Genomic DNA, 115,005 nt, shown 5'->3' with positions numbered 1-115,005 from the left:
GAACGACTGGAACTGGTCGTTCTTCGCGACGAAATCGGTCTCGGAGTTGACTTCGACCGCTGCGCCCTTGGTGCCCGACACGGCGACGCCGACCAAGCCCTCGGCCGCGGTACGGCTGGACTTCTTGGCGGCGGCTGCGAGCCCCTTGGTGCGCAGCCAATCCATTGCCTGCTCCATGTCGCCGGCGTTCTCGCTGAGCGCCTTCTTGCAATCCATCATGCCCGCGCCGCTCTTCTCGCGCAGATCCTTGACCATTGCTGCCGTGATATCGGCCATGTCTTTTATCCTCTTTGGGTCTGAATATGGTTGCGGGCGAGGCAGAGCTTTCGCCCTACCCCGCCCGCATGACGGTTCGGCGACGACGCTTATGCGTCGATCTGGCGCTCACCCTCGGCTGCGAATTCTGCAGCGGTATCGGCATTCGCGGTCGCCTGCGCCGTGTCAGCCGTAGCTTCGACGGTCGGCTCTGCGCTCAGTGCCTCTTCCTTCGGCGGCTCGACCATCGCGCCGACGTCGGCACCGGTGCGGCGCTGCTGCTCCTGGCCACCGCGCGTCGCTGCGATCGCGATCGCCTCGCAGTACAGGCGGATAGCGCGGGCCGCGTCGTCGTTCGCGGGAACCGGGAAGGCGATGCCGTCCGGCGACACGTTCGAATCGAGGATCGCGACGACCGGAATACCCAGCGTGTTGGCTTCCTTGATCGCCAGCTCTTCCTTGTTAGCGTCGATCACGAACATCACGTCGGGAATGCCGCCCATGTCGCGGATGCCGCCGAGCGAAAGCTCGAGCTTGTCCTTCTCACGGGTGAGCTGGAGGACTTCCTTCTTGGTCAGGCCGACGGTGTCGCCCGACAGCATTTCCTCGAGCGTCTTGAGACGCTTGATCGAACCCGAGATGGTCTTCCAGTTGGTGAGCATGCCGCCCAGCCAACGATGGTTGACGAAGTGCTGGCCCGAGCGACGCGCTGCATCAGCGACCGGCTCCTGCGCCTGGCGCTTAGTGCCCACGAACAGGACCTTGCCACCACCGGCAACGGCCGACGAGACGAATTCGAGCGCGCGCGCGAACAGCGGCACGGTCTGCGAAAGGTCGAGAATGTGGACGCCGTTACGATCACCGAAGATGTAAGGCTTCATCTTAGGGTTCCACCGATGCGTCTGGTGGCCGAAATGCGCGCCCGTTTCGATGAGCTGCTGCATGGAGACGACTGGAGCCGCCATAGGGATATATCCTTCCGGTTGTGCCTCTGGGAAGCGGATGACGTCGTGGCCGAATGACCAAGACGCACCGGGCTATGATGCCTCCCATGCGGGGTTAGAGGCACGGCCCTTAGCGTGGCTTTATGGGAAAAGCAATCGCGCACGGCCCGCTTGACTGATGGAACGCAATGAGAACATAAAGGGTTCAGAGGGGAACAGATGTTCGACTCGGCGCTGATTCGACCCGGTACAGCCGGATTCAAAATGCGACGAACGGAACGATGTTTCTGACCAAGTGTTTGCGGACATTAAGGATTTGTTCGCAACTCATAGGAAGGCGGACGTGATGTTGGTTCTGAGCTTCATGGTATTTGCTGGTGCATTCGCCGTTGCTGGTATGATGATCGTATCGTCGATCGCGCCGCAGTGGGACCGCATTGTCCGCCTCGCGATGGGCAACGTTGAACCCGCGTTCCAGCCGCTCCGCACACTGGCCGTGGCGGAGCGCCGGATCGCGGTCAGGCGCTGGGCTGCGATGTCGGCTCCGGCACCCGCCCGCCGCTGGAACGCTGCCGCCTAATCTTACCGTAGCTTGCAATGCTGAACGGCATTGAGATCAGGTACAGCACGCAGATTATGCTGAGCGTATGCCACGGGGCGCTCACGATCGCGGCGCCTAGCAGTACAACGAGCGCGATGGCCTCGAACCGGATGTTGCTGCGGAGCTTGACCGAACTCCACGAGTAGGTTGCGATACTCGACACCATCAGGAGCGCGACGAACGCGACCCACGGCGCCACGAAGTATGGCGATGCGAAAGTCGGTTCGTCGGTCCAGAACCAGAAGAACATCGGCATCAACGCCAAGCCTGCGCCGGCGGGGGCCGGAACGCCTGTTAGGAAGCCGGCTGATTTGTGCGGCTGATGGCTTTCGTCGATCTTGGCATTGAAGCGTGCGAGACGCAGCGCACAGAACACCGCGAAGATCAGCGAGCAGATCCAGCCGACGCGCGGCAACGCGGTTAGGGACCATAGATAGACGATCAGCGCAGGCGCGACGCCGAACGAAATGGCGTCCGACAGCGAATCGAGTTCCGCGCCAAATCGGCTTTCGCCGTGCAGCATGCGCGCGATCCTACCATCGAGTCCGTCGAGCACGCCCGCGACCATGATCATCGCAACGGCACTTTCCCATTGCCCGCCGATTGCGAACCGCACGCCGCTCAAGCCGGAGCACAATGCGAGCGCGGTCACCGCGTTGGGCGCTACCGCCCGCAAGGGAAGTCCGCGCGGTGCGCGACGGGTACGGGCGAACCGCCCTTGGCCACGTGCGTCAGTCGAACCGTTCGAACCGTCGTCGATCTCGTCGCGATTTGTCACTGGGCGATGCCTCCGACCGGAACGCCGCCGACGCGGCCGAGAACGGTCTCGCCAGCGATGCTGCGCTGACCGAGACAGACTTGCGGTACGACATGATCGGGCAGGTACACGTCGACGCGGCTGCCGAACCGGATGAGGCCGATGCGCTGGCCCGCCGCGACCATGTCACCGGCCTTCACGAAACCGAGGATACGACGTGCGACCAGGCCAGCAATTTGGGTGAAACCGACGCGCATGCCGTGGCGATCTTCAACGACAAAATGCTGGCGCTCGTTCTCGTCGCTAGCCTTGTCGAGGTCGGCGTTGAGGAACTTGCCCGATATATAGACGACCTGCCGGATCGTGCCGGCGATCGGCGTGCGGTTGATGTGCACGTCGAACACCGACATGAAGATCGAAACGCGCACCAGCGGGGCATCGCCGAGGCCGTTCACGCCGGCGAGTTCGCGCGGGATCGGGACGCGCTGGATCATCGTGATCAGGCCATCGGCCGGCGCCACGATCAAGCCCTCGCCTTGTGGGGTCGTGCGGATCGGATCTCGGAAGAACGTCGCGACCCAGATCACGACGCCCACCATTGGCCAGAACAGCACGTGGCTGACGACGGTCAACAGCAGCGTGAAGCCAGCCGCGATCGCGACGTATTTGTGGCCTTCCGGATGGACTGCGGGAAATCGCCATTTGACCGTTGAGGTCGTGACGGGCGGCTTGTCGAGCGATGCCATAACCCGCGGGTCTATCCGTGCGGGACGCGCGATACAACGATGAACCGGCTTTTCCTTACAGCACCAGCGGTTGGCTAGCGATTGGGCGATGACAGTCTGGAGGGACAGCCTGGATGCTGCCGGGTGGTTGATCACCGCGGCGCGGTCCCGTAGACGCTCCCCAAACCCCTCCCCCGAAGGACCCGGATATGGCGAAGATCAAGGTTAAGAATCCGATCGTGGAGATCGACGGCGACGAGATGACCCGGATCATCTGGGAATGGATCCGCGAGCGCCTGATCAAGCCGTATCTCGACATCCAGCTCGATTATTACGATCTCGGCGTCGAGCATCGCGACGCGACCGACGACCAGGTCACGATCGACAGCGCGCTCGCCACGCAGAAGCACGGCGTCGCGGTGAAGTGCGCGACGATCACGCCCGACGAGCAGCGCGTGACCGAATTCGGCCTGAAGAAGATGTGGAAGTCGCCGAACGGCACGATCCGCAACATCCTGGGCGGCACCATCTTCCGCGAGCCGATCGTGATCAAGAACGTCCCCCGCCTGATTCCGGGCTGGACGCACCCGATCGTCGTCGGCCGTCACGCATTCGGCGATCAGTACCGCGCGACCGACTATCTGGTCCCCGGCCCGGGCAAGCTCCGCCTCGTCTTCGAAGGCGACGACGGCACGGTCATCGACCGCGAGGTGTTCCAGTTCCCGTCGGCGGGCGTCGCGATGGCGATGTACAATCTCGACGATTCGATCCGCGATTTCGCGCGCGCATCGATGCATTACGGCTTGAACCTGAAATGGCCGGTGTACCTGTCGACCAAGAACACGATCCTCAAGGCCTATGACGGCCGCTTCAAGGATCTGTTCGCCGAGGTGTTCGAGGCCGAGTTCAAGGACAAGTTCAAGGAAGCCGGCATCGTCTACGAGCATCGCCTGATCGACGACATGGTCGCCAGCGCGCTGAAGTGGAACGGCGAGTTCGTCTGGGCCTGCAAGAACTATGATGGCGACGTCCAGTCGGATCAGGTCGCACAGGGCTTCGGGTCGCTAGGGCTGATGACGTCGATCCTGCTGACCCCGGACGGCAAGACCGTCGAGGCCGAGGCGGCGCACGGCACCGTCACGCGGCACTTCCGCATGCATGAGCAGGGCAAGGCGACCTCGACCAACCCGATCGCGTCCATCTTCGCGTGGACCGGTGGCCTGAAGTATCGCGGCAAGTTCGACGACACGCCCGACGTCACGAAGTTTGCCGAGACGCTCGAGCGCGTCTGCGTCCAGACGGTGGAGAACGGCCACATGACCAAGGATCTCGCGATCCTGATCGGCCCGGACCAGCCGTGGATGACGACCGAGCAGTTCTTCGAGCAGGTCCGGTCGAACCTCGAGACCGAAATGGCCAACTGGGCCTGATCTGATGCCCCGCTCCCCTCTAGGGGGCGGGGCTTTCTGCTTCCCTCACGTCATCCTGACGAAAGTCAGGACCCAGGGCCAAAAACGTCAGCGTCCGTAACTCTGGGTCCTGACTTTCGTCAGAATGACGCGCGGGCGGCGGGCAACGTAGCGAACCACATCCAGCCATCGTAGACGTCTTGTCGGCCGTCATACGACGCCACGGGTGACAAATTCGTCATGCGTCCCCTAAGGTCGCGCGCATGGCATTACGGCTCGACAATCACGGCTTCAGCGACGCGCTCGTCATTCTCGGCGCGGCGGGTCTGGTCATTCCCGCGTTCGCGCGGTTCCGGGTGAGCCCGGTCATCGGTTTCATCCTCGTCGGCCTGCTGGTCGGCCCTGCGGGTCTGGGCGCGCTGACCGGCGCCGCGCCGTGGCTGTATTATGTGACCATATCGAGCCCGGAATCGATCGAGCCGTTCGCCGAGTTCGGCATAATACTGCTGCTGTTCTCGATCGGGCTCGAACTCTCGTTCAAGCGCTTGTGGTCGATGAAGCGGCTCGTGTTCGGCACCGGCGCGGCCGAACTGATCGGCTCGGCGCTGATCATCGGCGTGGCATTGCATTTCATCGGCCAGGAATGGGCCGGCGCGATCGGGCTGGGCTTTGCGCTGGCCTTATCGTCCACGGCGCTGGTCCTGCCGCTCGTCGGCACGACCGGTGCGGTCGGGCGCGGTGCGTTCGCGATGTTGCTGTTCGAGGATCTGGCGCTCGTGCCGATCATCTTCGTACTGGGAGCATTGGCGCCGACGGCGAGCGATGCCGGCTGGCAAGGCATCGCCGGCGTCGCACTGCGCGGTGGGCTGACCGTGGTCGCGATGTATATTGGCGGACGGCTCGTCCTGCCCCGATTGTTCGGCCAGGCGGCACGCACCAAGAGCCCGGAGCTGTTCCTCGCCGCATCGCTGCTGGTGGTGATCGTCGCCAGCGTCGCGACCACCGCCGCCGGATTGTCGCCGATCGTCGGAGCGTTGCTGGCGGGGCTGCTGATCGCCGAGACCGAATATCACAGCGAGGTCGAGGTCATCACCGCGCCGTTCAAGGGCCTCGCGCTCGGCGTGTTCCTGATCACAGTGGGCATGAGCCTGGACCTGCGGCTGATCGCGCAGAACTGGCCGTCGCTGCTGCTCGCGGTCAGCGGCGTGGTCACGACCAAGGCGATCGTGACGTTCCTGTTCCTCCGGGTCGCCAACTCCCGGCGCGGGGTTGCGGCGGAGACGGGGTTGCTGATGGGTAGCCCTTCCGAGACGACGCTGATCGTGCTCGCGACGGCCGCACAGGCGCAGTTGATCCTGCCGTCTACCGCCTCGTTCTGGCAGACGGTCACGGCGATCGGGCTGACGATCACGCCGCTGCTCGCGAAGCTCGGCCGGACCGTGTCGCGGCACTTGGAGAGTCGGTCGATCGCGGACGCGGGCGATGTCGAGATCGACGACGACGGACCCGGGACGGTCGTCATCGGCTTCGGCCGGGTGGGTCGGATGGTGGCGGACATGCTGGCGGTCCACGGGCAGAAGTACGTCGCGGTCGAGGCGGATATCGATTCGGTCGAGGCCGCGCGCGCGCAAGGCCACCCGGTGCTGTTCGGGGACGTTGCGCGGGCGGAGCTGGTCGACCGGCTGAAGCTACATACGGCAAAGGCGCTGATCCTGACGATGGACGATCCGGTGCTGACCGTGCGGCTGGCGCGGCGGGTGCGGGCTTTGGCGCCGGACTTGCCGATCGTGGCGCGTGCGCGGGATACGGCGCATGCGGCGGAGTTGTATCGGGCTGGTGTTACGGATGCGGTGCCGGAGACCTTGGAGAGTTCGCTGCAGCTGGCGGAGGCGGTGCTGGTCGATCTCGGGGTGGCGATGGGGCCGGTGATCGCGTCGATCCACGAGAAGCGGGACGAGTTGCGGCAGGAGATCAAGAACGCGGCGGATATGATTGCCGAGCCGCGGATACGTCGGGCCAAGCGGACGCCTCGGGTAGCGTAGTCTCCGGTTCAAGCACCGTTCTCCCGCGAAGGCGGGAGTCCAGTCTGGGGCCCCGCCTCGCGGGGGAACAGGTTTCTGAGCGTTCCCGAAGCGCCACCACCCCGGCGGAGGCCGGGGCCTAGGTGGAAAGGTGGTCGTAACGGAGCGCCGGCCCCTATTACCTCTTCTTCCCAACTGGGCCCCGGCCTTCGCCGGGGTGGGGCTAGGGTCGGGGGCAGCTTAGCCACCGACGCCCTCGCTCCTCCCGTGCCCTCACTCTTCCACAGCGAAGTCGCCACGGGCCCCTTCCCTCTCCCGTTGGGAGAGGGAGATACAGGAGGGCTAGGCCAACGAACGGTTTCGTCAGGCTAGGGTTACGCCTGCGCGGCTCTTCATGAGCGGCTGAATACGGGTGCCGAATGCCTCCACCCCCTCCAAGAAATCGTCGAAGGTCAACAGCACACCGCCGGTGTTGGGGACCGCGGCCATCTCGTCGAGCATGCGCGCGATGGTTTCGTACGAGCCGACCAGCGTGCCCATGTTGATGTTCACCGCGCCTTCGGGGGCGGCGAGTTGGCGGACGTTGGTGTCCTTGTTGTGCGTGTCCTTGGCGCCCTGATCGATCAGCCAGGCGATCGCGTCGACGTCTACGCCGGCGTTGTAGTGTTGCCACTTCGCCATCGCCTCGTCGTCCGTTTCGGCGGCGATGATCATGATCAGGACGAAGATCTGCACGTCGCGGCCGGTCTTCGCGGTCGCCACGGCTAGGCGCTCGTTGTTGAACGCAAAGGCGGTCGGGGTGTTGACGCCCTTGCCGAGGCAGAAGGCGTAGTCCGCCCATTTCGCAGAGAACGCCAAGCCGTCGTCGGACGATCCGGCGCAGATGATCTTCATGTCGCCGGTCGGCTTGGGCCAGACGCGGCAGTCGGTCATCTGGTAATAGTCGCCCTTGAAATCGGACGTCCCCTCCTCCCACAGCTCGCGGAGGATGTGGGCGTATTCGTCGAGCATCGTGTAGCGGTTGCGGAAATGCTCGTCGCCGGGCCACATACCCATCTGCGTGTATTCGGGCGGCTGCCAGCCGGTGATGAGGTTGAGGCCGAACCGGCCGTGGCTGATCGAATCGATCGTATTGCACATCCGCGCGGCGTAGGCGGGCGGGACCAGCAGCGTGGCGCAGGTCGCGTAGATCTTGATCTTCTCGGTGACGGCGGCGAGCCCGGCCATCAGCGTGAAGCTCTCCAGCCCGTAATCCCAGAACTCGGTCTTGCCGCCGAATCCCCGCAGCTTGATCATCGACAGCAGGAAGTCGAGGCCGTGCTTCTCCGCCGCCTGCGCGATCGCCTTGTTTAGGTCGAAGCTCGGTTTGTACTGCGGCGCGTTTTCGCTGATCAGCCAGCCATTGTTGTTGATGGGAACGAAGACGCCGACCTGCATATGCCGCTCCTATTCGCCGTCGAGCCAGTCGAGCAGCCACATATTGAAATGCTCCGCACGCGTCACGTTGCAGGCATGCGCGCCCGCCGCCATCCGGGCAAACTGCGCGCCGGGGATGCCCGCGGCAAGCTTTTCGGACGCCGACGGCGGCACGAGCATGTCGTCGTCGGAGGCTACCAACAGCGTCGGCACGCGGATCTCGTCGAGCCGACCGGCGATGTTGAACCGGCGGACCGCAGCGACGCGACGCTGGATCATTTCCGCGCCGGGGAAATGCGCGAGCATGTCCTCCTCCTCGTCCTGGAGCCGGTCGTGGTGGTCGGAGATCCATTGCGGCGGGTAGAGGAACAGCGGTTGCGCGTGGAGATACGCGCGGGGGCCGCTGTCGCTCAGCAGCGCAAGCCGCGTGTCGAAGCAGCGCGCGGTGTGCGGGTCGAGCTTGGCCCAGCCGTTGATGACGACGAGGCGGTCGAGGCGTTCGGGCGCGGCCAAGGCGAGCGCGAGGCCGATATGGCCGCCGAGCGCGTGGCCGATGAAGGTGCAGCTTTGGAGGCCGATCGCGTCCATGAGCGCGACGACGTCGGCGGCCATCGCCTCGACGGTCAGGTCGCCGGGGACGTGGCGGTCGGAGCGGCCGGTGCCGCGGTGGTCGTAGGTGATGACGCGGTGGCCGGCGCCGAGGGCGGCGAGGTTGGGCTGCCAGTAGCTGCCCGAGCCGCCGAGGCCGCTCGACAACAGGATCGCGGGACCGTCGGGCTGGCCGTGCTCTTCCCAGTGGATGCCGCCCGCGATTACCATCAGGCGAGGTGGGCGATGCTGGCGATCTCGACGAGGCACTCGGGCTTCACGAGGTCGGTCTTGATGCAGTAGCGCGCGGGCTTGGGACCGGGGAAATACTCGGCGTACACGCTGTTGAAGGCGGCGTAGTCGGCGAGGTCCTTCAGGAAGATGTGGTTGAAGGCGACGTCTGCCAGCGTCGCGCCGGCGGCCTCGAGCGTGGTCTTGATGGTGTCTAGAACGGCCCGCGTTTGGGCGGCGGCGTCGCCGGGGTGGAGGACGATGCCACCCTCGCCGAGCGCCAGCACGCCGGAGACGTAGACCGTGTTGCCGGCCTTCGCGCCGGCGGAATAGGGCGCGATGGGGGTCGGGAACTGGGGCGGGTTGATGGCTTCGAACGGCATAGGTTGCTCCTCTACCTCCGTTCGCCCTGAGCGAAGTCGAAGGGCATGTGTGGTGGCGGTGCTTCGACTTCGGCGCGTGTGCCGAAGTTTATCCTGAGCGAAGACGAAGGGCTCAGCACGAACGGGTGTGGGTGGTCTCTCACGCTGGGAGTTGCCCGAAACTTCCGCAGAAATCGCCGACGGTGCTGACCCAGCCGAAGAACTTCTCGACATTGTAGACGGTGGCCGACTGCATCTCGGGCGGGCCGAGATGGTGCGTCGCGTCCTCCAGCATCACGCCGAAATATTCGAGGTGGAAGCCATCGCGCAGCGTGCTCTCGACGCAGACGTTGGTGGCGATGCCGACGAAGACGATGTTGCGGATGCCGCGACTTCGCAGGATGCTGTCGAGCTGTGAATTGAAGAACGCGCTGTAGCGGGTTTTGTGGACGCGGATGTCGCCGGGTTGCGGTTTCAACGCATCGACGATCTCGTAGTCCCAGCCGCCTCGGGCGAGGAACTGGCCGTGGAGTTCGGGGCGGGCGCGCATGGTCTTGAGCGCGTTGGACTTGTGCCAGTTGGGCGAGCCGGGGCCGCCGGCCTCGACATAGTCGGGGTCCCAGCCATTCTGGAGGAACACGACCGGCATTTTCGCTGCGCGGGCGGTGTCGAGGACCTTGGCGATCTGGGCGATCGTGGCAGCCGAGCCTGCGATGTCGAAGCCGGCCGTGTCGACGTAGCCGCCGGGGGAGGCGTAGGCGTTCTGCATGTCGATCACCACGACCGCGGTTTCGGCGGGGTCGAGGCGGAGCGCTTCCGGCCGTGCGGGCAGCGTGACGGCGTTCGCCTCGCTCGCGCCGGTTCGGATGATCGGTGGGGCCGCTGTCATGGAGACAAGCTGCCGGATCGTGGGAATTGTGCAAGTGCGAAATGATTGGGGTGTTGGGGTGGCGCACCTGCACCTCCAGCTAGGCAGACATCTTGTTTCCCCGCGAAGGCGGGGATCCAGACTGGGCTCCCGCCTTCGCGGGAGAACAAGGGGCGTGGGCCGTTGGTATCGCGGCTGGTTCGGCTGGTGCGCCCGCGCTTTCTCCCCTCCCTGGAAGGGAGGGGTTGGGGGTGGGTCGGCCTGCTTGCGCCACTCGTGATCGCCATGCGGAAGCCGACCCACCCCCGGCCCCTCCCTTCCAGGGAGGGGAGACGTAAGAAAAAGGGGACGTCAGGCGGCGGCTAGTTCGAAATCCTTGAAGCGTTCTCGTAGGGCGGTTTTGAGGAGCTTGCCCGTCGCGGTGTGGGGCAGGTCTTCGACGAAGACGATCGCGTCGGGGAGCCACCATTTGGCGACGTGCTTCGACAGGTGCTCGCGGATCTCGGCTTCACCGACCTCGCTGCCGGGTTTGCGGACGACCAGCAGCAGCGGGCGCTCGTCCCATTTGGGATGATGCACGCCGATCGCCGCTGCCTCCGCAACCCCCGGACAGCCGACCGCGGCGTTCTCCAGGTCGACCGAGCTGATCCATTCGCCGCCGGACTTGATGACGTCCTTTGAACGGTCGGTGATCTGCATCGTGCCGTCGGTGTGGAGCATCGCGACGTCGCCGGTATCGAACCAGCCATCCGCATCGACCGCGTCCTCGTCGGCGCCGAAATAGCGTTGGACGACCCACGGCCCGCGGACCTGCAACCGGCCGGCGATCGAGCCGTCGCGGGGCAGGACCACGCCTTCGTCGTCGATGATGCGAAGTTCGATGCCGAAGGGAACGCTGCCCTGTTTGGCGACGAGATCGAGCCTCTCGTCGTGCGTCATGTCGTCCCAGTGCGGCGGCGCGAATCCCGCAGTGCCGATCGGCGAGGTCTCGGTCATGCCCCAGAGATGCTTGACGCTGGCCCCCATCGCCATGATTCTGTCGATCATCGCGCGCGGCGCCGCCGAGCCGCCGATCGTGACGAGCTTCAGGTGCGCAGGCGCGTCGCCGGTCGCGTCCATGTGGCCGAACATCGCCAGCCAGACGGTCGGCACGCCGGCGGAATGCGTCACCTTCTCGTCGTTCATCAGACGGCACAGCACGGCGGGATCGTTGACCGCGGAATAGACGACCTTCGCCCCCGACAGCGCGCAGGCGAACGGCAGGCCCCAGGCGGCGGCATGGAACATCGGCACGACGGGGAGCACGACCGCGTTGGGCGACAGATCAAACACCCAAGGCGCCACCTCGGCCATTGCGTGGATCATCGTCGAGCGGTGGGTGTAGAGGACGCCCTTCGGATTGCCGGTGGTGCCGCTGGTGTAGCAGAGCATGCACGGATCGCGCTCGGGGCCTTCGACCCACGCGTAATCGCCGTCCTCGGCGTCGAGCATCGCCTGGAAACCGTCGGAGCCGAGATCGTCGAAGCAGATGTAGTGGCGCACGCTGGTCCACTGGTCGCGGAGGCGATCGACCAGCGGCTGGAACGCCTTGTCGTAGAGCATCACGCGGTCTTCGGCGTGGTTGGCGATGTAGACGAGTTGCTCGTCGAACAGGCGCGGGTTGATCGTGTGGATGACGCCGCCCATGCCGATCGTGCCGTACCAGGCGACGAGGTGATGCGCGTGGTTCATCGCCAGCGTCGCGACCCGGTCGCCGGGGGCTACGCCGAGCTTTTCGAGCGCCTGCGCCAGTTTGCGGGCGTCGCGGGAGATGCCGGCCCAGTTGGTGCGCGTCTCGCGGCCGTCGGCCCAGTAGCTGACGAGTTCTCTTGCGTCGTGTTCGCGCGCCGCATGGTCGATCAGGCGGGGAACACGAAGCTCGAAATCCTGCATTCCACCCAGCATTCTCGCTCTCCCAAGCTGTTATCCGACCAGAGCGAGCCTCGTTTCCGAGGTCTTCATCTCCACCTTGGCGACACCGTGCAACGACTCGATGTGCTCGACAAGCTCTCCGTCGAGCAGGAAGTCGCGGCCGAGCAGGATGCAGACTTCGCCGTCGGGGAGTTGCGCGCGGACTCGAACCTCGCCGCGGGCGCCGCGATGCTCGGCGAGCAACGAGGCCAGGCCGGCGAACGCGGCCATGTCGGAGATCGTCACGACCACCTGGAAGCGCGCGAGGTTGGCGAGGCCTTCGAACGGCTGGATGCGCTTGATGCTGACGCGCGGCGTGTCCTCGCCGGGTTTGCGGTCGAGCTCGACGGTGATCAGGCCGCAGCCGCCGGCCTTGGCCGCTTCCTCAAGATCGCGCGAGACCTGTTCGTCGAAGCAGGTCGCCATGAACTGGCCGCTGGCGTCCGAGCATTGCGCCATCATGAAGCGCTTCCCTCGTGCGGAAGTGCGGTAGCGGGCGTCCTCGACCAGCACCGCCATCGTCGCGCCGGCGCGGCTGCCGTCGTCGGGGATGTTGAGCTCCGACAGCGCGGTGTAGGCGCGGGCGCCGTGGCTGTTGGCGATGTGGCGGTGGCGATCGACCGGGTGCGCGGAGAAATAGAAGCCGAACGCTTCCTTTTCCTGGTCCATGCGCTGGCTGAGCGTCCAGCGGACCGAGGGGGGAAGCTTGATCGCGTCGCCCGCGGGTTCGGCGTCACCGAACAGGCCGCCCTGCCCGCTGGTCTTCTGTTCGTGCGTGCGCGCGGCGATCGCGAGGATGGTTTCGGCGGTGGCGTGGATGCCGGCGCGGTTGGGCTCGAACGAGTCGAACGCGCCGGCGGCGGCGAGCGTCTCGAGCTGGCGCTTGTTGAGGAGGCGCGGGTCGACTCGCTTGGCGAGATCGTCGAGACCGGCGAACGGGCCGTTCTGGACGCGCTCGACGATGAGCTTCTCCATCGCGCCTTCGCCTACCGATTTGAGCGCCCCGAGCGCGTAGCGGACGGCCAATTCGCCATCCTTCTCCTCGACGTCGAACTCGGCCTGGCTCGCGTTGATGCAGGGCGGCAGCGCGGTGATACCCAGGCGGCGCATGTCGTCGGTGAAGATCGCGAGCTTGTCGGTCTGGTGCAGGTCGTAGCACATCGAGGCGGCGAAGAATTCGTGCGGGTGATGCGCCTTCAGCCATGCGGTCTGGTAGGCGAGCAGCGCATAGGCCGCGGCGTGGCTCTTGTTGAAGCCGTAGCCGGCGAACTTGTCGATCAAGTCGAACAGCGCGTTCGCCTCGGCCTTCTTGATGCCGTTGACGCTCAGGCAGCCCTCGACGAAGCCCGCGCGCTGCGCGTCCATCTCGGCCTTCACCTTCTTGCCCATCGCGCGGCGCAGCAGATCGGCGCCGCCGAGCGAGAAGCCCGCCAGGACCTGCGCGGCCTGCATGACCTGTTCCTGGTACACGAAGATCCCGTAGGTCTCCGACAGGATCGGTTCGAGCAGCGGGTGCGGATAGTCGATCGCCTCTGTGCCGTTCTTGCGGCGGCCGAACGACGGGATGTTGTCCATCGGGCCCGGTCGATAGAGCGACACGAGCGCGATGATGTCGCCGAAATTGGACGGGCGCACCGCCGACAGCGTGCGCCGCATGCCCTCGGACTCGAGCTGGAACACGCCGACCGTGTCGCCCTTTTGCAGGAGCGCGTAGACGCCCGAATCGTCCCATTCGAGCGCATCGAGATCGACGACGATGCCGCGTTTGGCGAGCAGTTGCACCGCCTTCTGGAGCACCGATAGCGTCTTGAGCCCGAGGAAATCGAACTTCACGAGGCCAGCGCCCTCGACATATTTCATGTCGAACTGCGTGACGGGCATGTCGGAACGCGGATCACGGTACAGCGGCACGAGCTGGGCCAAGGGCCGATCGCCGATCACCACGCCGGCGGCGTGCGTCGACGAGTGGCGCGGCAGGCCTTCCAGCTTCATCGCCAGATCGAGCAGCTTCCGGACGCCGTTGTCGTTGGCGTATTCCTTCGCGAGTTCGCCGACGCCGTTTAGCGCGCGCTCCAGCGTCCATGGGTCGGTCGGGTGGTTGGGCACCAGTTTCGCGAGACGGTCGATCTGGCCGTAGCTCATCTGGAGCACGCGGCCGGTGTCCTTGAGCACGGCGCGTGCCTTCAGCTTCCCGAAGGTGATGATCTGCGCAACCTGATCGCGGCCGTATTTCTCCTGGACATAGCGGATCACCTCGCCGCGGCGGGTTTCGCAGAAATCGATGTCGAAATCGGGCATCGACACGCGTTCCGGATTGAGGAAGCGCTCGAACAGCAGGCCGAGCTTGATCGGGTCGAGGTCGGTGATTGTCAGCGACCAGGCGACCACCGAGCCTGCGCCCGAACCACGGCCTGGGCCGACCGGGATGTCGTGGTCCTTCGCCCATTTGATGAAGTCCGCGACGATCAGGAAATAGCCGGGAAAGCCCATCTGGACGATCACGTCGACCTCGAACGCGAGGCGCTTGCGGTACACGTCTCGCCAGCCCTCTTCGCCTTCGCCGTGGAGTTCGGTAATCCGGGCGAGGCGTGCTTCCAAGCCGGCTTCGGCGTCGTCGCGGAGCAGCTTCGCCTCGCCCTCGATATCGCCGGCGAGGCTGGGGAGGATCGGCTTCCGATAGGGCGCCATTACCGCGCAACGCTGGGCTACCACCAAGGTGTTGGCGATCGCTTCGGGGAGGTCGGCGAACATCTCATGCATCATCGGCGCGGGTTTCATCCAGGCTTCGGGGCAGCTGCGGATGCGGTCCTCGGTCTCGACATAGGTCGAATGCGCGATGCAGAGCATGGCGTCGTGCGCGTCGCCGAATGCGCTCTCGGTGAAGCAGCACGGGTTGGTCGCGACCAGCGGCAGGTTGCGCTCATAGGCGATGTCGATGAGGTCGTTTTCGGCGGCCATCTCGGTGGCGTCGTTGCGGCGCGCGAGTTCGATGTAGAGGCGATCGCCGAACAGGCCTTGCAGGCGGTCGAGATAGGCGCGGGCGCGGTCGGGCTGGCCTTCCGCGAACAGCCGGGCGAGACCGCCCTCGCCGCCTGCGGTCAGTGCGATCAGGCCGTCGGTGTGGCGTTCGAGGGCTGCGAAATCGACGTGCGCGGGCATCTCGATCGGGCGGTCGAGATGCGCCATCGAGACGAGCGCGCAGAGGTTGTCGTAGCCCGTCATGTTCTGCGCGTAGAGCGCGATCCAGTCGAACTGCGTCGCGACGCTGTCAGGCATGTCGGGGCGACCGACGCCGAGCATCACGCCGATGATCGGCTGCACGCCGTCCTTCTTGGCGGCATCCGAATAGGCCATCGCCGCGTAGAGCCCGTTGCGATCGGTGAGGGCTGCGGCGGGGAAGCCCAGCGCGCGCGCCTGCTTGGCGATCGCCTTGGGATCGATGGCGCCGTCGAGCATGGTGTAGCAGGAGAAAACGCGGAGGGGGACGTAACCGGAATGCATCGACCAGAGGTAGGCGCTGTGGCGTGATTCGACCAGCCGGGATGAGTCCGATCGGAACCCCGGACACGACGAGCCGTTGCGGCGGGGACTTCTGGAGCTTTGTTTATGACCGATCCACGCGGGCACTTTGCCGAGACTGAAACGACGGCGGCGGGAACGCCTCGGGCGGGGGCCGGCTGGGGGTGGATCCTGGCTTACGGCGTGCTGTCGGTGGTGCTCGGGATCATGGCGTTCGTGTCGCCGTTTTCCGCGACCTATGCCGCGACGTTGGTAATCGGGGCGTTTCTCATTGCGGCCGGGATCGTGTCGATCGTGTCGGGGTTTGCCGGCAAGGGGCATGAGGGGCGCGGCTATGCGATCGGGTTCGGGCTGGTGTCGCTGGTGATCGGGCTGATCATGGCGTTCGAGCCGGCTACGGGGGCGATCTCGCTGACGTTGTTGATTGCGGTTTGGTTGGGCGTGCGGGGCGCTTTGGAGATCGGGCTCGGGGCGCGGTTTCGGCGGGGCAAGTGGCTGATGATCGCGCTTGGTGTGGTGAACATCGTGCTGGCGGTGATCGTGCTGGCGACGCTGCCGTGGTCGGCGTTGACGTTGCCGGGGTATGTGTTGGGGATCAGCTTCTTGTTTGGTGGGGTGACTTCGGTTGCTTCGGCGCTGGCGCACAAGAAGGGGGCGCCGGCGTTTCCGGTTTGAGCGGGATGTTCTCCCGCGAAGGCGGGAGTCCAGTCTGGGCCCCCGCCTTGGCGGGGGAACACTTCTACTCTTGCGCTCTGTGTGTTCGCAGCGCGCTCCTATAGACGCCACCCCGGCGAAGGCCGGGGCCCAGTTGGGGGACGTTGCCAACTCAAGGCCGCGCTCCGTTACTGCGACCTTTCCAACTGGGCCCCGGCCTTCGCCGGGGTGGCGGCAGATGTGGGCCGGCGCCTCTGAGGGTTGCCTCTGAGGGTTGCCTCTGAGGGCTACAGCAGCTTCTCGATATCCTTGCGGATGTCCTCGGGCTTCGTCGTTGGGGCGTAGCGGTCGACGACTACCCCATCGCGCCCGATCAGGAACTTGGTGAAGTTCCACTTGATCGCCTTCGACCCCAGCACGCCCGGCGCATCGGACTTGAGGCGCTCGAACAGCGGATCCGCCCCTGCCCCGTTGACGTCGACCTTCGCGAAGACCGGGAACGTCACGTCGTAGGTCAGCGTGCAGAAGTTCGCGATCTCCGCTGCGTCACCCGGCTCCTGTGCGCCGAACTGGTTGCAGGGAAACGCGAGCACCTCGAAACCCCGATCAGCATAGTCCCGGTGCAACGCTTCGAGCCCCTCATATTGTGGCGTGAAGCCGCATTTCGAGGCGGTGTTGACGATCAGCAGCACCTTGCCGCGATAGGGTTCGAGCGACGCCGCGCTGCCGTCGGCGGTCTTCACGGTGAAGTCGGTGATCGCAGTCATGGGCGGTCCTCGTTGCGGGCCAGCAGATACGCCAAATTCTGACGCACGCCCGGCCATTCGTGGCGGAGGATGCTGTAGACCACCGTGTCGCGCAAGCGGCCGTCGGCCATCACCTGATGACCGCGCAGGACGCCGTCGCGCTTTGCGCCGAGGCGTTCGATCGCGCGCTGGGAGTTCTTGTTGAGCGCATCGGTGCGGATCTGGACGCATTCGCAGCCTAGCGCATCGAAGGCGTGGGTCAGCAACATCAGCTTGGCCTCGGTGTTGACGCCGGTGCGCTGCACGGCCTTCGCATAGAAGGTGCCGCCGATTTCGAGCCGCTTGTTCGCAGCGTTCATCCGCATGAACCGCGTGGTGCCGACGACGGTCCCGCCAGCCACCACCGCGAACAGCCGCGCCCGCCCGAAATCCTGTTCGCGCATTGCCGCCGCGAGCCAGCGATCCGGCGCCTTCATCATCGCGACGTTGGCGTAGAACGTATCCCAGAGGTTGTCCGTCGACGCCGCCGCGACCAGCGCGTCCATGTCGTCGGCGACGAGCGGGCGGAGCGTGACGTGACGCCCGGTGAGCGTCGGCGTCTCGCCCCAGGTCACGCCAGCCGCCCCTCGTGCAGCCGCAGCACGCGGTCCATGCGGGCCGCGAGCCGCTCGTTGTGCGTCGCGACGACCGCGGCGGTGCCCTGCTCCCGGACCAGCCGGATGAACTCGGCGAAGACGATGTCCGCGGTGTGCTCGTCTAGGTTGCCGGTCGGCTCGTCCGCCAGCACCAGCGCAGGCTTGTTGGCGAGCGCACGGGCGACCGCGACGCGCTGCTGCTCGCCACCCGAGAGCTGGCTCGGGCGATGCGTGAGCCGGTGGCCGAGGCCGAGCTGGGTCAGCAATTCCGCCGCCCGCCGGTCCGCCTCGGCGCGCGTGGCGCCGTGGACGAGCTGCGGGAGGACGACGTTCTCGGTCGCGTTGAAGTCCGGCAGGAGGTGGTGGAACTGGTAGACGAAGCCGAGGCTGTCACGGCGCACCACGGTCCGCTCATGCGCGTTGAGCTTGGCCGCCTCGGTGCCCGCGATCCGGATCGATCCCTGGAAACCGCCTTCGAGCAGCCCGACGGCTTGCAACAGCGTCGACTTGCCCGAGCCCGACGGCCCGAGCAGCGCGACGATCTCGCCCGGCGCGATCGCGAGGTCGACGCCGCGCAGGACGTCGATGGTCGCGCCGCCTTGCGTGAAGCTCTTGGTCAGCCCGCTGGTCTGGAGGACGTAATCGTCGAACTTCTCGATCTGGCGATCGATCTTGAGGCCTTCATTCATAACGCAGCACCTGCACGGGGTCGGTACTCGCCGCTTTCCAGGCCGGATAGAGCGTCGCGAGGAAGCTGAAGATCAGCGCCATCAAAGCGATCACGACGATCTCGACGGGGTCGGTCTTCGACGGGAGTTCGGTCAGATAGCGGATCGAGGGATCCCAGAGGTTCTGGCCGGTGACGAGCTGGACGAAGTTCACCACGCCCTGTCGGTAGAACAGGAAGATGAACCCGAGCACGAGGCCCGCAACCGTGCCGAGCGCACCGATCGTGGTGCCGACGACGATGAAGATTCGCATCATCGAGCCTCGCGTCGCGCCCATCGTCCGCAGGATCGCGATGTCGCGCGTCTTGGCGCGGACCAGCATGATCAGCGACGACAGGATGTTGAACACCGCGACCAGGATGATGATCGACAGCACGGTGAACATCGCGACGCGCTCGACCGCGAGCGCCTCGAACAGCTGCGCGTTCATCGTCCGCCAGTCGGCGATCACTGCACGGCCGCCGATCTTGTCCGCGAGCGGCTTGAGGATCTCGCCGACCTTGTCCGCGTCGACCGTCTTCAGCTCGACCATGCCGGCCGCGTCGCCCATCAGGAGGAGCGTCTGCGCATCCTCGATCGGCATGATGATGTACGCTTTGTCGTAATCGTAGACGCCGATCTCGAAGATCGCGCCGACGGTGTAGCTGACGATCCGCGGGACGGTACCGAACGGCGTGGTCTGGCCTTGCGGGCTGAACAGCGAGATGTCGGAGCCGACCTGAGCGCCGAGCGATTCGGCGAGCCGCGAGCCGATCGCGATCCGGCCGGACCCTTGCGTGATCGACTGGAGCGAACCCATGATGACCTTGTTGCTGATCGTCGAATTGCGGCGGATGTCGTCGACGCGCATCCCGCGGACCAACACCGCCTCCGCGCGGCCGTTATAGGTGGCGGCGAGGGGCTGTTCGATCAGCGGCAGCGCGCTGGTCACGCCCGGTGTCTTCTGCGCCTGCGCGACGATCTCGCGCCAGTCGGGAAGCCGGTTGCCGACGCCCTGCACCACCGCATGGCCGTTGAGCCCGACGATCTTGTCGAACAGCTCGGCGCGGAAACCGTTCATCACGCTCATCACGATCACCAGCGCGGCGACGCCGAGCATGACCGCGACCAGGCTGATCGAGGCGACGAGGAAGATGAACGCCTCCCCCTTGCCCGGCAACAGATAGCGGCGGGCTATCATCCGTTCGTAGCGGGACAGGATCATGGGCGGCCAGGTTCGATCGTTAGGGAAGCAGTGTAGCGGCTCTAGGACGCGGCCCGTTGCGAGGCAACTGTCGGGCCCGTTGTCGGGCCCGTGCGTCAGCCGAGCGTGGCGGTGTGGCGGCCCCCTCGCTTCGAGGCGAATTAGTCCCGATCCGGCACTGTCTAGATTGGTCTGTTGCGCAATCGCCACAGGCTCAGTTCAATCGTGAGACGGCCCGCGCAAAGACCGTGACAAAATCCATGGACATAACTAGCAACAAACTCGCTGAGACACAGGCAACGGCCGTGGTTCGGGGACTGCTTTTCCGCTCCGTCGCAAGACGAAGAGCGAGGGCAAAAAATGGGGGCTGACGAGCGATCGTCACGCAGGCGCCCGGATCGGCAACGGTCCGGGCGTTTGCTTGTCCGGCATAGTTCACCGCGGCGATCTATACTTTATCAGATCTTGAACTGTTGCCGTAGCGGCCTCGGCAATACAGTAACGATGCCGCCCCCCGATGCCTTCATGGGTTCGAGTGCTAGGAAACGTCGAAGCGCGGTGCGGTCGTTACCGCGTCCGACGCTTCGTCAGCCGTGACGCGGCGCCGTTTTCCTCCGCGTTGAGCTTGCGCCAGCGGTCGAAGCGGTCCGGCGCCAGCGACCCCGCCGCGATCGCCGCCTGGATCGCGCACCCCGGCTCCACCCCGTGCGAACAGTCGGCGAACCGGCACTCCTGCGCCAACAGCGTAATATCGTCGAACACCTCGGCCAGTCCGGTCGCGGCCTCTGACAATTGCAGTTCGCGCATGCCGGGCAGGTCGAGCAGCCAGCCACCATCGTCGAGCCGGTGCATCTCGCGTACCGTCGTCGTGTGGCGGCCGGTACCGTCCTTGGCCCGCACCGCCTGCGTTCCGATGCTGTCCGATCCGCGCAACGCGTTGACGAGCGTGGATTTGCCGACGCCGGACGAGCCCAGGAACGCGACGGTCTTGCCGGACCCGCACCATGCCGCCAACCGCTTGACGTCGGTCCTGTCGCGACCATCGACGGTTTCGACGAGCAATCCCGGCTCGATCGCGCGCGCCGCGGCGGCGAACTCTTCGGGCGTCTCGGTCAGGTCGGCCTTGGTGAGGACGATGACGGGGTGCACGTCGACTTCGCGCGCCAGCACGAGATACCGCTCGAGCCGGGCGATGCTGAAATCCTGATTGCACGATGCGACGATGAAGACGGTGTCGACGTTGGCCGCGATCATCTGATCTTTCCGCGGATCCGCCGGCGAGCGTCGCTTGAACAGATTCATGCGGCGAAGGACGCGCGTCGCCTCCTGCGTGCGATTATCGACGAGCAGCCAGTCGCCGACCGTCGGATGATCGTCGCCGGGCTGCGCGCCGGCGATGTAGGGCGAGACGAAACCCTGCGATTCGGCACCGGACACGGCGATCTTGCCACGGTGCACGGCCATCACGCGGACGGGGTGGCAGTAGAGAAGCTCGTCCTCGGAAAGCTGGTCCGCGAAATGCGCAGTCCAGCCGAGGTCTGCCAGAGTCTGGTCGGTCATAGGCTTGGCGCGGTATCTTTCCTGGCGATGCGGCGGCGGTCGTACCACTTAGGGTCTAGGCCGCGACGGAGGGCATTGCCATCGCCCTGTGCACAAGCGGCCGCGCGATGGCGGTGCGCCTGACGGCGGATATCCGATGCTGTCGTAAATAATTGGCGGAGAGGGTGGGATTCGAACCCACGGTACCCTCGCGGGTACGCCGCATTTCGAGTGCGGTACATTCGACCACTCTGCCACCTCTCCGCAGGTCATCCAAGGCGCTGCGAACAGTCCCTCCGATCGGTCGAAGCGCGGCCTCTAATGAAGTGACCATGGGGACGCAAGCGGATTTCAAGCTTCCGGGCACCGTCCGGCGCGTTTTCCTTGTGCGGCGCAAAACAAACCCTAAATTGGCCGATATGCCCCGACACGACAGTATCGCTCACGACATCACCCGCCCGATCGTTCCCGCCGAAGTGGTCGCCCCACCGATCTCGCATGCGAATTTCTCGATCGGCGACGTCGTGCGGCACCGGTTGTTCGACTTTCGCGGGGTGATATTCGACGTGGATCCCGTGTTTGCGAACAGCGACGAATGGTATGCGGCGATCCCCGAGGATATTCGGCCGCGCAAGGACCAGCCGTTCTACCATCTGCTCGCGGAGAACATGGAGTCGAGCTACGTCGCGTATGTGAGCCAGCAGAATCTGGTGCCGGACGACAGCGACGAGCCGGTCGACCATCCAGCTATCGACGGGCTGTTCAGCGATTATGCCGACGGTCGGTACGCGTTGCGGCGGGTTCACCGGCACTAGAGGCGAATCACCCTAGTCTAGCTAAGCTTGTTCTCCCGCGATGGCGGGAGTCTAGTCTGGGTCCCCGCCCGTGAGGGGAAACAATCTTGCGAAGTTGCGGTGGACGACCCTACGCCGCCCCTCTTTACGACCCTTTCCCGCCCCTTCGCGGTTGACAACGCCGCCCCCCTCCCTTAGCTGCCCGGCTTCTCCCGGCGGACCCTGCGTTCGTGGGGCACATGTATTTGGAAAGTGACAAGGGCCATGTTCGCAGTCGTGCGCACGGGCGGCAAGCAGTATCGCGTCGCCGCCGGAGATAAGATCGTCATCGAGAAGATCGAGGGCGATGCAGGTGCGTCGGTGACGCTGGGTGACGTTCTGCTTGCGGGCGAAGGCTCGGAGCTGCGGTCCGTCGAGGGCTTCGTCGTCGCTGCAGAGATCATCGCGCAGGCGAAGGCGGACAAGGTCATCGTCTTCAAGAAGCGTCGTCGTCATAACTATCGTCGTAAGAACGGCCATCGCCAGCAGCACACGATCCTGAAGATCGTCAGCGTTGGTGGCCAGACCGCCAAGAGCAACGAGGGCGACACCGCCCCGGCCGCTCAGGCATAAGGAGTAGCTTCAGATGGCACATAAGAAAGCAGGCGGCTCTTCGCGCAACGGTCGCGATTCGGCAGGCCGTCGTCTCGGCGTAAAGAAGTTCGGTGGCCAGGCGTGCGTCGCCGGCAACATCCTCGTGCGTCAGCGCGGGACGAAGTTCTACCCCGGCACCAACGTCGGCATCGGTACTGACCACACGCTGTTCGCGCTAGTCGATGGCCGCGTCGTGTTCAGCCAGGGCAAACTCGGGCGCAAATTCTGCTCGGTCGAGCTGGCAGCGAACGATGCCGCCGACATGGCAGCAGCAGCCGAATAACATCGGGTAACCATCCGGGTTGCCCACCAGGGTGACCCGGGTCGCGAAAGCGAACCTGAACAAGGGAGACGGGTCACCCCGGCTCCCTTTTTTATTGCTCCCTCCACGCGGCTGTCGCGGTCCCGTCATCCCGACGTGGCATGCGCGCAGCCAATGACGCGATAGGAGAGAGCCGTGTTCGCGCGCACCAAGAGACTGACATTGCGGCCGGGTTGGCCGGAAGATGCGCCTGCACTGGCGCGGGCGATCGGGCATGAGACCGTGGTCGCCAAGCTGGCGCGGGCGCCCTGGCCCTATACGCTCAATGACGCCGAGGCGTTTCTGGCGCAGCCGCGCGGGCCGCACGACCCGCACTTCATGATTGAGACGATGGAAGCGGGGACGCCGCGACTTGTCGGCGGGATCGGTATCCGCGCGGCGGATGCGGGGCATGAGCTCGGCTATTGGCTGGCGCCGGACGCTTGGGGGCGTGGCTATGCTACGGAGGCTGGCGAGGCGGTGGTGGCGATGGCGCGGCATGCGCTGGGCTTGCACCGGCTGGATGCGTTTCATTTCGTGGATAACCCCGCGTCGGGGCGTGTGCTGGCGAAGCTCGGGTTTCGGCCTACGGGGCGGATCGAGGCTCGGACGTCGCGTGGGCGGGGTGGTGAGGCGCCGGCGGTGATGTTCGAGCTGGATCTGGATGACGACCGATGTGCGCCGATGCCGCTTGCAGCGTGAGTCGCGCGATCCTGCAGTAAGCGGATAGCCCCACCCCGGCGAAGGCCGGGGCCCAGTTGGGGGACATAGCTAACCGAGGATATCGCCTCCGTTACGGCGACCTTTCCAACTGGCCCCCGGCCTTCGCCGGGGTGGTGGCCGTGCTGATAGTACGACCGCCTTTAGCCGTTCCCCCGCGAACGCGGGGAGCCAGGAATCACGGGCGGTGTCGTTTGGTATCCTGGGCTCCCGCCTTCGCGGGAGAACTACGAGGGGAGGGATGAGCCTGAGGCTCAGGCCATCACCACTCCCCGCTTCGCTACCGGCAGCACCGCCGCCTCATACTCGCTCTCCGCCAGCCCGATCAGCGCGCGGTCGTCGTGCTTCCACGGATGGAAGCCCGGCAGGAAATATGCCGCCCACACACCCGCCACCTTCCGCGCCATCCCCGGATTGCCAAACGCGTACCACGCCATCCGCGCCCACACCTTCGGTCCGGTCAGCCCGTCCTGCCGCAGCAGTTCCGCCATCCCCCGCGCACGTCCGGTGAAGAACCGCCACGTCGTGATCAGCATCACCAGCGACTTCACCCGCCAGCGCGTGAACCGCGGCCAGTCGCGAGTCGCATGCAGCCACGTGTCGTAGGCGACGCCCTTGTGCTCGATCTCCTCCGCCGCATGCCACAGCCACAGCGCCGCCGCTTGCTCGTCGCCACCGCGGAGATGGTTCGGGTTCGCGATCAGTTCGTGCGCCAGCATCGCGGTGAAATGTTCGAGCGCGGTGGTGGCGGCGAGGCTGGCGATTTCGGGTCGCCCCTTGGTCAGCGCCAGTGCCGCGTCGACGTCCACGATCAACGGCGCGACGTCATAGCCCTGGTCGGTCACGTGGCGGTTGAACGCGACGTGCTCGCGCGTGTGGATCACCTCCTGCTTGATGAAGGCGTTGATCTGGGCGTGGAGCTTGGGCCGCGTGCCCTCGCGGAACTTCCGCACGCTGTCGACGAAATAGCCCTCGCCCTTCGGAAACGTCACCGACAGCGCGTTGTAGAACGCAGTCGCGATCGGATCGTCGTTGAGCCACCAGCGGCGAATCGCGGCACCGCGGCCGAAGCGGCGGTCGCGCGGCGTGATCGTCAGATCGGCAGGCGTGGTTGCTTTCGCCACGGAAACCTCCAAACAGGAATGAACACTCGTTACTTACATTGATGTAAATAGGTTCCCCGGTCCGTGACGTCAACACCGCGCAAGCGACTCTCCCCTACCGAATCGCGTGAAGCCGCCGTCGAGGCTGCACGCGCCCTGCTCGTCGAGAGCGGCCCCAGTGCAGTCACGCTGAAGGCGGTCGCCGGGAGGATCGGACGGACGCACGCCAATCTGCTCCACCATTTCGGCTCGGCGGAGGCGCTGCATACTGCGCTGATCACGCGGATGGCGGCTGACATCGTCGGCACGATTGGCGCCGCGGTGCTGCGCGTGCGGGCGGGTGAGCTCGACCCGCGCGAGGTGGTGGAGATGACCTTCGACGCGTTCGGCAAGGGCGGCGCAGGGGCGCTGGCGAGCTGGATGATCCTATCGGGGAATACCGATGCGCTCGACCCGATCCTGACCGCGATCCACGATCTGGTCGACGAGCTCGCGGAGGGCGACATGCCTGGCGACCAGCCGATCCAGGAACAGACTCTGACGCTGGTGCTGATGGCACTCGGCGATGCGCTGATGGGGGCACCGATGGCGCGCGCGCTCGGGCTGCCGGTCGGGAAGGCGCGCGAACTGGCACTCGATGCGCTGCTCGCCAGCAAGGACGCGGCCGCCCCTGCCCGCTGCTGACAGCCCCGAATCGCAGAGGGTGGAGATTTTCGCCAATTTCGCTATGGGGCGGCGATGCATTTTCTAGACCAAGCCAAGATCTACGTACGTTCGGGGGAGGGCGGCCCCGGTGCCGTCAGCTTCCGCCGCGAGAAATATATCGAATATGGCGGCCCCGACGGGGGCAATGGCGGCAAGGGCGGCGACATCGTGTTCGAATGCATCGCCGGCCTGAACACGCTGATCGACTTCCGCTACACGCAGCATTTCCGCGCGCCACGCGGCTCGGGCGGGTCGGGCTCGAACCGCACCGGCGCGGGCGGCAAGGACCTCGTCATCCGCGTTCCGCTCGGTACGCAGGTGCTGTCGGAGGACAAGGAAGAGGTGCTGATCGACTTCACCGAAGTCGGCCAGCGCGAAGTGCTGTTCCGCGGCGGCGACGGCGGGCGCGGCAATGCGAGCTACAAGACCTCGACCAACCGTACCCCGCGCCAGCACGGCACCGGCTGGCCGTTCGGCGAAGCGTGGGTCTGGCTGCGGCTGAAGCTGCTCGCCGATGCGGGTCTGGTCGGGCTGCCGAATGCGGGCAAGTCGACCTTCATCAACCAGGTGACCAACGCGCAGGCCAAGGTCGGCGAATACGCCTTCACGACCACGCGGCCGCAGCTAGGCGTGGTGCGCCACAAGCAGCGCGAATTCGTGGTCGCGGATATTCCGGGGCTGATCCAGGGCGCGGCCGAGGGTGCGGGCATCGGCGACCGGTTCCTCGGGCATATCGAGCGGTGCCGGGTGCTGTTGCATCTGGTCGATGCGAACGACCGCGACGTGGCCGAATCGTACCGGATCGTTCGCGACGAGCTGGAGAATTACGGCGAGGGGCTCACCGACAAGAAGGTGATCGTCGCGCTGAACAAGATCGACATGCTCGATCCGGAACTGATCGCGGCGCTGTCGGCGGAGCTGGCGGAAGCTAGTGGCGCTGAGGTGATGGCGATTTCGGGGGCGAGCGGCGCTGGTATCGAGGCGGTGCTCGACCAGCTGATCGAGGCGATCGGGCCGGCTCCGGGCGCGGCGAAGGAACTTGAAGAAGGCGAAGTGCCGGTCGCATGGTCGCCGCTGTAGGCGCCGTCTTAGCCCTCTCCCCTGCGGGGAGAGGGTTGGGTGAGGGGCTGTTCCAGGCGGTCCCGTTCGTGGCCGCCCCTCACCCCGGCCCTCTCCCCGTAGGGGAGAGGGAGCAGTGATGTTTCCACCTTCGTCTTGCGCAAGGCTGATCGTGAAGATCGGGTCGGCGTTGCTAGTCGATCCCGATGGGAGCGTTCGGCGGGAGTGGCTGGCTGGCCTGGTTGCCGACATCGCCGCCCGGACTGGCGAGGGACAGCAGGTTGCGATCGTATCGTCTGGCGCGATTGCCTTGGGCGCACGCCGGCTTGGACTTCCAAAGGGTGGCCGCGCCAGCCTCGAAGACGCGCAGGCCGCAGCCGCTACCGGCCAGATTGCGCTCAGCCAAGTCTGGGCAGAACTCCTCGCCGCGCGGGGGCTGAACGCGGCGCAGATGCTCGTCACGCTCGACGATCTCGAAGACCGGCGGCGGTATCTCAACGCCGCAGCGACGCTCAACCGGCTGTTGTCGCTCAAGGTGGTACCGGTCATCAACGAGAACGACAGCGTCGCGACCGAGGAAATCCGGTTCGGCGACAACGACCGTCTCGCCGCCCGCGTCGCGCAGGCGGCCGGAGCGCAGGGCGTGATCCTGCTGTCCGACGTCGATGGGCTCTACACCGCGAACCCGCATACTGATCCGTCCGCTACTCATATCGCCAGCGTACCGCAGATCGACGCGGTCGCGGGGATGGCGGACGACGGGTCGGGTTCCGGCATGGGCTCGGGCGGTATGGCCTCGAAGATCGCCGCCGCGCGGATCGCGACCGGTGCGGGCATTCCGCTGGCGATAGCGTCGGGGCGGATCGAGCATCCGCTCTCCACCCCTGCCCGCCATACGATCTTCACCGCCGAACGCACCGCGTCCGCGCGGAAGGCTTGGCTGGCGGGTGGGCTGACCGCGAAGGGTGCGATCCATGTCGATGCGGGCGCTGCGGCAGCGCTTGGACAGGGGCGGAGTTTGCTCGCCACTGGCGCGACTCGGATCGACGGCGGGTTCACGCGTGGCGATCTCGTGACGATCGAGGGGCCGAACGGGACGGTTGCGCGCGGCCTCGCCGAATATGATGCAGCGGATACCGCGCGGCTGCTTGGTCGCCATAGTGACGATCATGCGGCGATCCTTGGTTACGCGCCCCGGTCGGCGCTCGTGCACCGCAATCATCTGGCGCTCATATGACCGGCCGCGTCTTGTTCACCCGCGAAGGCGGGTGTCCAGTCTGGGCACCCGCCTTCGCGGGTGAACAAGCTTTTACCTCGGGGACGCCGTCATGATCCTGGCCATCACCGGAGGTACCGGGTTCGTCGGCAGCCACCTGATCGATCATGCGCTCGAGACGGGGCACACCGTTCGCGCGCTTGCCCGGAAACCGCAGGCGAAGCGCATCGGCGTGACCTGGATCGAAGGCGCGCTCGATCGGCCGAAGAGCCTCGCGACGCTGGTCGAAGGCGCCGACGTCGTCATCCACGTCGCCGGTGTCGTCAACGCGCCCGACCGCGCGGGCTTCGGCAAGGGCAATGTCGCCGGCACCGAAGGCATCCTTCAGGCGACGCGGGCCGCCGGCATCCGCCGCTTCGTCCATGTCTCCTCGCTCGCCGCGCGCGAGCCGACACTGTCGAATTATGGCTGGTCGAAGGCCGAGGCGGAAACGCGCGTGCAGACATCGGGGTTGGACTGGACGATCGTCCGCCCGCCCGCGATCTTCGGCCCGCGTGATCTTGAACTGCTCGACGTCTTTAAGGCCGCGCGGTCGGGCTTTGTGCCGATGCCCCCGTCCGGCACGCGCGTTTCGCTATTGTACGTCGAGGATCTCACCGCGCTGCTGCTCGCACTCGCCGAGAGCGCCGACGCGCCGTCGATCATGGAGCCCGATGACGGCGGGCCGAACGGCTGGGACAACCGCGATTTCGCACGCGCGATCGGCACGGCGGTGAACGGGGCGGTCGGCAAGCCAGTCAAGGTGTTCTCGACCCCCCGCCCCCTCCTGAAGCTCGCATCCGCCGTCGACCGTCTCGTCCGCCGCCGCAGGGCCAAGCTCACGCGCGACCGGGTCAGCTATTTTTGCCACCCCGACTGGGTGTCGCACAAGCCGCCGCCCGCCGCGCTCTGGACGCCCTCCGTCCCGACGCCGCACGCGCTTGCGCAAACCGCGGCGTGGTATCGCGCCGCCGGGCTGCTATAGCGCCGAAAAGCCGCCGCAATTTCCTGTCAGATATGCGTGGCGACACCCGGAAGGATTATAATGAGCGACCGCCAGCAGATCTACGACACCATCACCGCGCAGATCGAGCCGTTCAACAAGAAAGGCGTGGCGCTGACCGATGCGACGACGTTCCAGGGCGACCTGGAGTGGGACAGCCTGACGGTCATGGATTTCGTCGCCGCGATCGAGGACGAATTCGACATCATCATCACGATGAACATGCAGGCCGAGATCGAGACGGTCGGCCAGCTGGTCGACGCGGTCGCGAAGTTGAAGGCCGCCTGAGCAAGCCCAAGGCCCCGCCCCCCGTTCGGGCTGAGCGCAGTTGAAGCCGTGCCCCAGGGGCCACCCTTCGACTTCGCTCAGGGCGAACGGGGTGGTTGGGGATCGGGATACATTCCAACTTCATGGAATCATTAGCATGACCGAAGCCGCCACCACCGCCCACGCCCTCCCCGTCGATGCCCCCGAGGTCGCGCCGGAACGCGATCTCATGTCGAAATTCGACGCGCTGATCGCCGAACGCGAGGCGCTGATCGCCAGCGGCGTGCGCAATCCGTTCGCGATCGTGATGGACGAGGTTAAGGGCCCGACCCAGGCGGTGATCCGCGGCAAGGACACGATCCTGCTCGGCACCTACAACTATATGGGCATGACCTTCGACCCCGACGTCATCCAGGCGGGCAAGGACGCGCTCGACGCGTTCGGGTCGGGCACCAACGGCAGCCGGATGCTCAACGGCACGTTCCACGATCATATCGACGTCGAACAGGCTCTGCGCGAATTCTACGACATGACCGGCGCGATCGTGTTCTCGACCGGGTACATGGCCAATCTCGGGATCATCTCAACGCTCGCCGGCAAGGGCGAATACGTCATCCTCGACGCCGACAGCCACGCCTCGATCTACGACGGCTGCAAGCAGGGCAACGCCGAGATCGTCCGATTCCGTCACAACGACGTGACCGATCTCGACAAGCGGCTCGGTCGCCTGCCCAAGGAAGCCGGCAAGCTGGTGGTGCTCGAAGGCGTCTATTCGATGCTCGGCGACATCGCCCCGCTGAAGGAGATGGTCGCGGTCGCCAAAAAGCATGGCTGCATGGTGCTGGTCGACGAGGCGCATTCGATGGGCTTTTTCGGCCCCAACGGGCGCGGCGTGTACGAGGAGATGGGGCTGACCGACGAGGTCGATTTCGTGGTCGGCACCTTCTCGAAGTCGGTCGGCACTGTCGGCGGGTTCGTCGTGTCGAACCACCCGAAGTTCGAGATGGTGCGGTTCGCCTGCCGCTCGTACATCTTCACCGCCTCGCTGCCGCCGTCAGTGGTGGCGACCGCAGCGACGTCGATCCGCAAACTGATGACCGCGCACGACAAGCGCGCGCAGCTCTGGAAGAACGCGCGGCGGCTGCACGGCGGGCTGAAGGCGATGGGGTTCAAGCTCGGTACGGAGACGTCGGATTCGGCGATCATCGCGGTCATTCTTACCGACCAGGAACAGGCGATCGCGATCTGGCAGTCGCTGCTAGAGGGCGGGCTGTACGTGAACATGGCGCGCCCGCCGGCGACGCCTGCGGGCACGTTCCTGCTGCGCTGCTCGCTGTGCGCGGAGCATACCGACGAGCAGATCACGACGATCCTAGCGATGTTCGAGGCCGCGGGCCGTTCCGTGGGCGTGATCGGCTAAGCCGGCTAACGGTCCGGGCGTAAGTCTCGTCCGGGAACCTCGTCATCCTGACGAAAGTCAGGACCCAGGGTTACGAACGCCGCGGTGCTTGGCTCTGGGTCCTGACTTTCGTCAGGATGACGGCCAGAAATCGAAGTCATTGCGCGGGGGCAACGACGCGTTAGGATGGCGCCGTGACGCGAGACGAGGTCGAGACTGCGGTCCAGGTGGGCGGGGCAAGATGGCGCATCGCGATGCTGGTCGTCATGGGCCTGCTCGGTACGGCGGTGCTAGTCGCGCTGATCGTGACGCTCGGCCACGCCAATCGCCAGCGTGATCGCGCGCTCGAACTGCAGGCGCACAGCTACGACGTGATGATCCTTGCCCGCACGCTGTCGGGCACGATCGCGCGGTCGGAGGCGTCGCTGGGCCGCTATGTGATCAGTGGCGACAAGCAATTGGGGCAGCTCTATTTCGACGAGTGGCTGCTGGCGGGCACGCAGATCGACCGGCTCGACCGGATCACCAACGACAATCCCGGGCAACAACCGCGTGTCGACCGCCTCCGTGCCGCCTATGATTCGCGCGGCCGGGAGCTGTCGCTGACGGCGCTCAACACGAGTTTCGGCAAGAACGGCCAGGCGTTCGCGCGCTATTACCAGGCGCGGAAATCGCCGACGCTCGCCGAGATCAACACGACGCTCGATACGCTGATCGCGGGCGAGCGCGCGCTGCTCGACGAACGGACCGCGGCGGCGATGAAGTCGGTCGAACGGTCCAGCTGGATCGCGCGCGTGCTGGCGATATTCGGCGTGCTGATCGTGCTCGGTGCGATCGTGCTCGGCTGGTTCACGATCCGCGCGGTCGGCGAGCGCGCGACCGCGCTGGCCGATGCCGAGTTGGAACGCGAGCGGGCCGACGAGCTGACCACCGCGGTCGCCGCCGCCACCGCCGAACTGCGCGTGCAGGAGGCGAAACTGCGCCAGATCCAGAAGATGGAGGCGGTCGGCCAGCTGACCGGCGGGATCGCGCACGACTTCAACAACATGCTGGCAGTGGTGCTGGGGGGGCTAGAACTCGCGCGGCGCAACCTGGGGAACGATCCGAAGAGCGTCCGCCGGCATATCGACAGCGCGACGGAGGGCGCGAACCGGGCGGCGGCGCTGACCCGCCGGCTGCTCGCCTTCAGCCGCGAGGATGCGCTGAAGGCCGAGACGATCGACGCCGCCGCACTGGTTGCCGGGATGTCGGACCTTCTCGACCGCACCTTGGGCGATGCGATCACGGTCATCGTGCGCGACGATGCGGCCGGCGGGTGCGTCCGCGCCGACCGTGTCCAGTTGGAGAACGCGGTCCTGAACCTCGCGGTCAACGCGCGCGACGCGATGAACGGTCGGGGCACGCTGACCGTCGCGACGGGCACGACGACCTTGGCGGCGGAACAGGTCGGCCGGTGCGCGGCGGGCGATTACGTCACGATCATGGTCGGCGACGACGGCTGCGGGATGGCGCCGGACGTCGCGGAGCGCGTGTTCGAGCCGTTCTTCACCACCAAGGAAGTCGGCAAAGGCACCGGGCTCGGCCTCAGTCAGATATTCGCGCTGGTGCAGCAGTTGCAGGGCGAGATCGGGATCGTCTCCGCACCGGGCGAAGGGACGACGGTCACGCTGTATTTCCCGCGCGCCGCCGGTCTCGTGGCACGCCCCCTGCCGGCCGCGCCGGTCGCGGTGGTCGAAGCGATCGCGCCCCCGATGCCCGAGACGTTGCAGATTTTGGTCGTCGAGGACGATCCGCGCGTGCTGGCCGCGACGACCGGCGCGCTGGAAGAGATCGGTCATCATCCGATCGCGTGCGACGATCCGCTGGCTGCCCCCGCGCTGTTGGCGGCGAACCCCGAGATCGGGCTGATCATCTCCGACGTGCTGATGCCGCGTCAGACCGGGCCGGAAATGATCGCGGCGCTATCGCCGCTCTATCCGCACGTCGCGGTGCTGTTCGTCACCGGGTTTGCCGGCGAGGTGAACGTCGCGCAGTTCGGCGGGCACGAGGTGTTGCGTAAACCCTTCACGCTCAACGGGCTGGAGCGCGCGGTCGTCACGGCGATGGCGGCGGAGCGCCGTAAGACGAATCACCCGATCGCCGCGGAATGATCGTTCACTAGGGCTTGCGATAGGGGATGACGCTTCGCCTCGTCGCCCCTATACCCGCGCGACCCAGCATACCGAGCCCAACCCGCGCATGAAATCCATCGACCGCTACATGGCCCGGCTGATCGCGGTGCCGCTCTTTTCGACGCTGCTGATCGCCGTCATGCTGTTCGTGCTCGATCGCATGCTCGGGCTGTTCAATTTCGTCGCGACGCAGGGCGGCCCGATCAGCGTCGTGTGGCGAATGCTCGCGAACCTGCTGCCGGAATATCTCGGGCTCGGTATCCCGATCGGGCTGATGCTCGGTATCCTGCTCGCGTTCCGCCGGCTGTCGACCTCGTCCGAGCTCGACGTGCTGCGGGGTGTTGGCATGAGCTACAACCGGCTGCTGCGCGTGCCGTACATGTATACCATCGCGCTGGCGCTGCTGAACCTCGCGATCGTCGGCTATGTCCAGCCGATCGCGCGCTATTATTACGAGGGGCTGCGGTTCGAGCTGCGCACGGGGGCGCTGGGCGCGTCGATCAAGGTCGGCGAGTTCACCAATCTCGGCCAGCGGATGACGCTGCGGATCGAGGAGAGCAAGGACAAGGGTCGCGAGTTGTCGGGCATCTTCGTCCATGCGTCGAGCCAGAACGGCGACTGGCTGGGCGTCACCGCGGAGAAGGGCAAGTTCCTTGCGACCGACGATCCCAACGTCATCACCTTCCGGCTTGCGAACGGCACGCTCGTCCACAACAAGCCCGAGTTCAAGACGCCGCGCGTGCTGACCTTCACCAGCCACGACCTGCCGATCAACCTGCCCAAGTTCGAGAGCTTTCGAACCCGCGGCGGCCGAAATCTCGAATACACGCTGCCCGAACTCGCCAAGCAGGGCCAGCGGGGCGCGACGCTGGAGCAGCGTGACGGCAGCCGTTCCGAATTCCACTTCCGCCTTGCCGAGGTCGCGACGATGTTCCTGTTGCCGCTGCTCGCGCTGGCGCTCGGCGTGCCGCCCAAGCGATCCTCGTCCGCGCTCGGCGTGTTCCTGTCGATCGTGATGATCGTCACCTATCACAAGGTGAACCAGTACGCGGCGGACGTCGGCGAACTCGGGCGGATCGATCCGATCATCGCGCTGTGGGTGCCCTTCACGATCTTCGCCGGGCTGATCCTGTGGATGTATTACACGATCGCCTACGTTCCCGGCGGGCAACCGATCGGTGCGCTCGAACGCGTCTTCTCGAAGACGTTCAAGGCGATCACCAAGCGTATCCCGGGCTTCCGGCCTAAGTCGCACGGGGGCAAGACCGCATGAAACTCGTCAGCTTCTTCCCGTCGCGGACGGTCGCGATCTACATGGGCCGGATGTTCCTGGTGCGGACGTTCGCGGTACTCGCCGCGCTCGTGCTGGTGCTCCAGGCGCTCGACCTGCTGAGCAACTCGGGCGACATCCTTGCCTTTCCGGGGAACGGCGATGCGCAGGTCTGGCAATACGTTTCGCTGCGTGCGCCGCAGATCGTCTCGCGCTTCCTGCCATTCTCGGTCCTGCTCGGGACCATCCTGACGCTGATCACGATGAACCAGAACAGCGAGATCGTCGCGCTGAAGGGCTCCGGCCTGTCCGCGCATCAGGTGCTCGCGCCGTTGCTGGTGGCGAGTCTCGGTGTTGCGGTGATCAGCTTCGTGTTCAATGACCGCGTGGTTGCGCGCTCCACCGCGACGTTGAACCAGTGGCAGAAGGTTAATTACGGCAAGCTGCCGATCGATCGCGGCGACCGTGCGAACGTATGGGTGCGCGACGGCGACGATCTGATCGAGGTCGCACAGAGCCGCGGGCGCGGTGACGCGACACGGCTCGGAGGGATCACGCTGTACGATCGTACGGGCGGCAACCTGGTCGCGATCCTGCGCGCGGATCACGGCAAGCGCGTCGCGAACGGGTGGGAGGTAAGCCCCGCGACCCGGTTCGACGTGAGGAGCGGCACCGTCCGCTCGCTTGGCGCGGTGGTGATCGCGAAGGACGTGCGGCCCGACCAGTTCACGCTGGCGAGCGTCGATGCGGACGGGCTGTCGTTCGGCGCGCTGAAGGCGGCGATCGGCGACCTGTCCGACGCGGGGCGGCCGACCAAGGCGCTCGAGGGATCGTTGTGGCACAAGCTGTCGGGGCCGCTGTCGTCGGTGCTGATGCCGCTGCTGGGCGCGGTCGCAGCGTTCGGGATCGCACGGTCGGGCAAGCTGTTCGTCCGCGCGGTGATCGGCATGGGCCTCGGCTTCGCGTTCTTCGTCGCGGACAATTTCGCGCTGGCGATGGGCAATCTCGGCGCCTACCCGCCGTTCCTCGCCGCCTGGGCCCCATTCCTGCTGTTCTTCCTCATCGGTGAGGCGGTGCTGATCCGGTCGGAGGAATAGCGCGCCGGTCGGCACGCCCTTTCACGCCGTGCCGCGCGTTCCTATCTGCTGGTCCGAACAACGCTCGGAGCAAGCATGAAATACCTCCACACGATGATCCGCGTGACCGACCCGGCGAAGACCATCGCGTTCTTCGAACTGCTGGGGCTGAAGGAGGTCCGGCGGATGGAGAACGAGAAGGGGCGATTCACGCTGATCTTCCTGTCGGCGCCCGGCGACGAGGGTGCGGAGGTGGAGCTGACGTACAATTGGGATCCCGAGGAGTATGGCGAGGGCCGCAATTTCGGCCATCTCGCCTACCGCGTCGACAATATCTACGACACCTGCCAGCGGCTGATGGACTCGGGTGTGACGATCAACCGGCCGCCGCGCGACGGGCACATGGCGTTCGTGCGGACCCCCGACAACATCTCGATCGAGCTGTTGCAGGCGGATGGCGCGCTCGATCCTGCTGAGCCGTGGGCGTCGATGCCGAACACCGGCAAGTGGTGAACCGCTGATGCTCGATATCGTGCGCGTCCCCGTCCTTTCCGACAATTACGCTTGGCTGATCCACGACACCGTCTCGGGCGAGACGGTGGTGGTCGATCCGGGCGAGGCGGGGCCGGTGATCGCCGCCGCGAAGATGCGCGACTGGCGGATCGACCGGGTGTGGACGACGCACTGGCATCCCGATCATACCGGCGGGAACGCCGAGATGAAGGCCTATGGCGCGACGATCGTCGGTCCGGCGGTGGAGGCGGACAAGATCCCGACGCTCGATGCGCAAGTCGGCGAAGGTGACGTCGTACGGATCGGCGCGCACGAGGCGACCGTGATGACGGTGCCGGGGCATACGCAAGGGCATATCGCGTTTCACTTTGCCGACGATGCGGCGATCTTCACCGGCGATACGCTGTTTGCGATGGGCTGTGGGCGGCTGTTCGAGGGCACGCCGGCCGACATGTTCGCGAACATGCAGCGCTATTCGGTGCTGCCGGACGAGACCGAGGTGTTCTGCGGGCATGAATATACGCAGAGTAACGGGCGGTATGCGCTGGTCGCCGAGCCGGACAATGCCGACATCGTGACGCGGATGGCCGAGGTCGATGCGGCGCGCGCCAAGGGCGAGCCTACCGTGCCGACGACGATCGGGCGCGAGCGCGCGACCAACCCGTTCCTGCGGGCGACGTCGATCGAGCAGCTTGCACGCTATCGTGCGGCGAAGGATGATTTTCGCGGGTAAAAGGCGTATGAGGATGGTGGGGATTTTGAGGAGCGTTGCGATGCGGATGCGGACCCTGCCACTCTTGATGCTGCCGGCTGTATTGCTCGGCGCGTGTACGCAGACCCCGGCGGAGGTGGAGCGCGCGCAGGTGCGCGAGGCTGGCGTGCAGGAGAAGCTGGCGAAGGAGCTTGCCGGGCTGGTGCCGGGTAAGCCCGAGACATGCATCAGCCAGTTTCCGCAAAAGCAGAGTTCGGGATACGGCGCGACGATCCTGTACCGCGTTAATAGCGGGCTGGTATATCGCAGCGACACGGCTGGCGGGTGCGAGGGAATCGGGCGCGGCGACATCCTGGTGACGCGGACGCCGAGCGGGCAACTGTGCCGCGGCGATATCGCGCAGACGTTCGACCAGGCCTCGCGCTTTCCGACCGGAAGTTGCAGCTTCGGCGAGTTCGTGCCGTATCGGAAGCCATGATGCGCGGGGCGGTTCTGGCGGCGGCGGCGCTGCTGACGGTGGGGATGCTCGGGGCGGGAAAGTCGGACCCGCTGGCTGGACGGATTGCGGGGGCACCGGTGCGGTGCATCGATCTTCGGCAACTCAACGGCCCGGAAATCGTCGATTCGCAGACGATCCTGTACCATCAGTCGGGAAAGCGAACCTGGAAGACGGGGCCGGTCGGGGAGTGCGCTTCGCTGCGGCCGCTCGATACGTTGATCGTCGATGTCTATGGCGGGCAGTTGTGCCGGAACGATCGGTTTCGGACCGTGTCGACGGGCATGTCGATTCCGTCGGGCTACTGCCGGTTTCGAGATTTCACGCCGTATGACCGGGTGAAGTAGGGGGTCTTCTCGCCCGCTCTGCCGTGCCGCGCCCTTGCCTCGCATCACTCCGCCATCCGTATCGCACCACCCCGGCGGAGGCCGGGGCCCAATTGGGGGACGATGCTAAGCGAGGACATTCCCACCTTTCCAATTGGCCCCCGGCCTTCGCCGGGGTGGTTGGAAATAGGGTGGCACCTCTGAACCATCCCCCCTCCGTCATCCTGACGAAAGTCAGGACCCAGGGTTATTGAGGGCGGCACTTGGTACTCTGGGTCCTGACTTTCGTCAGGATGACGGATTCGCGTTACTCTCCCGCGAACGACGGGCGGCTCACTCCTCGAACACCGCCACCCGCTTTTCCATGTTGGCGCGGACCTGTTCGATCTGGTTGGGGGTGCGGATGACCTTCAATTGCTCTTCCGTCTCGGCGAGCAGGACCGTCGCGGCATCCGCATCCGCCGCAAGGTTGTAGAGGCGCTTCGAACCGCGAATCGCGTGGGGGTTCCTCGCCGCGATCTCGCGAGCAAGCATCATCGCCTCGCCGAGCGGGTCTTCGGACAGACGCGTGACGAAACCGTGCCGCAACGCCTCGGCGCCATCGAACTCCCTCGCGGTGTAGGTCAGTTCGCGCAGCACGTCGTCGCGGGCGAGGGTGCGCCAGAGGGCTATACCGGCCATGTCGGGGACGAGGCCCCAATACGCCTCGCGGATCGCGAACCGCGCGCTCGGATGTGCGATGCGGATGTCGGCGCCCGACATGATCTGGAACCCGCCGCCAAACGCGACGCCGTGGACCGCGGCGATCACCGGCATCGGCAAGGTGCGCCAGCCCCAGGCGACCTGCTGGGGAAGGTTGGCGCCCTCCGCCGTCCGCTCGCCGAGTGCCAGCCCCGAGCCGCCGCTCGCCATCGAGGCCATGTCGAGGCCGGCGCAGAACGCCTTGCCTTCGCCGGACAGGACGACGCAGCGGACGTCCGTCATCCCCTTGAGCCGGTCGATCGCGGCGGCGATGCCCTCGAACATCGCTGGGTCGATCGCGTTCATCTTGACGGCGCGGTTGAGGCGGACGTCGGCGATGCCCTCGGCGACGGTGATGGTGACCCGGTCGTTCATTCTGGCGATCCTCTCGATCTTTGTAGCGACGCTAAACGCCCCCGCCCCCGCCCGCAATGTTGCGCGCGCTTACACGGCGTGTAGAGGCTCCGCGCATGGCTGGTTTTGATCCACAATGGTTTGCGACGCGCGGGTTCGGCGGGCACGGCGCCGCGCTGGGGATGCGCTATCACGCGCATGGCGACGACTGGGCGGAGCTTGCGCTGCCCTATGACGAACGGCTGATCGGCGATCCGGCGAGCGGCGTGATCGCGTCGGGCCCGATCATCACGATGATGGACATGGCGACGAGCCTGGCGATCTGGATCAAGCGCAACGCGTTCGTACCGCATGCGACGCTCGACCTGCGCGTCGATTATCTGCGGCCGGCGACACCGGGGAAGACGGTGATCGGGCGCGGGGAATGCTACCGGATCACGCGCTCGATCGCGTTCGTGCGGGGGCAGGCGCATGACGGCGATCCGGGCGATCCGCTGGCGCATGTCGCGGGGACGTTCATGGTTGTCGGCGATGTCGCCGGCATGGGTCTCAACAGGAGGATCGAGGCATGACGATCGGCCTGCCGCCCTATGCGGAGATTCTCCGCGTGTCGGTCGAAGCCGAGGACGGCGCGCCGCCGGTACTGCTGATGCCGTTTGCGGATGATGTGCTGGGGCGGCCGGGGTTTTTGCATGGGGGTGCGATCTCGGGGTTGCTGGAGATGGCGGCGATTGCGGCTTTGCAGCATGCGCTGGAGGCTGAGGGTGGCGGGCGGATCAAGCCGGTGAACGTCACGGTCGACTTCATGCGCGGTGGCCGCGACAAGCCTACGCGGGCGGCGGGGGTTGTGACTCGGTTGGGGACGCGGGTGGCCAATGTCGAGGCGACGGCGTGGCAGGACGAGCGGGACAAGCCGATCGCCGCCGCGCGGATGAATTACCTGATCGTGCGCGACTAGCGCGCTTCTGCTCCCCTTCCGCTTTGCGGGAGGGGTCGGGGGAGGGGCGTGCCTCACAGACCGGTCGCCAGTACGTACGTCGCGCCCTCCCCTAACCCCTCCCGCAAGCGGGAGGGGAATTTAGTTTACTTCGCGGTCAGTTTGATCAGGCGGCCTTGCGAGTCGCCGCCGTCTTCCAGCAGCCAGATCGCGCCGTCGGGGCCTTGGTCGACTTCGCGGATTCTTGCCCCCATGTCCCATTGGTCGCCTTTTGCCGCGTTGGTGCCGTTCAGGTCGACGCGGACCAGTGCCTTCGACGATAACCCGCCGATGAACGCGTCGCCCTTCCACTGCGGGAACATGCTGCCAGAATAGATCATCAGGCCACCGGGCGAAATTACCGGGTTCCACGATACCTTGGGCGGTTCATAGCCATCGCCGGGCTTGTGATCGGGGATGTCGCGGCCGTCATAGTGGCTGCCGTTCGACGCGTTGGGCCAGCCGTAATTGAGGCCGGGCTTGATGAGATTGACCTCGTCGCCGCCCTTGGGGCCCATCTCCTGCTCCCAGAGATTGCCCTGCGCGTCGAACGCGATCCCGAGCAGGTTGCGGTGGCCATAGCTCCAGATCTCGGGTGCGAAGCCCTTCGAAACCAGCGGATTGCCGGGAGCGCGGTTTGCCGTCGAGCGTCAGGCGCAACACTTTCCCCAGCGTCATCTTCGGGTCTTGCGCAGGGGTGAATTTCTGGCGTTCGCCATTAGTGAAGAACAGGTATTTGCCGTCGGGCGAGAACGCGATGCGGCCGGAATAATGGCCGTTGCCCTCGACGAAGGGCCGCGCGCTGAAGATCGTCTCGATCTCGCCGAGACGCTCGCCGCCGCCACCGTTCGCACGCAGGCGACCGCGCGCGAGGACGACGCCCTTGCCGCCCTCGCCGGCGGTCGAATAGCTGAAATACACGCGCTGGCTGGTCGCGAAATCGGGGGCGAGGACGACGTCCATCAGCCCGCCCTGCCCTGCCGAATCGACCGTGATCGTCGCGACCGTCTGCCGCGTCTTGCCGTCGGTGGAGACGAGCAGCATCTGCCCCTTCTTTTCGGTCACCAGCATGCGCTTGTCGGGCAGGAACGTCATCGCCCAGGGCGAATCGAAATCGGCGACGACCGTCTCCTTGAACGGCTTGCCCCCCGGCGCCGGCTGTGCGGAACAGGCGGTCGAGGCGAGCAGCGTGGCGGACAGCAGACTGGTGGCGAACAGCGTCTTAAGAATCATGATCTTCTCCCGGAAATCTCTCCGCCAACGCGGCGTTACCGATGAAGGTTGCGCCCGCTTGCGGACCAGCGCCACCCCGCGTATAGAGGCACCACTTCTCTACATCGCCAGATGAAGAGGCTGCGGGGCTTGCTCCGCGGCGGCAATGACCTGTGCTTTGGCCCTGTTTGGAATTTCGATGGCGAATATCGCCCTGCTGACCGACCTGATCGAACCCGAGGCAAAGGCGCTCGGCCTCAGCCTCGTGCGCGTGCGCATGCAGGGCGGCAAGTCCGATCCGACGTTGCAGGTGATGGCCGAGCGCCCCGACACCCGCCAGTTGCTGATCGACGATTGCGCCGAGCTGTCGCGCCGCATCTCGGACAAGTTCGATGCGCTCGAAGCCGAGGGCAAGGACCCGGTCGGCGAGGACGCGTATCGTCTCGAAGTGTCGAGCCCCGGTATCGATCGTCCGCTGACCCGGCTGCAGGACTTCGCAGACTGGGAAGGCCAGGAGGCGCGCATCCGCCTCGTCGAGCCGTTCGAGGACCGCAAGCAGATCTCGGGCAACCTGATGGGCGTCGAGGGGACGAAGATCACCGTCGACGTCAACAAGCACAAGATCATGACGATCGACTTTTCGCAGGTCGCCGACGCCAAGCTCGTCATGACCGACCGACTCATCGCCGCGACCGCGCCGCTTTCGACCGAAGGCGCGGACGAGGTTTTCTATCAAGATACGCCCACCGATGAGCCCGACGCTCACGAGGCCGACACCGAAGAAGGACAGCATTGATGGCCACGGCAGTCACCGCAAACCGCGCGGAACTGATCGCGATCGCGAATTCGGTCGCGTCGGAGAAGATGATCGACAAGGCGATCGTGATCGAGGCGATGGAGGACGCGATCCAGCGCGCCGCCCGCTCGCGCTACGGCGCCGAGAACGACATCCGCGCAAAGCTCGATCCGAACACCGGCGATCTGCGCCTGTGGCGGGTCGTCGAAGTGGTCGAGGCGGTCGACGACTATTTCAAGCAGGTCGACGTCAAGGGCGCGCAGAAGCTCCAGAAGGACGCGGCGCTGGGCGACTTCATCGTCGACCCGCTGCCCCCGATCGAATTCGGTCGCATCGCCGCACAGGCTGCCAAGCAGGTCATCTTCCAGAAGGTCCGCGACGCCGAGCGCGAGCGCCAGTTCGAAGAGTATAAGGACCGCGCAGGCGAGATCATCACCGGCGTCGTCAAGCGCGTCGAGTTCGGCCATGTCGTCGTCGATTTGGGCCGCGCAGAAGGCGTCATCCGCCGCGACGCGCAGATCCCGCGCGAAGTGGTGCGCGTCAACGACCGCATCCGCTCGCTGATCCTCAACGTCCGCCGCGAGAACCGCGGGCCGCAGATTTTTTTGTCGCGCGCGCATCCCGACTTCATGAAGAAGCTGTTCGCGCAGGAAGTGCCCGAGATCTACGACGGCATCATCGAGATCAAGGCCGCGGCGCGCGATCCCGGTTCGCGCGCGAAGATCGGCGTCATCTCGCATGATTCGAGCATCGATCCGGTCGGCGCGTGCGTCGGCATGAAGGGTAGCCGCGTCCAGGCCGTCGTGCAGGAAATGCAGGGCGAGAAGATCGACATCATCCCCTGGTCGCCCGACATCGCGACCTTCGTCGTCAACGCGTTGCAGCCGGCCTCCGTGTCGCGCGTCGTGATCGACGAGGAAGAAGAGCGCATCGAGGTGGTCGTTCCCGATGACCAGCTCAGCCTCGCGATCGGTCGTCGTGGCCAGAACGTGCGGCTTGCGTCGCAGCTGACCGGCAAGGCGATCGATATCCTCACCGAAGCCGATGCCTCCGAGAAGCGCCAGAAGGACTTCGTCGAGCGTTCGGCGATGTTCGAGAAGGAATTGGACGTCGACGAGACGCTCGCACAGCTGCTGGTCGCCGAAGGGTTCACCAACCTCGAAGAGGTCGCCTATGTCGAGGTCGAGGAGATCGCCGGCATCGAGGGCTTCGACGAGGACCTCGCGGGCGAGTTGCAGAACCGCGCGACCGAGGCTTTGGAGCGTCGCGACGCCGCCAGCCGCGAGGAGCGCACCGCGCTCGGCGTCGACGATGCGCTTGCCGGTATGCCGTATCTGAACGAGGCGATGCTGGTGACGCTCGGCAAGGCGGGCATCAAGACGCTCGACGATCTCGCCGATCTCGCGACCGACGAACTGGTCGAGAAGAAGCGCGTCGAACCACGCCGTCGCAACGAGGATGCACCGAAGCGGCCTGAGCCTAAGGGCGGGATCCTCGCGGAGTACGGCCTCAGCGACGAGCAGGGCAACGAGATCATCATGGCCGCGCGTGCGCACTGGTTCGAGGACGAGGCTCCCGAGGCTTCGGCTGACGACGTTGAAGCTGACGTGGCGGACGAGACTCCGGTGGAAGAGCCTTCGGCTGACGACGCTGTGGTCGAGGACGCTGCGGCTGAAGAGACGACGGCCGACAAAGCCGTGGCTGAGGACGCTTCGGCGGACGACGCTTCGGTCGAGGACGCTGCGGACAAGACCGACTCGAAGAGCGAGGGCGACAAGGCCTGATGCCCTTCGTCAGCATCCGCATCTCGGGGTCCGCCACCAAGGACCAGAAGTCCGGCATCGTCGCCGACGTCACCCAGTCGCTCGTGCAGCGGCTGGGAAAGAACCCGGCTGCGGTGCAGATCGTGATCGAAGAGGTCTCGACCGAGAATTACGGCGCGGGCGGGCAGTTACTGGTCGACCGCGATGCTCCGAAGACGACTCCGGCGCAGGAGGACGCACATGCGGAACCCTCCCGATGAGGCGCTAGGCGCTACCGACACCCTACCTTCCTCCCCTCCCGCAAGCGGGAGGGGACCGAGGGGTGGGCGCCCGGCTTCCGGTAAAGGCGACGCTTCGGCCAAGTCTCACGCTTCCAAGGCTAAAGCTAAGGGCGGCAATGGAGGTGAGCGCGAGCCCACCCCTGGCCCCTCCCGCATACGGGAGGGGGATGACGATATGCCCATCCGCAAGTGCATTCTTTCGGGAGAGCGCGACGTCAGGCCGCATCTGGTGCGACTCGCGTTGTCGCCCGATGGCCAAATCCTTCCCGATGTGCGCGCCAAGGCTCCCGGCCGCGGTGCTTGGATCGGGGTAACTCGAATCGAGCTCGAAGCTGCGATCAAGAAGGGCAAGCTCAAGGGCGCTCTTTCCCGCGCGTTCAAGACCGGCGAGTTCACCATCGATCCCGAGCTTCCCGCCAAGATCGAAGCCGCGCTGGAGCGTAATGCGCTCGACCGGCTGGGGCTCGAGTCGCGGTCGGGGACGGTGTTGATCGGCTCCGACCGGATCGAGCAGAACGCGCGGCAGGGGAAGCTGAAGACGCTCTATCATGCGTCCGATGCTGCCGAGGATGGCAACCGAAAGCTCGACCAGGCCTGGCGCATCGGCAACGATGAAGAAGGCTCGGGTTTGCGGGGGTTGGCACTCCCTGTGTCGCGCACCATATTGGCATTGGCGCTGGGGCGGGAAAATGTGGTACACATTGGCCTGACCGACCGCGCTGCAGCAAAGCGGGTGAGCGAAGCGCTCGACCGTTGGCTGCATTTTATCGGCCCCGAACCTTCTTCCGTGTCTTGCGAAACGGCCTCGCAGGGCGCATCGGCGTCACCACAAAATGGGGCGCCACCGATACAACAGGCGTCCGGATCGACCGGAACACGCCCGGCCGTGGACATGACTGAGGAATTTGAGTGAGCGACACGGACAACGAGAAGCCGAAACTTGGCATGCGCGCACCTTTGGGTGTGAAGCGCACGGTCGAGACCGGCCAGGTGAAGCAGAGCTTCAGCCACGGCCGATCGAATACGGTGATCGTGGAAACCAAGCGTGCGCGCGTCCTGCGCCGTCCGGGCGAGCCCGACGTGCAGGTCGCGGACGCCCCGGTTGCCGCGCCCGCCCCGGCCGCGGCGCCCGCCGCTCCGGCACCACAGGCGCGCGCACCGCAGCCTGCGCCCGCCCCCGTGCGTCAGCAACAGAGCAATCTGTCGCCGCAGGAGCGCCAGGCCAAGCTGCTCCGCGAGGCCGAAGAGCAGCGCATGAACACGCTGGAAGAAGGGCGTCGTCGCCAGGAGGCCGAGCGCGCCAAGGCGATCGAGGATGAGCGTAACCGCGCCGCCGAGCGTGCACGGGCCGAGGCTGAAGCCAAGGCGCCCGCGCCGAAGCCAGTCGAGGCGCCCGCGCCCGCCCCTGTGGTCGAAGCGGCTCCCGCTCCGGTTGCGGCACCGACGCCAGCGCCTGCGCCAGCTCCGGTCGAAGCTCCCGTTGCTGCGGCGCCTGCCCCGGCACCGGTTGCTGCACCGAAGCCTGCGCCCGCTCCGGTCGCGGCGGCTCCTGCGCCGGCTCCCAAGCCTGCGCCGGCCCCCGTCGCACCGCCGGCACCGCCGCCCATCATCGAACTGACCCGCGATCCGGCATTCCCGGCACCGCGCCGGTTCTCGCCGGTCGCACGTCCAGAGCGTCCTCCGCCGCCGCCAAAGCCTGTCGCAGCACCCGCTGCCGCAGCGCCGACCACGACCGGCAACGCCGGCACGACCGCCGCTCGCCCTGGTGCGACCGGTGCGAATGCTCCGGCCGGTGGCGTCCGTCGCGACGCCGTCCCGGCGCGCCCGCAGCAGCGTGACCGCAAGGGCGACGATCGTCGCACCTCGGGCAAGCTCACCGTCAACCGCGCGCTCGGCGATGGTGATGGTGCACGCGCTCGCTCGCTCGCCGCGCTCAAGCGTGCGCGTGAGAAGGAGCGTCGTGGCACCGGTGGTCCGCGCGAGGCGCAGGCCAAGCAGATCCGCGACGTCGTCGTCCCCGAGGCGATCACGGTGCAGGAACTCGCCAACCGCATGGCCGAGAAGGGTGCCGACCTCGTCAAGGCGCTGTTCAAGATGGGCATGCCCGTCACGATGACGCAGACGATCGACCAGGATACCGCCGAGTTGCTCGTCACCGAGTTCGGCCACAACCTGACTCGCGTCAGCGATGTCGACCAGGATCTGGCCAACGACACGATCGACGATGCCGAGGAGACGCTCAAGCCGCGTGCCCCGGTCGTCACGATCATGGGTCATGTCGATCACGGCAAGACGTCGCTGCTCGATGCCCTGCGCGGCACCGACGTGGTGCGCGGCGAAGCGGGTGGCATCACCCAGCATATCGGCGCGTACCAGGTCACGCTGAAGGACAAGTCGAAGATCACTTTCCTCGACACCCCGGGCCATGAGGCGTTCACGCAGATGCGTGCGCGTGGTGCGGACGTCACCGACATCGTCATTCTGGTGGTGGCGGCGGACGACGGCCTAATGCCGCAGACGGTGGAGGCGATCGCCCACACCAAGGCGGCGGGCGTGCCGATGATCGTCGCGATCAACAAGATCGACAAGGAAGGCGCCAATGCCCAGAAGGTGCGCGAGCGCCTGCTGAGCGAGGAGATCGTGGTCGAGGACATGGGCGGCGACGTCCAGGACGTCGAAGTCTCCGCGACCAAGAAGATCGGTCTCGATGCGTTGATCGAGAAGATCCAGCTCCAGGCCGAACTGCTCGAACTACGCGCCAATCCGGATCGCGCGGCCGAGGGTACGGTGATCGAGGCCAAGCTCGACAAGGGTCGCGGGCCCGTCGCGACGATCCTCGTCAACCGCGGTACGCTGCGGGTCGGCGACATCTTCGTGGTCGGTGGCGAGAGCGGCAAGGTCCGCGCGCTGGTCGACGACAAGGGCAAGCAGATCAAGGAAGCCGGTCCGGCGATGCCGGTCGAGGTCCTCGGCCTGTCGGGTGTCCCGGCGGCGGGTGATCCGTTCCAGGTGGTCGAGAACGAGGCACGCGCCCGCGAAGTCGCGGAATATCGTCGCAGCGTGAAGACCGACAAGCGGACCGCATCGGTTCCTGCCAGCCTCGAGAGCATGTTCTCGGCGCTGAAGGAAAAGCAGGCGATCGAATATCCGCTAGTCGTGAAAGCGGATACGCAAGGCACGGTCGAAGCGATCGTCGGGGCGATCAACAAGATCTCCACCGACCTGATCAAGGCGCGCGTGCTGAGCTCGGGCGTCGGTGGCATCACCGAGTCGGACGTCACCCTGGCGGCCGCTTCGGGGGCACCGATTATCGGCTTCAACGTCCGTCCGAACGCCAAGGCGCGTGAAATCGCCGAGCGCCAGAAGGTCGCGTTCAAGTACTACGACGTGATCTACGACCTGATCGACGAGATCCGGGCGGGAATGGCTGGCGAGCTTGGGCCGGAAGCGTTCGAGACGGTCGTCGGTCGTGCCGATATCCGCGAGGTCTTCTCGGCGGGCAAGCATGGCAAGGCGGCGGGTCTGCTCGTCACCGAGGGCAACATCCGCAAGGCGCTCAAGGCGCGCATCACGCGCAACGACGTCATCATCTACCAGGGCGAAATCGCATCGCTGCGTCGCTTCAAGGATGATGTCGCCGAGGTCCGTGCGGGACTGGAGTGCGGCGTGACGTTCACGTCGAACTTCGTCGACATCAAGGCCGGCGACGTCCTCGAGACGTTCGAAGTCGAGATGCGCGAACGCACTTTGTAACTTACTGCTCCCCCTCCCGCTCGCGGGAGGGGGCTGGGGGGTGGGCACCCGCCATCCACGGCACGATACGCTGAGGCCGGGCGCCCACCCCCGGCCCCTCCCGCAGGCGGGAGGGGAGTTAGAAGAATGAAGACCGATACCCCAGAAGCAAAGGCCGTCCGCTCGCTGCGAGTCGGCGAACAGGCGCGCCACGCGCTATCGGACATCCTCGCGCGCGGCGACGTCCACGATCCGGTGCTCGAAAAGCACCTCGTAACGATCACCGAAGTCCGCATGTCCCCCGATCTCCGCCACGCCACCGTCTTCGTGAAGCCGCTACTCGGCAAGGACGAGGAAAAGGTGCTGAAGGCGCTGCGCACCAACACCGCCTACCTGCAGCGCGAGGTCGCGAACCGGGTGCAGATGCGGTATGCGGCGAAGTTGAAGTTCCTCGCGGACGAGAGCTTCGACGAGGGCACGCACATCGACCAGTTGTTGCGTGATCCGCATGTCGCGCGGGATCTGACCGAAGATTGACCTTGGCGGGCTGCTAGCGTCGCGTTTGTAGTCAGTCAGGAGTTACGGCGGGGTGCGCGATTGCTCCATCGCCGAACCCCGTTGCCTGTCCCCTCAGCTTTTCGTGCCCCTCCCCCTCCGTTCGTGCTGAGTAGAGACCGAGTAGCTTCGCAGAAGCGTATCGAGGGCTCGTATCGAAGCACAGGTTGCCCGCGCCGACCTGTCCTTCGATACGCCGCTTCGACAAGCTCAGCAGCTACTCAGGACGAACGGCTGGTGGAATGACGGTCGGACGGAGCAGGTTTCTGGTTTGAGATTTCGAGCCGTAGCCTGCGACGCCTCTGGACATCCCCCTGCCTTCCCGCTCTTTGCCCCCAATGGCCAAGCTGTATTTCTACTACGCCTCGATGAACGCGGGGAAGTCGACGAACCTGTTGCAGGCGGACTTCAACTATCGTGAGCGGGGGATGCGGACGATGCTGTTCACGGCGGCGATCGACGATCGGTTCGCGGCGGGGACGATCACGTCGCGGATTGGGCTGGAGGCGCCGGCGATCGCGTTCGATGCGGGGACGGATATCGGGGCTTGTGTGGTTCGGCAGCACGGTGAGAACGCGATTTCGTGCGTGCTGGTGGATGAGGCGCAGTTCCTGACATCGGCGCAGGTCGACCAGCTTGCGCATATCTGCGACGTGGTCGGGATACCGGTGCTGGCGTACGGGTTGCGGACCGATTTCCAGGGGGCGCTGTTTCCGGGGTCGGCGCGGTTGCTGGCGCTGGCGGACTCGCTGGTGGAGATCAAGTCGGTTTGCGGGTGTGGGCGCAAGGCTACGATGAACCTGCGGGTCGATGGCGACGGGCGGGCTATTGCCGAGGGGCGGCAGACGGAGATTGGCGGGAACGACCGGTATGTCGCGCTGTGTCGGCGGCATTTTTGTGAGGCTTTGGGCTGAACCTTGCTCCCCTCCCCGTTCGTGCTGAGCGAAGTCGAAGCACCTTTACCCCATGTCCTTCGACTTCGCTCAGGACGAACGGGGGGACACCAATATTCTAGGACTGACGCGCATGCATGGCTGGATCATTCTCGACAAGCCGCTGGGGCTTGGGTCGACGCAGGGCGTTTCGGCGGTGAAGCGTGCCTTGCGGAGCGGCGGGTATGGGAAGTTCAAGGTTGGCCATGGGGGGACGCTCGATCCGCTCGCGACGGGCGTGCTCCCTATTGCCGTCGGGGAGGCGACCAAGCTGGCTGGGCGGATGCTCGATAGCGACAAGATCTATGATTTTACGGTGATGTTCGGGGTTCAGACGGATACGCTCGATGCGGAGGGGGTGCCGGTGGCTACCTCTGACGTGCGGCCGACGATGGCGGCTGTCGAGGCGGTGCTCGCGCAGTTCACCGGGAAGATTTCTCAGGTGCCGCCCGCGTACTCCGCGCTGAAGGTTGATGGGGAGCGGGCTTACAATCTCGCACGGGCCGGGCATGAGGTGGTGCTCGCGAGCCGGGATGTGACGATTTATTCGCTATCCTCCCCGGTACGGGGAGGGGGACCAGCGCAGCTGGTGGAGGGGGATCTCCGCGAGCGTAACGGGTTTGGCGAGCCCCCCTCCACCACCGTCCAAGCGGACGGCGGTCCCCCTCCCCGTGCCGGGGAGGAATTGGAGGAAGCACCCCTGCCCCACGCCCCCCTCGACGAGGTCACGCTTACAGCGCATGTCTCTAAGGGAACCTATATCCGCTCCCTTGCGCGCGACATCGCGCTCGCCCTCGGCACCGTCGGCCACGTCACCATGCTGCGCCGCACCAAGGCCGGTCCGTTCGACCTCTCCTCCGCGATATCGCTGGACAAACTGGACGAACTCGCTAGAGGCAACGCGCTTGAAGATGTACTTCTGCCCTTGAGGGTGGCGCTGGACGACATCCCGGCTCTCTCCCTCACCCCCGACCAGGCAGGGGCGCTCCGACAGGGGCGTATCTTGGCCGGGATCGCCGCAGACGATGGCCAATACTTCGCCGAACTGGACGCTGTCCCGGTCGCGCTGGTCGAGGTCGAGGACGGAGACGTCCGGGTCGTTCGCGGTTTCAATATGTGATGTCGAGGACATGAATTCATGACGATTACCGCTGAACGCAAGACCGAGCTCGTCAAGGAGCATTCGCGCGCCGAGGGTGACACCGGTTCGCCGGAAGTCCAGGTCTCGATCCTGACCGAGCGCATCAAGAACCTGACCGAGCACTTCAAGGCCCACAAGAAGGACAACCACTCGCGTCGTGGCCTTCTCATGATGGTCAACAAGCGCCGGACGCTGCTGGATTATCTCCGTCACAAGGACGGCCAGCGCTACCTGGATCTGATCGCGAAGCTCGGTCTCCGCAAGTAAAACGAACGGCTCCCTTCGGGGGGCCGTTTTCGTATATAGGGTTTTGATTCCGCGCATTCCGCGCGGAGGCAAACGCCAGGACACAATTCGGTGCACTGGCAAGGAGCGACAACTCGCTCCACACCGCCGCGGGCCGGCTTAGCCCGCACATAGGCCCCAAACGCATCTGGCGTTTGGAGTGAAGGAAAAAGAATGTTCGATACCAAGACCGTAAGCGCCCAGTGGGGCGGCAAGACGCTGACGCTCGAGACCGGCCGCGTTGCGCGCCAGGCCAACGGCGCAGTTCTCGCCACCCTCGGCGAGACCGTCGTTCTGTGCGCCGTGACGGCTGCACGGACCGTCAAGGAAGGGCAGGATTTCTTCCCGCTCACCGTCCATTACCAGGAAAAGTTCTCCGCAAGCGGCCGCATCCCCGGCGGCTTCTTCAAGCGTGAGCGCGGCGCGACCGAGAAGGAGACGCTCACCAGCCGTCTCATCGATCGCCCGATCCGCCCCCTCTTCCCCGAGGGTTTCTACAACGAGATCAACGTGATCTGCCAGGTTCTGTCGTATGACGGCGAGAACGAGCCGGACGTCCTCGCGATGGTCGCGGCCTCCGCAGCACTGACGATCTCGGGCGTGCCGTTCATGGGCCCGATCGGCGCAGCGCGCGTCGGTTACGTCGATGGCGCGTACATCCTCAACCCGACGCTCGAGGAAGCCAAGGCTGGCGATCTCGACCTCGTCGTCGCCGCCACCGGCCAGGCCGTGATGATGGTCGAATCGGAAGCCAAGGAGCTTTCGGAAGAGATCATGCTCGGCGCCGTGCAGTTCGCCCACAAGGCCTGCCGCGAAGCCGCGAACCTGATCATCGATCTCGCTGAGATGGCTGCCAAGGATCCGTGGGAAATGGCCGAGCAGGCTGATCTCTCGACCGCCAAGGACAAGCTAAAGAAGCTGATCGGCAAAGACATCGCGGCTGCCTACAAGGTGACCGACAAGTCCAAGCGTTCGGACCTGCTCAACGCTGCTCGTGCGAAGGGCAAGACGGCATTCGCCGACGCGTCGCCGCAGGACCAGATGGCTGCTGGCAAACTGATGAAGAAGCTGGAGGCGGAGATCGTCCGCGGCGCCATCCTCAAGGACGGCACGCGCATCGACGGCCGCACCACCACGCAGATCCGTCCGATCGAGGCGATGGTCCACTTCCTCCCGCGTACGCACGGCTCTGCGCTGTTCACGCGCGGCGAGACGCAGTCGATCTGCACCACCACGCTCGGCACGCGCGATGCGGAGCAGATGATCGACGGCCTGAACGGGCTTTCGTACGAAAACTTCATGCTGCACTACAACTTCCCGCCATACTCGGTCGGTGAAGTCGGTCGCTTCGGTGCGCCGGGTCGTCGCGAAGTCGGTCACGGCAAGCTCGCATGGCGCGCGCTCCACCCGGTGCTGCCAACCAAGGAAGAGTTCCCGTACACGATCCGCGTTCTGTCGGACATCACGGAGAGCAACGGCTCGTCGTCGATGGCGACGGTCTGCGGTGGTTCGCTGAGCATGATGGATGCGGGCGTTCCGCTGAAGCGTCCGGTGTCGGGCATCGCGATGGGTCTGATCCTCGAGGGCAAGAACTTCGCGGTTCTCAGCGACATCCTCGGCGACGAGGATCACCTCGGCGACATGGACTTCAAGGTGGCTGGCACGTCCGAGGGCATCACCACGATGCAGATGGACATCAAGATCGCCGGCATCACCGAGGAGATCATGGGCAAGGCGCTGGCGCAGGCCAAGGAAGGCCGCGCGCACATCCTGGGCGAGATGGCCAAGGCACTCGACCACACCCGTGAAGAACTCAGCGCCCACGCACCGCGCATCGAGAGCTTCCAGATCGACAAGTCGAAGATCCGTGAAGTCATCGGCACCGGCGGCAAGGTGATCCGCGAGATCGTCGCGCAGACCGGCGCCAAGGTCGACATCGACGACGAGGGCGTGATCAAGGTGTCGTCGTCCGACCCCGCGCAGATCGAAGCCGCGATCAAGTGGATCAAGGGCCTCGTCGAGGAAGCCGAAGTCGGCAAGGTCTATGACGGCAAGGTCGTCAACCTGGTCGATTTCGGGGCGTTCGTGAACTTCATGGGTGGCAAGGACGGTCTCGTCCACGTGTCCGAAATCAAGAACGAGCGCGTCGAGAAGGTGTCGGACGCCCTGACCGAAGGCCAGGAGGTCAAGGTCAAGGTTCTCGAGATCGATCCGCGCGGCAAGGTTCGCCTGTCGATGCGCGTCGTCGACCAGACGACCGGCGAAGAGCTGGAGGACACGCGTCCTGCTCGTGAGCCCCGTGAGGGTGGCGATCGTGGTCCGCGCGGTCCGCGTCGTGACGGCGATGGCGGTCGTGATGCCGGCAACGGCGGGGGTCGTGATGGCGGCGGCGGTGGCCGTGGTCCGCGCGGCGAAGGCGGCGGCGGTGATCGCGGCTCGCGTGGCCCGCGTCGCGACGGCGACGGTGGCCGTGACGCAGGCGGCAACGGCGGTGGCCGCGGCCCGCGTCGTGACGGCGGCGGCAATGGCGGCGGCGAGCGTGCTGCACGTTCGGATGGCGACAAGGCCCCCGAGTTCGCGCCGGCGTTCCTGACGGGCGATCGCGACTAAGTCTTTGCTGCATACGGCAATCGAAGGAGGGGCTCGGGAAACCGGGCCCCTTTTTCATGAACGGCTCGCTTCGCCCCGTTCTGTTAAGGAAGAAGATTAATATCGGAACGGAGCTGCACGCCGGATGTTCGAACCGCCATGGTCGCTATCTCCAAGTCCGTGATACTCGTCGTCGACGACGATGCCCTGGTTCGGGTCCATTCCAACCTCGCGCTGGAGGATGCCGGCTACGAAGTCGTCGAAGCCAGCAATGCGGCCGACGCCTTGGTGAAGCTCCAGGAGCGTCCCGATATCTCCGCGCTGTTCACGGACGTCCGCATGCCGGGGGATACTAAACGGCATCGACCTGGCCAAATTGGTGCATGCACAACGCCCGGATATCGCGATCCTCGTCACCTCGGGCGCGGACAATGGTACGACCGACGCACTGCCCAAGGCGGCGCGGTTCGTACAGAAACCCTATACGGGCGCACAACTGAGCAGGCTTCTCCAGCTCTGAACGGGGACGGTTGGGAACACTAACCTTCGATCTGATACCGACTATTCTCGGTAAGCTCTTGCACATTATAAACGTTGCCGCTCGGCTCTATTAGGATCATCCTCCCCGGCCTGAGCATCGACTCGCGGGGGCGGCATGATGGTAACACTAGACATTGCGAGGCCGACGCGAAGGAGCGTCGTCGCAAGCGAACGCCGCTTCTTTCTTGGCATGGCGATAGCGATCGCGGTTACGGTCATCTTCGGATTCACGCTGAACGCCGCGCGGATGCACTGGACGTTTCTCGAACTGCCGGCCCAAGTCCATTTGCACGCTGCCGTGTTCTCTACGTAGATCATCCTCTACGTCGTGCAGAACTCGCTGATCGTCCGTGGCTCGATCACGCGACACCGCCAATTCGGCATGCTCGGCGCGGCTATCGCAGTATCGATGGTCGTGCTCGGTATCGTCACTACGGTCGCGGCGGTCGAGCAACACCGGGTACCGCCCTTTTTCCCGCCGGGCGTTTTTCTCGTGCTCGACCTGCTGGGTATCGTCGGCTTCGGTATCCTGACGGCGTGGGCGATCGTACTGCGAAAGCAGGCAGCATGGCATAAGCGCCTGATGCTGTGCGGGACGATCCTGATCATGTCGCCAGCGCTCGGTCGAATCCTGCCCTTGCCGTCGCTGGGCGAGTTCGCACCGCTGGCGGTGTTCGCGTCGATGGCGGTGTTCGTCATCGCGGGGATGATCTACGACCTGCGCCTGCACGGGAGGATCCATCCGGCCTTTTATTGGGGTGGTGGCGTACTGGTCGTCGCGAATGGTCTGGTAGGGCCGCTCGGCTTCAGTCCGCCGGTACTGCGGCTGGTCGAACGCCTGGCCGCGTGATCGAGGCCGCATGATCCAGAGAGTGGGGAGCTTCTGTTGCTCGGTGCTCCCCGTACCGCCGGTTTCCACTTCTGTTGCCCGGTGTGGCCCGAACCGCGCTTTCGTCCGTATAACTTAGGTCGTTAGACCGTCAGTTATGCGGCAATTGCGAGTGCTTCGTTATCGTTGGCACTTGTGTATGGGCCGTTGCGGTGGTCCCATTCCGAGCGAAACATAGCGTCGTTGAACACACGTCGATCCTAGTTCGACCCCGTCATCGTCCCCCTCTTGCGAAGAGGGCGGTGGTGGAGTCGCCGGGTACTGCCCCCGGGTCCGCTGTGTCTATGACACGCCACGGTTTATCGCCATAGCCGCCAAGAGAAGATTCCCCCGACGGCATACCCGATATAGGCGCGCCGCAACGCGATGAAAAGCCCGGGCTCCGATGCTTTTTTATCGAGAAACGTCAGTGTCGTAGCATGCGGCATGCCAATCCGCCTTCCGCTCGCCACAAAGCGCGTGCATAGCAACCTGCATTATGTTGACGCAGCGCTCCCGCTACGCGCTTCGCGCGATGATCTTCCTTGGCGGCGCCCCCGCCGGTGGCCCGCCCATCCCGATGACGCGCATCGCCGCCGAGGCGAACGTGCCGCGGAAATTCCTCGAGCTGATCCTCGCCGACCTGCGCGAGTCCGGCCTGTTGCACAGCCATCGCGGCAAGATGGGCGGGTATCGCCTGTCGCGGCCCAGCCACCTGATTTCGCTCGGCGAGATCATCCGGATCATCGAAGGGCCGCTGGCGCTCGTGCCGTGCGTGAGCCGGACTGCGTACCGCCCGTGCCTCGACTGCAAGAGCGAGGCGGATTGCGCGATCCGCTATGCGATGATGCGGGTCCGAGACGAGACTGCGCGAATCCTGGATGGCACGAGCCTCGCGGACGCCAACGCCGAGGATCTGGTAGCGGCGTAACCCTGTCCTTCTCCCCTCGGGGAGAAGGTGGCGCGGCGCGCCGGATGAGGGGGAGTTGGGATCCCGTCCCGAGCCTCAAGCCCCTCACCCTTCCGTCGCCTACGGCTCCTCCCTCCCTCTCCCCGCAGGGGCGAGGGACAAGTACGTCACCCGCGCGCCTTCAGTTCGTCACGGATCTCACGCAGCAGCGCGATCTCGACCGGTTCGGGCGCGGGAGCTACGACAACCGCCTCTTCCTCGCGCTTCAACCGCGCAGTCTCGCGCTCGATCAGCGCCGCCGTCCGGTTCACCACCCGCAGGATCATGAAGATGATACCTGCAACGATCACGAAATTGACCAATTGCGTCGCGAACGCGCCGTACCCGAGCAACGGCACGCCGGCCTTCTTCAGCGCCGCGTAATCGCTCAGCGAGCCCGCATAATTCGCCGGCACCGCCCCCATCCGCCAGAAATAGCTCGAGAAATCGAGCCCGCCGAAGATCTTGCCGATCACCGGCATCAACACGTCGTCGGTGAGCGACGTGACGATCTTGCCGAACGCCGCACCGATGATCACCGCGATGGCGAGATCCAGCACGTTGCCGCGCATGATGAACGCCTTGAACTCTTTGAGCATCTACGCCCCTCTCTGTTGCAGGCCCAAGGCTAACCACCGATTTCGGTTTCGCCAACCCTGCCGACTGTCCTATGAGGGTGACACAGGTATTCAGGAGAGCTCCGATGTCACGTACCCCAATCGTTCGCGGTACCGCCGCTATCCTGCTCGCATCGGCGCTGGCCGGCTGCGGGATCAACAGCGTGCCGACCGCCGAGGAAAACGCGAAGGCGCGTTGGGCGGACGTCCAGAACAACTATCAGCGTCGCGCCGACCTGATCCCGAATCTGGTGGCGACGGTGAAGGCGGCGGGCGCACAGGAGAAGGATATTCTCGTCGAGGTGACGCAGGCGCGCTCGGCCGCGAACTCGGTGCAGGTCTCGGCCGCCGATCTGTCCGATCCGGCGAAGATGGCGCAGTATCAGCGCGTCCAGGGTGCCGTCGGCGTATCGCTGCAGCGTTTGCAGGAGGCGTATCCCGAGCTGAAGAGCCAGGGCAACTACACCACGCTGATGAGCCAGCTGGAGGGCACCGAGAACCGCATCACGATTGCGCGGCGCGATTACAACGGCGCGGTGCAGGACTATAACACCAGGATCCGTACCTTCCCCGACGCGGTCGGCGCGAAGATCTTCTACGGTGCCAAGCCGATGGTGCCGTTCGCGGCGACCACGCCCGGTGCCGAAACCGCGCCGACGGTGAACTTCGGCAACGCGAGCTGATCGGGGCATTATGCTCCGCCACCTCCTGACGCTGGCGTTCGCGGTGCTGCTGGGAAGCGGCGCCGCTAGTGCGCAGGCGCTTCCCAAGTTCACCGGCTTCGTCGTCGATGCGGCGAACGTGATCCCGCCCGATCAGGAAGCGGCGCTCACCAAGCGACTCGACGACCTGCAAAAGGCGACCGGCAACCAGCTGGTCGTCGCGACCGTGCCCGATCTCGACGGCTATCCGATCGAGGATTACGGCAATGCGCTGATCCGAAGCTGGGGCGTCGGGCTGAAGGATGCAAACAACGGCGCGATCCTGCTAGTGGCGCCGAACGACCGGAAGGTGCGGATCGAGGTCGGCTATGGCCTCGAGCCGGTACTGACAGATGCGTTCTCCAGCGTGGTGATCAACCAGCAGATCCTGCCGCGCTTCAAGGCGGGGGATATCCCCGGCGGGATCGTTGCGGGGACGAATGCGGTGGCGGACCAGCTCGCGCTGCCCGATGCGGAGGCGCGCGCGAAGGTGACCGCGGCGGCGGCGGAGTATGACAAGACGCATCGTCGCTCGAATTCGGGTGGTGGCGGCGTGCCGATCGGGCTGATCTTCTTCGGCATCGTGCTGGCGGCGATCGTCATTCCGATGATCTCGCGGCGTGCGGGTGGAAAGCAGTATGTCGATGGCGGGAGCCGCGGCGGAGGCAGCGGTGCCTTGCCGATCGTGCTGTGGAGCATCGCCGACGCGATGACCCGTGGTGGCGGCGGCGGTGGCTTCGGCGGCGGCGGCGATAGCGGCGGTGGCTGGGGCGGCGGTGGCTTCGGTGGCGGGGGCGGTGGATCCGGCGGCGGCGGCGGCGCATCGGGGAGTTGGTGACATGCGGCTGAGCGAAACCGATCACGACCGCGTCACCGCGGCGGTGACGCAGGCGGAGACCGCGACGACCGGCGAGATCGTCACGATCGTCGCGCGGCAGTCGGATGCGTATCACGACGTGTCGCTGCACTGGGCGGTGCTGGCGATGCTGCTGACGCTGGCGCTGCTCGCGTTTCACCCGGTCGCGGCCGACCATATCTACGCGCGGCTGGTCGATCCGTGGGCGCAGTCCGCACCGCAGGGCGCGCTGTATGCGATCGCGCTGGTGCTGGTGACTCTGGTGTTCCTCGCGGTCAGGCTGGTGCTGGCTTGGACTCCGGCGCGGGTGGCGCTGACCCCTGGCGCGACCAAGGCGAGGCGGGTGCGGCGAAGGGCCCTGCTGCTGTTTCGTGCGGGGGCCGAGAAGCGCACCAGGGGTTCGACCGGCGTGCTGCTGTACCTGTCGCTGGCCGAGCATCGGGCGGAGATCATCGCCGATGACGCGATCCACTCGCGCGTGCCGAACGAGACCTGGGGTGCAGCGATGGCTGCGGTGCTGGCCGGCGTGCGCGACGATCGTCCCGCCGACGGCATGGCGGACGCGGTCGCGCAGATCGGCGCGGTGCTGGCCGAACATTTCCCGAGAACCGGTGCGCCGGTCAACGAACTTCCCGACAGGCTGATCGAACTATGAGCAAGACCGTATGGGCCGGCAAATTCCTGACCGTGCAAACCGAAGGCACGTGGGAATTCGCCGCGCGCCAGGGCCAGATCGCGGCGGCAGTGATCGTCGCGATCGACGAGGGCGACGTGATCCTGGTGGAGCAGTTCCGCGTGCCGCTGGGACGTGCGTGCCTCGAATTGCCGGCGGGACTGGTCGGCGACGAGACCGCGGGCGAGAGCGTTGCGGTGGCGGCCGGGCGCGAGTTGGAGGAGGAAACCGGCTACCGCGCGGACGCGATCGAGGATCTGGGAGTGTTCTATTCGTCACCGGGAATGACGTCGGAATGCTTCACGCTGGTCCGCGCGACCGGGTTGACCAAGGTCGGCGATGGCGGCGGCGATGGTGACGAGAACATCACCGTGCACCGGGTGGCGCTGGCGGACTTGCCGGCGTTCGTGGCGGAGAAGCGGGCGGCGGGGGTTGCGATCGATACCAAGATGCTGCTGATCCTGGCGGGGTCGATCCTCTAACCAAAACCTGTTTCCCCGCGAAGGCGGGGATCCAGACTGGGCTCCCGCCTTCGCGGGAGAACAAGGAAGTCAAACGCCGGTCGGCTTACTTGAAGTTGTCCGCGTAGCTCTGCAGCTTCAGCGTCTTCTGCGGCGCGGGGACGACGGTGTAGCCGAACCCTTCCCGCTCGCAGTGCGCGATTGCCGCTTCGGCGGTCGGGAACAGCAGGCGCACCTGATCGCGCGTGTCGCCGCTGCCGGCCCAGCCGGTGAGCGGGTCGGGGCGTTTCGGCTCCGAGGGTTCGAATTCGAGCTGCCAGGCGTCGGTCCGGTGCTTGCCGGACTGCATGGCGTTCTTGGGGCGCTGGAAGATACGGGCGGTAGGCATAGATGCCCCCTTATCGCGAACCGGCGGCCCTTGCATCCGCCTTTTTCGTGCGGAGCGTCGCGGACGCCGCGGCGGGGTCGTCGGGCCAGGGATGCTTGGGGTAGCGGCCGCGCATTTCCTTCGCCACCGCGGTCCAGCTGCCTGCCCAGAAACCGGGGAGATCGCGCGTCGTCTGGATCGGGCGGCCGGCGGGGGATGTGAGGCTGAGCACCAGCGGTACGCGCGCCTCGCCGATCGTCGGATGCACTGCGAGCCCGAACAGCGCCTGCACACGGAGCTCGACGCGAGGGCCGCCTTCCGCGGCGTAGTCGATCGCGTGGGTGCTGCCGGCGGGGCTGGTGAAATCGGGCGGGGCGAGCCGGTTGATGGTCTGCATCGCGTCCCAGCCGAGCAGGTTGCGCAAGCCTTCGGCGAGCGCGCCGGGGGCGATCGCGTCGAGTCGGCGCTTACCGGCGAGCAAGGGTGCGAGCCATTCGTCGGTACGGTCGAGCAGGGTCGCGTCGTCGAGCGGTATGCCGGCATAGGCAGCGCGGTCGCGCAGCGCCTGGGCGCCGTCGCTCCATGGGAGCAGCGCGAGGCCGTGCTCGCGGACGCCGTCGATGAGCGCGGCGAGGATCGCGTCGGGGTCGGCACCGCTGTCCGGGCCGCTCGACAGGCGGATCGCGCCGAGGCGGCGTTCGCGGAGGGTTTGGATGCCGCCGGTTGTGGGGTCGAACGTCACAGTGCGGCGGGATTCGATGCGGTCTGCGAAGAGGGTTTCGACGGTGGCTTGATCGATCGCCACCGCAGAGAGAATGCGCGCTCCGGCGGCGGACCCTTGCGTATCGGCGACGGCGAGCCATTCGGAGCGGGCGAGCGGCGACGTCGGATCGAGCTTGAACCCTCGGCCGCCGACCGAGGCCCAGGTTTCGCCCGACGCATCGCGGCGGCGCGCGACTCGGTCGGGGAAGCCCAGCGCGACGCAAACTTCTGCTCCCCCGCCCGCTTGCGGGAGGGGGTTGGGGGGTGGGCGCCCGGTCTCGACGTCGCGCGACGGGGATGGCGCGAGCCCACCCCCCAGCCCCCTCCCGCTTGCGGGAGGGGGGGCAAGTTTCGCCCACCTCTCGGCCATGGCGCGTGCCGCTTGCGCCTTGGGACCCCGTTCGGTTTTCCAGCGGCGGAGGCGGGGTTCCAGGTCGACGTCCTGGCCGCCTATGCCGCGTTCGCCGAGCAGGACTGCGATTTGGGCTGCCACCGACGCCAGGCCGCGCTCCCCTGCCCTCAGCAGCATGTGCGCCAGTCTCGGTGGCATCGGCAGTTTGGCGATCGCGCGGCCATGCGGCGTCGGGCGACCGTCCTCGATTGCTTCGAGCGTCGTCAGCCGCGCCATCGCCTCGTCGATCGCGGCGGCAGGCGGCGGGTCGATCCAGCGCAGATCTCGCGGATCGCCGACGCCCCAGAGCGCGCACGCGAGCACCAGCGCGGACAGGTCCGCTTCGAGAATTTCGGGCGGGTCGTAGCGCGGGAGGCCGGCGGTCGCCGCTTCTTCCCACAACCGATAAGCGATACCCGGCCCGAGGCGGGCGGCACGGCCGGCGCGTTGGGTGACGGCGGCCTGGCTCGCGCGTTCGGTCACCAGCCGCGTCATGCCCGCCGCGCGGTCGTAGCGGGGACGTCTCGCTAGCCCCGAGTCGACGACGATGCGGATGCCGTCGAGCGTGAGGCTGGTCTCGGCGATGCTGGTGGCGAGCACGACCTTACGCCGGCCGTCGGGTTCGGGGAGGATCGCGGCACGCTGCGCTGCGGGATCGAGGCTGCCGTGGAGTTCGTGGAGGACGATGTCGTCGGGCAAATTGGCGAGGCGGTCGGCGGTCCGTTCGATCTCCGCGACGCCGGGGAGGAAGGCGAGCACGCCGCCCTCCGCTTCGCCGAGCGCACGGCGGACGGCAGCGGCGACGGAGTCCTCGATCCGCAACTCGGCCTGGCGGCCGATGTGGCGGAGCGTCAGGGGATAGCTGCGGCCTTCGCTTTCGATCACGGAAGCGTCGTCCATCAATGCCGCGAACCTTGCGCCGTCGAGCGTTGCGGACATCGCAACGATGCGCAGATCCGGGCGGAAGCCGGCTTGCACGTCGAGCGCCAGCGCAAGGCCGAAATCGCCGTCAAGGCTGCGTTCGTGGACTTCGTCGAACAGGACCGCGGAGACGCCGGCGAGTTCGGGATCGGCCTGGATGCGGGCGACGAAGATGCCTTCGGTGATCACCGTGACGCGGGTGGCGGCGGAGCGCTTGCTGTGCATGCGGGTGGCGTAGCCGAAGGTCTGGCCGACCGGCTCGCCGGCGGTCGAGGCCATGCGTTCGGCGGCGGCGCGGGCGGCGAGGCGACGGGGGGAGAGGAGGAGGATCTCGCCGGTGCACCAGGGTTCGGTGAGGAGGGCCGGGGCGACTGCGGTGGTCTTGCCGGCGCCGGGGGGGGCTACGAGGACGGCCGAGGATCGGTCGCGTAGGGTTGCGAGGAGGGCGGGGAGTACGGTGAGGATCGGCAGTGGCGGCGGAGTCATCGGGGCCTGCTGCCACAGTGGCGGGGTTGGCGACAGGCTTTGTGAGTGCGCGGGCATGTCGTTCGCGGGTGAGCGCCAGAACTTTGCGACCCTCCCCCGCCAGGGGGAGGTGGCACCGAAGGTGACGGAGGGGGAGGACACGGAGCCGAGGTATCCCTTACCTCCCCCTCCGTCTGGCAAGCGCCAGCCACCTCCCCCTGGCGGGGGAGGATCGTTGGGTTGGGCAGACGTCGATGGGCTCTTTGCCATCAATCTAACCGAAAGCCGCACCACCTCACCAAAACCACCTCCCCGGCGAAGGCCGGGGTCCAGTTGGGAAACGTTGCTGACGACGGTTGCGCGCCGTTGCTAGGACCTTTCCAACTGGGCCCCGGCCTCCGCCGGGGAGGTGCACTTTCTCTGATAGACGATACCCGCCGCATAAATCCCGTGAGATCATGTGCAAAGGCGGGCGCCCGCCCGCCATCGCACCGGAGGCTGGCAAGCGCGCGCTAACCTGCTAGACGCTGCGGCAGTAATCATGGCGTCCGATCCCTCCCCCAACTCGACGACGGCGACAGGCCGCACCAGCGACCGGCTACGCGGCGGGTTCGCGCGCGCCTGGTCGAGCCGTTGGACCAAGGCGGCGCTGGCGCTTGGCGTGCTCGGCGTCGTCGCGATCTTCGCGTTCTGGTTCGCGGTCATGCGCGACCTGCCGTCGGTCGATACGTTGCGCACGTACGAGCCGCCGCTACCGACCAACGTGCGCGGAATCGATGGCGCGCCGATCCACAGCTACGCGCGCGAACGTCGCGTCGAACTGAGCTATGCCGAATATCCGCCGCTGCTGGTGAAGGCATTCCTCGCCGCCGAGGACAAATCGTTCTTCGAGCATCACGGCGTCGATTATCCCGGCCTCGCCGGCGCGGTGTATGACTATGTGACCAAGCTCGGCACCGGCAAGCGCGCCAAGGGCGGATCGACGATCACGCAGCAGGTCGCCAAGAACCTGTTGATCGGCAACGCCTATTCGCCGTCGCGGAAGCTGCGCGAGGCGGTGCTGGCGTACAAGATCGAGGATACGCTCACCAAGCCGCAGATCCTGGAGCTGTACCTCAACCAGATCGCGCTCGGGCGTAACGCGTTCGGCGTCGAGGCGGCGAGCCATGCCTATTTCGACAAGGAGCTCGACCAGCTCGATCTCGCGCAGATGGCGTATCTTGCGATCCTGCCCAAGGGGCCGTCGAACTACGATCCGGTGCGCAATACCGAGCGCGCGATGATCCGGCGCAACTACGTGCTGAACCGGATGGTCGACAACGGCTTCATCACACCCGCGCAGCGCGATCAGGCGAACGCGGAGCCGCTGGGCGCGGTGCTGCGCCGGACGCCGAAGTTCGAGAGCGTCGGCGGGTATTTCGTCGAGGAAGTCCGCCGCCAGCTGATGGCGAAGTTCGGCGAGAACGCAAAGGATGGCCCCTACAGCGTCTATTCGGGCGGCCTGTGGGTGCGAACATCGTTCGACAACCGGTTACAGGAACTGGCGCAGCAGGCGTTGCGCGACGGGCTGGTCCGGTTCGACAGCGGACGCGGCTGGAACGGGCCCATTCGCCATGTCGAGATCGAGGACGACAACTGGCTCCAGCCGTTGCTCAACAGCAATATCGCGCTGGATTACCGCGATTGGGTTGCAGCGATCGTCACCGGCAAGGACGGCAATGCCTGGAACCTCGGCTTCCGTACCGGCAAGACCGGTACATTGCCGCGCTATGCGGCGCAGATGGCGGTCCGCGGCAAGGGCGGCAACGCGTTCGGCGCGATCGAGGTCGGCGACATCATCGCGGTGGCGCCCGAAGGCGGCCAGTTCGCGCTTCGGGCAATCCCGAAGGTCTCGGGTGCGTTCGTCGTCGAGGAGCCGGCTTCGGGCCGCGTGCTGGCGATGCAAGGCGGCTTCGACGACCGGTTGCAGGCGTTCAACCGCGCGACTCAGGCGATGCGCCAGCCGGGCTCCACCATCAAGCCGATCGTCTATTCCGCCGCGCTCGACAACGGCATGACGCCTGCCTCGATCATCGTCGACGGGCCGTTCTGCGTCTATCAGGGCGCGCGGCTCGGGCAGAAATGCTTCCGCAACTTCGGCAATTCGCGCGGCGCCGGGCCGCATACGATGCGCTGGGGTATCGAGCAGTCGCGCAACCTGATGACGGTGCGGACCGCCGCGCAGACCGGCATGCCCAAGGTCGTCGCTACCATCAAGAAGATGGGCGTCGGCGATTACTCCCCCTACCTCTCGTTCGCGCTCGGCGCCGGCGAGACGACCGTGGGACGGATGGTCAACGCGTATTCGATCCTCGCGAACAACGGCAAGGGCGGCCCGCCGTCGCTGATCGACTTCGTCCAGGATCGTCACGGCAAGGTGATCTGGCCGGAGAATTGGCGCCCCTGCGATCGCTGCAATGCGCCCGACTGGGACGGCAAGGCGATGCCCCGCCCGGTCACGCGCCAGCGCCAGGTGCTGAACGCGATGACGGCGTACCAGATGGTCCACATCACCGAGGGCGTCGTCCAGCGCGGCACCGCGGTGACGCTGCGCGATCTCGATCGGCCGATGTTCGGCAAGACCGGCACCAACAATGGACCGACCGACGTGTGGTTCATCGGCGGCACCCCGCAGTTCGTCGGCGGGCTGTATATCGGCTTCGATACGCCGCGGAATTTGGGCGGCGCCGCGCAGGGCGGAACGCTGGCCGCGCCGATCTTCAAGCAGTTCGCGGTGAAGGCATACGAAGGCCTGCCCAAGCTGCCGTTCCGCGCGCCGCCGGGTATTCGCATGGTCCGGATCGATCGCGGGAGTGGCCGCCCGGTCTATGGCACGTGGCCGAACACCGACGATCCGAAGCCCGCGGTGATCTGGGAAGCGTTCAAGCCCGAGAGCGAACCGCGCCGTGCCGCTCGACGTTCCGACGCCCCCCCGGCTGCGGCGACGACCACGACCGTGGTGAAGAAGGCCGAAGCCCCACGCGACAGCGATTTCTTGCAAAGACAAGGCGGAATCTACTAGCGCGCTTATATAGACGCCATCCCGGCGCCCGCCGGAGACCCGACCCGTTCGCGGGGCGGCGATCCCGGCCTCCGCCGGGAAGACGGAATTTTTGGAGAATATCATGCGCGCCGAAGCGCAGGCTCACGTAGACACCATCAACGACGCGCTGGCGCTGCTGCGCCGCTTCCTCGACTGGGACCGCGCGCTGCGTCGTCTCGACGAGCTGAACGCGCGCGTCGAGGATCAGGCGCTCTGGTCCGATCCCAAGGCCGCGCAGGAGGTGATGCGCGAGCGTCGTCGTCTCGACGAGGCGATCAGCGCGACGCGTGCGATCCAGAGCGAACTCAGCGACACCGCCGAGTTGATCGAGATGGCCGAGGCCGAGGGCGATACCGCGATGGAAGCGGACGGCGTCGCCGCGCTCGCCGAACTCGCCGCGCGTGCAGACAGGGACAAGATCAAGGCGTTGCTGGCCGGCGAGGCCGACGCCAACGACACCTATATCGAGGTGAACGCGGGCGCTGGCGGGACCGAGAGCCAGGACTGGGCCGGCATGCTCAGCCGGATGTATTCGCGCTGGGGTGAGCGCCACGGGCTGAAGGTCGAGCTGATCGACCAGCATTCGGGCGAGCAGGCGGGGATCAAGTCCGCCACGCTGCTGCTCAAGGGCGAGAACGCCTACGGCTATGCCAAGACCGAGAGCGGCGTGCACCGGCTCGTGCGGATCAGTCCGTACGATTCGGCGGCGCGGCGGCATACGTCGTTCGCCAGCGTCTGGGTGTACCCGGTCGTCGACGACAATATCGAGGTCGAATACAACGAAAGCGACCTGCGGATCGACACGTACCGCGCGTCGGGCGCCGGCGGGCAGCACATTAACACGACCGATTCGGCGGTGCGCATCACGCACATCCCGACCGGGATCGTCGTGCAGTGCCAGAACCAGCGTTCGCAACACAAGAACAAGGCCGAGGCGTACAACCAGCTCCGCGCGCGTCTGTACGAGCGCGAACTCGCGATCCGCGAGACCGCTGCCAACGCGGAAAATGCAGGCAAGACCGATATCGGCTGGGGTCACCAGATCCGTTCGTACGTGCTCCAGCCGTACCAGATGGTGAAGGACCTTCGCACCGGCGTCGTCTCCACAAGCCCGTCGGACGTGCTCGACGGCGATCTCGAAATGTTCATGGCGGCGGCGCTGTCGCAGCGCGTGACGGGCGAGGCGGTCGAAGTGGAGGACGTCGATTGAAGCTCAAGGGTGCCCTTGCCCTGATGCTGACGCCGGTGTTCCTGCTGGCCGCGTGTGACGGGACCAAGCCGCTGATCAAGCGCGAGCCCAAGGAACCGGTGTTCCCCGCCGCCGACCGTCCGGTCGCGTCGATCGTATCGTCGCGCTGGTCGAACGAAGAGGCCCGCGACCGACTGAACGAAGCCGGCGAGGTGATGAACAAGGCCGAGATCCGCAAGGGCATGACGGTCGCGGACATCGGTGCGGGCGAAGGGTACTATACGATCCGCATGGCCGCGCGCGTCGGCAAGGAAGGCCGCGTGCTGGCGGAGGACATCGTCGCGAGCGTCCGCGACACACTGGCGGAACGCGTCGCGCGCGAGGATCTGGCGAACGTCAGCGTGAAGCTGGGCGAGGCGAACGATCCCAAGCTGCCCGAGGCGAGCTTCGACCGGGTGCTGATGGTGCACATGTATCACGAGATCGAGCAGCCCTACGAGTTCCTCTGGCGGTTGCGGCCGTCGTTGAAGCCGGACGGGCTGGTGGTGGTGGTCGATGCGAACCGCCGGACTGAGAACCACGGCACGCCACCGGCGCTGCTGAAGTGCGAGTTCGCGGCGGTAGGGTACACGCAGGTGGACATGGACGACATGCCGTCGGCGGGCGGATATCTGGCCACGTTCCGCGCAACCGGCCCGCGGCCGGCTCCGGAAGCGATCCGGGCGTGTCGGTTGAAGTGAGCGGCGCGGCGTTGTTCTGATTCGCTCGTCATCCTCCCTAGTCCCGTCATCCTGACGAAAGTCAGGATCCAGAGCCAAAACCCGCACCGTCCGTTACTCTGGATCCTGACTTCCGTCAGGATGACGGCGGAGAGACTACACCACCCCCATCGCCCGCAGGCTCGTCACCTCGTCCCCCGCGATTACGAGATGATCCAGCAACACCACCTCCAACGTCCGCAACCCCGCCGCCAGCGCCCGCGTGAACGCCACATCGCGCCCACTCGGCGTCGCATCCCCGCTCGGATGGTTGTGCGCCATCACGACGCCCACCGCCCCGAACGCCAGCGCATCCACCGCGACCGTGCGGATCGAGATCGCCACCCGATCCCGCCCCCCGACGACATGCCGCATCCCGAGAAGCCTCCGATTCGGATCAAGATACGCGACCGCCACCGTCTCGACCGTGGCATCACGCAAGCAAGCGAACAGCGCTCGCGCCGCATCAAGGCCGGCGATACGTGGGGAAAGCTCGGGCAGCGGCGGCACATACCCGCCTGCCCCGCGGCACGCGCCACCGCACGCGCAACTACATCCGCTTGAGCCCCCGCCCCCGCGCCGCTACGCCCCCAGCATGCGCCAATATCTAGACCTCATGGACCGCGTGCTCTCGACCGGCGTCGAGACGATGGACCGCACCGGCACCGGCACGCTCAGCGTCTTCGGCGCGCAGATGCGCTTCGACCTCGCGCAAGGCTTCCCCGTCCTCACCACCAAGAAGCTCCACCTCCGCTCGATCATCGTCGAGCTTTTGTGGTTCCTCCGAGGCGACACCAACGTGCGCTGGTTGCAGGACCGGAAAGTCGCGATCTGGGACGAGTGGGCGGACGAGAACGGCGATCTCGGCCCGGTCTACGGCAAGCAATGGCGCGACTGGGTCGCAGCGGACGGCCGCCACATCGACCAGATCGCCGAGCTGATCGACCAGATCAAGACCAACCCCGCCTCGCGCCGCCAGATCGTCAGCGCGTGGAATCCGGGCGACCTGCACGCGATGGCGCTCGCGCCGTGCCACTGCCTCTTCCAGACGCACGTCGCGAACGGCAAGCTCTCGCTGCAGCTCTACCAGCGCTCGGGCGACATCTTCCTCGGCGTGCCGTTCAACATCGCCAGCTACGCACTGCTCACGCATATCCTCGCGCAGCAATGCAGGCTGGAGGTCGGCGAGTTCATCTGGACTGGCGGCGATTGCCACCTCTATTCGAACCATCTGGAGCAGGCGCAACTGCAACTGACGCGCTCGCCGGGACCTCTCCCCCGCCTCGAGATCGTCCGGAAGCCGGACTCGATCGACGCATACGAGTATGAGGATTTCGTCCTCCACGATTACGTCGCGCAGGCACACATCAAGGCCCCCGTCGCGGTCTGAACAGAGAGCGGCCCCGCGGCAGCGCCGCGCGACCGAATCGCAATAGGAACCGCCCGTGCGCTGTGCGGTTCAGACGCGCATGGACATTACCCAACTCATTCTCGACGAACACGCGCAGCAGCGTACCCTCTTCGCGCAGATCGATTCGATCGACGCCAAGGACACCGAGGCACTGTCGGCGCTGTGGACCCGCCTCAAGAACCTGCTCGACGCGCATGCCGAGGCAGAAGAACGCTTCTTCTACCCGCGGCTGATGAAGATCGGCACCGGCGGCAACGACGCCGACTCGGCCGCCGAAGAGACCGAGGACGCGATCGAGGATCACAACGACATCCGCGAGACGGGCGAAGCGGTCGACAAGCATCCGGTCGGATCGGACGCATGGTTCGAGGCCGTCGGCGAGTGCAACAAGGCGAACAGCGATCACCTCGCCGAGGAAGAGCGCCAGGGCCTCACCGACTTCCGCAAGCATGCGACGCTGGAAGAGCGGCACGAGCTTGGCGTGCGGTTCGCGGCGTTCGAGGCGAATCATCTGAACGGGGTGAAGGTCGTCGAGAAGGACCCCGAGGCGTATGTGAAGGAACATGCGCCGGGGTGATCCCCACGCTCACTTAACTTACCACCCCGGCGAAGGCCGGGGCCCAATTGGAAAGGTCGGAGTAACTGGGGGGAACGCTCATTAACAACGTTTCCCAATTGGGCCCCGGCCTTCGCCGGGGTGAAGTTAGCGGCACGGCTGCCGGCTGAAACGGGAGAGTAGCTCCCCGCCCCCCAATCCGGCATGACCACCGCCATGATCACCTTCTACCTCGCCCGCGCCACCAACGGCGTCATCGGCCGCGACGGCCACCTCCCCTGGCGCATCCCCGCAGACCTCAAGCGCTTCAAGGCGCTGACGATGGGCAAGCCGATGGTGATGGGGCGCAAGACCTTCGAGAGTTTTCCGAGCCCTCTCCCCGGCCGCCGCCACATCGTTCTCACGCGAGGCGACTGGACGGCGGACGGCGCCGAAGTCGCGCATTCGGTCGAGGATGCACTGACGATGGCGGGCAACGATGTTGCCGTGATCGGTGGCGCGCAGATCTATGCGCAAATGCTCCCCCACGCGGATCGCATAGAACTCACCGAAGTCCACGCCGAACCCGAAGGCGACGCCACCGTCCCTGCGTTCGAAGACTGGCAAGAGATCGCCCGCGAGGATCACCCAGCCAAGGGTGACCGTCCCGCCTACAGCTTCGTCACCCTCACTCGCTAAATCCCCCCTCCCTGAAAGGGAGGGGCCGGGGGTGGGTCGGCCAGTTTGTGCCACGGCCTCTGGAGCTTGCGGTAGCCGACCCACCCCCAACCCCTCCCTTCCAGCAAGGGGAACACGTCGTACCCGGTGACATCTAGCGTGACCCCTTCCGCCCCCCTATAGCCCGCCCCCATGCAGCGGCTCGACGGCGGCGCGTCCATTCCTTCGCATCTCGCGAACGGGATCGTAGCGCTGGGCAATTTCGATGGATTTCACCTCGGTCACCAGGCCGTGGTCTCGCGCGCGATCGCATGGGCCAAGGCCGAGGGTCGCCCCGCACTGGTCGCGACGTTCGATCCGCATCCGGTCCGCCATTTCCGCCCGGCGACCGCGCCGTTCCGCCTCACCACGCTGGACCAGCGCGAGCGGCTGTTCGCCGACGCCGGCGCCGATGCGATGGTGGTGTTCCACTTCGACGGCGATCTCGCCGCGCTGACCGCCGAGCAGTTTATCGCCGACCGCCTGGAGCGCAACCTGCGCGTCGGCGGCGTGGTGACCGGCGAGGACTTCACCTTCGGTCACGCCAAGAGCGGCACCGTTCACACGCTCGCCGCACGCGGCCCCCTCGCACGGGTTTCGCGCGGAGACGGTCGGGGCGGTCGCGCTGAACGGCGAGACGGTGTCGTCCACGCGCATCCGCGATGCGCTGCGCACCGGCGACATGGCGACAGCGATCCGCCTGCTGACTCGGCCGTTCGCGATCGAAGGCGACGTGCAGCACGGCGACAAGCTCGGCCGCACGATCGGCTATCCGACCGCCAATATCGACATGGGCAACTACCTCCGCCCTGCCTACGGGATCTACGCGGTGACCGGACGGCTGGAAGACGGGCGCGTGCTGAAGGGCGCGGCGAACCTAGGCATCCGCCCGAGCTTCGATCCGCCAAAGGAACTGCTGGAGCCGTATTTCTTCGACTTCTCAGAGGATCTGTACGGCCGCCGTGTCGAGGTCTCGCTGATCGAGTACCTGCGCCCCGAAGCCAAGTTCGACAACCTCGAAGCCCTGACGACCCAGATGGACGCCGACTGCGCGCGGGCAACAGAGATACTGGCGTAAAACCCCTCTCCCTTCAGGGGAGAGGGAGGGGCCCGCGCGAAGCGTGGGAGGGTGAGGGCACGGGAACCCGGCGATCCTCGGCTGACTTCCCCCCCTCCCTGAAAGGGAGGGGTCGGGGGTGGGTCGGCCGGTTGGCTGATGTCGCCCCCGCCTCAAACCGACCCACCCCCAGCCCCTCCCTTCCAGGGAGGGGAGCAAGAGCGGGACGGGGGATGGCAACGCGCGGCCCTCTCGGCTACAGCCCGGCCCACTTATGACCGATACTCCTGCGCCCGCCCGCGATTACCGCGACACCGTCTTCCTGCCGAAGACCGACTTCCCGATGAAGGCGGGCCTCGCCGCCAAGGAGCCGGCGATCCTCGAGCGCTGGGCCAAGCTCGGCATCTACGACCGGCTGCGCGAACAGCGGCTCGGGCGCGAGCGCTTCATCCTGCACGACGGTCCCCCGTACGCGAACGGCGACATCCACATGGGCCACGCGATGAACAAGGTCCTGAAGGACATCATCGTCCGCTCGCAATCGCTGATGGGCAAGGACGCGCCGTATGTCCCCGGCTGGGACTGCCACGGCCTGCCGATCGAGTGGAAGGTCGAGGAAGCGTATCGCGCGAAGAAGCTCAACAAGGACGACGTCCCCGTCGCGCAGTTCCGCGCCGAATGCCGCGCCTATGCCGAGAAATGGGTCGCCGTGCAGAAGGCCGAGTTCGAGCGGCTCGGCGTGATGGGCGACTGGGCCGATCCGTACCTGACGATGAAGTACGACGCGGAAGCGACAATCGTCGGCGAGTTGCTCAAGTTCGCGGAAAGCGGCCAGCTGTACCGCGGCGCCAAGCCGGTGATGTGGTCGCCGGTCGAGAAGACCGCGCTCGCCGAGGCCGAGGTCGAATATGAGGACATCGTCTCCACGCAGATCGACGTCGCATTCGAGATCGTGGACGCGCCGAACGCGCCGGATTTGGTCGGCGCGCATGCGGTGATTTGGACGACGACGCCGTGGACGATCCCCGTGAATCAGGCGCTCAGCTATGGGCCTGAGATCGATTACGTCATGGTGCACGTTAACTCAGCGGCAGAAAGTAAGGAGCGCCATCGGGCTGCTCATTTTCTCGTTGCCGAACAGCTATTAGGTAGCTTTTGGGGCCGCGTTGGAACGCACGACCACGACATTGTATGGACTGGCAAGGGCTCTGCTCTCGAAGGTGCAACCGCCCGCCACCCGATGCACGCGCTCGGCGGATTCTTCGCAAAGCCGCGCCCGTTCCTCCCCGGCGAGTTCGTCACGACCGACGCGGGCACCGGGCTCGTCCACATGTCGCCGGACCACGGGGAGGACGATTTCGAACTCTGCAAGCAATACGGCATCGACCCGGTCTTCGCGGTCGACGGCGCGGGGATGTACCGCGCCGACTGGGCGTGGCGCGGCGGCGAGGGCAGCGTCATCAACAAGAAGTTCGTGAGCGCTGACGGCCCGATCTGCAGCGACCTGCGCGAGGTCGGCGCATTGCTGGCGGCGAGCGACGACTTCAAGCACAGCTATCCGCATTCGTGGCGCTCGAAGGCTAAGGTGATCTTCCGCGCGACCCCGCAATGGTTCATCCCGATGGACTCTTCTTCTTCCCCCCTCCCGCAAGCGGGAGGGGCCGGGGGTGGGCACGCGCTCTCGACCGGTGCTGACGGGGATGGCGCGAGCCCACCCCCCAGCCCCCTCCCGCAAGCGGGCGGGGGAGCAGAAAGTGGCAACGGCGCAACCCTGCGCGAGATCGCGCTCGACGCGATCGCCGCGACCACCTGGATCCCCGCCCGCTCCGAAAACCGGATCACGTCGATGGTGCAGGGCCGCCCCGACTGGGTCATCTCGCGCCAGCGCGCCTGGGGCGTGCCGATCGCGCTGTTCGTGAACCGCGCGACCGGCCAGTACCTCAACGACCCCGCGGTCAACGCGCGCATCGTCGAAGCCTTCCGCCAGAACGGTGCGGACGCATGGTATGCGGACGGCCACCAGGCGCTGCTCGGCCCCGACTACGACCTTGCCGACTATGAGGTCGTGAAGGACATCCTCGACGTCTGGTTCGACTCCGGCTGCACGCACGTCTTCACCGTCGAGGCACGCTACGGCGAAGGCAACCGCGCGAACCTGTATCTCGAAGGCTCCGATCAGCATCGCGGCTGGTTCCAGTCGTCGTTGCTCGAAAGCTGCGGCACCCGCGGTCGCGCACCCTATGACGCGGTGCTCACGCACGGCTTCGCGCTCGACGGCCAGGGGCGGAAGATGTCGAAGTCGCTCGGCAACGTCGTCGATCCGCTCAAGATTATCGGCGAGTCCGGCGCGGACATCCTACGCATGTGGGTCGCCTCGACCGACTATTTCGACGACGTGAAGATCGGCAAGGAGGTGCTCGCCACCGCTTCCGACGCGTACCGCAAGCTGCGCAACACGTTCCGCTACATGCTCGGCGCGCTCGAAGGCTTCGAGGAGTCGGAGCGTGTGGCGGTGTCCGACATGCCCGAGCTGGAGCGCTACGTGCTCCACCGCTTGCGGATGATCGACACCGAATTGCGCCAGGCCGCCGAAGCCTACGAGTTCAACCGCTACACGCGTCTGCTGACCGACTTCGCGAACGAGGACCTGTCGGCGTTCTTCTTCGATATCCGCAAGGACTCGCTCTATTGCGACGCGGGCGATGACATCAAGCGCCGGTCGTACCGCACCGTCCTCGACGTGCTGTTCCACGCGCTGGTCCGCTACGCCGCGCCGGTGCTGTGCTTCACCGCAGAGGAAGTGTGGCAGTCGCGCTTCCCGAGCGACGACAGCTCGGTCCACTATCTCGAATGGCCGGCCCTGCCGTCGCTCGACGCCGACGACGTGGTCGGCAGCAAATGGCACGAAATCCGCCAGTTGCGCGTCGCCGTCACCGAAGCGATCGAGCCCTTGCGCCGCGAAAAGACCGTACGCTCGAGCCTCGAGGCCGAGATCACCGTGCCGTCGATGCTGCTCGATGCGGACGCGCTGGCGGAGGCGTTCATCGTCGCCAAGGTCACGCCGGGCGACGCCGTGACCGTAACCCGCACCGACTTCCACAAATGCGGGCGCTGCTGGCGTCACCTCCCTGAGGTGAATGTCGACGGCGACCTCTGCGATCGGTGCGAAGAGGTGGTGGCGCATGCGTAACCTGCCAAAGGCCGGGTTCGGCGCGGCGATCGCACTGTTCCTCGCCGACCAGATCAGCAAATGGGCGGTGACCAATCCGCTCGGGATCGACTCGCTGGGCGATGCGCAGACGATCACCTCGTTCTTCGACCTGCGCTTCGTACCCAACATCGGCATCTCGCTCGGACTGCTCCCCGCCGACGGCCACCTGACCCGCTGGGCGCTGGTGCTGCTGACCGGCGCGATCGCGATCGGCGTCGCGGTGTGGATGACGCGCGAGAAGAACCCCGCTGATCAGGTCGCGCTCGGTTTCGTGCTCGGCGGTGCCGTCGGCAATATCCTCGACCGCATCCGGCTCGGCTATGTGGTCGATTTCGCCGACCTGCATATCGGCGAGTGGCGTCCGTTTTTGGTCTTCAATGTCGCCGATGCAGCGATTACTGTCGGCGTGCTCGTCCTGCTTGTTCGGGCGCTGCTCGTGCGCGAGAAGCCCCCTGTGGAGAATTCCCATGCGTAAGTTCGTACCCCTGGCCGCCGGCCTCACTTGCGTCGCGCTGCTCTCGGGCTGCGGGGCAGGCCGAAGCCTCGATCGCGCGCGCCCGGACGAGTTCGCGGTCGCGCGCCAGGCACCGCTGGTGATTCCACCCGACTTCGCACTGGTCCCGCCGCAGCCCGGCGCCGCCCGCCCGCAGGATACCGCCGCCAACGCCCAGACGCTCGACGCGCTGTTCGGTGGTGCCGCACCGCGTAGCGCTGCCGAGACCGGTGTCGTCAACGATGCCGGCGCGGACAACGACGATCCCGGCATCCGCTCCAACGTGGGCGATCCCGACACGACGGTCGTCGACAAGGGCTCGACGACGCGCGACATCGTTGCCGCCCCAGAGGGTGACGGCCAGGACGCACGCACCACCGCGAACTGATCGCGGATCGGCTGACGAAAAAGGGCGGCTCCTCGCGGGGCCGCCCTTTTTCGTGTCCGACGATCTCGTTCCACCGCCCCCCCCCGTCGAAGAGCTACAGAGGCCGTGGCAGTACGCCCTTCCTTGTTCTCCCGCGAAGGCGGGAGCCCAGTCTGGGTCCCCACCTTCGCGGGGAAACAAGCTTGTGGGTCTGAGATGGGGCGCGGAAAGTTTGTCGCGCCCCTCCCCTCAGAACGTTCAGAACGCCGCGGTCAGCGTCACCAGCACCTTGCCATTGGCGATCGAGCCATTCCCGTCCTGCCCACGGCTGAAGCTTGGCTGCAGATACTCAGACTCGCCCTTGCCGATGTCGGTATCGACATACGCCACGCCCAGCGTCAGCGGGGTGCTGGGGATCACGTAGTCCGCGCCGAACAGCCAGTCCCAATATTCGCCGGTCGGCGACACGCTGGTCGCGAACGGCCCGAGGCCCTTGTTGCCGTTCGAATAGCCGACATGGCCCTTCACGGTCAGTCCGGTGTTCGGGATCCCGCTGCTGACGTCGCCCCAGAGGTACAGATTGCTGTCCTTGGCGTTGACCCGGTCATAGCCGACCGCGACCGAGGCACCGCTGGTGTACCACGGACCCAGCGCCTGCTGCTTGGGCGCATAGGCGACACCGGCGGTCAGTGCGACCGGGCCGGCGGTGCCCGACAGCTTGGCATAGGGCTCGATGAAGTCGGTGTTGTCGAAGCCGCTCGGGTACATGTACCAGGTCGCGCCGACGTCGAGCGCGCCGCCGCCGACCGGAACCTTGTAGCCCGCGATCAGGTCGAGCTCCATGTTGGCGCCGCCGAACGTGCCCCAGCCCGCGAGGTTGGAGCCCCAGGTGCCGATATACAGCCCGCTCTTGTGCGTGATCGTGATGCCGCCCTGGACGGCGAGGTTCTCGTCCGACTGCGACACGCCGCGGAAGCGATAGTCGCTGACGAGCCCGACGGCGCCGCTGACGGTGACCTCCTTGGGAGGCGCGGTGTCGTCCTGCGCGAACGCGGGGGCGGCAATGGCGAGCGAGAGGCCGCCAAGAAGGATAGTGGAAAAGCGCATCGTTTCCCTTTCGAAACCGGAAGTCGATGTCCGCCCTGCAATCGCGGACGTCGCATCTCTCGAGGCATGGCCTCGGAGCGCGATCTTTCCTGCGATGACGCGTATGTGACAGCGCGTGGTGCGCCGCACAAGGTAATATTGCGCAATATTCGGTTTGCGCATAACGTATGTTGCGCCGTTGCCACAATATTGATGCCGCCATTTATGGCGCCGACCGTAGCTACCCGGCCGGCGCCCATGGGTCAGCGCTTGGTTTCACCCAGCAACTTGACCAATTCCACGGCTGCTGGGCCCGACGACGCCGGGTTCTGGCCGGTGATCAGCAGGCCGTCGCGCAGCACGTACACGCCCCAGTCGTCGGTCTTCGAATACACTCCGCCGCTCTGCTTGAGCATATCCTCGACCAGGAAGGGAACGACGTCGGTCAGGCCGACCGCGGCTTCTTCGGTGTTGGTGAAGCCCGTGACCGTCTTGCCGGCGACGATCGGGCTGCCATCGGCCGCCTTCACGTGACGCAATACGCCCGGCGCGTGGCAGACCGTGGCGACCGGCTTGCCGGCGGCAATCGCCTGCTCGATCAGCGCGATCGATGTCGCGTCCTCGGCAAGATCCCACAACGGGCCGTGGCCGCCCGGATAGAAGACCGCGTCGAAATCGGCGATCGCGACGCTGTCCAGCCGGTGCGTATTCGCGAGCAATGCCTGTGCCTCTGCATCGGCCTCGAACCGGCGCGTATCGTCGGTCTTCGCGCTCTCGTCCGCGCTCTTCGGATCGAGCGGCGGCTGGCCACCCTTTGGCGAGACGAGCGTCAACGCGGCGCCGGCATCCTTCAGGACGTAATAGGGCGCGGCGAGTTCCTCCAGCCAGAAGCCGGTCTTCGCGCCCGTATCGCCGAGCTGGTCATGCGAGGTCAGCACTATCAGAATCTTCATTGCAGTCTCCATCGTGCCGGCGTTCGTCGGCGGCCGGTAGATGGGGGCGATGGCGCCGATTACCATCGACGCGCGCCCAGCCGGTCGATGACCGCGTCCCGCCCCGTCTTGATTATCCGCGCACCGCGACGAACGCGGCGAGCCCGGCTTCGAGGTCGGCAATCAGGTCTGCGGGGTCTTCCAGGCCGATCTGGAGCCGGACCATCGGGCCTGCCGCGTCGCGCTTGGTGACGCTGCGGTGGCGTTGCGGGTCGGCGGGGATGGCGAGGCTTTCGAAACCGCCCCAGCTATAGCCGATGCCGAACAGTTGCAGCGTGTCGATCAGCACGGCGCGTGAAGCTTCGTCCCCGCCGTTGAGGACGAACGAGAACAGGCCGCTGGAGCCCTTGAAGTCGCGAACGAACAGGTCGTGGCCGGGACATTCGGGGAGCGCGGGGTGGAGCACCTGCGCGACTTCGGGGCGGCCTTGGAGCCACTTCGCGATGGTCAGCGCACTCGACTGGTGCTGCGCCAGGCGGACTGCCATCGTGCGCAGACCGCGGCTGCCGAGCCAGCAATCGTCGGGGCTCGCGACCTGGCCGAGCTGGAAACTCGTTTCGCGCAGTTTCTTGAAATGGCCGGGCGCGGCGGTGACCGAGCCGAGCATCACGTCCGAATGGCCGACGACGTACTTCGTGCCGGCGAGGATCGTGAGGTCGACGCCGCGCTCGATCGCGGGAAAGAACAGCGGGGTGGCCCAGGTGTTGTCGAGCAACGTCGTCACGCCCCTCGCCTTCGCCGCGGTGACGATCGCGGGGACGTCCTGCACCTCGAAGCTTAGCGATCCCGGGCTTTCCATGAAGATCGCGCGCGTGTTCTCGCCGATCAGGTCGGCGATGCCCGCGCCGATCATCGGGTCGTAATAGCGCGTGGTGATGCCGAACCGCTTGAGCAGCCCGCCTGCCATGCCCCGCGTCGGATCATAGGCGCTGTCGACCAGCAGCAGTTCGTCACCCGGCGAGAGAACGGACAGCAACGCCGCCGCGATAGCCGCGACGCCCGAGCAATAGAGGAAGGTCCCCTCCGCGCCCGGCTCCAGCGAGGTCAGCGCATCGGCGAGGCTCCACTGCGTCGGCGTGCCCTTGCGTCCGTAGAACAGCCGGTGATGCGTATCGCTTCTCGCGCTCTCGCGGAGATGGCCGACCGAATCGTACAGGATGGTCGAGGCGCGCCAGACCGGCGGGCTGACGATGCCCTGCGTCCACTCCTTGCGACGGCCGGCGAGGACGACCTTGGTCGCGTCGCCGACCGGCTTGTTCGTGTCGCTCATGCCGTGCCTGTCGCCTTGGGTGTCGAGGGATCGCCGCCCCATTCGGACCAGCTGCCGTCGTACAGCGCCGCCTCGTTGCCGAGCAGGTGCGCGCCAAACGCGAGGACCGACGCGGTGATGCCCGAGCCGCAGGTCATCACGAGCGGCTTCGACAGGTCGACGCCAGCCTTGTCGAACTCGGCCTTCAAAGCATCGCCGGTCTTCCACGTGCCGTCCGCGTTGAACACCGCACCCTGCGGCAGGTTCTTCGAGCCCGGAATATGGCCCGGCGCCGTCCCCGGCCGCGGGTCTTCCTCCGCACCCGTGAAGCGCGCAGCCGATCGCGCGTCGAGCACCTGCTCCGCCCCGCTCTCAACGTTCGCCTTCATCTGATCGAGATCCCGCACACCCTTCAGGTCCGCCCAGGTCGTGAAATGGCCATGCCGCAACGTTTCCTTACCCGACGCCATATCACGCCCCTCGGCCTGCCATTTCGCCAGCCCGCCATCGAGGATCGCGACATTGTGCGCGCCGAACAGCCGCAACATCCACCATGCCCGCGCCGACGTGTGCCAGGGCGAGCCGTCGTACAGCACGATCCGGCTGCCATCGCCGAACCCCAAGGTCTGCATCCGGCTCGCGAACTTCTCTGCAGAGGGCAGCATGTTGGGCAGGTCACTGTCGGTATCGCGCAACTCGCTCAAGTTCATGAACGCCGCGCCGGGAATGTGCGCCGCCTCATACTCCGCCGCTGCATCGCGGCCCTCGGCGTAGGTCGCGTCGACGATCCGCAGATCGCTCGCGCCCAGCTCGTTCGCCAGCCATTCGGTGCTTACCAACGCGTCCATATGCGGCTCCTTGTGCTCGTGAGGTCAGTAGCCAGCGGGGCCGCTCGCGTCGAGGGAGGCTAGGAACCCAGCCGCCTGCGCGCGCGTCGCCTCACGGTCCGCCTCGGACTGTTTCGCCCAGTTGCGATACGGCATCGCCAGCCGGTTGTTGCGGCCAAGCTTGTCCTCGTGCCGCGCAAGGAAATCCCAGTAGAGCGCGTTGAACGGGCACGCATCAGGGCCGATCCGCTGCTTCACGTTATACCGGCACGTCCCGCAATAATCGGACATCCGATCGATATACGCGCCCGACGAGATATACGGCTTCGAGCCCAACAGCCCGCCATCGCCGAACTGGCTCATCCCCAGCGTGTTGGGCAGCTCGACCCATTCATACGCGTCGACGTACACCTCAAGATACCAGAGATGCACCTTGGCCGGGTCCGCGCCGATCAGCAGCGCGAAATTGCCCGTCACCATCAGCCGCTGGATATGGTGCGCGTGCGCGGTCTCCAGCGTCTGGCCGATCGCCTCGCGCAGGCAGTGCATGTCGGTCTCGCCGGTCCAGTACCAGCCGGGGAGTTCGCGGTGGTGGTCGAGGAAGTTCCGCTCGACGTAATCCGGCCCCTCGCGCCAGTAGATTCCGCGCATATATTCCCGCCAGCCGATGATCTGGCGAATATACCCCTCGACCGCGTTGAGCGGCGCGCGGCCGGCGCGATATTCCGCCTCCGCCCGCCGGCACAGGTCGAGCGGATCAAGCAGCCCCGAATTGATGTAGGGCGACAGGATCGAGTGCCACAGATGCCGCTCGCCAGTGAGCATGGCATCTTCGTAATCGCCGAACTGCGGCAGCGCGTGGCGGAAGAAGTTCGCCGCCTGCCGCTCGGCATCCTCCGCGGTCACGGCGTACTCGAACCCGTCGAGGCTCCCCGGATGCTCGGCGAACCGCTCCGCCACCATCGCCAGCACGTCCTTCGTCATCGCATCCGGCTCGAACATCAGCGGGCGCGGCATGAGCAGGTCGTTCTTGGCGGGCTTGCGGTTCTCCTTGTCGAAGTTCCAGCGATCGCCCTCGGGCTTGCCGCCGGTCATCAACAGCCCGGTGCGCGTCCGCATCTGGCGATAGAACCACTCCATCGTCAGCGACTTCCGCTCGGCGGCCCATGTCTCGAAGTCTGCATGGCTGGCGAGGAAGCGGTCGTCGCTGCGGATCTCGACGGGGATGCCGAACAGCGTCTCCCAGCTTTCGAGCATCGCCATCACGCGCCACTCGCCGCCCTCGGTGACGATGATCCGCTCGGGGTCATGCCGCTCGCCCGCCCGCGCGATCTCGCCGGTGAAGCTGCCCGCGTTGTCGGGGTCGTCGAGCTTCGTGTATTCGACCGTCCACCCGGCCTCGCGTAGCGCCTCGGCATGATGCCGCATCGCCGACAGGATATACGCGATCTTGCGCTTGTGATGCCGGACATAGGTCGTCTCCTCATCGACCTCCATCATCAGCACGATCGTGGTTTCGGGATCACAGTCCCGCAGCGAGGCGATGTCGATCGTAAGCTGGTCGCCAAGGATCGGTACGAGTGTGGTTTTCTTGCGCGTCATCGCATCCTACATGGCGGCACATGACCGCATTCGCCAAGCCCCCCGCCAACCCGTTGCATCTGGGCCAGAACAGCGCCCTCCCCGCCTCTCCCGAAGAGGCCGTGCTCGATTATGTTCCGAACCCGCGCCTGGGCCGGACGTATCTCGTGCGGTTCGCGGCGCCCGAGTTCACCTCGCTCTGCCCGGTCACCGGCCAGCCCGACTTCGCGCACCTCGTCATCGACTATGTACCGGGCGAGACGATCGTCGAATCGAAGTCGCTGAAGCTCTTCCTGAGCAGCTTCCGCAACCATGCCGGCTTCCACGAGGATTGCACCGTCGGTATCGGCGAGCGCCTGTTCGACGAGATGAAACCGGTGTGGCTGCGCATCGGCGGCTATTGGTATCCGCGCGGTGGAATCCCGATCGATGTGTTCTGGCAGTCGAGTGCACCGCCACAGGATCTGTGGCTGCCCGACCAGGGAGTCGCCTCGTATCGCGGTCGCGGGTAACGGGCCTGGATGAGGGACATGAAATAGGGTTTTGATTTAGATTGATATTATTCCCGTGCTGCAGTGCAGTATGTGATGAAACTTTATGCTACCTGAACCGTTGAAATGTTTGCGCGACCGGGCCTTCCCAGGAGTGCGCGCTCAAACGAGGGACAGGGTATGGTGAAACCGGCGGACGGTGGGAATATCGCGCGACTTGCGCTGATCGGTAACTTTCTGCCGAGGCAGTGTGGGATAGCCACTTTCACGACCGACGTTTTCACGGCCATGCGCGCGCGCTTTCCCGAGATCGCCGTCGACGTCTACGCGATGGACGATCACCCCGGCAAATATGATTATCCCGCGGAAGTCATCGGCACGATCCCCGAGACCGACCTGTCGGCTTACATCAATACCGCGCGAAAGATCGAGGCCAGTGGCGCGCAGGCGATCTGGCTCCAGCACGAATACGGCATCTTCGGTGGCCCGGCCGGCGAGCACATCCTCGCGCTGCTCGATCGCACCACGCTGCCCGTCATCGTCACGCTGCACACGATCCTCGAAAAGCCCAACGCCGACGAGCGCCGCGTGCTCGAGGGCCTGCTGCGTCGCGCTGCCCGTGTGATCGTCATGGCCGAGCGCGGCCGCGACATCCTCCAGCGCGTCTACGGCGCCAATTCGCGTCAGATCGTCATGATCCCGCACGGCGTGCCCGATCGCGACCTGCTCGATCCCGCGACGCTGAAGGACAAGTTCGGCTGGGAAGGCCGCAAGGTCATGCTGACGTTCGGCCTGCTCGCCCCCAACAAGGGGATCGAGACGGTCATCAACGCGCTGCCCGCGGTAATCGCGAAGCATCCCGACCTGCTGTACGTCGTGCTCGGCGCGACGCACCCGAACCTCGTCGCGTACGAAGGCGAGAAGTACCGCGACAAGCTGAAGGCGCTCGCTGCCGAGAAGGGCGTCGCCGACAATGTCTCGTTCGTCGACGCCTTTCTCGAGCATGGCGAGCTGCTCGACTATCTCCAGGCGGCGGACGTCTATGTGACGCCGTACACCAACCCCGCGCAGATCACGTCGGGCACGCTCAGCTACGCGATCGGCGTCGGCAAGCCCGTCATCTCGACGCCGTACGTCCATGCGACCGAGATCCTCGCGGATGGCCACGGCGTGCTCGTGCCGTTCGGCGACGTCGACGCGTTCGCGCGCGAGATCGATGCGCTGATGTCGAACGACCGCGATCGCAACCGTCTGGCCGAGCGCGCCTATGCGCGTGGCCGCACGATGATCTGGCCGAAGCTCGCCGAGGCGATGATGACGGAGATCCGTGCGATCGTGGCGGCGCGCCCTTTTCGCCTCGCCAAGGTGCCAGCCCCGCTAAAGCAGCTGACACCTGATTTCGCCGCGGTCGAGCGGATGAGCGATTCGACCGGCATGCTCCAGCATTCGATCTATTCGATCCCCGATCGTCGCCACGGCTATTGCATCGACGACAATTGCCGCGCGCTGATGTTGATGAGCGCGATGCCCGGTCTCGACGACATCACCCGCGACAAGTGGATGACGATCTATGCGTCGTTCGTGCAATACGCCTGGAACCCTGACACGCGCCGCTTCCGCAACTTCATGAACTTCGATCGCACCTGGTGCGAGGATTCGGGTTCGGAAGATTCGAACGGCCGCACGCTCTGGTCGCTCGGCGTCACCGCACGCGATGCGCAGGCCGCCAAGCACCGCGACTGGGCGACCGCGATGTTCGATTCGACCGCGTCGATGGCGCTCGAACTCGGCAGCCTTCGCGCCCAGGCGTTCGCGATGCTCGGTGCGGCGGCGATGCTGGAGGCCAAGCCCGGCCACCAGCTTTCGCTGTCGATCCTCGAAGCCTTCCCCAAGGTGCATCTCGACCTGCTCGCCAAGGCGCGCCGCCCCGAGTGGCAGTGGTTCGAGATCGTCCTCGCCTACGACAATACGCGCCTCCCGCAGGCCTTGATCCGCGCAGGCCAGGCGCTCGGCCGACAGGACCTGATCGACTGCGGCCTCAACACGCTGGACTGGATCGTCGCCAAGCAGACCTCGCCCGAGGGCCGCTTCCGCGCGGTCGGGTCGGAAAGCTTTAACCGCCCCTATGCTGAGCCGTTGCAGTTCGACCAGCAGCCGCTGGAGGCGCAAGCCACAGTCGATGCATGCGCCGCGGCGTTTGACGCGACCGGCGACGTCCGTTGGCGTGACGAGGCGTTGCGCGCCTATGGCTGGTTCCTCGGCGTCAACGACCTCGACCTGCCGCTTGCCAGCGTCGCGGATGGCGGCTGCTATGACGGCCTGATGCCCAACGGACTCAACCGAAACCAGGGCGCCGAGTCGATTTTGGCGCTCCAACTCGCAAGTTGCGCCATTTCAGGGGTATCAAAGGCAGCGCAAAGCGTGGCAGGAGCGGCGCGCGTCGTCGCCTAGCCACGCTAGTGACAGCCTGACAGGCGACGGTGCGCTGAGTGGAACGACGCGGGGCACTGCTACGATGGATCTGTTCAACCACCAGCTGCGGCTGCACGCGGACCCTTCGCGCGTCGTCGTGCGGCCGTTCCATATCGCCTGGGGCGGTCATGGCGGCGCACCGAGCCGCACCGAGCGGCTCGTCGGCGAAGTACTGGAAATGTCGTCCGCACAGGCGCGCGCACAGCTCGAGGTCGTGCTGAAGGATTTCGAGGCACGCCACTGGCAGACGCGGCGCGTGTTCATGACGCGATACGACCAGATCGAGGACATGCTGGGCCTGAACGGCGCGGAGATCGGCGACGAGAAGCGCCAGCTGATCGGCGCGTATTTCTGTCACGAATACAGCTATGCCGCTGCCGCGCTGATGAACCCGAGCGCGGTGCCGCATTTCGACCAGTCGGGCATGCCGCCGGGCTCGATGCGCATCCTGATGAGCTTGCGCGCAGTCGGCGAGGGCCACATCTCGTCGGTCGCCTTCCGCGAGGGCATCATCACCTGCGAAAACCAGATGAAGCTCGCGCCCGAGCCTCCGTTCGCGACAGCTACGGATGCGGTCGGCAGCGGCGAGGACGAGATGCCGATCGGCCCCGTCACCGTCTATCGCCACCGCGACAGCACGCTCAGCGGCACGGTGATTTTCCCGATCACGCAGGCACAGTCGAAGGGCCTGGAGGATCTGCGCATCGTCCGGTTTCAGCACGAGAACGGCGAATACGAGTGGATCGGCACCTACACCGCCTATAACGGCTCGGTGATCCAGTCCGAACTGATGCGCACCCGCGACTTCCGCGCGTTCGACCTGGTGCCGATGACCGGCCCCGCCGCGCGCAACAAGGGCATGGCGCTGTTCCCGCGCAAGGTGAACGGCCAGTATATGATGATCGGCCGGCAGGACGGCGAGAACCTGTTCCTGCTCAAGTCCGACACGCTGACCGACTGGGACGACGGCGAGAAGATCCTGACACCCGAATATCCGTGGGAGCTGGTGCAGATCGGCAATTGCGGCCCGCCGATCGAGCTCGACGAGGGCTGGCTGCTGCTGACCCACGGCGTCGGCGCGATGCGCAAATACTCGATCGGCGCGGTGCTGCTCGACAAGAACGATCCGTCGAAGGTGCTCGGCCGGACGAAGCAGCCGATCCTGGCGGCGAAGGACCAGGACCGCGAGGGGTATGTGCCGAACGTGGTCTACAGCTGCGGCGCGCTGAAGCATGGCGATACGATCTTCATGCCGTACGGGATCGCGGACAGCTCGGTGGGCTTCGCGTTCGTGCCGATCAAGGACATGCTTGCCGCGATGATGTGAGGGGGCGTCCCCACGACGCCATCCTTCTCCCACACGTAAGCACCACCCCGGCGAAGGCCGGGGCCCAATAGGGGGACGCAGATAACGGCGAACTGCGCTCCGTTACGCCCACCTTCCCAATTGGGCCCCGGCCTTCGCCGGGGTGGTGGAATGGAATGGAGCAGGCGCTCTTATTCTTCCGTTCGTCCCGAGTAGCCATCGAGTAGCTGCGCTTGCAGCGTATCGAGACGGCGTATCGAAGGACAGGTTGGCGCGCGGAACCCATGCTTCGATACGAGCCCTCGATACGCTGCTAACGCAGCTACTCGGTCTCTACTCAGCATGAACGGGAAAGAGTCTTGTTCTCCCGCGAAGGCGGAAGCCCAGTCTGGATCCCCGCCTTTGCGGGGAAACAAACTCACCTCCCCCCTCTCCCCTCGGGGGAGAGGGAAGGGGCCCGCCCGGCACTTGCCGGGTGGGAAGGGTGAGGGCACGCGCCCTACCGAGAAGCCGCCACAGTCCGCCGGTACATCACCCAAGTCAGCACCGCGAACAGCACCGTCCCGCCAACCAGCGCCACACCAGCAAACCCGTCCCCGACCAGTGCCAACGGCGTCTCCTGGTTCGTCAGGTACACGATCCCCGCAAAGCCAACGCCCCACAACGACTCCCCGACGATCATCCCGGTAGCGGTCAGCACCCCCATCCGCTTGGCAAGTTCAGGATCCCGAGCCCGGTCCGCCCACCGATCATACGCAAACCCGACGACAGCCCCGATCGTAACCGGCAACGTCACCGACATCGGCAAATACACGCCGAGCCCGACCCCCAGAGGCGGCAACCGCAGCTTCCCAGCCTTGCCCAGCAACTCGTCGGCCAGTATCACGAAAACGCCCGTCAGCGCCCCATACCCGATCATTCCCCAATTCAGATTGCCCCCGAGAACCCCCTTGGCCAGCGCCGAGATCAACGCCGCCTGAGGCGCCGCCAGCGCATTCGGCCCCGCCCCCGGCGCCCCCGCGAACCCCAGCGTGCTGCCAAGCAGGTTCAACACCGGCGGCACCACGATCGACCCGAACACCACGCCGATCAGCAACGCGACCTGCTGCTTCCACGGCGTCGCGCCGACCAGCTGGCCGGTCTTCAGATCCTGGAGATTGTCGTTCGAGATCGTGGCGATCCCGAACACGATGCCCGTCACGATCAATCCGTACGCCACCAGCGCCTGCGTCGTCCCCGGCTCGACCGCACGCCCGAACCACGACACGAGCAGGATCGACGCGGCGAGGATGGCGAGGATGCCGATCCCCGACACCGGAGAGTTCGACGCACCGATCAGCCCGGCCATGTACCCGCAGACCGCCGCGATCACGAGGCCGATGACGAGGATGAACGCAAGGCTGCCCGCGATAAGCCCGATCGCCGACGCCTCCAGCGGCCCACCCTGCAACACGGTCCAGAGCAGGATGCCGATCGGCACCAGCATCGCGAGCGACGCGATCCCGACGATCCCGATCGGAATGTCGCGCTCCTCCAGCGCCAGCACGACGCCGCCGCGCTTGGCCGCCGAAGCCGCCAATGCCGAACGCACACCCCCGACGACGGGCCCGGCGATCTTGAGCAACGTCCAGATCGCCGCAACGCCGATCACGCCCGCGCCGAAGAACCGCACGTCCGAGCGGAACACCGTGGTCGCGATCACCTCCGCGGTCCCGGTCACGCTCCCGCCCGAAGTCAGGATCGGCAGCAATATCCACCAGCCGATCACCACGCCCGCGAACATCGCCATGCCGACCGAGATCCCGACCAGATGCCCCGCGCCCAGCAACGCGAACGACAGCCCTCCCGAGATCCCGGTCGCGCCCGCACCAACGCGAAACCACGTCGCGGCCTCGGCGGCGACCAGCTTGGTCTGCGTCAGGATCGCGAACCCGGCCGAGACGATGGCGTTTACGACGATGATGCCGAGCCCGCGCGCGCTCTCCTCGCCGCCTTCGCGACTGCCCGCGCCGACCTTCAGAACCTCTGCAGCCGCGCGGCCTTCCGGGTACGGCAGCACCGTATCGACGACCAGCGCACGGCGCAACGGCACCGAGAACAGCACGCCGAGCACACCGCCGAACATCGTGATCGCCGCGGTCGTGAAGAACGGAAAGCCCTGCCACCAGCCGATCATCACCAGCCCCGGCAGCACGAAGATGATCGCCGCCAGCGTGCCCGCGGCGGACGCGATCGTCTGGACGATGTTGTTCTCGAGGATCGTCGAATCCTTGAACACCCGCAGCACCGCCATCGAGATCACCGCCGCCGGGATCGAAGTCGCGAACGTCAGCCCGATCTTGAGCCCGAGATACACGTTGGCCGCGGTGAACAGCAGCGTGATGATCCCGCCAAGCACGATCCCGCGGAACGTCAGCTCGCGCATGCTGGTCTCGGGGCCCGTGTCGGGTACGCCCCGCGTCGCGTCGATCATCTGGTCAGCCTCAAAGCAATTTGGGCGACTTGTGACATGATGCGGGACCAGAGGAAACCGTATCGACCGCCAGAAGCATGTCTCTCGCGAAGGCGGAAGTCCAGACTGGGCTCCCGCCTTCGCGGGAGAACAAGAGGAGGGAGCAACCCCTCCCCGATCGCTACCGCGCCGCCATTCGCCGCGCGAAATGCACCTCGACCGCCCGCGTCACGCTCTCCGCGATCCGGTGCCGCCCCTCTTCGCTATCCAGAAACGCAGCGTCCTGCGGGTTCGAGATATACCCCGTCTCGAACAGGATCGACGGCATGTCCGGCGCCTTCAGCACCATCAACGACGCCATCCGGTGGAAGTTCGCCTTCAGCGGCATCAACGGCTTGGCCTCGCGCCCGAGCAGCCGCGCAAACGTCGCCGAGGCGTTCATTGTCTCGCGCTGCGTCAGGTCGATCAGGATCGACGACACGTCCGCCGGCGCCTCTCCGAGATTGACGCCCGAGATCACGTCCGCCTTGTTCTCGCGCGCCGCCAGCCGTGCCGCTTCCTTGTCCGAAGCCACCTCCGACAGCGTATAAGCAGTCGCACCCGTCGCATTAACCGAGCCCGTGCTGTCGCAATGGATCGAGATGAACAGATCGCCCTTCAGCCGTCGCGCGACCCCATATCGCTCGCGCAAGATCAGATAGCGGTCGTCGTTCCGCGTCAGCGCCACGCGCACGCGCCCCGACGCCAGCAATTCGTCTCGGATGGCTTTCGCGACCTTCAGCGTCACGTCCTTCTCGCGCAGTCCGTTGGGTCCGATCGCACCCGGATCGACCCCGCCATGCCCCGCGTCGATCACCACCAGCGGCCGCGTGTCGTCGCCCTGCACGCGCGGCAGCTTCATGCCCCGCGCCTTGGGCGGCACCGGCACCGACACCTTGTATTTGGGCCGCGACGCCGCACCGAAGGTGAACGGGAAGAAGTTCAGCGGCCCGGCGATCCCGGCCTGCGCGAACTGGTCGTAATCGACCGTGCGCAACGCCAGCGTAAGCTCGCGACCGTCAGAGTCGAACCCGCCGTCGGTGACGATCGCCGGCTCGGCCAGATCGAACACCATCCGCATCCCCGACCGTCCACTGCGCATCTGCGTGACGCCGGTCACCAGCCCGCGTGCGGTCACGGCGCGGCCAGGCGTCGCGCCGGTCACGTCGACCGCGATCTGCCGCGGCCCGGTCAGCACGCGGCTGGCGGCATCGCCCACCGCCTCGTCGAAGCGGATGACGATCCGCCCGTCCCTGATCGCGACGCTCTGCACGGTCGCCCCCCAGGCGGGGACGCTTGCCAGCCAGCCGGCGATGAGGGCGATTACCGTCAACACCCCGCGCCCTTGCCGTGCGGACTTGCCGCCGGTCCAGCAAAAACCCATGCTACACCCCTTTGATCGATACATCCGATCGCTGTGAGCGAACGATAGCACTGCGCATCCCAAGACGCAGTTGCGCAGTGCGGTTAATTCGATGTTTGCCACGTAATTGGCGACAAGGCTCTGTCGCCCCGGCAAGTCTGCGTCATTCCGCCCCGAATTCGAGCCGAAACGCCGCCGAAAGCAGCCAATATCGGGCTAGTTGCGAGATCGGGTATGCAGTGCTAGTCCTGTCGTACAGCCGTGTGTCGCCTAGTTTTTACCAGCGACGCGCCGGTCTTCACGCCCGCCTGCGGATCCTTCGCCGGCGCGGCACTTCAGGTTGACGCTCGAATGACGCATTCCCCCCGCCCCGCACTCCGACCGGCCTTTGCCGACGGACTCGCGGTCGTGCGGGCGCCGCAGGGAGAGTTCCCGCGGCATGCACTTCGCGCAGAGGCAGTTTCGCACACCATCCGCGAGTCCGGGCGTCCGTGCCCGACCGCACCACCATCAAGCGCGCGACGGCTGCCGACAGGCCCGGCGCGCGCGCGGAGAATCTATAATGACAACGCGCATGCTGATCGACGCACGCCACCGGGAAGAGACCCGGATCGCAGTCGTCAAGGGTAACCGGATCGAGGAATTCGATTTCGAGAGTGCCGAACGCAAGCAGCTCAAGGGCAATATCTACCTCGCCAAGGTCACGCGGGTCGAACCGTCGCTCCAGGCGGCGTTCATCGATTACGGCGGCAATCGCCACGGCTTCCTCGCCTTCAGCGAGATCCACCCCGATTACTACCAGATCCCCAAGGAAGATCGCGACGCGCTGCTCCGCGAAGAAGCCGAGCACGCCGCCGAGGAAGCCGCCCTGCGCGCCGACTATGATTCGGACGAAGACGAGGGTGACGACGAGGACGACATCGAGCGCTTCGAGGACGATGGCGGGGTAGATCCCGACGTCGCCGAGGAACTCGAAGGCGTAGAAGCCGGCGAAGCTCCCCGTCGCAAGCGCAAGCCAAGCGCCGACGATGCCGCGGTCGAGGACCTGCGCGAGCGTCGCATGAACCTGCGCCGCCGCTACAAGATCCAGGACGTGATCCATCGCCGCCAGGTGCTGCTCGTCCAGGTCGTCAAGGAGGAGCGCGGCAACAAGGGCGCAGCGCTGACCACCTACCTGTCGCTGGCCGGTCGCTACTGCGTGCTGATGCCCAACACGTCGCACGGCGGCGGCATCTCGCGGAAGATCTCGAACGCGGGCGATCGCAAGCGCCTCAAGACGATCATGGCCGACATGCAGTTGCCGCCGTCGATGGGCTGCATCGTCCGCACCGCGGGCCTCCAGCGCTCGAAGGTCGAGATCAAGCGCGACTTCGATTATCTCGCCCGCCTCTGGGACGGTATCCGCGAAGCCACGCTCAACGCATCGGCCCCCGCGCTCGTCTACGGCGACAGCGACCTGATCAAGCGCGCGATCCGCGACATCTACAACAAGGAAATCGAGGAGATCATCGTCGAGGGCGAGGACGGTTATCGCCAGGCGCGCGAGTTCATGCGCCTGCTGATGCCGACGCACGCCCGCCGCATCAAGCATTACGCCGACCCCGTGCCGCTGTTCCAGCGCGCCGGCGTCGAGGATCAGCTGTCGGCGATGTACCATCCCGTCGTCCAGCTGAAGTCGGGCGGCTACCTCGTCATCAACCCGACCGAGGCGCTCGTCTCGATCGACATCAACTCGGGCCGTTCGACCCGCGAGCATTCGATCGAGCAGACCGCGACCGCGACCAACCTCGAGGCCGCACAGGAAATCGGCCGCCAGCTCCGCCTGCGCGACATGGCCGGGCTCGTCGTCATCGACTTCATCGACATGGATAACAATTCCAACGTCCGTAAGGTCGAGAAGGCGATGAAGGAGGCGCTCAAGAACGATCGCGCCCGCATCCAGATCGGCCGCATCTCGTCGTTCGGCCTGATGGAAATGAGCCGCCAGCGCCTGCGTACCGGCGTGCTCGAAGCGTCCACCCGCGCCTGCCCGCATTGCGAGGGCACCGGCCTGGTCCGCACCGCATCGTCGTCCGGCATCTCCGCGCTTCGCCTCATCGAGGACGAGGCCGCCCGCGGTCGCGGTTCGCTGCTGACGCTGCGCGCGAGCCAGGAAGCCGCGGTCTACATCCTCAACCGCAAGCGCGCCGACATCGCCGAGATCGAGGATCGCTACGGCGTGATCGTCGAGATCATCCCCGGCCAGGACGAGGAAGGCGCGCACATGACGGTCGAGGCCAGCGGCCCGCCGCCCGCGCACGCCCCGAAGTTCGTCCAGATCATCGAAGAAGACGATGACGACCTCCCCGAGGAGATCGAGGACGAGATCGAGGAAGAAGAGGTCGAGGAGGCCGAAGCCGAGCAGCCGCGCCGTCGTGAAGGTAGTCGCGAAGGCAATGGCGAGCAGCGCGCACCCCGTGAGGGTCGCGATGCGGACGGCGAGGGTGGCAAGAAGCGCCGTCGTCGTCGCGGTCGTCGCGGTCGCGCGCGTCCGGGTGAAGAGGGCGCCGCAGAGGGCGTCAACGAGGACGGTTCGTTCGAGGACGCCGACACCAACGTCGAGGAAATCGACGAGGTCGAGGGCGACATCGTCGAAGTCGGCGGTGGCGAAGCGGTCGAGGCTGGCGCTCCTGTCGAGCAGAGCGCCGAGCATTCTGGCGGCGCAGAGGGCGAAGGCCGTCGTCGTCGTGGTCGTCGCGGTCGTCGCGGCGGTCGCCGTAACGAGCAAGGTGCGGATAACGGCCAGTCGGTCGCCGTCAGCAGCATCGACGACGCCCAGCTGATCGCCGAGGCCCCCGAGCCGGAAGCGTACGAGCCGGTCGAGTCGACCTATGCCGAGCCGCCTTACGAGCCCCCGTACGAACCGGCGTTCGAGCCGGTCGTCGACGAAGCCCCGGTCGCGGAAGTCGCCGAGGGTCCGAAGATGCGCCGTCGTCCCCGCGCACGTGCGGCAGCCGCGGCGGCGAACATCGCCGAGGCGGTGGCCGATGCAGCCCCCAAGGCTCGCCGCGGTCGCAAGCCACGCGCGGTCGAGGCGGAAGCCGAGACGGTTGCGCCGGAGCCAGTGGTTCCGGAGCCGATCGTTCCGGAGCCCGTCGCGGCCGAACCGGCTGCACCGAAGCCCGGTCGTCGCCGTCGCGAAGCGGTCGCGGAAGCCACGATGGACGAGGTGAGCGCAACGCCCGCCGAGACCATCGAAGCGTCGGCGCCCAAGCCAAAGCGTGCGCGTCGCAAGGCGTCGGACGCTGCGGTGGAAGCCCCAGCGGTTGAAGAGGCGGTCGTCGAGGAAGCCCCCGCCAAGGTCGCCAAGCCCCGCGGTCGTCCGCGGAAGGTGGCCGTGGTCGAAGCCGGCGATGCCGCCCCGACCAGCGAGCCGCTCGCCACGCCGATCGAAACCACGCCGGTAAAGGCCGAAGTCCAACCCCAGGACGTCGCGACCCCCCGTACCGACGACGGCGCCAACGACGACCCCGACGGCTCCCCCCGCCGCGGCTGGTGGCAGCGCACCTTCGGCGCCTAAGCCGAACGCTAGCCACAAAAAACGGGCGCGACCGAAAGGCCGCGCCCGTTTCCGTTTGTGGAGTTGGGGCGAAGGTCTGGGCCGCACGCCCCCTGAATTTCGTGAGCCCGAAGCACACCAAAACCAAAAACTTGTGTCCCCGCGAAGGCGGGGACCCAGACTGGGCACCCGCCTTCGCGGGTGAACACGACACGGGGGCGGAGCGAGGTTTGTGCTCATCGCGTGTCAGGCAAGGTACGCACCCCGCCCGCCCCCCCCCACCACTACCCCGGCGAAGGCCGGGGCCCAGTTGGAAAGGTGGCAATAACAAAGCACCACCCTCCGTCAGCAGCGCCCCCCACCTGGGCCCCGGCCTTCGCCGGGGAGGTGTCATCTCACGGCGCCCCAATCTACCGCATCAGGCGAACACAAGCGCGCTCCCCCTCCCCCCAAACCCCTGTCCTACACAACCAAACCCTGCTCCCCTCCCCCAATGCCAACACGCCTCCCCATCAACCCCGCCAAACCGCTCCCAGCGTCTATACTTCCTATACTTCACTCTGCCGCACGCCCCCCTGCACGCCCCGCCGCACGACCATTGCCCCCCCGCCCCCGATCGACGATAACCCGTAAAATGAAGCGCCTAGTAGCCGCCGCAGCCACCGCCCTGCTCCTCTGGACGCAACCCGCCGTCGCCCAGTCGATCCTCCGCGACGCCGAGACCGAAACCATGTTCGCGGAGATGTCGAACCCGCTCGTCAAGGCGGCCGGGCTCTCGACGCGCGACGTCAAGGTCGTCCTGATCAACGACGAGTCGATCAACGCGTTCGTCGCCGGCGGCCAGACCGTCTACGTCCACTCAGGGCTGATCCAGGCCGCCGACAACGCCAACGAAGTCCAGGGCGTCATCGCGCACGAACTCGGCCACATCGCCGACGGCCACGTCGTCCTCGCCGACCGCGGCACCAAGCCCGCGATGGGCATGTACCTGCTATCGATGGTCCTCGGCCTCGCCGCAATGGCAGCCGGCAGCGGCGAAGCGGGCGCGGGCATCATGGCGGCGGGCCAGCAGGCGGCGATGGGCAGCTACCTCTCGTTCAGCCGCGTCCAGGAATCCACCGCCGACGCGACCGCGGCGAAATTCCTCCGCCAATCGAACATCTCCGGCCGCGGCATGCTGAGCTTCTTCAAGAAACTGCAGCAGCAGGAATACCGCTTCGGCACCGCCAACATCGATCCGTTCATGCAGTCGCATCCGCTCTCGGGCGAGCGCGTCGCGACGCTTACCGTCGACCTGCAAGCCTCGCCCGCCTGGGCCAACAAGCCCGACGCAGCCCTCGAAGAACGCTTCCGCCGCGTGAAGGCCAAGCTCGCCGGCTACGTCATGCCCGCCGACCAGACGCTGCAGGCTTACCCGCCCAGCAACCAGTCGATCTACGCGCACTACGCCCGCGCCTACGCGTACCACAAAGCCGGATACCCCGACAAAGCCGATGCCGAGGCCAACGCGTTGGTGAAGGCCGAGCCGACCGACCCGTATTTCCTCGAGATCAAGGGACAGATCCTGCTCGAAGCGGGCAAGCCGGTCGAGTCGCTGGTCCCCCTGCGCGAGGCCACCGAAGGCTCGCGCAACAACCCGCTGATCGCCACCACCTTCGGCCACGCGCTGATCGCGACCGAGAACAAGGCGAACTATCCCGAGGCGACCAAGGTCCTGCGCACCGCGGTCGGCCGCGACGACCAGAACCCGTTCGCCTGGATGCAGCTCGGCACCGTCTACGAACTCACCGGCGATACCGCGCGGGCGGCGCTCGCCACCGCCGAGCGCGCCAGCATGGGCGGCGACATGCGGACCGCGTCGGCGAGCGCGCAATATGCGCTGGCGAACATCCCCGCGAACACCACCGACTGGATCCGCGCGCAGGATATCGCCATGGCCGCGCAGAACGAGATGGACGACAATCCCAAGCAGTATAAGCGCCGCAAATGAGCAAATTCACATTTCCGGCGATTGCCGTCGCGGGCGCCGTCATCGGAGGCCTCGCGGTCTGGGGCTATGATCGCCAGGGCGGCGGCGTCGAGCGCGCACAGGTCGAATCGATCGTCCACGACTACGTGTTGGCGCACCCCGAAATCCTCCCCGAAGCGATGGAGAAACTGCGCGACCGTGAGTCCGGCAAGACCGTCACCGCGAACCGCGACGCGATCGTCACCCCGTTCGGCAGCGCCTGGGCGGGCAACCCCAAGGGTGACGTCACGCTGGTCGAGTATTTCGATTACAACTGCGGCTATTGCCGCGCGAGCCTGCCGATGATCGCCAAGCTGATCGCCGCCGACCCGAAAGTCCGCGTCGTCTTCCGCGAACTCCCGATCCTGAGTGCCGAAAGCCGCATCGCCGCCCGCGCGAGCCTCGCCGCCGCGCAACAAGGCAAGTTCACCACCTTCCACGACGCGCTCTACGCCGGCGGCCCGGTCAGCGACGCGACGATCGCGGCGGCGGCGAGCAAGGCCGGGGTCGACACCACGCAGGCGAGCTTCACCAAAATCGCCGACGCCGAAATCGCCAAGAACATGGAAACGGCCGCCAAGCTCGGCATGACCGGGACGCCGAGTTGGGTGGTAGGCGACCGAGTCCTGTCCGGCGCGCTGCCGCTAGAGGATCTGCAAAAGGCGGTAGCGGCAGCAAGGGCGAGCTGACCCCACCCACTTCCGTCATCCTGACGAAAGTCAGGACCCAGAGCCACAATCGTAGCGCGCATGGCTCTGGATCCTGGGTCGAGCCCAGGATGACGGGATTTGGGTACCCCGCCCCCTATCAATGGAAGCTCCCCACCCCCATCTTCCCCACACGAAAAAGGGGTGCCAATGACCGAACCGATCCTGTCCATCGCGGGCGTCACCAAGACCTACAAGAGCGGCACCACCGCGCTCCACCCAGTCGACCTAGACATCCAGAAGGGCGAGATCTTCGCGCTCCTCGGCCCCAACGGCGCGGGCAAGACGACGCTGATCAGCATCATCTGCGGTATCGTCACGCCGTCCGCCGGCACGATCAAGGTCGCCGGCTACGACGCGATTCGCGACTATAAGCAGGCGCGCAGCCGCATCGGCCTCGTGCCGCAGGAACTCAACGTCGACATGTTCGAGACGGTGCTCGCCACCGTTACCTTCAGCCGCCGCCTGTTCGGCCGCTCGGGCCACAGCGATTACATCGAACAGGTGCTCCGCGACCTCTCGCTGTGGGACAAGCGCGACGCGAAGATCCGCGAACTCTCCGGCGGCATGAAGCGCCGCGTCCTGATCGCAAAGGCGCTGAGCCACGAGCCCGAAATCCTGTTCCTCGACGAGCCCACCGCGGGCGTCGACGTGGCACTGCGTCGCGACATGTGGAAGCTCGTCCACCGCCTGCGCGAAGGCGGCACGACGATCATCCTGACGACGCATTACATCGAGGAAGCCGAGGAAATGGCCGACCGCGTCGGCGTCATCAACAAGGGCAAGCTGCTGCTGGTCGACGACAAGGCGTCGCTGATGAAGAAGCTCGGCAAGCGCGAGTTGGACATCGCGCTCCAAGATCCGATGACGACGATCCCCGCAGAACTCGCCGACTGGGACGTGTCGCTACAGGACGACGGCAAGCGCCTCCGCTACGTGTTCGATGCGCAGGCCGACCACACCGGCATTCCCTCCTTGCTGCGCAAGCTCGCCGAACTCGGCATCGGCTTCAAGGACCTCGAAACCAGCAAATCGAGCCTCGAAGACATCTTTGTCGACCTGGTGGGGGAACGCGCATGAACACCCATGGCATCTGGGCGATCTATCGCTTCGAAATGGCGCGCGCGCTGCGCACCTTGTGGCAGAGCCTCGTCACGCCGGTCCTCACCACCTCCCTGTATTTCATCGTCTTCGGCGGCGCGATCGGCAGTCGCATGCAGAATGTCGGTGGCGTCGATTACGGCAGCTTCATCGTTCCCGGCCTGATCATGCTGTCGTTGCTCACGCAGAGCATTTCGAACGCGTCGATCGGCATCTACTTCCCGAAGTTCACGGGCACGATCTACGAGCTGTTGTCGGCCCCCGTCTCGGCGATGGAGATGGTGATCGGCTATGTCGGCGCGGCGACCACCAAGTCGGTGATTCTCGGGCTAATCATCCTCGTGACGGCGTCGTTCTTCGTGCCGCTGCGCATCGAGCACCCGTTCGCGATGCTCGCGTTCCTGATCCTGACTGCGGTGGCGTTCAGCCTGTTCGGGTTCATCATCGGAGTCTGGGCCAACGGCTTCGAGCAGCTTAACTTCGTCCCCGCGCTTCTGATTACCCCGCTGACCTTCCTCGGCGGCGCGTTCTACTCGATCGACATGCTGCCCCAGCCGTGGCGGACGTTCAGCCTGTTCAACCCGGTCGTGTACCTGGTGAGCGGCTTCCGCTGGAGCTTCTTCGGGCAGGGTGACGTCGCGGTCGGGGTGAGCCTCGCGGTAACGGCCGGCTTCCTCGCGGTATGCCTGTTGGTGATCGCCTGGATCTTCAAGACCGGCTGGCGGATGAAGAACTGACGGTGGACTTATGTTTCCCCGCGAAGGCGGGGACCTAGTCTGGGCTCCCGCCTTCGCGGGAGAACAAGCTTCTCAGCGCATAACCGGCAACGTGATCCGCGAGCCTGCGCAGACCTTCTGCGTCGCCTTCACATAGTCCGCCGGCTTCGCCCGGCCGATATTATCCACGAACGATTGCGGATTGCGGTCGATCATCGGGAACCACGTCGACTGAACCTGCACCATGATCCGGTGCCCCGCCCTGAACACGTGGTCGTGGTCGCGCAGCGGCACGTCCCAAGCCACGACCTTGCCTGGCACCAACGGCTGCGGCGCCGTGTCGCTCGCCAGGAACCGCCCGCGCCGCACCTCCATCGCGATCGGCAACTGATAGCCGTTGAGCGTCTTCGCATAATCGCCCGGTTGCGCCGTGCGGCCGTCGAACGCCTCGGTATCATCGGGCAGCACGTCGATCAGCTTCACCACGAAATCGCTGTCCGTGCCACTCGTCGACGCCTGCAACGTCGCCGACAGCGCGCCGGTCACGGTCAGGTCCGCGGTCAGCGGCTCCGACACATACCCCAACACATCGGGCCGGTGATCGACGAAGCGCTGATCGTCCGCCTCCCACCACGACCAGTCCGGGCTGGCATAGGTCGCGGACATCGGCCGCTTACGAAACGGCACCGGGTTCGCCGGATCGGACACGTAATCGCGGCATCCCTCGCTCGCGGCCGGCGCGGTAAACGACAGGCTGCCGTCCGTGTGCAGGTACAGGTTCGTCGCCTTCGCGCCCGTCGGGGGCCAGGCCGCATAGGTCTTCCAGACGTTCGAACCCGACTGGAACATCTTCGCCGCAAAGTCCGGCCGCGGACCCTTGCCGTGCAGCCAGTATGCGAAGAACGGCGCCTGGATCTGCTCCTGGAACTGCGTGCCGCTCGCGGTGCCGAGCGGGATCGGGCCGAGGTGATCCGCCGTGCCCTGCCACCCGCCGTGACGCCACGGCCCCGCCACCATCTGCGCGAGATTGTCCGGATCGTTGCGCTTCTGGCGCGCGTAGATCTGCCACGAACCCCACGGATCCTCCTGATCCCAGAACCCGGCGACGTTCAGCGTCGGAACGGTCGTCTTGCCGAGCGAATCCGTCCAGCGCTGCGCGGTGTAGAAGCCGTCGTGGTTCGGGTGATCGAGCAGCGACGTGAACATCGGCACGCGCCCCTTGAAGACGTTCCGGTCGATCGCCTCCGCCGAGCCCGCCTTGAGGAAATAGTCGTACGTATCGCTCGGATAGGCGAAATCGGAATTCTTCGTCTTGTCGAGCTGCAGCGACGACACCCAGTCGGTCGCATAGCTCAGCCGCAGCGCGCCGTTGCGGTGGAGGTCGTCCGACTGCCAGTAATCGATCCATGCCGCCTGCGGGGAGACCGCCTTCAGCGCCGGATGCGGGTTCGCCAGCGCGACGGCGGCGGCGAAACCGGGGTAGGACACGCCCCACATGCCGACCTTGCCGGTGTTGGCGGGGACGTTCTTCACGAGCCATCCGACGGTGTCGTAGGCGTCCGTGGCCTCATCCACGACTTTCGGATCGCCGGCACCGTTGCCCTTGGCATGCACTGCGGTCGACAGCGTGAAGACGCCGTCCGACTTGAACCGCCCGCGCATCGACTGGAACACGAACACGTAGCCGTCCTTCATCAGCGGACCGAACCGGCTGGCGCTGGAGAACGGCGCGTCCGGCACGCCGTAGGGCGTCCGCTGGAGCAGGATCGGCAGCGGCCCGGTCATCCCCCGCGGCCGCATGATGACCGTCTGCAATTTCGCCCCGTCGCGCATCGGCACCATCACCTCCTCGAAGGTGAAAGGGGATTGCGCCGCCGCCTGCATGCCCGTCTGCGCGATGGTTGCGCTGGGCACCGCGGCGGTGACTGCGAGCGCGAACAAGAGAGCGTGGCGCGACATGGAATTTCCCTTCGTGAACCGTGCCGCGATTGGACGAACCCGCGAAGGCGAAGTCAAGCCGCGCGCCATGCTCCGGTCAGCGCCGGTCGCAATGCCAGCGAATTGAGATCGATCAATGCGTGCAGGAGCATCGCAAGCCACAGCTCGCCGGTCATCAGATAGATCGCCGCCATCAGCGCGCCGACGAGCGTGGTCGCGATCACGCCGGCTCGCCCCTGATAGCGGTGCATCGCGCCGAACACCGCGATCGCGACGCCGAACGCGGCGAACGCGTTGCCGGACACGAGCGCGACCAGCAACGGCAGGAACAGGCGGAAGGCGAGTTCTTCGGATATGCCTGCCGCGATCGACATGGCGGCGGCGTGCATGATCTCGGGCCGGTTGCGCGGCAGGAGCGACCCGACATTGCCGATCGTCCTGAGGATGCGCCAGTTGCGCCGCGTGGCGAGGACCGCACCGATGACCAGGCCGCCGAGCGCGCTTCCGCCAATCATGCCGAACAGTTCCGCGCGGCTGTCGCCGGCGAGGCTTGGCAGGAGGCTGCGCAAGGCGTCGAACTCGCGGGGGACGGTGACGATGGCGTCGAGGCGACCCAGTAGCGCGAGGCCGACGATGGCCGGCAGGACGAAGGCGATCGCGGCCTTGGCGATCCACAGGCGGTAGGTTTTCTGACGCGAGGCGGTGTCGGGGAGGCGCTTGGTGCGGCGATAGCCGAGGAGGTCGCCCTTGAGGAACCAGACGAGGCTCATGAGGGTGGCGAGGAGGAGGGCGTTGGGAAGGATCATGCGGTCACTTCGCCCCTCATGCGTTTCACCGCTCGTCCTTGTTCTCCCGCGAAGGCGGGAGCCCAGCCTGGGTCCCCGCCTTCGCGGGGACGCAATACCTGGTCAGTCCCCTGCCCTAGCCAAGTGCTCCACCCCGGCGCAGGCCGGGGCCCAATTGGGAAACGTCGCTAACGGAGCGATCCGCTTCATTACTCTGGACGTTCCACTTGGGCCCCGGCCTTCGCCGGGGTGGCGCTCCCCCCTCGGGTCGCTACTCAATCCGTCCGATGCTCACCCTTGACCCAACGCACCGTCCCCGAGGACGCGCGCATCACGACGCTCTCGGTGGTCATCTTGCCCTTCTTCCGCTTCACGCCCGCCAGCAGCGAGCCATCGGTCACGCCGGTTGCCGCGAAGATGCAGTCGCCCTTGGCCAGCTCGGACAGGTCATACTGCTTGTCGAGATCCGTAATCCCCCACTTCGCCGCACGACCGCGCTCGTCGTCGTTGCGGAACAGCAAACGCCCCTTGAACTGCCCACCGACACAGCGCAGCGCCGCGCACGCCAGCACACCCTCGGGGGCGCCGCCCGAACCCATATACACGTCGACCGTAGTCTCCGGATCGGACGTCGCGATCACACCGGCGACGTCGCCGTCACCGATCAACATGATTCCGCAACCAACCTGGCGCAGTTCAGTGATCAGCGCCTCATGACGCGGCCGATCGAGCACGCACACGATCAGGTCGCGCGCCGGCACGCCCTTCGCAGCGGCCACGGCGTTGATGTTCTCGGTCGGCGTCTTGTCGAGATCGATGATGCCCTCGGGATAGCCCGGCCCGACCGCGATCTTGTCCATGTAGACGTCGGGCGCGTTGAGCAGACCGCCCTCTTCGGCGATCGCCAGCACGGCGAGGCTGTTCGGGCCCGCGGTCGCGCAGATCGTCGTGCCTTCGAGCGGATCGAGTGCGATGTCGATCTTCGGGCCGGTGCCGATCGCCGAGCCGACCTTCTCGCCGATGAACAGCATCGGGGCCTCGTCGCGCTCGCCCTCGCCGATCACGACGGTGCCGTCCATGTACAGCGAGTTGAGCGCCTCGCGCATCGCCTCGACAGCGGCCGCATCCGCCGCCTTCTCGTCGCCGCGACCGACGAGCGTGGACGCGGCGATCGCCGCAGCTTCGGTCACGCGGACCATTTCGAGAACGAGAACGCGGTCGAGAACCTGGCTGGCGGCAGCGGTCAAAATCTTTCTCCTCGGTATGTTTCGTCCCGGATAGGCAGCGGCCACCGGGTTGTCGACCCGATCAGTCCCTCAGAAGGTCGTTGATCGAGGTTTTGGACCGTGTTTGCGCATCGACCCGCTTGACGATCACAGCGCAGTACAAGGCCGGCTTCCCGTCACCGCCGCCGATCGAGCCGGGCACGACCACCGCGTACGGCGGCACTTCGCCCTTGAAGACTTCGCCGGTCGCGCGGTCGATGATCTTGGTCGATGCGCCCAGATACACGCCCATCGACAGCACCGCGCCCTCGCCGACGCGAACACCCTCGGCGACTTCCGCGCGCGCACCTATGAACGCACCGTCGCCGATGATGACGGGATCGGCCTGCAGCGGCTCGAGCACGCCGCCGATGCCGGCACCGCCCGACAGATGCACGTTCTTGCCGATCTGCGCGCACGACCCGACCGTCGCCCAGGCGTCGACCATCGTGCCCTCGCCGACATAGGCGCCGATGTTGACGAAGCTCGGCATCAGGATCGCCCCCTTGGCGATGAAGCTGCCGCGCCGCGCGACCGCACCCGGCACGACGCGGATACCCGCCGCACGGAACTCCGCATCGCCCCAGCCCGCGAATTTCGACGGCACCTTGTCGAACGCAGGCGCGCCGGCCGACCCGCCCTCTATTACGACATTGTCGTTCAGGCGGAACGACAGGAGGACCGCCTTCTTCAGCCACTGATTGACCCGCCAGCCGTCAGCCGTCGGCTCGGCAACGCGCGCGGTGCCGGCGTCCAGCATCGCCAGCGCGGACTCGACCGCGTCGCGCACCTCGCCCTTGGTATCGAGGCCGAGGTTCGCGCGGTCTTCCCAGGCGGCGTCGATGATGGTCTGCAAGGTCATGATGTCTCCAGGATGGTTTCGAGCCACGGCGCAAGCACCGGCACGGTAAAATCGATGTGGTCGCGCGCGCCGCCGGGGGACTGCTCGGAGCCGTTGTCGACCCACACGGTCGTCATCCCGATCGCCTTGGCCGGCGCGAGATTGCGCGTCATGTCGTCGACGAACAGCGACTCCCTGGGGTCGATATCGAACGCCGCACAGAAGCCCGCATAAGCCGACACATGCGGCTTCGGCATCAGGTCCATCGCGTGGATGTCGTGGATCGCCTCGAAACTCTCGCCCAGCCCGAGCCGGTCGAGGATCTTCAGCGCATACGGCTTGTCGCCATTGGTGAAGACCAGCTTGCGCCCCGGCAGCTTGGCGATCGCCGCCACCAGCGGCGCGTCATGCTCCAGCACGTCCATCTCGATATCGTGGACATGCTCCAGGAACGCGTGGGGATCGACGTGATGCTCGGTCATCAACCCCGACAGAGTCGTGCCGTGATTGTGGAAATACCCCTTCTGCACCCGACGCGCCTCGTCATGGTCGAGGCCGAGCAGATCCTGGATGAACCCGGTCATTCGCGCATCGACCTGCGCGAACAGGTCCGCGCTCGCCGGATACAGCGTGTTGTCGAGATCGAAGATCCAGTTGCGGACATGGTCAAGGCGGGGGTCAAGGCGGGCAAGCATCGGCCGAAACCTCTACGGACCGCGGCGCGCGGCGACAAGCGGGCTGACGTTTGTACGACCGACGAAAGCACCGGGATTCACTTCAAGGGTGGATAAGCTACCGCTCGGTACCTATCTCTGACGCATGACACGTTATTCCCTGCTCGATCTGGTCCCCGTTATCGAAGGCGGCACCGTCTCTCAATCGCTCGCCAACGCGGCCGACCTCGCGCGGCATGCCGAGAGCGTAGGTTTTCAGCGCTACTGGGTCGCCGAACATCACGGCATGACCGGGATCGCCTCGGCCGCGACCGCGGTGGTGATCGCGCACATCGCCGCAGCCACGAAGACGATCCGCGTCGGCTCAGGTGGCATCATGCTCCCCAACCACGCGCCGCTGGTGATCGCCGAGCAGTTCGGCACGCTCGACGCGCTGTTCCCGGGTCGTATCGACTTGGGTCTTGGCCGCGCGCCCGGCTCCGACCAGCGTGTCGCCCGCGCGATGCGCCGCACGCTGGAGACCGACGCCAACGCCTTTCCGCAGGACGTGATGGAGCTGCAAAGCTACTTCGCCAACGACGGCCAGACCGGTATCGTCGCCACGCCGGGCGCAGGCGCGGACGTCGAGATGTGGATCCTCGGCTCCAGCACGTTCGGCGCGCAACTGGCTGCCGCGCTCGGCCTGCCTTACGCGTTCGCCTCGCACTTCGCCCCCGATGCCCTAGATGCCGCGCTCGCGATCTACCGCCGCGATTTCCGCCCGTCGGCGCGCCTCGCCAAGCCGCACGTCATGGCTGGCTTCAACGTGTTCGCGGCCGAGACCGATGCCGAAGCCGAACTGCTCGCCAGTTCGCAGCAGCAGTCGTTCGTGGCGCTTCGCACTGGCAACCCCGGCAAGATGAAGCCGCCACTCGCCGGCTACCGCGAGTCGCTCGGCGCGCAGGGCAACCAGATCCTCGATCACGTCCTGCAATGCTCGGCAGTCGGCAGCCCGGCCAAGGTTGCGCGCGGGATCGCGGCATTCATCGAGCGGACCGGCGTCGACGAGGTCATGGTCACGAGCGCGATCTACGACCACGAAGCGCGCAAGCGGAGCCTCTCGATCACCGCCGACGTCATGCAAGATCTGAAGATCGCGGCGTAAGGCTGCGACAATCTCTCGGAGGGCGGAACGCGCGTTTACGCCACGTTCCGCCCATCCGTTCAGTCATTGCCGCCGTCGACATACTCGAAATAGCTGAAATCTGCCGGTTCGCCTGCTCCAGACAAATCCTGGCACGCCATCCCGACAAAGGCGCCGGTGAAGTTCGGCAGCCCCGGCAGAGTCGCCTCATCGGACAGGATGCTCGCGTCGAACCGTTCGGGTAGCCAGTTCCACTCGGTCGAAGCCGCACCCCGGTATCCAAAGCGGAGGTTTTCATGATCCACCTCGACGCGCAGTCCGATCGGTCCCGCGTCGATCGCGATCGGCTGCGTCATCACGCTGCTGCCGAGCGGGGTTGGGATCGCCGACAGCACCTGAAGCACACGCTGGCCATCGTCGTCAGCGGTGACGTGCAGATAATGGAACTTGGTCGAATTATAATAGCAGACCAGCCCCGCCGCCTGCTGGAAATGGCGTGGCGCGAATGTCACCTGCGTCTCGGCGGCATAGGCAAACGCCTGCTGCCGGCGCGCGACCAGCGACTGGGTGAAATGGCTGCCGATCGTCTCGCGACCGTAGAGGCGCAGATAACCAGGCCGCGCGGTCAGGCTGAACAACCGGTCGGCCTCCGGGGTACGAAGCCACTGGAATGCCTCGGGCAACGTCGCGGTATCGAATGCGCTTCGTTCGCGTTGCGGCTCGGAAGCGACCGACGGCGTGGCATCCTCCACGACCAGCTCGGGACTCGCGTCGCCGTCCAGCGTCCGCAGCCAGCCGTCCTCGCCCCAGCGCATCGGCTGGATCGCGGTCTCACGGCCCAGCACGCACCGGTCGCTGACGGGCAGGGGTCGCCCGCACAGATACACCATCCAGGTTTCGCCCGTCGGCGTTTCGACCAGATCGCCGTGCCCGGTCCGTTGCAATGCCGCGCCCTGCTTGCCCGCCGCGGTCAGTACCGGGCCATCGGGATGCACCTCGTACGGGCCGAACAGCGACCTTGCCCGCGCCATGACGACGGCATGGTTGCGCTCGGTGCCGCCTTCAGCGACCAACAGGTGATACCAGCCGTCACGCTTGTAGAGGTGCGGCCCCTCGGTGAAGCCGAGCGACGTACCCTCGAAGATCAACCGTCGTTCACCAAGCAGGCCGCCATTGGCGAGATCCATTTCCTGCGCGACGATCCCGGCGAAACGGCGCCCACCTGGTCGATGGTCCCACAGCATGTTGAGCAGCCAGCTCCGCCCGTCATCGTCGTGGAACAGCGCAGGGTCGAAGCCGCTGCTGTTGAGGTGGACGGGATCGGACCATGGCCCATCGATATGCTCCGACGTGACCCAGTAATTGTGGAAATCGCGCAGCGACGCCCCCCGCGCGCCATCGATTGTGGTCTGGCCGTAGCGCTTCACGTCGCTGTAGATCAGGTGGAACCGACCGTTCGCATGACTCAGGTCCGGCGCCCATACTCCGCAAGAGTCCGGGTTCCCACGCATGTCCAGTTGGCTCGCGCGGTTGAGTGGCCGCGTCACCAGCCGCCAGTTCGCCAGGTCGCGCGAATGGTGAATCTGGACGCCGGGATACCATTCGAAGGTGGAGGTCGCGACGTAGTAATCGTCGCCGACGCATACGATCGACGGGTCCGGATTGAAGCCGGGAAGGATCGGGTTTCGAATAGTCATGCAGGCTTTCGTATCAGGATCCAGAGGAGTGCGGCGCCGACCAGGTCGAGCAGTCCGAGCAGGATGAAGAACGGCTGGTAGCCAACCTCCGCGACCATCGATCCGAGCGCCAGCGTAAAGATCAGGACGCCGAGATTGGCGGCGGTGCCCGACATCCCCGTCGCGGTCGCGACCTGGTCCTGCGGGAACAGGTCCGACGACAGCGTGATGACGGTCACCGACAGCGTCTGGTGCGCGAAGCCGCCTAGGCATAGCAGCGCGATCGCGGCGATCGGGCTGGTCACGGTGCCGACGAACATCATGCCCGTCATCAGCACCGCGCCGACCGTGAACGCACCGCGCCGTGCATCGATCAGGTCGACCCCGCGCCGTTGCAGCCACGCGACCACGATCGGCCCGAACAGGCATCCCAGGTCCGCCGCCAGGAACGGCAGCCACGCGAACATCGCGATCTGGCCGAGATCGAAATGGCGTACCTGCACCAGGTACAGCGGCATCCAGAACGACAGCATGCCCCACACCGGATCGGCAAGGAACCGCGCCGCCGCGATCGCCCACAGGTTACGCCGCCGCAGCAGATCGCCGAGCGGCGGACGCTTGCGGCGCGTGGCGAGCGATGCCTCCTGCCCTTCGACGATCAGCGTGTATTCGGCCGGCGACAGACGGCGGTGCTTTGCGGGCGACGCATACCAGAACAGCCAGCCGATGACCCACACGAGCCCGAGCGCACCCGCAATGAAGAACGCCGCACGCCAGCTATGGTTGAGCACCGCCCAGGCGACCAGCGGGGGCGCGAACACCGCTCCGAACGACGCGCCGATCTGATAGATGCCGCCCGCGACGCCGCGTTCGCGCGCCGGAAACCATTCGGCCACCAGCTTCATGCCCGCCGGTTGCGCCGATCCCTCGACCAGCCCTAACGCACCGCGCAGACTGGCAAATCCCATCCAACCGGTCGCCAGCCCATGCGCCATCGTGATCAGCGACCACAGCGCGACGAACACCGTGAAGCCGATCTTCAGCCCGACCACGTCGAGCACATAGCCGGCGAGCGGCTGGAACATGATGCCGATCTGGAACGCGCCGGTGATCCAGGAATATTCCGCGGCGCTGATATGCTGTTCGGCCATAATCGCGGGTGCCGCGACTCCGAGCACGCTGCGCGCTAGATAGTTGATGACCATCGCCACCACGAACAGGCCAATGATGGTCCAGCGGATATTCGTAAAGCGCCGCACCCTCACTCCCTCGGTAACGTTATCATCACGTGGTAGCCGCCGACGATCGCTTTAGGCAAGCACTGCTGCTGCAAAAAGAAACGTTTCGGACGCTCGGCGAAGTGTATTCGGCGAGACGGTAGACGATGTCATGTTGCGCCGTAGCCCTCGGACCCAGCGCACCGCCTCAATCCATCGTCGATGCGCCCGTCATGAACGCCGACATCGGTAGGCGGTCGGTGTGAGGGGCTCGAACGATAATCTTGGTGCGGACGTCAGGATACACACGGACTAATACTCAGTTCTCAATCGATATTCAGGGCCGTCGAACACGCTGACCGACATCTAGCCAACTTGCATCGCAGGGCCAAAGGTCTAGGTCGCTTCGACGTGTATAATTCGGACTATGAGGCTCGACGTGACAGTCTTCGGGCAGGGTTGAAGGGAACGGTGTGAAGGAACGCGCTCGGCGCTCGCGCAGCCCGACGATCATCGATGTCGCCGCACAGGCCGGCGTATCGCCGATGACGGTGTCGCGCGTCATCAACGGCCGTGCCAGCGTCGACCCGACGACGCGCGCCAGCGTTCAGGAGGCGATCAAGGCGCTAGGCTATACGCCGAACCTCGCCGCGCGCAGCCTGGTTACGTCGACCGAACTGAAGATCGGCGTGATCTACGCCAACCCCAGCGCAGCATTCATGAGCGATTTCCTTACCGGCGTTTTCGAGGAGGCTTCGATTCGGGGCGCGCGTCTGATTCTGCTGAAAGGCGAGGATGGTCGTCCGCCGAGCCCCGCCGCGCTGGAGACTCTGGTCGCAACAGGCATCTCGGGCATGATCTGCGCACCACCGTTGAGCGAGTCCGCGGCGGTCCTCGACGTACTGCGCAAGGCGCGCGTGCCCGTGGCGGCGGTCGGCGCGCATGATGTCGACGACGTGATCTGCGTCCGTATCGACGATCGTCTCGCGGCGTACGAGATGACACGCGAGCTGATCGCCATGGGTCACCGCCGGCTCGGGTTCGTCGTCGGCAACCCCGATCAGGTCGCCAGCCTCAAGCGGCTCGACGGCTTCTACGCCGCGGTTCGCGAACATCCAGGCATTTGCGCGACGATCGCGCAGGGCGATTTCAGCTTCGCTTCCGGGCTCGCCGCCGGGGACCAATTGCTCCAGACCGATTCGCCCCCCACCGCCATCTTCGCGAGCAACGACGACATGGCGGCTGCCGTCGTGTCGGTCGCGCATCGGCGACAGCTCGACGTACCGCGCGAACTGACGGTCGTCGGGTTCGACGACACCACTGCGGCGGTGATGCTGTGGCCGCCGCTGACGACGGTGCACCAACCGGTCCGCCGACTCGCCGCCGAAGCGCTTGGTCTTCTGGTCGCAGAGATCGCCGCGCCGCCAAGAACTCCCGCCAAGCGTGCCGACCGTGTGCTGGACCACGAAATCGTCAAGCGGCAGTCCACGTCGTCGCCGCAGGACGACGGCAAGCTTTAGCACCGGTCTTCCGTTCTTCGGATGAGGGCAGCGTCTATTCAACTTCGCTGATAGTATGAGTATTTGACTGCTTCGCGATCCCGAGGCCGTGTTGCCTGATAACGCTATCAAACTTGGGATTGACCTGCAGAATTTCATTGCGGGGACAGGATGCAATGGTTCCACAGCTACGATCGTGTCGGGTCACCCCAGCGCTTCCGTTTCAAGGGAACAGATATCACGTGCAGCTTCGGCTGTGCGATCGGTTGCTACGGTTCCCAGTCCGATTGCCCGCATGATACTGGGTTCGCCGGCGGTCGCGCAGACCGATGCCGGTACGGCGACCCGACGGGAGCCAGAGGACCGAGGGTCGGACATCTACTCCGCGACCTTCGAGGAACGACCAGACTACCCGGCCGATATTCGTGCGCTCAGCTCGAGGCAAGCTTGGGATCTGCGCCTTCGGCAATGGCGTTGCAGCGCGGACGACATAAGTTCGCGCAACCATCTGCTGGAGATCGCGTCGCACGACTATCTCGCAATCGCCTCGGGCACGATTCCAAACCTCAAGCCCGACGCCGCGACCACATCCTCGCCGCGCAAGACCCGCGCGTGACGACCGCGATCATCATGACCAATAGCTTCTTTCCCGAAGGCGCCAATCCAACCGGCGGCGCAATGTGCGACAAGGCGCTACTGACGGCTCACGATCGAGCGCGAACGTTTCGACTAAACGGCCGCGCGAAGTATGCCGATCACTCCCGCTCGGCAAATCAACCGCCGCGCAGCAAGCGCATCACCAGCGTCCGGATCCGCCCGTAATTTTCCTTCGACGCACCAAGCACGCCGTGCCGTTCTGGGGGAAGGAACGCCAGCGGGTGGCCGTCCGGGCGGAACACATAATGATCAAACCACGCCCGCCACGCCGCGCGCTCGGCCGGCGGGCGTTCGGCGATCGTCAGCAGCGACAACAGCATCGCGGTGTAGGGTTGGTCCGGCCCCGCGCTGAACCCATCCCACCAGAAATTGACCAGAACGTTGACGTCGCCGACTGCCTCGACCTGATGCCACCAGAGTTTCGGCACGTAGAGCGCGTCGCCGGGTTCCAGTTCGACCACGAGCGCACGGTCGCGAGCGTTTTCGAAGCGGGGAAACCGCGGATCGCCCGGGTCACTTCCGACCGCCAGCCCGATCGGCTGGCCGGCGAGCGTGTGGTCGATCGGTCCGACATATAGGTCACGGATCGCATCGGGCGGGAACAGCGTGAAGCGCCGCCGCCCCGCCGCGATGCACGCAACATTGTCCATCGTGTCATAGTGGCAGGCAACCGTCGACGCGTGGCCAACCCAGAACCGAGGACGCACCGTGGGTGGTACGAACGGCAGGCGAGTCGTCTCTTCGATGCCGGGGAAATACGTCTCCGCGGTCATCGACCCCATGTACATACTCGTCCGATTGGCATCCGTCGCGCTGACGAGAATCCGCGTAAGAGCCTCACCGAACGGCACCGCGCTGCGATCGAAATTGAACCCGGCCAGCGACGCGTCGTAATTATACCGCGCGCCAATCTCCGGCTTGCCGACGAACACTTCAGCGAGCTTGCCGATGTCGAAGCGGCGAAGCTGCTCCACCACGCCCGCCAGTGCTCCATCCGACGTCTTTGCGCCCGACAACATAGGCCAATCCCGCGCCGCACCGCGCAGCACCGCCGGTTCGCACCGCGTCATGACCTCAGTTCGGAAGGTCTCGGGATCGCGCAACGCGTCGGCGGGTGGTTCGTAGAGCATCAGCCCACGTCTGCCAGCCGGTTGTTGCGGATGCGCCCCAGCGTCCGCAGATGGCGGATCGATCCGGCCTGCGCATAGGCAAGTTGCAGATCGCCCGTGCGAAACAGATCGAGCACTGCGGCATCCGGCAGCGCGTGCAGCGTGTCCAGGCTGATTGTGTAGAGTCCTTCGAGCCTCAGATGCTCGCCATCGTCGAAGTTCATCGTCACGTCGATCGGCTCGAGCAGGCGGTGCGCCAGGAAGCGCTCGATCAACGCATCCGTTTCCGGGATGCCCGACTGGAGGACGTGCAGCGCCTGCTGGATGCGCTTGAGTGGTAGCGCTGCTTCGCCGTTCATGTCGAACAAAAGCTGACCGTCCGGACCGGCGAAGACGCCGTGTTGGCGGTCGACGACCAATTGTCCGTCGGCGATGTAAAAGCCCTGTCGTTCGAGGTCCGCAGGCCGATAATCAGGCAACGCGCCGTTCACCGCCATCATGTTGCGCCCTGGCTCCAGGCCCATGACGACGCCCGCATAGAATGCGCCGGTCTCCGGATGCTTCGTAAAAAGAACCGCATAGTACGGAGCGGCTTGGAGAAATTCATCGGCGACGATCTGCGCGAACTGCCGCTCGCCGTCATGCGCGCGGGATACGCGCAGCGACGCATGCTGTGCGTGGCTCAGCGTCTCCCAGATCGGCATCTTTCTCCCTCCATGCAGTGTTCTAAGCGAGAGATCGCACATGCCGCACGGCTTGCAAAGCCCGCGACCACTCATACAAATACTTGCATTGATCGGCGGCATGATTATTGTGAGCGCTACCGTAGATGATCGAGCCGGTGTGGAAACGCCCGCGATTCGAACGTCGTAGCAACATTGTCGTGTACGCCTCTCGATCGAAGGGGCGGCGCGGCGCGCATGAGGGGATGTTTGACCGTGACGACCAATACGCGTGCTTTTGGCTTTCGAGGACTGACCCACACGTCGAACACACTCGCCTGCGCGACCAGCGTTCTGGCGATGATGTGGTCGATCCCGGCGATGGCGCAGGATCAGGGCAATCTTCAGAACAGCACGACCGCTCAGCCGGCCGCGCCGCAACCAGCGGTGCCTTCGACCGCGAATACGACGACGGCTTCGGAGGCCGGACAGCCGCAGGACCTGGCAACTGCGCCCGACGCGTCGCAGGGTAACACCGTGCAGGGCGACACACCGCAGAGCGACGACATCATCGTCACCGGCCTGCGTGGTTCGCTCCAGCGCAACCTGGACCTGAAGCGTACGTCGTCCGGCGTCGTCGACGTCATCTCTGCCGAGGATATCGGCAAGTTCCCGGATTCGAACGTCGCCGCGGCCCTGCAGCGGCTTCCTGGCGTGTCGATCCAGCGCTCGGGTTCGCGCGGCGAGCCTACGGGTATCACCGTCCGCGGCTTTGGCGGCGATTTCAACACCACCTTGTATGACGGCCGTCGTATCTCGACCGCTACCGGTGGCCGTCAGATCGACTTCAGCACCGTCGGCGTCGACTTTATCGGCCAGCTCAGCGTCCTGAAGACACCGGACGTGTCGCTGTCGTCGAGCTCGATCGGTGCGACGGTCGACATCCAGTTCCCGAAGCCGTTCGATCATCCCGGCTTCCGCCTCGCCGCCACCGGCTCGGGTTCGATCCAGGAGCGCGCCGGCAGGATCGTGCCGACCGCAGGCCTGCTGATCAGCGATACCACCGACGACGAGACGTTCGGCGTACTGGCCGATGTCATCTACACGCGGCGTGATACCGATACCAACCGAGTCTACGTTTCCGGTTGGCCCGGCGGCAACTTCGCACCGTGCCAGCTCACCGGGAACGCGGGCGCCGGCGCGTGCTCGCCGACCAGCGATACGGCATCGGCGGGCTACGCGAATCCGAACAATCGCCAGAATCTGCCCGGCTGGTTCCCGCAGCAATATGGCGCGGAGCAACAGCGTGTGAAGGACGAGCGCGTCGACGCCCGCGTCGCGTTCCAATATCATCCGACCGACGACCTGATGGTCACGCTGGACAATAATTTCTCTCGCCAGGAAATCGTCCAGAACAATTATGCGTTCGGCGTTTGGTTCAACCAGGGCGACCTGCGTAACGTGACGCTCGACGGGAACGGAACCGCAGTCGACTTTACGCAGGCCGGCACGCCGACCGACTTTACGTCGGCTCGCAACACCGAGATCCTACAGACCAACCAGACCGGCCTTAACGTCAAATACGACGCGACCGAAAATCTGACGCTGGAGGCCGACGGGTCTTATGCCAAGAGCTGGCGGAATCCCGGCAACGTCATCGGCAGCCAGAACGGCGACATCGGCTATGGCACTGCGCTGGGCAACACGCTGCAGTTCACCGTAGACGGCAACAGCAGCAGCGCGTTCCCGACGATCAGCAACTTTGGTCCGGCCGGCAACACCGCCGCCTGGGCGGATACGTCGCTGATCGGCACGCACGTCGCGGTCAACCAGACGCAGCGCAACACCGACGAACTGATGCAGTTCCGCGGCAATGCCACCTGGAAGCAAGACGACCTGACGATCAAGGCCGGCGGCCAGTTCTATCAGGATACGTTCAACTTCCGGAACACCAGCACCTTCACGAACAATTTCTGGCAGGCCTATGCCGGTTACGGTGCACCTTCTGCCGGCACCTCGGGCGTCGCGCCCCTGCCGGCCAGCCTGTACCAGGGGTCGGTCAGCCTCAACAACTTCATCCCGGGGTTCGACGGCAGCCTGCCGCCATCGGTGTTCGTGTTCAGCCCGATTGCCTACCAGAACTATCTGACCAGCCTGGGCAACCCGCAGGCGCAGAACGTGCCGGGGTTCAACTATGGCAACGTGACCGGCTTCACCGGGACATTCGACGAAGCGGTCGATCCAGGCAGCATTCTGCGGGTCCGTGAGCGAACGTGGTCGCTATACTTCAGTGTCAACTTCAAGACCGAGATCGGCAGCCTGCCGTTCACGTTCAACGCAGGCGTACGTAACGAGAACACCAACCTGGTCTCGACCGGACAGGGTCGCCTGCCCACGTCGCTGGTGACCAGCACTGCCGACCGGACGCTGCTGAGCATCCCGACCTATACTGACGTGCAGGGTGTCACGAGCAACAGTTCCTACTCGTACCTGCTGCCAAGCATGGACGCGAAGCTGGAGCTTGCGGACAATCTGATCCTCAGGTTCGATGCCTCGCGGACGCTGACCCGTCCGTCGCTCGCGCTGCTGAATCCAGTGCTCAACGTCGGGAACGGCCAGCGTATCGGTGCCCTGTCGGCAAGCGGCGGCAATCCCAACCTGAAGCCCTATCTCGCCGACAATTTCGATATCGGTGCTGAATGGTATTATCAGCGCAACTCGTATCTCTCGGTCGGCTTCTTCCTGAAGAACGTCAGCAATTTCGTGGTCGGCGGCGTTACCCGACAGGCGATCAACGGCCTGGTCGATCCGACAACGGGCACACTGGCCAGTTTCGCAGTCACACAGCAAGTGAACGGACCAGACGCCACCGTCCGCGGCGTCGAACTTGCCTGGCAGCAGGTGTTCGGCAGCTCGGGCTTCGGGTTCCAGGCGAACGCGACCTTCGTCAACACCAACCGGCCGTATGACGAAACGAACATTTCGCAGACCGGCTTCGCAGTCACGGGCTTGGCGAATTCGGCGAACTTCGTCGGCTTCTACGACAAGGGCGGATTCCAGTTCCGTACCGCGCTTAACTGGCGCGACAAGTATCTGCTCCAGTTCGGTCAGCTCCAGAACACCGGTTCGTTCGGCGCGGAACCGACCTTCGTCAACCAGAGCTTCCAGATCGATCTGACGACGAGCTACGACATCAACAAGCACTTCAGCGTGTTCGGCGAGGCACTGAACATCAACAATAACCAGCAGAGCACGCACGGGCGCTTTGACAACCAACTGCTGGACGTATTCGATTATGGCCGGCGCTACACGGCGGGTATCCGCTACCGTTTCTAACCCCTCCCCCTGGCGGAGCACGTCCTGTTCGTGTTCCGCCTCTTTTCGATTACGCTGCACCATGCACGAAATTCAGAATATCGTTATTGTCGGCGGCGGCACCGCAGGGTGGCTGACCGCGGGCGTCATCGCGGCCAAGCATCAGGCACGCCGCCAACACGGCTTCACCGTGACCTTGGTCGAATCGCCCAACGTGCCGACGATCGGCGTCGGCGAAGGGACCTGGCCGACGCTGCGTTCGACGCTCAAGAAGATGGGCGTATCGGAAACCGAACTCTTCCGGCAATGCGATGCGTCCTTCAAGCAGGGCGCTCGGTTTAATCGCTGGACCACCGGCACGCCGGACGACGGCTATTATCATCCGCTGATGCTCCCGCAGCACTTCGGCCAGGTAAACCTCGCGCCGCACTGGCTGGCGGAAGACGGCAGCGCGACGTTCTGCGACACGGTCACGCCACAGGGCCGGATCTGCGACGAAGGGCTCGGTCCCAAGACGATCGCGACGCCCGAATATGACGGCCACGCGAACTACGCCTATCACCTAGACGCGGGCAAATTCTCGCATTTCCTCCAGCGGCATTGCTGCGACGCACTCGGCGTCCGCCATGTGAAGGCCGACGTTACCGAGGTCCGGCTCGACGAGAGCGGCGACATCGCCAGCCTCGACACCGAACAGGGCATATCGATCGCGGGCGACCTGTTCGTCGACTGCACCGGCTTTGCCGCGCGGCTGATCGGCGGCGCAATGAAGGTGCCGTTCCGCAGTTGCACCGACGTCCTGTTCTGCGACACGGCGCTGGCGATGCAGGTGCCCTACGACTTGCCCGACGATCCGATCGCGAGCCATACGATCTCCACCGCGCAGTCGGCCGGCTGGATCTGGGACATCGGCCTGCCGACGCGGCGCGGGGTCGGCCATGTATTTTCGAGCAGCCACATCAGCGTGGATGCCGCAGAGCAGGAACTGCGCGACTATATCGGCCCTGCCGCGCGCGACCTGACCGCGCGGCGGCTGGCGATCCGTGCCGGTCACCGCGAGCAGTTCTGGGCGCGCAACTGCGTCGCGGTCGGGCTGGCCGCAGGGTTCCTCGAACCGCTCGAAGCCTCCGCGATCGTCCTGATCGAGCTGTCGGCGAAGATGATCGCGGAACAGATGCCGGCCTGCCGCGAGGTGATGGACGTCGTCGCGCGCCGCTTCAACGACACCACCAGCTACCGCTGGGGCCGCATTATCGACTTCCTGAAGCTGCATTATGCGCTGACCCAGCGCACCGACACCGAGTTCTGGCGCGACAATGTGCGGCCGGAAACGATCCCCGATCGTCTGATCGGGCTGATGGAGCTGTGGCGCTTCCAGTCGCCATGGGTGCATGACGAGTTCGACCGCGCCGAAGAGGTCTTCCCGTCCGCCAGCTATCAATATGTGCTGTACGGCATGGGCGCGCGGACCGCAGTGATGCCGGGCACGATCGACGACGACCTTGCGCTGGCGCGGCGTGCACGACACGACAACCAGATGCAGACGCAGCGACTGGTAAGCAGCCTGCCCGGCCACCGCGATCTCATCGACAAGATCAAGCGGCACGGCCTTCAGTCGATCTAGCCGTCAGGGGAACATTATGCGGACCGTCACAGCGTGCCTGGCCATCGGCGCGATCCTAACCATCGGCGCGACCGCAGCGTCGGCGGCCCCGCGCCTCGACGGTATCCTGAGCGATCACGCGGTAATCCAGCGCGGCCAGCCCGTGGTCCTGACCGGACAGGCGGCGGCTGGCGAGACGGTGATGATCACGCTCGCCGGCCGCAGCGTCACGGCCAAGGCAGGACGCGACGGCAAGTTTTCGGCGAGCCTGCCCGCGCTTCCCGCCGGTGGTCCCTACGACCTGACGATCGCCGCGCCGAGCGGTGCGGCGGTCCTGCGCGACATCCTGGTCGGCGACGTGTTCCTGTGTTCGGGGCAGAGCAACATGGAACTCCGCGTCGACCAGGGACAAGGCCTGTTTCCCGACGCGCATCCGGAGGTCGACGACAAGCTCCGCCTGTTGACCGTCGAGAAGGTCTCCGCCGCCGCACCCGTCGCGCGATTTGCCCAACAGCCGGCATGGACGGTGTCCGGCCCGACCACGGCGCCAAGCTTCTCGGCCGCGTGCTTCTACATGGTCCAGGCGCTGCGCCGCACGTCGGGCGTGCCGATCGGCGCAGTGCATTCGAGCTGGGGCGGATCACGGATCAGCGCGTGGATGAGCGATACTGCGCTGCGTCAGGCGGGACTAGGCGACCCCGCCGACCTGCTCGCGCTCTATGCCCGAGATCCCGCCGCGGCCAACCGGCAGGCATCGACGATCTGGGAAAGCTGGTGGCGCGCGGGCTCGGGTGATGCCGCCGGCCGCGAACCGTGGCAGCCCGATGCCGCACTCGACTGGCAGCCGGTGCCGGCGATGACCAATTTCGAGACCTGGGGCATCCCCGCACTTGCCGATTACAACGGCATGATCTGGTACCAGCACGAGGTCCGACTGACCGCCGAGCAGGCACGCGGCCCTGCGACGCTGGTGCTGGGCATGGTCGACGACGCGGACCGCACCTGGATCAACGGTGTGGGCGTCGGCGGCA

General features: G+C 65.9%; 102 protein-coding genes, 1 tRNA gene, 1 other RNA gene and 3 pseudogenes (2 of these 107 cut by a window edge). 67 read left to right on the top strand and 40 right to left on the bottom strand.

From position 1 onward, the window contains the following. Positions 1–276: the beginning of a translation elongation factor Ts gene (gene tsf, locus QFZ54_RS17420; RefSeq protein ID WP_307089173.1), read on the bottom strand. It extends 657 nt beyond the left edge of the window; the window shows 276 of its 933 coding nt (coding positions 1–276); its start codon is at positions 274–276; the stop codon falls past the left edge of the window. Between the two features lie 89 nt (positions 277–365). After that, positions 366–1,220, bottom strand: a complete 855-nt coding sequence (gene rpsB, locus QFZ54_RS17415) for a 30S ribosomal protein S2 (RefSeq protein ID WP_248525206.1) — start codon at positions 1,218–1,220, stop codon at positions 366–368. Between the two features lie 325 nt (positions 1,221–1,545). Between rpsB and QFZ54_RS17410 the strand changes: the two genes are divergently transcribed. Then, positions 1,546–1,779, top strand: a complete 234-nt coding sequence (locus tag QFZ54_RS17410; RefSeq protein WP_307089536.1) for a hypothetical protein — start codon at positions 1,546–1,548, stop codon at positions 1,777–1,779. On the opposite strand, the gene QFZ54_RS17405 is transcribed toward QFZ54_RS17410, so the two are convergent. Both QFZ54_RS17405 and QFZ54_RS17400 read right to left on the bottom strand, forming a co-directional pair. Further along, on the bottom strand, positions 1,718–2,560 hold the full coding sequence (locus tag QFZ54_RS17405; RefSeq protein ID WP_373458613.1) for a CDP-alcohol phosphatidyltransferase family protein: 843 nt from the start codon (positions 2,558–2,560) through the stop codon (positions 1,718–1,720). The two genes, QFZ54_RS17410 and QFZ54_RS17405, sit on opposite strands and share 62 nt — an antisense overlap. A 14-nt stretch (positions 2,561–2,574) precedes the next feature. After that, on the bottom strand, positions 2,575–3,303 hold the full coding sequence (locus QFZ54_RS17400) for a phosphatidylserine decarboxylase (protein WP_307089171.1): 729 nt from the start codon (positions 3,301–3,303) through the stop codon (positions 2,575–2,577). A gap of 188 nt (positions 3,304–3,491) precedes the next feature. Between QFZ54_RS17400 and QFZ54_RS17395 the strand changes: the two genes are divergently transcribed. Next, positions 3,492–4,712 (top strand): NADP-dependent isocitrate dehydrogenase, encoded by a 1,221-nt coding sequence (locus QFZ54_RS17395; protein WP_056055940.1) that lies wholly within the window; start codon positions 3,492–3,494, stop codon positions 4,710–4,712. A 242-nt stretch (positions 4,713–4,954) separates the two neighbouring features. After that, entirely contained in the window at positions 4,955–6,733 is a 1,779-nt protein-coding gene (locus QFZ54_RS17390) for a cation:proton antiporter domain-containing protein (RefSeq protein ID WP_307089166.1), read from the top strand. A gap of 342 nt (positions 6,734–7,075) precedes the next feature. Here the strand turns inward: QFZ54_RS17390 and rutA are convergent, their stop codons facing one another. The 6 genes from rutA to dnaE form a co-directional block, all read right to left on the bottom strand. Beyond that, on the bottom strand, positions 7,076–8,149 hold the full coding sequence (gene rutA / locus QFZ54_RS17385; protein ID WP_307089163.1) for a pyrimidine utilization protein A: 1,074 nt from the start codon (positions 8,147–8,149) through the stop codon (positions 7,076–7,078). Positions 8,150–8,158: 9 nt separating this feature from the next. Then, a complete protein-coding gene (rutD, locus tag QFZ54_RS17380) occupies positions 8,159–8,947 on the bottom strand; it encodes a pyrimidine utilization protein D (protein WP_307089162.1) in 789 nt (262 codons plus the stop codon). After that, positions 8,947–9,330, bottom strand: a complete 384-nt coding sequence (gene rutC, locus QFZ54_RS17375) for a pyrimidine utilization protein C (protein ID WP_307089159.1) — start codon at positions 9,328–9,330, stop codon at positions 8,947–8,949. The genes rutD and rutC overlap by 1 nt, the downstream gene beginning before the upstream one ends. Positions 9,331–9,469: 139 nt before the next feature. Then, complete coding sequence (gene rutB, locus QFZ54_RS17370) at positions 9,470–10,198, bottom strand: pyrimidine utilization protein B (protein ID WP_307089157.1); 729 nt, start codon at positions 10,196–10,198, stop codon at positions 9,470–9,472. Between the two features lie 330 nt (positions 10,199–10,528). Further along, a complete protein-coding gene (locus tag QFZ54_RS17365) occupies positions 10,529–12,121 on the bottom strand; it encodes a long-chain fatty acid--CoA ligase (protein WP_307089156.1) in 1,593 nt (530 codons plus the stop codon). A gap of 18 nt (positions 12,122–12,139) precedes the next feature. Continuing rightward, positions 12,140–15,583: a DNA polymerase III subunit alpha gene (dnaE, locus tag QFZ54_RS17360; RefSeq protein ID WP_373458566.1), complete on the bottom strand. Its 3,444-nt coding sequence runs from the start codon at positions 15,581–15,583 to the stop codon at positions 12,140–12,142. Positions 15,584–15,733: 150 nt separating this feature from the next. Between dnaE and QFZ54_RS17355 the strand changes: the two genes are divergently transcribed. Continuing rightward, positions 15,734–16,321 carry an HdeD family acid-resistance protein gene (locus tag QFZ54_RS17355; protein WP_307089152.1) on the top strand — a complete coding sequence of 196 codons (588 nt, stop codon included), beginning with the start codon at positions 15,734–15,736 and terminating at the stop codon, positions 16,319–16,321. Between the two features lie 266 nt (positions 16,322–16,587). Here QFZ54_RS17355 and QFZ54_RS17350 read toward each other — a convergent pair whose 3' ends face one another. The 6 genes from QFZ54_RS17350 to QFZ54_RS17325 form a co-directional block, all read right to left on the bottom strand. Then, positions 16,588–17,067, bottom strand: a complete 480-nt coding sequence (locus QFZ54_RS17350; protein ID WP_307089150.1) for a glutathione peroxidase — start codon at positions 17,065–17,067, stop codon at positions 16,588–16,590. Next, positions 17,064–17,660, bottom strand: a complete 597-nt coding sequence (locus QFZ54_RS17345; RefSeq protein ID WP_307089148.1) for a GNAT family N-acetyltransferase — start codon at positions 17,658–17,660, stop codon at positions 17,064–17,066. Before QFZ54_RS17345 ends, QFZ54_RS17350 begins: the two co-directional genes overlap by 4 nt. Further along, positions 17,657–18,370 (bottom strand): ABC transporter ATP-binding protein, encoded by a 714-nt coding sequence (locus QFZ54_RS17340; RefSeq protein WP_248522956.1) that lies wholly within the window; start codon positions 18,368–18,370, stop codon positions 17,657–17,659. Before QFZ54_RS17340 ends, QFZ54_RS17345 begins: the two co-directional genes overlap by 4 nt. Further along, on the bottom strand, positions 18,363–19,613 hold the full coding sequence (locus tag QFZ54_RS17335) for a lipoprotein-releasing ABC transporter permease subunit (RefSeq protein ID WP_307089145.1): 1,251 nt from the start codon (positions 19,611–19,613) through the stop codon (positions 18,363–18,365). The genes QFZ54_RS17340 and QFZ54_RS17335 overlap by 8 nt, the downstream gene beginning before the upstream one ends. A gap of 546 nt (positions 19,614–20,159) precedes the next feature. Next, positions 20,160–21,152: a ribosome small subunit-dependent GTPase A gene (gene rsgA, locus QFZ54_RS17330; protein ID WP_307089142.1), complete on the bottom strand. Its 993-nt coding sequence runs from the start codon at positions 21,150–21,152 to the stop codon at positions 20,160–20,162. Between the two features lie 153 nt (positions 21,153–21,305). Next, positions 21,306–21,395 (bottom strand) — tRNA-Ser (locus QFZ54_RS17325). A 155-nt stretch (positions 21,396–21,550) separates the two neighbouring features. Between QFZ54_RS17325 and hspQ the strand changes: the two genes are divergently transcribed. The 4 genes from hspQ (at position 21,551) to QFZ54_RS17305 (ending at position 23,561) form a co-directional block, all read left to right on the top strand. Further along, entirely contained in the window at positions 21,551–21,946 is a 396-nt protein-coding gene (gene hspQ / locus QFZ54_RS17320) for a heat shock protein HspQ (RefSeq protein ID WP_307089140.1), read from the top strand. Positions 21,947–22,189: 243 nt separating this feature from the next. Next, positions 22,190–22,537, top strand: coding sequence for a 50S ribosomal protein L21 (gene rplU / locus QFZ54_RS17315; RefSeq protein WP_107963253.1), 348 nt, complete (start codon positions 22,190–22,192; stop codon positions 22,535–22,537). 13 nt (positions 22,538–22,550) lie between these two features. Then, positions 22,551–22,841: a 50S ribosomal protein L27 gene (gene rpmA / locus QFZ54_RS17310; protein ID WP_254688275.1), complete on the top strand. Its 291-nt coding sequence runs from the start codon at positions 22,551–22,553 to the stop codon at positions 22,839–22,841. Between the two features lie 174 nt (positions 22,842–23,015). After that, on the top strand, positions 23,016–23,561 hold the full coding sequence (locus QFZ54_RS17305; RefSeq protein WP_307089136.1) for a GNAT family N-acetyltransferase: 546 nt from the start codon (positions 23,016–23,018) through the stop codon (positions 23,559–23,561). 272 nt (positions 23,562–23,833) lie between these two features. Here the strand turns inward: QFZ54_RS17305 and QFZ54_RS17300 are convergent, their stop codons facing one another. Continuing rightward, positions 23,834–24,703, bottom strand: a complete 870-nt coding sequence (locus QFZ54_RS17300; RefSeq protein ID WP_307089134.1) for a metal-dependent hydrolase — start codon at positions 24,701–24,703, stop codon at positions 23,834–23,836. Between the two features lie 63 nt (positions 24,704–24,766). Between QFZ54_RS17300 and QFZ54_RS17295 the strand changes: the two genes are divergently transcribed. The 13 genes from QFZ54_RS17295 to QFZ54_RS17235 all read left to right on the top strand — a co-directional run bounded on the left by QFZ54_RS17295 (position 24,767) and on the right by QFZ54_RS17235 (position 36,955). Further along, entirely contained in the window at positions 24,767–25,366 is a 600-nt protein-coding gene (locus QFZ54_RS17295; RefSeq protein WP_307089132.1) for a TetR/AcrR family transcriptional regulator, read from the top strand. Positions 25,367–25,420: 54 nt separating this feature from the next. After that, positions 25,421–26,467, top strand: a complete 1,047-nt coding sequence (obgE, locus tag QFZ54_RS17290; protein WP_056055836.1) for a GTPase ObgE — start codon at positions 25,421–25,423, stop codon at positions 26,465–26,467. A 118-nt stretch (positions 26,468–26,585) separates the two neighbouring features. Further along, positions 26,586–27,683, top strand: coding sequence for a glutamate 5-kinase (gene proB / locus QFZ54_RS17285; protein WP_307089128.1), 1,098 nt, complete (start codon positions 26,586–26,588; stop codon positions 27,681–27,683). Between the two features lie 91 nt (positions 27,684–27,774). Then, on the top strand, positions 27,775–28,686 hold the full coding sequence (locus QFZ54_RS17280) for an NAD-dependent epimerase/dehydratase family protein (RefSeq protein WP_307089126.1): 912 nt from the start codon (positions 27,775–27,777) through the stop codon (positions 28,684–28,686). A 60-nt stretch (positions 28,687–28,746) separates the two neighbouring features. Next, on the top strand, positions 28,747–28,992 hold the full coding sequence (locus QFZ54_RS17275; protein WP_307089123.1) for an acyl carrier protein: 246 nt from the start codon (positions 28,747–28,749) through the stop codon (positions 28,990–28,992). A gap of 136 nt (positions 28,993–29,128) precedes the next feature. Next, positions 29,129–30,391, top strand: coding sequence for a serine palmitoyltransferase (spt, locus tag QFZ54_RS17270; RefSeq protein WP_307089122.1), 1,263 nt, complete (start codon positions 29,129–29,131; stop codon positions 30,389–30,391). A gap of 233 nt (positions 30,392–30,624) precedes the next feature. Further along, on the top strand, positions 30,625–32,520 hold the full coding sequence (locus QFZ54_RS17265) for an ATP-binding protein (protein ID WP_307089531.1): 1,896 nt from the start codon (positions 30,625–30,627) through the stop codon (positions 32,518–32,520). Between the two features lie 88 nt (positions 32,521–32,608). After that, positions 32,609–33,814 (top strand): LPS export ABC transporter permease LptF, encoded by a 1,206-nt coding sequence (gene lptF / locus QFZ54_RS17260; RefSeq protein ID WP_307089120.1) that lies wholly within the window; start codon positions 32,609–32,611, stop codon positions 33,812–33,814. Next, positions 33,811–34,908 (top strand): LPS export ABC transporter permease LptG, encoded by a 1,098-nt coding sequence (gene lptG / locus QFZ54_RS17255; RefSeq protein ID WP_307089118.1) that lies wholly within the window; start codon positions 33,811–33,813, stop codon positions 34,906–34,908. The genes lptF and lptG overlap by 4 nt, the downstream gene beginning before the upstream one ends. Before the next feature lie 75 nt (positions 34,909–34,983). Then, positions 34,984–35,400, top strand: a complete 417-nt coding sequence (locus tag QFZ54_RS17250; protein WP_307089117.1) for a VOC family protein — start codon at positions 34,984–34,986, stop codon at positions 35,398–35,400. A gap of 7 nt (positions 35,401–35,407) precedes the next feature. After that, positions 35,408–36,133: a hydroxyacylglutathione hydrolase gene (gene gloB / locus QFZ54_RS17245; protein ID WP_307089115.1), complete on the top strand. Its 726-nt coding sequence runs from the start codon at positions 35,408–35,410 to the stop codon at positions 36,131–36,133. A 40-nt stretch (positions 36,134–36,173) separates the two neighbouring features. After that, the gene (locus QFZ54_RS17240; protein WP_307089114.1) at positions 36,174–36,590 is read left to right on the top strand and encodes a hypothetical protein; all 417 of its coding nucleotides are present in this window, start codon (positions 36,174–36,176) and stop codon (positions 36,588–36,590) included. Beyond that, the gene (locus tag QFZ54_RS17235) at positions 36,590–36,955 is read left to right on the top strand and encodes a hypothetical protein (protein WP_307089111.1); all 366 of its coding nucleotides are present in this window, start codon (positions 36,590–36,592) and stop codon (positions 36,953–36,955) included. Before QFZ54_RS17240 ends, QFZ54_RS17235 begins: the two co-directional genes overlap by 1 nt. 312 nt (positions 36,956–37,267) lie before the next feature. Here the strand turns inward: QFZ54_RS17235 and QFZ54_RS17230 are convergent, their stop codons facing one another. After that, the gene (locus QFZ54_RS17230) at positions 37,268–38,050 is read right to left on the bottom strand and encodes a crotonase/enoyl-CoA hydratase family protein (RefSeq protein WP_307089109.1); all 783 of its coding nucleotides are present in this window, start codon (positions 38,048–38,050) and stop codon (positions 37,268–37,270) included. Between the two features lie 95 nt (positions 38,051–38,145). Here QFZ54_RS17230 and QFZ54_RS17225 point away from each other — a divergent pair, with 95 nt between their 5' ends. Then, on the top strand, positions 38,146–38,601 hold the full coding sequence (locus QFZ54_RS17225; protein ID WP_121904285.1) for a PaaI family thioesterase: 456 nt from the start codon (positions 38,146–38,148) through the stop codon (positions 38,599–38,601). Then, entirely contained in the window at positions 38,598–38,987 is a 390-nt protein-coding gene (locus QFZ54_RS17220; protein ID WP_133030288.1) for a PaaI family thioesterase, read from the top strand. Before QFZ54_RS17225 ends, QFZ54_RS17220 begins: the two co-directional genes overlap by 4 nt. Before the next feature lie 125 nt (positions 38,988–39,112). On the opposite strand, the pseudogene QFZ54_RS17215 reads toward QFZ54_RS17220, so the two are convergent. Continuing rightward, positions 39,113–40,238 (bottom strand): annotated as a pseudogene (locus QFZ54_RS17215) (PQQ-dependent sugar dehydrogenase). A gap of 178 nt (positions 40,239–40,416) precedes the next feature. Between QFZ54_RS17215 and rimP the strand changes: the two are divergent. The 14 genes and pseudogenes from rimP to QFZ54_RS17145 all read left to right on the top strand — a co-directional run bounded on the left by rimP (position 40,417) and on the right by QFZ54_RS17145 (position 53,681). After that, positions 40,417–41,013, top strand: coding sequence for a ribosome maturation protein RimP (rimP, locus tag QFZ54_RS17210; RefSeq protein WP_307089104.1), 597 nt, complete (start codon positions 40,417–40,419; stop codon positions 41,011–41,013). Continuing rightward, positions 41,013–42,797 (top strand): transcription termination factor NusA, encoded by a 1,785-nt coding sequence (nusA, locus tag QFZ54_RS17205; RefSeq protein WP_307089102.1) that lies wholly within the window; start codon positions 41,013–41,015, stop codon positions 42,795–42,797. The genes rimP and nusA overlap by 1 nt, the downstream gene beginning before the upstream one ends. Continuing rightward, positions 42,797–43,036, top strand: a complete 240-nt coding sequence (locus QFZ54_RS17200) for a tautomerase family protein (RefSeq protein WP_055881134.1) — start codon at positions 42,797–42,799, stop codon at positions 43,034–43,036. Before nusA ends, QFZ54_RS17200 begins: the two co-directional genes overlap by 1 nt. A 196-nt stretch (positions 43,037–43,232) precedes the next feature. Beyond that, on the top strand, positions 43,233–43,970 hold the full coding sequence (locus QFZ54_RS17195; RefSeq protein WP_307089099.1) for a DUF448 domain-containing protein: 738 nt from the start codon (positions 43,233–43,235) through the stop codon (positions 43,968–43,970). Further along, positions 43,967–46,810: a translation initiation factor IF-2 gene (gene infB, locus QFZ54_RS17190; protein WP_307089097.1), complete on the top strand. Its 2,844-nt coding sequence runs from the start codon at positions 43,967–43,969 to the stop codon at positions 46,808–46,810. Before QFZ54_RS17195 ends, infB begins: the two co-directional genes overlap by 4 nt. A gap of 126 nt (positions 46,811–46,936) precedes the next feature. Beyond that, positions 46,937–47,326 carry a 30S ribosome-binding factor RbfA gene (gene rbfA, locus QFZ54_RS17185; protein WP_056051571.1) on the top strand — a complete coding sequence of 130 codons (390 nt, stop codon included), beginning with the start codon at positions 46,937–46,939 and terminating at the stop codon, positions 47,324–47,326. A 356-nt stretch (positions 47,327–47,682) separates the two neighbouring features. Continuing rightward, positions 47,683–48,258, top strand: coding sequence for a thymidine kinase (locus QFZ54_RS17180; protein WP_307089094.1), 576 nt, complete (start codon positions 47,683–47,685; stop codon positions 48,256–48,258). Between the two features lie 112 nt (positions 48,259–48,370). Continuing rightward, positions 48,371–49,396 carry a tRNA pseudouridine(55) synthase TruB gene (gene truB / locus QFZ54_RS17175; RefSeq protein ID WP_307089530.1) on the top strand — a complete coding sequence of 342 codons (1,026 nt, stop codon included), beginning with the start codon at positions 48,371–48,373 and terminating at the stop codon, positions 49,394–49,396. Between the two features lie 18 nt (positions 49,397–49,414). Next, positions 49,415–49,684 (top strand): 30S ribosomal protein S15, encoded by a 270-nt coding sequence (gene rpsO, locus QFZ54_RS17170; protein ID WP_307089093.1) that lies wholly within the window; start codon positions 49,415–49,417, stop codon positions 49,682–49,684. Positions 49,685–49,876: 192 nt separating this feature from the next. Next, positions 49,877–52,312 (top strand): polyribonucleotide nucleotidyltransferase, encoded by a 2,436-nt coding sequence (pnp, locus tag QFZ54_RS17165; RefSeq protein WP_307089092.1) that lies wholly within the window; start codon positions 49,877–49,879, stop codon positions 52,310–52,312. 138 nt (positions 52,313–52,450) lie between these two features. Then, a pseudogene (locus QFZ54_RS20510) lies at positions 52,451–52,579 on the top strand (hypothetical protein); the annotation flags it as partial. 91 nt (positions 52,580–52,670) lie between these two features. Then, complete coding sequence (locus tag QFZ54_RS17155) at positions 52,671–52,811, top strand: hypothetical protein (protein WP_307089088.1); 141 nt, start codon at positions 52,671–52,673, stop codon at positions 52,809–52,811. A gap of 135 nt (positions 52,812–52,946) precedes the next feature. After that, positions 52,947–53,144, top strand: coding sequence for a hypothetical protein (locus QFZ54_RS17150; RefSeq protein WP_307089086.1), 198 nt, complete (start codon positions 52,947–52,949; stop codon positions 53,142–53,144). Positions 53,145–53,159: 15 nt separating this feature from the next. After that, on the top strand, positions 53,160–53,681 hold the full coding sequence (locus QFZ54_RS17145; RefSeq protein ID WP_307089084.1) for a hypothetical protein: 522 nt from the start codon (positions 53,160–53,162) through the stop codon (positions 53,679–53,681). Between the two features lie 60 nt (positions 53,682–53,741). On the opposite strand, the gene ssrA is transcribed toward QFZ54_RS17145, so the two are convergent. Then, positions 53,742–54,097, bottom strand: a transfer-messenger RNA (tmRNA) gene (gene ssrA / locus QFZ54_RS17140). A gap of 101 nt (positions 54,098–54,198) precedes the next feature. Here ssrA and QFZ54_RS17135 point away from each other — a divergent pair. After that, positions 54,199–54,630 carry an RrF2 family transcriptional regulator gene (locus tag QFZ54_RS17135; RefSeq protein WP_060526568.1) on the top strand — a complete coding sequence of 144 codons (432 nt, stop codon included), beginning with the start codon at positions 54,199–54,201 and terminating at the stop codon, positions 54,628–54,630. Between the two features lie 146 nt (positions 54,631–54,776). On the opposite strand, the gene mscL is transcribed toward QFZ54_RS17135, so the two are convergent. Then, positions 54,777–55,247 carry a large conductance mechanosensitive channel protein MscL gene (gene mscL / locus QFZ54_RS17130; protein ID WP_307089081.1) on the bottom strand — a complete coding sequence of 157 codons (471 nt, stop codon included), beginning with the start codon at positions 55,245–55,247 and terminating at the stop codon, positions 54,777–54,779. 104 nt (positions 55,248–55,351) lie between these two features. Between mscL and QFZ54_RS17125 the strand changes: the two genes are divergently transcribed. The 4 genes from QFZ54_RS17125 to QFZ54_RS17110 are packed head-to-tail and all read left to right on the top strand — an operon-like array spanning position 55,352 to position 57,977. Next, a complete protein-coding gene (locus tag QFZ54_RS17125) occupies positions 55,352–55,948 on the top strand; it encodes a LemA family protein (RefSeq protein ID WP_307089079.1) in 597 nt (198 codons plus the stop codon). A gap of 10 nt (positions 55,949–55,958) precedes the next feature. Next, the gene (locus tag QFZ54_RS17120) at positions 55,959–56,804 is read left to right on the top strand and encodes a TPM domain-containing protein (RefSeq protein WP_307089078.1); all 846 of its coding nucleotides are present in this window, start codon (positions 55,959–55,961) and stop codon (positions 56,802–56,804) included. 1 nt (position 56,805) lies between these two features. After that, on the top strand, positions 56,806–57,477 hold the full coding sequence (locus QFZ54_RS17115) for a TPM domain-containing protein (protein ID WP_307089076.1): 672 nt from the start codon (positions 56,806–56,808) through the stop codon (positions 57,475–57,477). Next, the gene (locus QFZ54_RS17110) at positions 57,474–57,977 is read left to right on the top strand and encodes an NUDIX hydrolase (protein ID WP_307089074.1); all 504 of its coding nucleotides are present in this window, start codon (positions 57,474–57,476) and stop codon (positions 57,975–57,977) included. Before QFZ54_RS17115 ends, QFZ54_RS17110 begins: the two co-directional genes overlap by 4 nt. A gap of 85 nt (positions 57,978–58,062) precedes the next feature. On the opposite strand, the gene QFZ54_RS17105 is transcribed toward QFZ54_RS17110, so the two are convergent. Both QFZ54_RS17105 and hrpB read right to left on the bottom strand, forming a co-directional pair. Then, positions 58,063–58,344, bottom strand: coding sequence for an ETC complex I subunit (locus tag QFZ54_RS17105; protein WP_187503982.1), 282 nt, complete (start codon positions 58,342–58,344; stop codon positions 58,063–58,065). 10 nt (positions 58,345–58,354) lie between these two features. Beyond that, a complete protein-coding gene (gene hrpB, locus QFZ54_RS17100; RefSeq protein ID WP_307089072.1) occupies positions 58,355–60,883 on the bottom strand; it encodes an ATP-dependent helicase HrpB in 2,529 nt (842 codons plus the stop codon). A 520-nt stretch (positions 60,884–61,403) separates the two neighbouring features. Here hrpB and QFZ54_RS17095 point away from each other — a divergent pair. The 3 genes from QFZ54_RS17095 to QFZ54_RS17085 all read left to right on the top strand — a co-directional run bounded on the left by QFZ54_RS17095 (position 61,404) and on the right by QFZ54_RS17085 (position 65,873). Beyond that, entirely contained in the window at positions 61,404–63,923 is a 2,520-nt protein-coding gene (locus tag QFZ54_RS17095) for a penicillin-binding protein 1A (RefSeq protein WP_307089071.1), read from the top strand. Between the two features lie 103 nt (positions 63,924–64,026). Beyond that, the gene (gene prfB, locus QFZ54_RS17090; protein WP_187505189.1) at positions 64,027–65,154 is read left to right on the top strand and encodes a peptide chain release factor 2; all 1,128 of its coding nucleotides are present in this window, start codon (positions 64,027–64,029) and stop codon (positions 65,152–65,154) included. A gap of 23 nt (positions 65,155–65,177) precedes the next feature. Continuing rightward, positions 65,178–65,873 carry a class I SAM-dependent methyltransferase gene (locus QFZ54_RS17085; protein ID WP_307089528.1) on the top strand — a complete coding sequence of 232 codons (696 nt, stop codon included), beginning with the start codon at positions 65,178–65,180 and terminating at the stop codon, positions 65,871–65,873. Positions 65,874–66,008: 135 nt separating this feature from the next. Here QFZ54_RS17085 and QFZ54_RS17080 read toward each other — a convergent pair whose 3' ends face one another. After that, entirely contained in the window at positions 66,009–66,401 is a 393-nt protein-coding gene (locus QFZ54_RS17080) for a JAB domain-containing protein (protein WP_307089069.1), read from the bottom strand. 85 nt (positions 66,402–66,486) lie between these two features. On the opposite strand from QFZ54_RS17080, the gene QFZ54_RS17075 reads away from it, so the two are divergent. The 7 genes and pseudogenes from QFZ54_RS17075 to QFZ54_RS17045 all read left to right on the top strand — a co-directional run bounded on the left by QFZ54_RS17075 (position 66,487) and on the right by QFZ54_RS17045 (position 73,703). Next, on the top strand, positions 66,487–67,281 hold the full coding sequence (locus QFZ54_RS17075; RefSeq protein WP_307089067.1) for a thymidylate synthase: 795 nt from the start codon (positions 66,487–66,489) through the stop codon (positions 67,279–67,281). A 79-nt stretch (positions 67,282–67,360) separates the two neighbouring features. Beyond that, positions 67,361–67,879 (top strand): hemerythrin domain-containing protein, encoded by a 519-nt coding sequence (locus QFZ54_RS17070; protein WP_307089065.1) that lies wholly within the window; start codon positions 67,361–67,363, stop codon positions 67,877–67,879. Between the two features lie 195 nt (positions 67,880–68,074). Then, positions 68,075–68,536, top strand: a complete 462-nt coding sequence (locus QFZ54_RS17065; protein WP_307089526.1) for a dihydrofolate reductase — start codon at positions 68,075–68,077, stop codon at positions 68,534–68,536. Positions 68,537–68,707: 171 nt separating this feature from the next. Next, a pseudogene (locus QFZ54_RS17060) lies at positions 68,708–69,632 on the top strand (bifunctional riboflavin kinase/FAD synthetase). Between the two features lie 253 nt (positions 69,633–69,885). After that, on the top strand, positions 69,886–72,801 hold the full coding sequence (gene ileS, locus QFZ54_RS17055; RefSeq protein WP_307089063.1) for an isoleucine--tRNA ligase: 2,916 nt from the start codon (positions 69,886–69,888) through the stop codon (positions 72,799–72,801). After that, positions 72,794–73,297 (top strand): signal peptidase II, encoded by a 504-nt coding sequence (lspA, locus tag QFZ54_RS17050; RefSeq protein WP_307089061.1) that lies wholly within the window; start codon positions 72,794–72,796, stop codon positions 73,295–73,297. Before ileS ends, lspA begins: the two co-directional genes overlap by 8 nt. After that, the gene (locus tag QFZ54_RS17045; protein WP_307089059.1) at positions 73,290–73,703 is read left to right on the top strand and encodes a DUF3035 domain-containing protein; all 414 of its coding nucleotides are present in this window, start codon (positions 73,290–73,292) and stop codon (positions 73,701–73,703) included. Before lspA ends, QFZ54_RS17045 begins: the two co-directional genes overlap by 8 nt. Positions 73,704–73,940: 237 nt before the next feature. Here QFZ54_RS17045 and QFZ54_RS17040 read toward each other — a convergent pair whose 3' ends face one another. The 5 genes from QFZ54_RS17040 to QFZ54_RS17020 all read right to left on the bottom strand — a co-directional run bounded on the left by QFZ54_RS17040 (position 73,941) and on the right by QFZ54_RS17020 (position 79,438). Further along, positions 73,941–74,789, bottom strand: coding sequence for a TorF family putative porin (locus QFZ54_RS17040; protein WP_307089057.1), 849 nt, complete (start codon positions 74,787–74,789; stop codon positions 73,941–73,943). 242 nt (positions 74,790–75,031) lie between these two features. Further along, positions 75,032–75,721: a type 1 glutamine amidotransferase domain-containing protein gene (locus QFZ54_RS17035; RefSeq protein ID WP_307089055.1), complete on the bottom strand. Its 690-nt coding sequence runs from the start codon at positions 75,719–75,721 to the stop codon at positions 75,032–75,034. Positions 75,722–75,833: 112 nt separating this feature from the next. Further along, entirely contained in the window at positions 75,834–77,030 is a 1,197-nt protein-coding gene (gene metC, locus QFZ54_RS17030) for a cystathionine beta-lyase (RefSeq protein ID WP_307089053.1), read from the bottom strand. Beyond that, the gene (locus QFZ54_RS17025) at positions 77,027–77,857 is read right to left on the bottom strand and encodes a sulfurtransferase (RefSeq protein ID WP_307089052.1); all 831 of its coding nucleotides are present in this window, start codon (positions 77,855–77,857) and stop codon (positions 77,027–77,029) included. Before QFZ54_RS17025 ends, metC begins: the two co-directional genes overlap by 4 nt. Positions 77,858–77,881: 24 nt before the next feature. Further along, positions 77,882–79,438 carry a cryptochrome/photolyase family protein gene (locus tag QFZ54_RS17020; RefSeq protein WP_307089050.1) on the bottom strand — a complete coding sequence of 519 codons (1,557 nt, stop codon included), beginning with the start codon at positions 79,436–79,438 and terminating at the stop codon, positions 77,882–77,884. Positions 79,439–79,458: 20 nt separating this feature from the next. On the opposite strand from QFZ54_RS17020, the gene queF reads away from it, so the two are divergent. From queF to QFZ54_RS17005, 3 genes are all read left to right on the top strand, one after another. Further along, on the top strand, positions 79,459–79,929 hold the full coding sequence (gene queF, locus QFZ54_RS17015) for a preQ(1) synthase (RefSeq protein WP_307089049.1): 471 nt from the start codon (positions 79,459–79,461) through the stop codon (positions 79,927–79,929). A gap of 159 nt (positions 79,930–80,088) precedes the next feature. Continuing rightward, complete coding sequence (locus tag QFZ54_RS17010; protein WP_307089048.1) at positions 80,089–82,359, top strand: glycosyltransferase family 4 protein; 2,271 nt, start codon at positions 80,089–80,091, stop codon at positions 82,357–82,359. A gap of 64 nt (positions 82,360–82,423) precedes the next feature. Then, positions 82,424–83,707, top strand: coding sequence for a glycoside hydrolase family 130 protein (locus QFZ54_RS17005; protein WP_307089046.1), 1,284 nt, complete (start codon positions 82,424–82,426; stop codon positions 83,705–83,707). A 478-nt stretch (positions 83,708–84,185) separates the two neighbouring features. Here the strand turns inward: QFZ54_RS17005 and QFZ54_RS17000 are convergent, their stop codons facing one another. Both QFZ54_RS17000 and QFZ54_RS16995 read right to left on the bottom strand, forming a co-directional pair. Further along, positions 84,186–86,159 (bottom strand): OPT family oligopeptide transporter, encoded by a 1,974-nt coding sequence (locus QFZ54_RS17000; RefSeq protein ID WP_307089045.1) that lies wholly within the window; start codon positions 86,157–86,159, stop codon positions 84,186–84,188. A 160-nt stretch (positions 86,160–86,319) separates the two neighbouring features. Further along, on the bottom strand, positions 86,320–87,561 hold the full coding sequence (locus QFZ54_RS16995; protein WP_307089043.1) for an N-acetylmuramoyl-L-alanine amidase: 1,242 nt from the start codon (positions 87,559–87,561) through the stop codon (positions 86,320–86,322). A gap of 553 nt (positions 87,562–88,114) precedes the next feature. Between QFZ54_RS16995 and QFZ54_RS16990 the strand changes: the two genes are divergently transcribed. The 5 genes from QFZ54_RS16990 (at position 88,115) to QFZ54_RS16970 (ending at position 95,631) form a co-directional block, all read left to right on the top strand. Continuing rightward, entirely contained in the window at positions 88,115–91,099 is a 2,985-nt protein-coding gene (locus QFZ54_RS16990; protein ID WP_373458612.1) for an Rne/Rng family ribonuclease, read from the top strand. A 613-nt stretch (positions 91,100–91,712) separates the two neighbouring features. Further along, the gene (locus tag QFZ54_RS16985; protein ID WP_307089039.1) at positions 91,713–93,068 is read left to right on the top strand and encodes a M48 family metalloprotease; all 1,356 of its coding nucleotides are present in this window, start codon (positions 91,713–91,715) and stop codon (positions 93,066–93,068) included. Next, complete coding sequence (locus QFZ54_RS16980; RefSeq protein WP_307089037.1) at positions 93,065–93,775, top strand: DsbA family protein; 711 nt, start codon at positions 93,065–93,067, stop codon at positions 93,773–93,775. The genes QFZ54_RS16985 and QFZ54_RS16980 overlap by 4 nt, the downstream gene beginning before the upstream one ends. Positions 93,776–93,943: 168 nt before the next feature. Next, the gene (locus QFZ54_RS16975; RefSeq protein ID WP_307089035.1) at positions 93,944–94,873 is read left to right on the top strand and encodes an ABC transporter ATP-binding protein; all 930 of its coding nucleotides are present in this window, start codon (positions 93,944–93,946) and stop codon (positions 94,871–94,873) included. Then, a complete protein-coding gene (locus QFZ54_RS16970) occupies positions 94,870–95,631 on the top strand; it encodes an ABC transporter permease (protein WP_248524478.1) in 762 nt (253 codons plus the stop codon). Before QFZ54_RS16975 ends, QFZ54_RS16970 begins: the two co-directional genes overlap by 4 nt. 72 nt (positions 95,632–95,703) lie before the next feature. On the opposite strand, the gene QFZ54_RS16965 is transcribed toward QFZ54_RS16970, so the two are convergent. The 5 genes from QFZ54_RS16965 to QFZ54_RS16945 all read right to left on the bottom strand — a co-directional run bounded on the left by QFZ54_RS16965 (position 95,704) and on the right by QFZ54_RS16945 (position 101,134). Beyond that, the gene (locus QFZ54_RS16965) at positions 95,704–97,569 is read right to left on the bottom strand and encodes a CocE/NonD family hydrolase (protein WP_307089032.1); all 1,866 of its coding nucleotides are present in this window, start codon (positions 97,567–97,569) and stop codon (positions 95,704–95,706) included. 53 nt (positions 97,570–97,622) lie between these two features. Then, positions 97,623–98,354 carry a CPBP family intramembrane glutamic endopeptidase gene (locus tag QFZ54_RS16960; protein ID WP_307089030.1) on the bottom strand — a complete coding sequence of 244 codons (732 nt, stop codon included), beginning with the start codon at positions 98,352–98,354 and terminating at the stop codon, positions 97,623–97,625. Between the two features lie 254 nt (positions 98,355–98,608). After that, positions 98,609–99,580: a class II fructose-bisphosphatase gene (gene glpX / locus QFZ54_RS16955; RefSeq protein ID WP_307089028.1), complete on the bottom strand. Its 972-nt coding sequence runs from the start codon at positions 99,578–99,580 to the stop codon at positions 98,609–98,611. A gap of 61 nt (positions 99,581–99,641) precedes the next feature. Next, a complete protein-coding gene (gene dapD, locus QFZ54_RS16950; protein WP_307089025.1) occupies positions 99,642–100,460 on the bottom strand; it encodes a 2,3,4,5-tetrahydropyridine-2,6-dicarboxylate N-succinyltransferase in 819 nt (272 codons plus the stop codon). Beyond that, entirely contained in the window at positions 100,457–101,134 is a 678-nt protein-coding gene (locus tag QFZ54_RS16945; protein WP_307089023.1) for a pyrimidine 5'-nucleotidase, read from the bottom strand. The genes dapD and QFZ54_RS16945 overlap by 4 nt, the downstream gene beginning before the upstream one ends. A gap of 124 nt (positions 101,135–101,258) precedes the next feature. On the opposite strand from QFZ54_RS16945, the gene QFZ54_RS16940 reads away from it, so the two are divergent. Further along, positions 101,259–102,257, top strand: coding sequence for an LLM class flavin-dependent oxidoreductase (locus QFZ54_RS16940; protein ID WP_307089022.1), 999 nt, complete (start codon positions 101,259–101,261; stop codon positions 102,255–102,257). Positions 102,258–102,316: 59 nt separating this feature from the next. Here QFZ54_RS16940 and QFZ54_RS16935 read toward each other — a convergent pair whose 3' ends face one another. Both QFZ54_RS16935 and QFZ54_RS16930 read right to left on the bottom strand, forming a co-directional pair. Beyond that, positions 102,317–103,933: a glycoside hydrolase family 43 protein gene (locus tag QFZ54_RS16935; protein WP_307089021.1), complete on the bottom strand. Its 1,617-nt coding sequence runs from the start codon at positions 103,931–103,933 to the stop codon at positions 102,317–102,319. Continuing rightward, positions 103,930–105,171: an MFS transporter gene (locus QFZ54_RS16930; RefSeq protein WP_307089019.1), complete on the bottom strand. Its 1,242-nt coding sequence runs from the start codon at positions 105,169–105,171 to the stop codon at positions 103,930–103,932. Before QFZ54_RS16930 ends, QFZ54_RS16935 begins: the two co-directional genes overlap by 4 nt. Before the next feature lie 431 nt (positions 105,172–105,602). Between QFZ54_RS16930 and QFZ54_RS16925 the strand changes: the two genes are divergently transcribed. The 3 genes from QFZ54_RS16925 to QFZ54_RS16915 all read left to right on the top strand — a co-directional run bounded on the left by QFZ54_RS16925 (position 105,603) and on the right by QFZ54_RS16915 (position 107,450). After that, on the top strand, positions 105,603–106,649 hold the full coding sequence (locus QFZ54_RS16925) for a LacI family DNA-binding transcriptional regulator (RefSeq protein ID WP_307089017.1): 1,047 nt from the start codon (positions 105,603–105,605) through the stop codon (positions 106,647–106,649). A 274-nt stretch (positions 106,650–106,923) separates the two neighbouring features. Next, positions 106,924–107,244, top strand: coding sequence for a hypothetical protein (locus tag QFZ54_RS16920; protein ID WP_307089015.1), 321 nt, complete (start codon positions 106,924–106,926; stop codon positions 107,242–107,244). Beyond that, positions 107,241–107,450, top strand: a complete 210-nt coding sequence (locus tag QFZ54_RS16915; protein ID WP_307089013.1) for a hypothetical protein — start codon at positions 107,241–107,243, stop codon at positions 107,448–107,450. The genes QFZ54_RS16920 and QFZ54_RS16915 overlap by 4 nt, the downstream gene beginning before the upstream one ends. Here the strand turns inward: QFZ54_RS16915 and QFZ54_RS16910 are convergent. After that, the gene (locus tag QFZ54_RS16910; protein WP_307089011.1) at positions 107,402–108,415 is read right to left on the bottom strand and encodes a cupin-like domain-containing protein; all 1,014 of its coding nucleotides are present in this window, start codon (positions 108,413–108,415) and stop codon (positions 107,402–107,404) included. The two genes, QFZ54_RS16915 and QFZ54_RS16910, sit on opposite strands and share 49 nt — an antisense overlap. Further along, entirely contained in the window at positions 108,415–109,098 is a 684-nt protein-coding gene (locus QFZ54_RS16905) for a SapC family protein (RefSeq protein WP_307089009.1), read from the bottom strand. The genes QFZ54_RS16910 and QFZ54_RS16905 overlap by 1 nt, the downstream gene beginning before the upstream one ends. 318 nt (positions 109,099–109,416) lie before the next feature. Here QFZ54_RS16905 and QFZ54_RS16900 point away from each other — a divergent pair, with 318 nt between their 5' ends. The 3 genes from QFZ54_RS16900 to QFZ54_RS16890 form a co-directional block, all read left to right on the top strand. After that, positions 109,417–112,392 carry a TonB-dependent receptor gene (locus QFZ54_RS16900; RefSeq protein ID WP_307089525.1) on the top strand — a complete coding sequence of 992 codons (2,976 nt, stop codon included), beginning with the start codon at positions 109,417–109,419 and terminating at the stop codon, positions 112,390–112,392. Positions 112,393–112,453: 61 nt separating this feature from the next. Next, complete coding sequence (locus QFZ54_RS16895) at positions 112,454–113,995, top strand: tryptophan halogenase family protein (protein WP_307089007.1); 1,542 nt, start codon at positions 112,454–112,456, stop codon at positions 113,993–113,995. A 16-nt stretch (positions 113,996–114,011) separates the two neighbouring features. Then, on the top strand, positions 114,012–115,005 hold the 5' portion of the coding sequence (locus tag QFZ54_RS16890) for a sialate O-acetylesterase (protein WP_307089005.1). 959 nt of this gene lie beyond the right edge of the window; 994 of the gene's 1,953 nt are visible here — the first part of the coding sequence; it begins with the start codon at positions 114,012–114,014; its stop codon lies off the right edge, out of view.

The sequence above is a fragment of the Sphingomonas faeni genome, assembly GCF_030817315.1.
GTDB classification, from domain to species: domain Bacteria; phylum Pseudomonadota; class Alphaproteobacteria; order Sphingomonadales; family Sphingomonadaceae; genus Sphingomonas; species Sphingomonas faeni_C.
The sequence above is the reverse complement of the archived record's forward strand: the minus strand, read 5'-3'. Positions and strand labels throughout refer to the sequence as shown.

Coding starts and splice junctions, on each gene's coding strand:
- rpsB (WP_248525206.1), bottom strand. CDS start 1,220: ATGGCGGCTCCAGTCGTCTCCATGCAGCAGCTCATCGAAACGGGCGCG.
- QFZ54_RS17410 (WP_307089536.1), top strand. CDS start 1,546: ATGTTGGTTCTGAGCTTCATGGTATTTGCTGGTGCATTCGCCGTTGCT.
- QFZ54_RS17400 (WP_307089171.1), bottom strand. CDS start 3,303: ATGGCATCGCTCGACAAGCCGCCCGTCACGACCTCAACGGTCAAATGG.
- QFZ54_RS17395 (WP_056055940.1), top strand. CDS start 3,492: ATGGCGAAGATCAAGGTTAAGAATCCGATCGTGGAGATCGACGGCGAC.
- QFZ54_RS17390 (WP_307089166.1), top strand. CDS start 4,955: ATGGCATTACGGCTCGACAATCACGGCTTCAGCGACGCGCTCGTCATT.
- rutA (WP_307089163.1), bottom strand. CDS start 8,149: ATGCAGGTCGGCGTCTTCGTTCCCATCAACAACAATGGCTGGCTGATC.
- rutD (WP_307089162.1), bottom strand. CDS start 8,947: ATGGTAATCGCGGGCGGCATCCACTGGGAAGAGCACGGCCAGCCCGAC.
- rutC (WP_307089159.1), bottom strand. CDS start 9,330: ATGCCGTTCGAAGCCATCAACCCGCCCCAGTTCCCGACCCCCATCGCG.
- rutB (WP_307089157.1), bottom strand. CDS start 10,198: ATGACAGCGGCCCCACCGATCATCCGAACCGGCGCGAGCGAGGCGAAC.
- QFZ54_RS17365 (WP_307089156.1), bottom strand. CDS start 12,121: ATGCTGGGTGGAATGCAGGATTTCGAGCTTCGTGTTCCCCGCCTGATC.
- dnaE (WP_373458566.1), bottom strand. CDS start 15,583: ATGCTCGACGGCGCCATCGATCCCAAGGCGATCGCCAAGCAGGCGCGC.
- QFZ54_RS17355 (WP_307089152.1), top strand. CDS start 15,734: ATGACCGATCCACGCGGGCACTTTGCCGAGACTGAAACGACGGCGGCG.
- QFZ54_RS17350 (WP_307089150.1), bottom strand. CDS start 17,067: ATGACTGCGATCACCGACTTCACCGTGAAGACCGCCGACGGCAGCGCG.
- QFZ54_RS17340 (WP_248522956.1), bottom strand. CDS start 18,370: ATGAATGAAGGCCTCAAGATCGATCGCCAGATCGAGAAGTTCGACGAT.
- QFZ54_RS17335 (WP_307089145.1), bottom strand. CDS start 19,613: ATGATCCTGTCCCGCTACGAACGGATGATAGCCCGCCGCTATCTGTTG.
- rsgA (WP_307089142.1), bottom strand. CDS start 21,152: ATGACCGACCAGACTCTGGCAGACCTCGGCTGGACTGCGCATTTCGCG.
- hspQ (WP_307089140.1), top strand. CDS start 21,551: ATGCCCCGACACGACAGTATCGCTCACGACATCACCCGCCCGATCGTT.
- rplU (WP_107963253.1), top strand. CDS start 22,190: ATGTTCGCAGTCGTGCGCACGGGCGGCAAGCAGTATCGCGTCGCCGCC.
- rpmA (WP_254688275.1), top strand. CDS start 22,551: ATGGCACATAAGAAAGCAGGCGGCTCTTCGCGCAACGGTCGCGATTCG.
- obgE (WP_056055836.1), top strand. CDS start 25,421: ATGCATTTTCTAGACCAAGCCAAGATCTACGTACGTTCGGGGGAGGGC.
- proB (WP_307089128.1), top strand. CDS start 26,586: ATGTTTCCACCTTCGTCTTGCGCAAGGCTGATCGTGAAGATCGGGTCG.
- QFZ54_RS17280 (WP_307089126.1), top strand. CDS start 27,775: ATGATCCTGGCCATCACCGGAGGTACCGGGTTCGTCGGCAGCCACCTG.
- QFZ54_RS17275 (WP_307089123.1), top strand. CDS start 28,747: ATGAGCGACCGCCAGCAGATCTACGACACCATCACCGCGCAGATCGAG.
- spt (WP_307089122.1), top strand. CDS start 29,129: ATGACCGAAGCCGCCACCACCGCCCACGCCCTCCCCGTCGATGCCCCC.
- QFZ54_RS17265 (WP_307089531.1), top strand. CDS start 30,625: ATGCTGGTCGTCATGGGCCTGCTCGGTACGGCGGTGCTAGTCGCGCTG.
- lptF (WP_307089120.1), top strand. CDS start 32,609: ATGAAATCCATCGACCGCTACATGGCCCGGCTGATCGCGGTGCCGCTC.
- lptG (WP_307089118.1), top strand. CDS start 33,811: ATGAAACTCGTCAGCTTCTTCCCGTCGCGGACGGTCGCGATCTACATG.
- QFZ54_RS17250 (WP_307089117.1), top strand. CDS start 34,984: ATGAAATACCTCCACACGATGATCCGCGTGACCGACCCGGCGAAGACC.
- gloB (WP_307089115.1), top strand. CDS start 35,408: ATGCTCGATATCGTGCGCGTCCCCGTCCTTTCCGACAATTACGCTTGG.
- QFZ54_RS17240 (WP_307089114.1), top strand. CDS start 36,174: ATGCGGATGCGGACCCTGCCACTCTTGATGCTGCCGGCTGTATTGCTC.
- QFZ54_RS17235 (WP_307089111.1), top strand. CDS start 36,590: ATGCGCGGGGCGGTTCTGGCGGCGGCGGCGCTGCTGACGGTGGGGATG.
- QFZ54_RS17230 (WP_307089109.1), bottom strand. CDS start 38,050: ATGAACGACCGGGTCACCATCACCGTCGCCGAGGGCATCGCCGACGTC.
- QFZ54_RS17225 (WP_121904285.1), top strand. CDS start 38,146: ATGGCTGGTTTTGATCCACAATGGTTTGCGACGCGCGGGTTCGGCGGG.
- QFZ54_RS17220 (WP_133030288.1), top strand. CDS start 38,598: ATGACGATCGGCCTGCCGCCCTATGCGGAGATTCTCCGCGTGTCGGTC.
- rimP (WP_307089104.1), top strand. CDS start 40,417: ATGGCGAATATCGCCCTGCTGACCGACCTGATCGAACCCGAGGCAAAG.
- nusA (WP_307089102.1), top strand. CDS start 41,013: ATGGCCACGGCAGTCACCGCAAACCGCGCGGAACTGATCGCGATCGCG.
- QFZ54_RS17200 (WP_055881134.1), top strand. CDS start 42,797: ATGCCCTTCGTCAGCATCCGCATCTCGGGGTCCGCCACCAAGGACCAG.
- QFZ54_RS17195 (WP_307089099.1), top strand. CDS start 43,233: ATGCCCATCCGCAAGTGCATTCTTTCGGGAGAGCGCGACGTCAGGCCG.
- rbfA (WP_056051571.1), top strand. CDS start 46,937: ATGAAGACCGATACCCCAGAAGCAAAGGCCGTCCGCTCGCTGCGAGTC.
- QFZ54_RS17180 (WP_307089094.1), top strand. CDS start 47,683: ATGGCCAAGCTGTATTTCTACTACGCCTCGATGAACGCGGGGAAGTCG.
- truB (WP_307089530.1), top strand. CDS start 48,371: ATGCATGGCTGGATCATTCTCGACAAGCCGCTGGGGCTTGGGTCGACG.
- rpsO (WP_307089093.1), top strand. CDS start 49,415: ATGACGATTACCGCTGAACGCAAGACCGAGCTCGTCAAGGAGCATTCG.
- pnp (WP_307089092.1), top strand. CDS start 49,877: ATGTTCGATACCAAGACCGTAAGCGCCCAGTGGGGCGGCAAGACGCTG.
- QFZ54_RS17150 (WP_307089086.1), top strand. CDS start 52,947: ATGATGGTAACACTAGACATTGCGAGGCCGACGCGAAGGAGCGTCGTC.
- QFZ54_RS17135 (WP_060526568.1), top strand. CDS start 54,199: ATGTTGACGCAGCGCTCCCGCTACGCGCTTCGCGCGATGATCTTCCTT.
- mscL (WP_307089081.1), bottom strand. CDS start 55,247: ATGCTCAAAGAGTTCAAGGCGTTCATCATGCGCGGCAACGTGCTGGAT.
- QFZ54_RS17125 (WP_307089079.1), top strand. CDS start 55,352: ATGTCACGTACCCCAATCGTTCGCGGTACCGCCGCTATCCTGCTCGCA.
- QFZ54_RS17120 (WP_307089078.1), top strand. CDS start 55,959: ATGCTCCGCCACCTCCTGACGCTGGCGTTCGCGGTGCTGCTGGGAAGC.
- QFZ54_RS17115 (WP_307089076.1), top strand. CDS start 56,806: ATGCGGCTGAGCGAAACCGATCACGACCGCGTCACCGCGGCGGTGACG.
- QFZ54_RS17110 (WP_307089074.1), top strand. CDS start 57,474: ATGAGCAAGACCGTATGGGCCGGCAAATTCCTGACCGTGCAAACCGAA.
- QFZ54_RS17105 (WP_187503982.1), bottom strand. CDS start 58,344: ATGCCTACCGCCCGTATCTTCCAGCGCCCCAAGAACGCCATGCAGTCC.
- hrpB (WP_307089072.1), bottom strand. CDS start 60,883: ATGACTCCGCCGCCACTGCCGATCCTCACCGTACTCCCCGCCCTCCTC.
- QFZ54_RS17095 (WP_307089071.1), top strand. CDS start 61,404: ATGGCGTCCGATCCCTCCCCCAACTCGACGACGGCGACAGGCCGCACC.
- prfB (WP_187505189.1), top strand. CDS start 64,027: ATGCGCGCCGAAGCGCAGGCTCACGTAGACACCATCAACGACGCGCTG.
- QFZ54_RS17085 (WP_307089528.1), top strand. CDS start 65,178: ATGCTGACGCCGGTGTTCCTGCTGGCCGCGTGTGACGGGACCAAGCCG.
- QFZ54_RS17075 (WP_307089067.1), top strand. CDS start 66,487: ATGCGCCAATATCTAGACCTCATGGACCGCGTGCTCTCGACCGGCGTC.
- QFZ54_RS17070 (WP_307089065.1), top strand. CDS start 67,361: ATGGACATTACCCAACTCATTCTCGACGAACACGCGCAGCAGCGTACC.
- QFZ54_RS17065 (WP_307089526.1), top strand. CDS start 68,075: ATGATCACCTTCTACCTCGCCCGCGCCACCAACGGCGTCATCGGCCGC.
- ileS (WP_307089063.1), top strand. CDS start 69,886: ATGACCGATACTCCTGCGCCCGCCCGCGATTACCGCGACACCGTCTTC.
- lspA (WP_307089061.1), top strand. CDS start 72,794: ATGCGTAACCTGCCAAAGGCCGGGTTCGGCGCGGCGATCGCACTGTTC.
- QFZ54_RS17045 (WP_307089059.1), top strand. CDS start 73,290: ATGCGTAAGTTCGTACCCCTGGCCGCCGGCCTCACTTGCGTCGCGCTG.
- QFZ54_RS17040 (WP_307089057.1), bottom strand. CDS start 74,789: ATGCGCTTTTCCACTATCCTTCTTGGCGGCCTCTCGCTCGCCATTGCC.
- QFZ54_RS17035 (WP_307089055.1), bottom strand. CDS start 75,721: ATGAAGATTCTGATAGTGCTGACCTCGCATGACCAGCTCGGCGATACG.
- metC (WP_307089053.1), bottom strand. CDS start 77,030: ATGAGCGACACGAACAAGCCGGTCGGCGACGCGACCAAGGTCGTCCTC.
- QFZ54_RS17025 (WP_307089052.1), bottom strand. CDS start 77,857: ATGGACGCGTTGGTAAGCACCGAATGGCTGGCGAACGAGCTGGGCGCG.
- QFZ54_RS17020 (WP_307089050.1), bottom strand. CDS start 79,438: ATGACGCGCAAGAAAACCACACTCGTACCGATCCTTGGCGACCAGCTT.
- queF (WP_307089049.1), top strand. CDS start 79,459: ATGACCGCATTCGCCAAGCCCCCCGCCAACCCGTTGCATCTGGGCCAG.
- QFZ54_RS17010 (WP_307089048.1), top strand. CDS start 80,089: ATGGTGAAACCGGCGGACGGTGGGAATATCGCGCGACTTGCGCTGATC.
- QFZ54_RS17005 (WP_307089046.1), top strand. CDS start 82,424: ATGGATCTGTTCAACCACCAGCTGCGGCTGCACGCGGACCCTTCGCGC.
- QFZ54_RS17000 (WP_307089045.1), bottom strand. CDS start 86,159: ATGATCGACGCGACGCGGGGCGTACCCGACACGGGCCCCGAGACCAGC.
- QFZ54_RS16995 (WP_307089043.1), bottom strand. CDS start 87,561: ATGGGTTTTTGCTGGACCGGCGGCAAGTCCGCACGGCAAGGGCGCGGG.
- QFZ54_RS16990 (WP_373458612.1), top strand. CDS start 88,115: ATGCTGATCGACGCACGCCACCGGGAAGAGACCCGGATCGCAGTCGTC.
- QFZ54_RS16985 (WP_307089039.1), top strand. CDS start 91,713: ATGAAGCGCCTAGTAGCCGCCGCAGCCACCGCCCTGCTCCTCTGGACG.
- QFZ54_RS16980 (WP_307089037.1), top strand. CDS start 93,065: ATGAGCAAATTCACATTTCCGGCGATTGCCGTCGCGGGCGCCGTCATC.
- QFZ54_RS16975 (WP_307089035.1), top strand. CDS start 93,944: ATGACCGAACCGATCCTGTCCATCGCGGGCGTCACCAAGACCTACAAG.
- QFZ54_RS16970 (WP_248524478.1), top strand. CDS start 94,870: ATGAACACCCATGGCATCTGGGCGATCTATCGCTTCGAAATGGCGCGC.
- QFZ54_RS16965 (WP_307089032.1), bottom strand. CDS start 97,569: ATGTCGCGCCACGCTCTCTTGTTCGCGCTCGCAGTCACCGCCGCGGTG.
- QFZ54_RS16960 (WP_307089030.1), bottom strand. CDS start 98,354: ATGATCCTTCCCAACGCCCTCCTCCTCGCCACCCTCATGAGCCTCGTC.
- dapD (WP_307089025.1), bottom strand. CDS start 100,460: ATGACCTTGCAGACCATCATCGACGCCGCCTGGGAAGACCGCGCGAAC.
- QFZ54_RS16945 (WP_307089023.1), bottom strand. CDS start 101,134: ATGCTTGCCCGCCTTGACCCCCGCCTTGACCATGTCCGCAACTGGATC.
- QFZ54_RS16940 (WP_307089022.1), top strand. CDS start 101,259: ATGACACGTTATTCCCTGCTCGATCTGGTCCCCGTTATCGAAGGCGGC.
- QFZ54_RS16935 (WP_307089021.1), bottom strand. CDS start 103,933: ATGACTATTCGAAACCCGATCCTTCCCGGCTTCAATCCGGACCCGTCG.
- QFZ54_RS16920 (WP_307089015.1), top strand. CDS start 106,924: ATGATACTGGGTTCGCCGGCGGTCGCGCAGACCGATGCCGGTACGGCG.
- QFZ54_RS16910 (WP_307089011.1), bottom strand. CDS start 108,415: ATGCTCTACGAACCACCCGCCGACGCGTTGCGCGATCCCGAGACCTTC.
- QFZ54_RS16905 (WP_307089009.1), bottom strand. CDS start 109,098: ATGCCGATCTGGGAGACGCTGAGCCACGCACAGCATGCGTCGCTGCGC.
- QFZ54_RS16900 (WP_307089525.1), top strand. CDS start 109,417: ATGATGTGGTCGATCCCGGCGATGGCGCAGGATCAGGGCAATCTTCAG.
- QFZ54_RS16895 (WP_307089007.1), top strand. CDS start 112,454: ATGCACGAAATTCAGAATATCGTTATTGTCGGCGGCGGCACCGCAGGG.